Source organism: Corynebacterium sp. HMSC036D03, from assembly GCF_001836185.1.
Taxonomy (GTDB): domain Bacteria; phylum Actinomycetota; class Actinomycetes; order Mycobacteriales; family Mycobacteriaceae; genus Corynebacterium; species Corynebacterium simulans.
Genome location: NZ_KV827729.1, coordinates 176544 through 291886 on the forward strand (window position 1 = coordinate 176544; position 115343 = coordinate 291886).

Annotated in this window: 105 protein-coding genes, 3 tRNA genes and 1 pseudogene (1 of these 109 only partly in view); 41 read left to right on the forward strand and 68 right to left on the reverse strand. The window is 58.7% G+C overall.

Going from position 1 to position 115343, the window contains the following annotated elements; genetic code table 11:
* Positions 1–650 precede the first annotated feature (650 nt).
* The 3 genes from HMPREF2692_RS04050 to gltX all read right to left on the reverse strand — a co-directional run bounded on the left by HMPREF2692_RS04050 (position 651) and on the right by gltX (position 2617).
* Positions 651–723 (reverse strand) — tRNA-Glu (locus tag HMPREF2692_RS04050).
* A 35-nt stretch (positions 724–758) separates the two neighbouring features.
* Positions 759–830, reverse strand: a tRNA-Gln gene (locus tag HMPREF2692_RS04055).
* A gap of 278 nt (positions 831–1108) precedes the next feature.
* Entirely contained in the window at positions 1109–2617 is a 1509-nt protein-coding gene (gene gltX / locus HMPREF2692_RS04060) for a glutamate--tRNA ligase (protein WP_070822820.1), read from the reverse strand.
* Positions 2618–2817: 200 nt separating this feature from the next.
* Between gltX and HMPREF2692_RS04065 the strand changes: the two genes are divergently transcribed.
* The 7 genes from HMPREF2692_RS04065 to HMPREF2692_RS04095 are packed head-to-tail and all read left to right on the forward strand — an operon-like array spanning position 2818 to position 11761.
* Positions 2818–5169, forward strand: a complete 2352-nt coding sequence (locus tag HMPREF2692_RS04065) for a choice-of-anchor M domain-containing protein (protein ID WP_070822953.1) — start codon at positions 2818–2820, stop codon at positions 5167–5169.
* Positions 5170–5225: 56 nt separating this feature from the next.
* Positions 5226–6326: a choice-of-anchor M domain-containing protein gene (locus tag HMPREF2692_RS04070; RefSeq protein ID WP_070822822.1), complete on the forward strand. Its 1101-nt coding sequence runs from the start codon at positions 5226–5228 to the stop codon at positions 6324–6326.
* Complete coding sequence (locus HMPREF2692_RS04075) at positions 6326–7810, forward strand: anchored repeat ABC transporter, substrate-binding protein (protein WP_061922152.1); 1485 nt, start codon at positions 6326–6328, stop codon at positions 7808–7810. The genes HMPREF2692_RS04070 and HMPREF2692_RS04075 overlap by 1 nt, the downstream gene beginning before the upstream one ends.
* A gap of 45 nt (positions 7811–7855) precedes the next feature.
* A complete protein-coding gene (locus tag HMPREF2692_RS04080; protein WP_082778596.1) occupies positions 7856–8791 on the forward strand; it encodes a choice-of-anchor M domain-containing protein in 936 nt (311 codons plus the stop codon).
* A complete protein-coding gene (locus HMPREF2692_RS04085) occupies positions 8775–9515 on the forward strand; it encodes an anchored repeat-type ABC transporter ATP-binding subunit (RefSeq protein ID WP_061922149.1) in 741 nt (246 codons plus the stop codon). The genes HMPREF2692_RS04080 and HMPREF2692_RS04085 overlap by 17 nt, the downstream gene beginning before the upstream one ends.
* Positions 9512–10378 (forward strand): anchored repeat-type ABC transporter permease subunit, encoded by an 867-nt coding sequence (locus tag HMPREF2692_RS04090; protein WP_061922147.1) that lies wholly within the window; start codon positions 9512–9514, stop codon positions 10376–10378. The genes HMPREF2692_RS04085 and HMPREF2692_RS04090 overlap by 4 nt, the downstream gene beginning before the upstream one ends.
* 15 nt (positions 10379–10393) lie before the next feature.
* Positions 10394–11761 carry a choice-of-anchor M domain-containing protein gene (locus HMPREF2692_RS04095; protein ID WP_070822825.1) on the forward strand — a complete coding sequence of 456 codons (1368 nt, stop codon included), beginning with the start codon at positions 10394–10396 and terminating at the stop codon, positions 11759–11761.
* Here the strand turns inward: HMPREF2692_RS04095 and HMPREF2692_RS04100 are convergent, their stop codons facing one another.
* Positions 11762–12889 (reverse strand): CE1 family esterase, encoded by a 1128-nt coding sequence (locus HMPREF2692_RS04100; protein WP_082778595.1) that lies wholly within the window; start codon positions 12887–12889, stop codon positions 11762–11764.
* A 139-nt stretch (positions 12890–13028) separates the two neighbouring features.
* Between HMPREF2692_RS04100 and HMPREF2692_RS04105 the strand changes: the two genes are divergently transcribed.
* Positions 13029–14132, forward strand: coding sequence for an isochorismate synthase (locus HMPREF2692_RS04105; protein ID WP_061922179.1), 1104 nt, complete (start codon positions 13029–13031; stop codon positions 14130–14132).
* A gap of 67 nt (positions 14133–14199) precedes the next feature.
* Here HMPREF2692_RS04105 and HMPREF2692_RS04110 read toward each other — a convergent pair whose 3' ends face one another.
* The 8 genes from HMPREF2692_RS04110 to HMPREF2692_RS04145 all read right to left on the reverse strand — a co-directional run bounded on the left by HMPREF2692_RS04110 (position 14200) and on the right by HMPREF2692_RS04145 (position 24055).
* On the reverse strand, positions 14200–15009 hold the full coding sequence (locus tag HMPREF2692_RS04110) for a fumarylacetoacetate hydrolase family protein (RefSeq protein ID WP_201040690.1): 810 nt from the start codon (positions 15007–15009) through the stop codon (positions 14200–14202).
* 73 nt (positions 15010–15082) lie between these two features.
* Positions 15083–16099, reverse strand: a complete 1017-nt coding sequence (locus HMPREF2692_RS04115; protein WP_070732951.1) for a 3-isopropylmalate dehydrogenase — start codon at positions 16097–16099, stop codon at positions 15083–15085.
* 87 nt (positions 16100–16186) lie between these two features.
* Positions 16187–17773 (reverse strand): phosphoglycerate dehydrogenase, encoded by a 1587-nt coding sequence (gene serA, locus HMPREF2692_RS04120; RefSeq protein ID WP_070822828.1) that lies wholly within the window; start codon positions 17771–17773, stop codon positions 16187–16189.
* Positions 17774–17839: 66 nt separating this feature from the next.
* A complete protein-coding gene (locus HMPREF2692_RS04125) occupies positions 17840–18796 on the reverse strand; it encodes a hypothetical protein (RefSeq protein WP_070456134.1) in 957 nt (318 codons plus the stop codon).
* Positions 18744–20537 carry a GmrSD restriction endonuclease domain-containing protein gene (locus tag HMPREF2692_RS04130; RefSeq protein WP_070822956.1) on the reverse strand — a complete coding sequence of 598 codons (1794 nt, stop codon included), beginning with the start codon at positions 20535–20537 and terminating at the stop codon, positions 18744–18746. The genes HMPREF2692_RS04125 and HMPREF2692_RS04130 overlap by 53 nt, the downstream gene beginning before the upstream one ends.
* A 98-nt stretch (positions 20538–20635) precedes the next feature.
* Positions 20636–21649, reverse strand: coding sequence for a ketol-acid reductoisomerase (ilvC, locus tag HMPREF2692_RS04135; protein WP_070822831.1), 1014 nt, complete (start codon positions 21647–21649; stop codon positions 20636–20638).
* Between the two features lie 91 nt (positions 21650–21740).
* A complete protein-coding gene (gene ilvN, locus HMPREF2692_RS04140; RefSeq protein ID WP_070822834.1) occupies positions 21741–22265 on the reverse strand; it encodes an acetolactate synthase small subunit in 525 nt (174 codons plus the stop codon).
* The gene (locus tag HMPREF2692_RS04145) at positions 22262–24055 is read right to left on the reverse strand and encodes an acetolactate synthase large subunit (RefSeq protein WP_070822837.1); all 1794 of its coding nucleotides are present in this window, start codon (positions 24053–24055) and stop codon (positions 22262–22264) included. The genes ilvN and HMPREF2692_RS04145 overlap by 4 nt, the downstream gene beginning before the upstream one ends.
* Before the next feature lie 413 nt (positions 24056–24468).
* Between HMPREF2692_RS04145 and HMPREF2692_RS04150 the strand changes: the two genes are divergently transcribed.
* The 3 genes and pseudogenes from HMPREF2692_RS04150 to HMPREF2692_RS04160 all read left to right on the forward strand — a co-directional run bounded on the left by HMPREF2692_RS04150 (position 24469) and on the right by HMPREF2692_RS04160 (position 28259).
* Positions 24469–25041, forward strand: coding sequence for a PH domain-containing protein (locus tag HMPREF2692_RS04150; protein WP_070822840.1), 573 nt, complete (start codon positions 24469–24471; stop codon positions 25039–25041).
* A gap of 16 nt (positions 25042–25057) precedes the next feature.
* Positions 25058–26911 (forward strand): annotated as a pseudogene (ilvD, locus tag HMPREF2692_RS04155) (dihydroxy-acid dehydratase).
* A 79-nt stretch (positions 26912–26990) separates the two neighbouring features.
* Positions 26991–28259: a glycosyltransferase family 87 protein gene (locus HMPREF2692_RS04160; protein WP_070822843.1), complete on the forward strand. Its 1269-nt coding sequence runs from the start codon at positions 26991–26993 to the stop codon at positions 28257–28259.
* Here HMPREF2692_RS04160 and HMPREF2692_RS04165 read toward each other — a convergent pair.
* The 3 genes from HMPREF2692_RS04165 to HMPREF2692_RS04175 form a co-directional block, all read right to left on the reverse strand.
* Positions 28214–28534 carry a transcriptional regulator gene (locus HMPREF2692_RS04165; protein ID WP_070822846.1) on the reverse strand — a complete coding sequence of 107 codons (321 nt, stop codon included), beginning with the start codon at positions 28532–28534 and terminating at the stop codon, positions 28214–28216. The two genes, HMPREF2692_RS04160 and HMPREF2692_RS04165, sit on opposite strands and share 46 nt — an antisense overlap.
* Positions 28527–28982, reverse strand: a complete 456-nt coding sequence (locus HMPREF2692_RS04170; RefSeq protein ID WP_061922108.1) for a hypothetical protein — start codon at positions 28980–28982, stop codon at positions 28527–28529. The genes HMPREF2692_RS04165 and HMPREF2692_RS04170 overlap by 8 nt, the downstream gene beginning before the upstream one ends.
* Before the next feature lie 97 nt (positions 28983–29079).
* Positions 29080–30033 (reverse strand): DoxX family protein, encoded by a 954-nt coding sequence (locus HMPREF2692_RS04175; protein ID WP_070822849.1) that lies wholly within the window; start codon positions 30031–30033, stop codon positions 29080–29082.
* A gap of 176 nt (positions 30034–30209) precedes the next feature.
* Between HMPREF2692_RS04175 and HMPREF2692_RS04180 the strand changes: the two genes are divergently transcribed.
* The gene (locus HMPREF2692_RS04180) at positions 30210–31301 is read left to right on the forward strand and encodes a glutathione S-transferase family protein (RefSeq protein WP_070822852.1); all 1092 of its coding nucleotides are present in this window, start codon (positions 30210–30212) and stop codon (positions 31299–31301) included.
* On the opposite strand, the gene HMPREF2692_RS04185 is transcribed toward HMPREF2692_RS04180, so the two are convergent.
* A complete protein-coding gene (locus tag HMPREF2692_RS04185; protein ID WP_061922099.1) occupies positions 31255–32139 on the reverse strand; it encodes a LysR family transcriptional regulator ArgP in 885 nt (294 codons plus the stop codon). The genes HMPREF2692_RS04180 and HMPREF2692_RS04185 overlap by 47 nt on opposite strands.
* A 70-nt stretch (positions 32140–32209) precedes the next feature.
* Here HMPREF2692_RS04185 and HMPREF2692_RS04190 point away from each other — a divergent pair, with 70 nt between their 5' ends.
* Complete coding sequence (locus HMPREF2692_RS04190) at positions 32210–32875, forward strand: LysE/ArgO family amino acid transporter (RefSeq protein ID WP_070822855.1); 666 nt, start codon at positions 32210–32212, stop codon at positions 32873–32875.
* Between the two features lie 9 nt (positions 32876–32884).
* Here HMPREF2692_RS04190 and HMPREF2692_RS04195 read toward each other — a convergent pair whose 3' ends face one another.
* The 3 genes from HMPREF2692_RS04195 to gatB form a co-directional block, all read right to left on the reverse strand.
* Entirely contained in the window at positions 32885–34333 is a 1449-nt protein-coding gene (locus HMPREF2692_RS04195) for a YkvI family membrane protein (protein WP_070822858.1), read from the reverse strand.
* 166 nt (positions 34334–34499) lie between these two features.
* The gene (locus tag HMPREF2692_RS04200; RefSeq protein ID WP_070456147.1) at positions 34500–35552 is read right to left on the reverse strand and encodes an NAD(P)-dependent alcohol dehydrogenase; all 1053 of its coding nucleotides are present in this window, start codon (positions 35550–35552) and stop codon (positions 34500–34502) included.
* A 62-nt stretch (positions 35553–35614) separates the two neighbouring features.
* On the reverse strand, positions 35615–37123 hold the full coding sequence (gene gatB, locus HMPREF2692_RS04205) for an Asp-tRNA(Asn)/Glu-tRNA(Gln) amidotransferase subunit GatB (protein ID WP_061922090.1): 1509 nt from the start codon (positions 37121–37123) through the stop codon (positions 35615–35617).
* A 144-nt stretch (positions 37124–37267) separates the two neighbouring features.
* Here gatB and HMPREF2692_RS04210 point away from each other — a divergent pair, with 144 nt between their 5' ends.
* Positions 37268–38077: a DUF4261 domain-containing protein gene (locus HMPREF2692_RS04210; protein ID WP_070822861.1), complete on the forward strand. Its 810-nt coding sequence runs from the start codon at positions 37268–37270 to the stop codon at positions 38075–38077.
* 56 nt (positions 38078–38133) lie between these two features.
* Here HMPREF2692_RS04210 and HMPREF2692_RS04215 read toward each other — a convergent pair whose 3' ends face one another.
* Both HMPREF2692_RS04215 and HMPREF2692_RS04220 read right to left on the reverse strand, forming a co-directional pair.
* Positions 38134–39165 carry an ATP-dependent 6-phosphofructokinase gene (locus HMPREF2692_RS04215; RefSeq protein WP_061922085.1) on the reverse strand — a complete coding sequence of 344 codons (1032 nt, stop codon included), beginning with the start codon at positions 39163–39165 and terminating at the stop codon, positions 38134–38136.
* Between the two features lie 10 nt (positions 39166–39175).
* Entirely contained in the window at positions 39176–40564 is a 1389-nt protein-coding gene (locus HMPREF2692_RS04220) for a DHA2 family efflux MFS transporter permease subunit (RefSeq protein WP_070822864.1), read from the reverse strand.
* A 49-nt stretch (positions 40565–40613) separates the two neighbouring features.
* Between HMPREF2692_RS04220 and HMPREF2692_RS04225 the strand changes: the two genes are divergently transcribed.
* Complete coding sequence (locus tag HMPREF2692_RS04225; RefSeq protein WP_062044255.1) at positions 40614–40937, forward strand: hypothetical protein; 324 nt, start codon at positions 40614–40616, stop codon at positions 40935–40937.
* Between the two features lie 7 nt (positions 40938–40944).
* Here the strand turns inward: HMPREF2692_RS04225 and gatA are convergent, their stop codons facing one another.
* Entirely contained in the window at positions 40945–42429 is a 1485-nt protein-coding gene (gene gatA, locus HMPREF2692_RS04230; RefSeq protein WP_061922079.1) for an Asp-tRNA(Asn)/Glu-tRNA(Gln) amidotransferase subunit GatA, read from the reverse strand.
* A complete protein-coding gene (gene gatC / locus HMPREF2692_RS04235; protein ID WP_061922076.1) occupies positions 42429–42731 on the reverse strand; it encodes an Asp-tRNA(Asn)/Glu-tRNA(Gln) amidotransferase subunit GatC in 303 nt (100 codons plus the stop codon). The genes gatA and gatC overlap by 1 nt, the downstream gene beginning before the upstream one ends.
* Positions 42732–42940: 209 nt before the next feature.
* On the opposite strand from gatC, the gene HMPREF2692_RS04240 reads away from it, so the two are divergent.
* Positions 42941–43600, forward strand: a complete 660-nt coding sequence (locus tag HMPREF2692_RS04240; RefSeq protein WP_070822866.1) for an ACT domain-containing protein — start codon at positions 42941–42943, stop codon at positions 43598–43600.
* Here HMPREF2692_RS04240 and HMPREF2692_RS04245 read toward each other — a convergent pair.
* From HMPREF2692_RS04245 to ligA, 3 genes are all read right to left on the reverse strand, one after another.
* Positions 43597–43917, reverse strand: a complete 321-nt coding sequence (locus HMPREF2692_RS04245; RefSeq protein ID WP_070732930.1) for a winged helix-turn-helix domain-containing protein — start codon at positions 43915–43917, stop codon at positions 43597–43599. The two genes, HMPREF2692_RS04240 and HMPREF2692_RS04245, sit on opposite strands and share 4 nt — an antisense overlap.
* Before the next feature lie 12 nt (positions 43918–43929).
* Positions 43930–44355 (reverse strand): hypothetical protein, encoded by a 426-nt coding sequence (locus HMPREF2692_RS04250; protein WP_070732928.1) that lies wholly within the window; start codon positions 44353–44355, stop codon positions 43930–43932.
* A gap of 71 nt (positions 44356–44426) precedes the next feature.
* Complete coding sequence (gene ligA / locus HMPREF2692_RS04255; RefSeq protein ID WP_070822869.1) at positions 44427–46448, reverse strand: NAD-dependent DNA ligase LigA; 2022 nt, start codon at positions 46446–46448, stop codon at positions 44427–44429.
* Between the two features lie 54 nt (positions 46449–46502).
* Between ligA and HMPREF2692_RS04260 the strand changes: the two genes are divergently transcribed.
* From HMPREF2692_RS04260 to HMPREF2692_RS04275, 4 genes are all read left to right on the forward strand, one after another.
* Entirely contained in the window at positions 46503–47174 is a 672-nt protein-coding gene (locus tag HMPREF2692_RS04260; RefSeq protein WP_070432866.1) for a 3'-5' exonuclease, read from the forward strand.
* A 38-nt stretch (positions 47175–47212) separates the two neighbouring features.
* Positions 47213–47722 carry an ArsR/SmtB family transcription factor gene (locus HMPREF2692_RS04265; RefSeq protein WP_070498351.1) on the forward strand — a complete coding sequence of 170 codons (510 nt, stop codon included), beginning with the start codon at positions 47213–47215 and terminating at the stop codon, positions 47720–47722.
* Positions 47722–48732 carry a serine hydrolase domain-containing protein gene (locus HMPREF2692_RS04270; RefSeq protein WP_246816205.1) on the forward strand — a complete coding sequence of 337 codons (1011 nt, stop codon included), beginning with the start codon at positions 47722–47724 and terminating at the stop codon, positions 48730–48732. Before HMPREF2692_RS04265 ends, HMPREF2692_RS04270 begins: the two co-directional genes overlap by 1 nt.
* A 301-nt stretch (positions 48733–49033) precedes the next feature.
* Positions 49034–50164, forward strand: a complete 1131-nt coding sequence (locus tag HMPREF2692_RS04275) for an ATP-binding protein (protein WP_070822871.1) — start codon at positions 49034–49036, stop codon at positions 50162–50164.
* On the opposite strand, the gene HMPREF2692_RS04280 is transcribed toward HMPREF2692_RS04275, so the two are convergent.
* Both HMPREF2692_RS04280 and mnmA read right to left on the reverse strand, forming a co-directional pair.
* Positions 50165–51076 (reverse strand): uroporphyrinogen decarboxylase/cobalamine-independent methonine synthase family protein, encoded by a 912-nt coding sequence (locus tag HMPREF2692_RS04280; protein ID WP_083323811.1) that lies wholly within the window; start codon positions 51074–51076, stop codon positions 50165–50167.
* Positions 51076–52161 carry a tRNA 2-thiouridine(34) synthase MnmA gene (gene mnmA, locus HMPREF2692_RS04285; protein WP_070498346.1) on the reverse strand — a complete coding sequence of 362 codons (1086 nt, stop codon included), beginning with the start codon at positions 52159–52161 and terminating at the stop codon, positions 51076–51078. Before mnmA ends, HMPREF2692_RS04280 begins: the two co-directional genes overlap by 1 nt.
* Positions 52162–52219: 58 nt before the next feature.
* Between mnmA and HMPREF2692_RS04290 the strand changes: the two genes are divergently transcribed.
* Positions 52220–53041 carry a spermidine synthase gene (locus HMPREF2692_RS04290; protein ID WP_070822873.1) on the forward strand — a complete coding sequence of 274 codons (822 nt, stop codon included), beginning with the start codon at positions 52220–52222 and terminating at the stop codon, positions 53039–53041.
* Here HMPREF2692_RS04290 and HMPREF2692_RS04295 read toward each other — a convergent pair.
* Positions 53022–54122, reverse strand: coding sequence for a glycoside hydrolase family 25 protein (locus tag HMPREF2692_RS04295; protein WP_083323812.1), 1101 nt, complete (start codon positions 54120–54122; stop codon positions 53022–53024). The genes HMPREF2692_RS04290 and HMPREF2692_RS04295 overlap by 20 nt on opposite strands.
* A gap of 194 nt (positions 54123–54316) precedes the next feature.
* Here HMPREF2692_RS04295 and HMPREF2692_RS04300 point away from each other — a divergent pair, with 194 nt between their 5' ends.
* Entirely contained in the window at positions 54317–55498 is a 1182-nt protein-coding gene (locus tag HMPREF2692_RS04300) for an HNH endonuclease signature motif containing protein (RefSeq protein ID WP_070822879.1), read from the forward strand.
* Here HMPREF2692_RS04300 and HMPREF2692_RS04305 read toward each other — a convergent pair.
* The 8 genes from HMPREF2692_RS04305 to HMPREF2692_RS04340 are packed head-to-tail and all read right to left on the reverse strand — an operon-like array spanning position 55470 to position 64662.
* Positions 55470–57770, reverse strand: coding sequence for a bifunctional lysylphosphatidylglycerol flippase/synthetase MprF (locus tag HMPREF2692_RS04305; protein WP_246823432.1), 2301 nt, complete (start codon positions 57768–57770; stop codon positions 55470–55472). The two genes, HMPREF2692_RS04300 and HMPREF2692_RS04305, sit on opposite strands and share 29 nt — an antisense overlap.
* On the reverse strand, positions 57763–58965 hold the full coding sequence (locus HMPREF2692_RS04310) for an alpha/beta hydrolase (RefSeq protein WP_070822884.1): 1203 nt from the start codon (positions 58963–58965) through the stop codon (positions 57763–57765). Before HMPREF2692_RS04310 ends, HMPREF2692_RS04305 begins: the two co-directional genes overlap by 8 nt.
* A 59-nt stretch (positions 58966–59024) precedes the next feature.
* Positions 59025–60134 (reverse strand): cysteine desulfurase family protein, encoded by a 1110-nt coding sequence (locus HMPREF2692_RS04315; RefSeq protein ID WP_062041101.1) that lies wholly within the window; start codon positions 60132–60134, stop codon positions 59025–59027.
* Positions 60134–61075, reverse strand: a complete 942-nt coding sequence (locus HMPREF2692_RS04320) for an electron transfer flavoprotein subunit alpha/FixB family protein (protein WP_062041104.1) — start codon at positions 61073–61075, stop codon at positions 60134–60136. The genes HMPREF2692_RS04315 and HMPREF2692_RS04320 overlap by 1 nt, the downstream gene beginning before the upstream one ends.
* A gap of 9 nt (positions 61076–61084) precedes the next feature.
* A complete protein-coding gene (locus HMPREF2692_RS04325) occupies positions 61085–61861 on the reverse strand; it encodes an electron transfer flavoprotein subunit beta/FixA family protein (protein ID WP_070588122.1) in 777 nt (258 codons plus the stop codon).
* A gap of 24 nt (positions 61862–61885) precedes the next feature.
* Positions 61886–63025 carry a THUMP-like domain-containing protein gene (locus tag HMPREF2692_RS04330; RefSeq protein ID WP_061922025.1) on the reverse strand — a complete coding sequence of 380 codons (1140 nt, stop codon included), beginning with the start codon at positions 63023–63025 and terminating at the stop codon, positions 61886–61888.
* Positions 63022–63849, reverse strand: a complete 828-nt coding sequence (locus HMPREF2692_RS04335; RefSeq protein ID WP_061922022.1) for an NUDIX hydrolase — start codon at positions 63847–63849, stop codon at positions 63022–63024. The genes HMPREF2692_RS04330 and HMPREF2692_RS04335 overlap by 4 nt, the downstream gene beginning before the upstream one ends.
* A gap of 12 nt (positions 63850–63861) precedes the next feature.
* Entirely contained in the window at positions 63862–64662 is an 801-nt protein-coding gene (locus tag HMPREF2692_RS04340) for an ABC transporter ATP-binding protein (RefSeq protein WP_061922018.1), read from the reverse strand.
* 91 nt (positions 64663–64753) lie between these two features.
* Here HMPREF2692_RS04340 and HMPREF2692_RS04345 point away from each other — a divergent pair, with 91 nt between their 5' ends.
* Together HMPREF2692_RS04345 and glgB are read left to right on the forward strand one after the other, a co-directional pair.
* Entirely contained in the window at positions 64754–66721 is a 1968-nt protein-coding gene (locus HMPREF2692_RS04345; RefSeq protein WP_061922015.1) for a maltotransferase domain-containing protein, read from the forward strand.
* Between the two features lie 34 nt (positions 66722–66755).
* On the forward strand, positions 66756–68876 hold the full coding sequence (gene glgB, locus HMPREF2692_RS04350; protein ID WP_070822887.1) for a 1,4-alpha-glucan branching protein GlgB: 2121 nt from the start codon (positions 66756–66758) through the stop codon (positions 68874–68876).
* Here the strand turns inward: glgB and HMPREF2692_RS04355 are convergent.
* From HMPREF2692_RS04355 to rho, 23 genes are all read right to left on the reverse strand, one after another.
* Entirely contained in the window at positions 68873–70483 is a 1611-nt protein-coding gene (locus HMPREF2692_RS04355) for a hypothetical protein (RefSeq protein WP_141761302.1), read from the reverse strand. The two genes, glgB and HMPREF2692_RS04355, sit on opposite strands and share 4 nt — an antisense overlap.
* A 6-nt stretch (positions 70484–70489) precedes the next feature.
* A complete protein-coding gene (locus HMPREF2692_RS04360; RefSeq protein WP_070822891.1) occupies positions 70490–71287 on the reverse strand; it encodes an ABC transporter ATP-binding protein in 798 nt (265 codons plus the stop codon).
* A gap of 41 nt (positions 71288–71328) precedes the next feature.
* The gene (locus tag HMPREF2692_RS04365; RefSeq protein ID WP_070822894.1) at positions 71329–71736 is read right to left on the reverse strand and encodes an arsenate reductase/protein-tyrosine-phosphatase family protein; all 408 of its coding nucleotides are present in this window, start codon (positions 71734–71736) and stop codon (positions 71329–71331) included.
* A gap of 21 nt (positions 71737–71757) precedes the next feature.
* A complete protein-coding gene (locus HMPREF2692_RS04370; RefSeq protein ID WP_070822897.1) occupies positions 71758–73194 on the reverse strand; it encodes a cation:dicarboxylate symporter family transporter in 1437 nt (478 codons plus the stop codon).
* Between the two features lie 124 nt (positions 73195–73318).
* Positions 73319–74203, reverse strand: coding sequence for a tetratricopeptide repeat protein (locus HMPREF2692_RS04375; RefSeq protein ID WP_061921997.1), 885 nt, complete (start codon positions 74201–74203; stop codon positions 73319–73321).
* A complete protein-coding gene (locus tag HMPREF2692_RS04380) occupies positions 74200–74508 on the reverse strand; it encodes an MTH1187 family thiamine-binding protein (protein WP_061921994.1) in 309 nt (102 codons plus the stop codon). Before HMPREF2692_RS04380 ends, HMPREF2692_RS04375 begins: the two co-directional genes overlap by 4 nt.
* Before the next feature lie 10 nt (positions 74509–74518).
* Positions 74519–74803 (reverse strand): hypothetical protein, encoded by a 285-nt coding sequence (locus HMPREF2692_RS12580; protein ID WP_083323813.1) that lies wholly within the window; start codon positions 74801–74803, stop codon positions 74519–74521.
* Positions 74803–75495, reverse strand: coding sequence for an endonuclease NucS (gene nucS, locus HMPREF2692_RS04390; protein WP_062035300.1), 693 nt, complete (start codon positions 75493–75495; stop codon positions 74803–74805). Before nucS ends, HMPREF2692_RS12580 begins: the two co-directional genes overlap by 1 nt.
* A gap of 24 nt (positions 75496–75519) precedes the next feature.
* The gene (locus tag HMPREF2692_RS04395) at positions 75520–75996 is read right to left on the reverse strand and encodes a DUF2550 domain-containing protein (protein ID WP_070822900.1); all 477 of its coding nucleotides are present in this window, start codon (positions 75994–75996) and stop codon (positions 75520–75522) included.
* 180 nt (positions 75997–76176) lie between these two features.
* The gene (locus HMPREF2692_RS04400) at positions 76177–76545 is read right to left on the reverse strand and encodes a F0F1 ATP synthase subunit epsilon (protein ID WP_062035304.1); all 369 of its coding nucleotides are present in this window, start codon (positions 76543–76545) and stop codon (positions 76177–76179) included.
* A gap of 10 nt (positions 76546–76555) precedes the next feature.
* Complete coding sequence (gene atpD / locus HMPREF2692_RS04405; RefSeq protein WP_062035306.1) at positions 76556–78001, reverse strand: F0F1 ATP synthase subunit beta; 1446 nt, start codon at positions 77999–78001, stop codon at positions 76556–76558.
* 3 nt (positions 78002–78004) lie between these two features.
* Positions 78005–78988: a F0F1 ATP synthase subunit gamma gene (locus HMPREF2692_RS04410; RefSeq protein ID WP_062035308.1), complete on the reverse strand. Its 984-nt coding sequence runs from the start codon at positions 78986–78988 to the stop codon at positions 78005–78007.
* 57 nt (positions 78989–79045) lie between these two features.
* Entirely contained in the window at positions 79046–80686 is a 1641-nt protein-coding gene (atpA, locus tag HMPREF2692_RS04415; protein WP_061921975.1) for a F0F1 ATP synthase subunit alpha, read from the reverse strand.
* 65 nt (positions 80687–80751) lie between these two features.
* Complete coding sequence (locus HMPREF2692_RS04420; RefSeq protein ID WP_070822903.1) at positions 80752–81567, reverse strand: F0F1 ATP synthase subunit delta; 816 nt, start codon at positions 81565–81567, stop codon at positions 80752–80754.
* 6 nt (positions 81568–81573) lie between these two features.
* Positions 81574–82140, reverse strand: a complete 567-nt coding sequence (locus tag HMPREF2692_RS04425) for a F0F1 ATP synthase subunit B (RefSeq protein WP_061921968.1) — start codon at positions 82138–82140, stop codon at positions 81574–81576.
* A 45-nt stretch (positions 82141–82185) separates the two neighbouring features.
* Positions 82186–82425, reverse strand: coding sequence for an ATP synthase F0 subunit C (locus HMPREF2692_RS04430; RefSeq protein ID WP_005532052.1), 240 nt, complete (start codon positions 82423–82425; stop codon positions 82186–82188).
* Positions 82426–82530: 105 nt separating this feature from the next.
* A complete protein-coding gene (gene atpB / locus HMPREF2692_RS04435) occupies positions 82531–83331 on the reverse strand; it encodes a F0F1 ATP synthase subunit A (protein ID WP_061921965.1) in 801 nt (266 codons plus the stop codon).
* A gap of 438 nt (positions 83332–83769) precedes the next feature.
* On the reverse strand, positions 83770–84213 hold the full coding sequence (locus HMPREF2692_RS04440) for a Cg1360 family ATP-synthase-associated protein (protein WP_061921962.1): 444 nt from the start codon (positions 84211–84213) through the stop codon (positions 83770–83772).
* Positions 84214–84251: 38 nt separating this feature from the next.
* On the reverse strand, positions 84252–85427 hold the full coding sequence (locus HMPREF2692_RS04445; protein ID WP_061921960.1) for an MraY family glycosyltransferase: 1176 nt from the start codon (positions 85425–85427) through the stop codon (positions 84252–84254).
* A 15-nt stretch (positions 85428–85442) separates the two neighbouring features.
* Positions 85443–86111: an L-threonylcarbamoyladenylate synthase gene (locus HMPREF2692_RS04450; protein WP_061921957.1), complete on the reverse strand. Its 669-nt coding sequence runs from the start codon at positions 86109–86111 to the stop codon at positions 85443–85445.
* A 30-nt stretch (positions 86112–86141) separates the two neighbouring features.
* On the reverse strand, positions 86142–86987 hold the full coding sequence (prmC, locus tag HMPREF2692_RS04455) for a peptide chain release factor N(5)-glutamine methyltransferase (protein ID WP_062044264.1): 846 nt from the start codon (positions 86985–86987) through the stop codon (positions 86142–86144).
* A gap of 17 nt (positions 86988–87004) precedes the next feature.
* Positions 87005–88081: a peptide chain release factor 1 gene (gene prfA / locus HMPREF2692_RS04460; RefSeq protein ID WP_070518650.1), complete on the reverse strand. Its 1077-nt coding sequence runs from the start codon at positions 88079–88081 to the stop codon at positions 87005–87007.
* A complete protein-coding gene (rho, locus tag HMPREF2692_RS04465) occupies positions 88081–89898 on the reverse strand; it encodes a transcription termination factor Rho (RefSeq protein ID WP_070822906.1) in 1818 nt (605 codons plus the stop codon). The genes prfA and rho overlap by 1 nt, the downstream gene beginning before the upstream one ends.
* Positions 89899–90235: 337 nt before the next feature.
* On the opposite strand from rho, the gene HMPREF2692_RS04470 reads away from it, so the two are divergent.
* The 5 genes from HMPREF2692_RS04470 (at position 90236) to HMPREF2692_RS04490 (ending at position 95517) form a co-directional block, all read left to right on the forward strand.
* A complete protein-coding gene (locus tag HMPREF2692_RS04470) occupies positions 90236–91996 on the forward strand; it encodes a long-chain fatty-acid--CoA ligase (RefSeq protein WP_070456173.1) in 1761 nt (586 codons plus the stop codon).
* A gap of 71 nt (positions 91997–92067) precedes the next feature.
* Positions 92068–93084, forward strand: coding sequence for a GTP 3',8-cyclase MoaA (gene moaA / locus HMPREF2692_RS04475; RefSeq protein WP_070732892.1), 1017 nt, complete (start codon positions 92068–92070; stop codon positions 93082–93084).
* 25 nt (positions 93085–93109) lie between these two features.
* Positions 93110–94345, forward strand: coding sequence for a molybdopterin molybdotransferase MoeA (locus HMPREF2692_RS04480; RefSeq protein WP_070822908.1), 1236 nt, complete (start codon positions 93110–93112; stop codon positions 94343–94345).
* A 32-nt stretch (positions 94346–94377) separates the two neighbouring features.
* Entirely contained in the window at positions 94378–94857 is a 480-nt protein-coding gene (gene moaC / locus HMPREF2692_RS04485) for a cyclic pyranopterin monophosphate synthase MoaC (RefSeq protein ID WP_061921938.1), read from the forward strand.
* A gap of 3 nt (positions 94858–94860) precedes the next feature.
* Positions 94861–95517 (forward strand): molybdenum cofactor guanylyltransferase, encoded by a 657-nt coding sequence (locus tag HMPREF2692_RS04490; protein WP_070456178.1) that lies wholly within the window; start codon positions 94861–94863, stop codon positions 95515–95517.
* Here the strand turns inward: HMPREF2692_RS04490 and HMPREF2692_RS04495 are convergent.
* Genes HMPREF2692_RS04495 through HMPREF2692_RS04505 form a run of 3 tightly spaced genes read right to left on the reverse strand, consistent with a single transcriptional unit; the run spans position 95465 to position 99074 of the window.
* A complete protein-coding gene (locus tag HMPREF2692_RS04495; protein ID WP_070456180.1) occupies positions 95465–96820 on the reverse strand; it encodes a multicopper oxidase domain-containing protein in 1356 nt (451 codons plus the stop codon). The genes HMPREF2692_RS04490 and HMPREF2692_RS04495 overlap by 53 nt on opposite strands.
* Positions 96821–98020, reverse strand: a complete 1200-nt coding sequence (locus tag HMPREF2692_RS04500) for a beta-carotene 15,15'-monooxygenase (protein WP_070456182.1) — start codon at positions 98018–98020, stop codon at positions 96821–96823. It abuts the gene before it with no gap.
* On the reverse strand, positions 98007–99074 hold the full coding sequence (locus HMPREF2692_RS04505; RefSeq protein ID WP_235591034.1) for a hypothetical protein: 1068 nt from the start codon (positions 99072–99074) through the stop codon (positions 98007–98009). The genes HMPREF2692_RS04500 and HMPREF2692_RS04505 overlap by 14 nt, the downstream gene beginning before the upstream one ends.
* Before the next feature lie 69 nt (positions 99075–99143).
* Here HMPREF2692_RS04505 and HMPREF2692_RS04510 point away from each other — a divergent pair, with 69 nt between their 5' ends.
* The 4 genes from HMPREF2692_RS04510 (at position 99144) to HMPREF2692_RS04525 (ending at position 102696) form a co-directional block, all read left to right on the forward strand.
* A complete protein-coding gene (locus HMPREF2692_RS04510) occupies positions 99144–99404 on the forward strand; it encodes a DUF2249 domain-containing protein (RefSeq protein ID WP_061921912.1) in 261 nt (86 codons plus the stop codon).
* 67 nt (positions 99405–99471) lie between these two features.
* A complete protein-coding gene (modA, locus tag HMPREF2692_RS04515) occupies positions 99472–100185 on the forward strand; it encodes a molybdate ABC transporter substrate-binding protein (protein ID WP_070822911.1) in 714 nt (237 codons plus the stop codon).
* A gap of 10 nt (positions 100186–100195) precedes the next feature.
* Positions 100196–101881, forward strand: a complete 1686-nt coding sequence (locus tag HMPREF2692_RS04520; protein WP_070432835.1) for an ATP-binding cassette domain-containing protein — start codon at positions 100196–100198, stop codon at positions 101879–101881.
* A 119-nt stretch (positions 101882–102000) separates the two neighbouring features.
* A complete protein-coding gene (locus HMPREF2692_RS04525) occupies positions 102001–102696 on the forward strand; it encodes a helix-turn-helix transcriptional regulator (protein ID WP_070432834.1) in 696 nt (231 codons plus the stop codon).
* Here HMPREF2692_RS04525 and thrB read toward each other — a convergent pair.
* From thrB to argS, 4 genes are all read right to left on the reverse strand, one after another.
* Positions 102693–103622 carry a homoserine kinase gene (thrB, locus tag HMPREF2692_RS04530; protein ID WP_070432833.1) on the reverse strand — a complete coding sequence of 310 codons (930 nt, stop codon included), beginning with the start codon at positions 103620–103622 and terminating at the stop codon, positions 102693–102695. The genes HMPREF2692_RS04525 and thrB overlap by 4 nt on opposite strands.
* Positions 103619–104956 (reverse strand): homoserine dehydrogenase, encoded by a 1338-nt coding sequence (locus tag HMPREF2692_RS04535; protein ID WP_070456186.1) that lies wholly within the window; start codon positions 104954–104956, stop codon positions 103619–103621. The genes thrB and HMPREF2692_RS04535 overlap by 4 nt, the downstream gene beginning before the upstream one ends.
* Before the next feature lie 111 nt (positions 104957–105067).
* Positions 105068–106402: a diaminopimelate decarboxylase gene (lysA, locus tag HMPREF2692_RS04540; protein WP_070456188.1), complete on the reverse strand. Its 1335-nt coding sequence runs from the start codon at positions 106400–106402 to the stop codon at positions 105068–105070.
* The gene (argS, locus tag HMPREF2692_RS04545; RefSeq protein ID WP_070456190.1) at positions 106403–108064 is read right to left on the reverse strand and encodes an arginine--tRNA ligase; all 1662 of its coding nucleotides are present in this window, start codon (positions 108062–108064) and stop codon (positions 106403–106405) included.
* Between the two features lie 197 nt (positions 108065–108261).
* On the opposite strand from argS, the gene HMPREF2692_RS04550 reads away from it, so the two are divergent.
* The 8 genes from HMPREF2692_RS04550 to HMPREF2692_RS04585 all read left to right on the forward strand — a co-directional run bounded on the left by HMPREF2692_RS04550 (position 108262) and on the right by HMPREF2692_RS04585 (position 115201).
* Entirely contained in the window at positions 108262–109914 is a 1653-nt protein-coding gene (locus HMPREF2692_RS04550) for an L-lactate permease (protein ID WP_070456191.1), read from the forward strand.
* Positions 109915–110244: 330 nt separating this feature from the next.
* Entirely contained in the window at positions 110245–111030 is a 786-nt protein-coding gene (locus HMPREF2692_RS04555; protein WP_070432828.1) for a (Fe-S)-binding protein, read from the forward strand.
* Positions 111030–112535 carry a lactate utilization protein B gene (locus tag HMPREF2692_RS04560; RefSeq protein WP_070822914.1) on the forward strand — a complete coding sequence of 502 codons (1506 nt, stop codon included), beginning with the start codon at positions 111030–111032 and terminating at the stop codon, positions 112533–112535. The genes HMPREF2692_RS04555 and HMPREF2692_RS04560 overlap by 1 nt, the downstream gene beginning before the upstream one ends.
* Entirely contained in the window at positions 112532–113167 is a 636-nt protein-coding gene (locus tag HMPREF2692_RS04565; protein WP_070822917.1) for a LutC/YkgG family protein, read from the forward strand. Before HMPREF2692_RS04560 ends, HMPREF2692_RS04565 begins: the two co-directional genes overlap by 4 nt.
* Positions 113168–113261: 94 nt before the next feature.
* A tRNA-Arg gene (locus HMPREF2692_RS04570) sits at positions 113262–113335 on the forward strand.
* Between the two features lie 195 nt (positions 113336–113530).
* Positions 113531–113857, forward strand: coding sequence for a hypothetical protein (locus HMPREF2692_RS04575; RefSeq protein WP_061925889.1), 327 nt, complete (start codon positions 113531–113533; stop codon positions 113855–113857).
* A 3-nt stretch (positions 113858–113860) separates the two neighbouring features.
* Positions 113861–114715 (forward strand): hypothetical protein, encoded by an 855-nt coding sequence (locus HMPREF2692_RS04580; RefSeq protein WP_070456199.1) that lies wholly within the window; start codon positions 113861–113863, stop codon positions 114713–114715.
* Positions 114716–114775: 60 nt separating this feature from the next.
* On the forward strand, positions 114776–115201 hold the full coding sequence (locus HMPREF2692_RS04585) for a cupin domain-containing protein (protein ID WP_061925895.1): 426 nt from the start codon (positions 114776–114778) through the stop codon (positions 115199–115201).
* A 91-nt stretch (positions 115202–115292) separates the two neighbouring features.
* On the opposite strand, the gene HMPREF2692_RS04590 is transcribed toward HMPREF2692_RS04585, so the two are convergent.
* Positions 115293–115343, reverse strand: the end of a protein-coding gene (locus HMPREF2692_RS04590; RefSeq protein WP_070822919.1) for a hypothetical protein. 150 nt of this gene lie beyond the right edge of the window; the window shows 51 of its 201 coding nt (coding positions 151–201); its start codon lies beyond the right edge, outside the window — the gene reads right to left on this strand; the stop codon is at positions 115293–115295.

Sequence of the window (115343 nt, forward strand, 5' to 3'; positions counted from 1 at the left end):
GGCCGGCGTCCTAGGCCGCTAGACGAACGGGGCTCGCTTAGCTGTCCGTTGCGGACTTGTTAAGAGTAAACGATGCGTAAACAATTAAACAAATCGCCTGCTAGCAATAGAAAATCCCGAACCCTTTGGCGCTTTTCTTGCGTGGTTAGCAGCTTGCTTTCTCTTAGGCTGGGCGCGGATCGAATCAGTGGTTATTCCGCTTGCAATCTGTTGATAGACAGAGCCTGGAAATTTAGCGTGCCAACTCGGGTTCGGGATGACGCTTAACGTCTAACAGCATTCGCTTTAGGCTCCTACTTCTACGAGAGTTGGTTTAAAAGGAAGTTGTGGATTCTAGCGATGCTGCCTAGTCGAAGGCGTTAGAGTAGCGTCGGTGAAAATGATGCGTTTCAATATCCGCCATCTACTCTCCTTTCATCCGGTAACTGCTTATATCTGCAGTCTAGGCACCGAATATCAGCCGCGGAAGCACTTTGGAGAACTTCCCAGTGGTCCCTCCCCTGGTACTAAAGCCTAAGACAAAAAGTGCTCGAGATTTAGCGCGCTGGTATGGGGTAAACAAGGACCGGTCCGCGCCGCCAACATAGGAAAAATCTCGAAACACAATCTTCGACGAATTTCGACGAAAGTGTTTCGAGATTTTTAATTTGTACCCCGTACGGGATTTGAACCCGTGTTACCGGCGTGAGAGGCCGGCGTCCTAGGCCGCTAGACGAACGGGGCTTAGAACTGTGATACGACTTGAAGCAGTATCACTGCTGGCCTACCAGGACTCGAACCTAGAATGACGGTACCAGAAACCGTTGTGTTGCCAATTACACCATAGGCCATCATCGCTTTGAGCTTTTAACCACCTTGGAGGCGAACCCCGCGGCGTTGCTCGCTGCAACGGTTTATTACTATAGCCACCGTTTCGGTTTTCACACAAATCGCCACGTCATCGCAGCTTTTTGAACTTGAAAAGGTGCGTTTTAGCGCGTTCTAATTACAACGTTGCGCTTTGCGCCAGCCGCTGCTTCCGACTGTCCAAAACGGACGCGGCCCCACTCCCAACGCATTGCGGGAATGGGGCCACGAGAAGCGCCAGCTAGTAGCTACAGCTTTGCCACTACTGCTGCGCGGGCGCCTGGAACGGCGTGACAGCCAGAGCGGCACGCAAGCGATTGAGGGTGGACTCCTTGCCCAGGAGCTCCATGGACTCAAACAGTGGCGGGGAGACCTGCTGGCCGGAGATAGCTACGCGCAAAGCTCCGTAGGCCTTGCGCGGCTTCAGCTCAAGCTCCTCAATGAGGGCCTTGGACAGTACAGACTCAATGGCATCCGTCTTCCACTCCTCCAGCTCCTCCAAGCGAGCAATGGAGACCTCCAGCGGCTGCACCGCATCTTCCTTGAGGTTCTTCTTTGCGGACTTCTCGTCGAGCTCCAGCTCGGCATCCGGAGTAACCAGGAAGCTCATGAGACCATAGGCGTCGCCAAGCATCTTGATGCGGGTCTGCACCAGGTCTGCCACGAAGGCAAACTTCTGCTCGTCATAATCTGCCGGGAAATCGGTGTACTCGGTCAGGTAATCACGCAGACGCTGCGCGAAGACCTCGGGCTCCAGCAGGCGAATGTGATCGGCGTTGATGGCCTCCAGCTTCTTCTGGTCAAAGCGAGCCGGGTTACCCAGAACGTCTTCCACATCGAAGTTCGCAACGAGCTCGTCCACGGAGAAAATGTCCTGATCCGCAGACAGGGACCAGCCCAGCAGGGACAGGTAGTTGAGCATGCCCTCCGGAATGATGCCGGCGTCGCGGTGGTTAAAGAGGTTGGACTGCGGGTCGCGCTTGGACAGCTTCTTGTTTCCCTCGCCCATAACGAACGGCAGGTGGCCAAATTCCGGGGTCTGCTTAGCGATGCCGAGTTCCTTCAGCGCTTCGTACAGTGCCAGCTGACGCGGAGTGGAGGAAAGAAGGTCCTCACCGCGCAGAACGTGCGTGATGCCCATCAGCGCGTCATCGACCGGGTTAACCAGAGTGTAAAGCGGCGCGCCGTTGGAACGTGCAACGACGTAATCCGGCTGGGTCTCAGACTTGAAGGTCAACTCACCACGAACGAGGTCATTCCAGGTCCAATCCTGCTCCGGCATGCGCAGGCGCCACACTGGTTTGCGGCCTTCCGCCTCGAATGCCGCAATCTGCTCGTCGGTGAGATCGCGGTCGTAATTGTCGTAGCCCAGCTTCGGGTCACGGCCGGCCGCCTTGTGGCGCTCTTCCACTTCCTCGGCAGTGGAATAAGCCGGGTAGACGTAGCCACCCTTCTTCAGCTTCTCCAGGACATCGGCATAGATGTCCATGCGCTGGGACTGGCGGTAAGGCTCGTGCGGACCACCCGTCACAACACCCTCGTCCCAGTCCATGCCCAGCCACTTCAGGGAGTCAATGATGGCCTGGTAGGACTCTTCGGAGTCACGTGCAGCGTCGGTGTCTTCGATGCGGAAAACCAGCTTGCCACCAGTATGGCGTGCGTATGCCCAGTTAAAAAGCGCAGTACGAACCATGCCCACGTGCGGGGTGCCGGTGGGCGATGGGCAGAAACGTACGCGTACGTCAGAAGTAGTTTCAGTCATGCCCACCATGGTAGTGCAGGCCCTTTAGGCCAGCGCCACCACCCAACTCCCGTCACTTCCACGGCTTCACCCAAAATGGGGTAACTGAAAATAGAATTCAATAGTTTCTGCCAGCGGTTTCACAATCTACATCAGGCTGCTTAAACAAAATGGAAACTATTTTCTATAGTGAAGACCTTGGATCAGAACTGAAGAAAGGTCTCCACGCTGTGGCACGTTCTCGCACCCGCTACCTAGCCATCCTTACTACTCTCTCGCTTATCACCCCGGCACCGGCCTTCGCCGGGCCCGACGACGGAAAGGCAATCGCCACACAGGGACACGTCGATTCCCCCAAAACATTTTGGAAAGACGATAACTTCACGCTCAAGTCTGAGCATAACTCCACCACCACAGACCTAGCAGACACCGTCGCGTGGATCGGCAAGGGCTGGAATGTCGACGGAGGAAACCAATACCAATTCACTCTGCCGGACAACGGCGCTTTCGATTTCATTGGTCAAGCAGGCAAGACCTACTACACGGCACCAGCCAACATCTTGGGCAGCGCCGATCCAATCTGGCTTGGCTTCGGCGCGGATTCCGGGCTGCCTGAAGATGACTTCCGCGATAACTTCGCCTCGCTCGACATCCTCTCGGTAGACGGTCCTGGCGATTTCGAGCTTTTCAGGTATCGCGACTCCGAGGGCGGCCTCGACCGCTTCATCGGCACCACATCGAACTCCGCGTATTCTTCGATGCTGCACGCAGGCTCCCACACCCATAACTACACGCTTTTCACCAAGCCTGGCCGCTACGAGGTCACCTACCGCACCACCGCGCGTAAGAAGGACGGCACGCTCGTCGCCTCGGAGCCGACCACCACTTCCCTACAGGTAGGAGGCATGAAGCCTGCCGATAACACGACTCCTTCCTTGCGGGAGCGCTACGACGCCGCGACTGACGGCGATGCCTCTGCGGCAGGCTACAAGCTCGACATCTCGCCGAAGTCCAATCCTGAAAAGGACGGCGACAAGAACCTGTCCACCATCAGCTTCAATGCAGAAAACAAGGCTTCAGGCACGCTGACGCTGCTTATCGACGGCTATTTCCTCACCGATCTGCCTGTAACCGATGGCCAGGCCGAGTGGGACGAATTCCTGGGCCCGGAAAAATCGAACATCCAGGCCGTCTTTACTCCGGAAGGCTCGGAACCACGATGGATCTCGCAACAGGTTGAATACGCTCCAGGCGCAACAAATTCGACGAATTCGACCAAGTCTGCCGATGCGTGGGAAGAATCCCACAACGTGCGCAAGCTTGCGCCGCAGGAGGAGATGACTCCAACGAGCAAGAAGTTTCAGGCCAAGATTGAGCCGGCCGGCAAGTCTGCATCCAAGGTCGTCGTCGATACTGAGGACAAGAACTTCAATGGCTTTATCAGCGGCGGCTTCTACGAAAACGACAGCGATATCGCCACTCTTGATTTCACGGGCGCTGTTACCAACGGCCACGGCGAGTTCCTTGTGGACGAGGCGGCCTTTTATGACGACTACAAGCTCAAGTTGACGCTGAACCCGCATCCGACGGTCAAAGCGGAGTCCGGCTCGGTCGTCGTCGCTGATTCCTATGCCTTCGGTAAGACCTTCGAAAAGGACGGTGCTCTGGGTACTTCCCCACAGCACCAGGACGCCGACAAGCGTGAGGAAGGCGAGAAGGAAGAAGGCGCTGCCGATCCTTCAACCACGTGCAACGAAAAGCTCGTCCTGAACCGCGGCCACATCGACATCATGGCCACTCGAAAGGACGATAACTTCGATCTGCGTCTCAAGGACGAAACCAACATCGGTGCAAACAAGATGGTGATGCGCCGGCTTGACGACGTCGTGATTTCCGTGCGCGACAACGCCCTGATGAAGCGCCCCGAAAAGTTCGGAGGTGCCGAGTACGACTTCATGAACCCAGTCGGCGAAAAGACCTATGTCTTGCCGCAAACGCAGAACCGCGACATCATCTGGCCGGGCTACAACACTGAGAAGCTTGATTATTCGCAGTTCAAGGACGGTAAGGTGCACCTGAACCTGCAGCCAAAGGAGATGCCGGAAGGCGCCACCTTTGGCATGTGGACCACCGGCGGTCTCGGCGGCAAGGACCAGATCCTCGTGGATTCGAACAAGGACGACTTCACCGTCGATACCGTCTTCCCATCACACGCCCACACCAACTGGGCCTTCAGCAAGCCAGGCGTCTACAAGTTCGACGTGACCTACACCGCCACCACCACCGACGGCAAGAAGGTCGAATCTGAGCCACAAGAGCTCCTATTCACCATCGGCGACGAGGCCACCAACAACTGCGGTAAAGACAAGCCAGCACCGAAACCAGAGCCAAAGCCGCAGCCGAAGCCACAACCCAAGCCAGAGAAAGAGAAGGAGGGTTCTTCTGCTGAAGGTTCTTCCTTCAGCCCGTGGAGCCTGGTGCTCCCGCTCGTGCTGGCGACCATCTTCCAGGCAGCGCTGAACTTCATCCATGATCACCGCGCGGAGATTGATTACTGGGTAAAGGGAATCACTGGTCGCTAAATAGGCCCTGATCGTTCCTAAACCGCATTTGTTAATTGCAGAGGACTTAAATAGTTATGGACACACTCTCTCCTATGCCGTCCCGGGTCGTACCTCGGCCTGCGCTTTACCGTCGCACCCTGGGCTGGTTGTTTACGGTGATGCTCGTAGTCTTTTCGATGCCGCTTGCTGCGGCGCAGGCCCAAGAGACGGAATTTGATTCCGGTCACGTCGACGTCTTCTACGTCACTGCGCCGGATGGCCAGCTCTCACTGTCGATGAAGGAAGACATCACCGGCTCAGAGGTCGAGCGTCCCGGCGATGACGTAGTGTTGCGGGTCAACGAAAACGCGTGGTCTGATGCCACCGAGAGCGTGGACGCCATCGGCACGCCCACGTACTTTCTGCCGCAGACCCAGAAGTCGGACATCATCTGGCCGGGCTGGGATACCCAGAAGGCACAGCAAGCAGGCTACAAGGACGTTGACCTCAACTTCGTGGATGTTAGTGGGCCTGGTGCGGTCTACATCTTCGAGACAACGGGCTTCGGTGACATTGAATCTGTTACTGACTCCGGTGACTTGGAGCTGCGCAGCGGCGAGGTCATCAATCAGCCCTACCCTGCTCATCGCCACGTCAACTGGGCGTTTAGCGAGCCAGGAACTTACACGATGACTGTGCAGGCTTCTTCTAATGGCGATACCAGTAACAAGGTCACCTACACCTGGTCCGTAGGTGATGGTGAAGCCGCAGGCGAAGAAGATGGAGAATACGTTGAAGACGAGGACTTCGACGACGTCGAAGGCGAATCCGATTCCACTGATTCGGATGCCGAGTCCGACGGGCATTCTGCTCCGGCAGGTTCCCTGTCTTCTGCTGGTGGAGCACTAAGCAGTGCCAATGCAAGCGGCAATCGTGCGGCCTCAGGTAATCACTCTTCGGACGCAAAGTCTTCGGGCAAGCCCGGCCGCGAAAAGTCGCGCAAGCATGTGCGTCGGGGCCACAAGTCGCACTCGGGTGCGCAGGAAGATGGCTCGGATGTGGCTTTGCAATCGGCGGGCGACGACTTCGTTGAAGCCCCCAACTACCTGCCGTGGGGCTTGGGGTTGCTCGGCGTTGGCATGTTGATGCTGGGCCTTGGTGTTATGCGCTGGGTGCTGGCGAAGGTTCAGGACTAATGCTGCACCGAAACAATCGTTGGGCTGTCGCGTCGTCGCTAAGCGCCGTGGCTCTCATAGCCGGCTGCGCGGCCCCAAGTGATGGGCAGGCGCCGGAGGGTCTGAATGTCGTGGCGACAACGCCGATTCTCGCGGACGTCGTTAGCCACGTTGCAGGCGAAGACGCCAACGTCACCGCCCTTATCCCTGCAGGTAAAGACCCGCATACCTTTGAGCCTTCGCTGCGCACCATCCGTAACGCGGCGAACGCAGACGTCGCGTTCGCAAACGGCTATCTGCTTGAGCCGCAAGGGCTCATGGATACCTTGCGGGAGACCACGCATGTCCCGGTCATCGAGGTCGCAGACCAGGCTTCCACCCGCGGCGCGAAGCTCGTTCCGCTCGTGGAAAACACTGCCCTCGATACCGTGTGGCTGGGACTGCGCATCCAGGATGCCCCGGCCAACTCGCACGCGGTGGAGCTCAGCATGGTCTCTGCCGAGGGTCCCGGTGACGTGGCAGCTTACGTGGTATCCACCTTCGGTACGCCGGAGGTGCTGTTCAACAGCGCGGACGGTATCAACGATCATGAGGACACCGCCCGCTTGCCCGCTAACGCGCACACGCATGTCTCGTGGGGCTTTTCCAAACCCGGTATCTATCGCATTGGGTTTAAGGCCCACTCTGAAGACGGCGCTACCGCGGTGCAAAATATCACCGTCGCCGTGGGCGTTAATCCCCCAGAAGAAATGCGCACACACGATGAGGGGCACGTGGACATCACCGCGAATATCGCAGCGGGGTCCATTGATCTGCAGGATAACGGCGCCCACTTCGATCCCAACACCACTGCGGTGGCTTTGCCTTCTTCAACGTTGCAGCCGATTCCGCCGAATCCGGCGTATCGCTTCTTGGGCCGTCCGGGCAGCGAGACCTATCTCCTGCCCCAAGCCGTGCTGGGCAAGCACATCCATGGCGAGGTTGACCCACACCTGTGGCACAACGTCGACAATGTCATCGCAGAAACCGAGGTGGTGGCCGATAACCTCGCGCTGGCAGACCCCACCCATGGTGCGGCCTACCGCGAGCGCGCGGCGTCGTATATCAAGCAGCTGAAGGAGACCGACGCTTTCGTGGCCGAGCAAATAGCCTCCATCCCGCAGGCCCAGCGCCATCTGGTCACGCCGCATCACGGCTATGCCTACCTGGACCAGGGCTACGGCATGCACGTCGCAGGCTTTATCACCCCGAATCCTGCCATCGAGCCCTCCCCGCGCGATGTCATTGCGCTGCGCAGGACGTTGGAGAACCTGCACCTACCGGCCGTTTTTGTAGAGCCAACACAACAAGCAAGCACAGCAACGCTCACCGAGGCAGCCGCGCAACAAGGAATCCGCGTCTGCACCATCTACGGCGACGCGTTGGATGAAAAGGCTCCGACGTACATCGACATGATGCGCACCAATGCGCAGACGCTCCACCGCTGCCTTAACCCTTCGCCCTAACCAGTCACACCTAAAGAAAATCTCTGAGAAACAAGGAATCCACAAATGAATTCAACTTCCGCGAAAGCCACTGGGCCGCTAAGCCGCATCCTCGCGAGCGTGTCGGTGGTCTATGCGTGCTTGGCCGTTCTCGTTGCGGTCTTGGTAACCGCCGCCATCCCGGCGCCTAGTGCATGGGCCGGTGACCTCGCCCAGGTGGTCAAAGACGACGAGGAATTCGCCCCGGCAGGCACCGAGGCAATCATCGACCATGGCCACGTGGACGTCGGCGCGCAGTTTACAGGCGAAGGCGCGCATTTCCTCGCCCGCGACGATTCCGCAGCCACGCCCGTATGGCGCGAGCTTGACGACGTCGTGTTCAAAGTAGGCGACGAAGCCCAACTCGCGCTCCCAGACGATGAGCAATTCGGCTTCGTCGGCGGCAATGCTGGCGAGAACGTCTGGGTCATCCCGCAGACGGAGCAAGCAGGCGTTCCCTGGGTGGGCTGGAATACCCAGGCACCCTCGCTTATCGATGCCGCCGACCGCGGCGTGAACATGGAGTTCCTCGGTCACACCGGCCCGGGCGAGTTTTCGCTCTTCCTCCAAAATGGCGGCTTCGAAGCACCCCAGGTGCTCTGGTCCACCGCTAAGAACCAGCGCGAGGATTTCTGGGTAGACCTCAACACCCACACCCACGCCAACTGGGTTTTCACTGAGCCGGGCATCCACCAGGTGGGTATCCGCCTTAAGGGAAAGACCAAAAATGGAGAAGACTTCAGCACCGACGGCATTTTGACCTTCGCGGTTGGAGCAGAGACCGACGTGACTGAGGCCAACGCCACCGAGTGGGATCCAGAGGCTGCTCAAGAAGGATCCTCTTCCTCCATCGCTGGATGGATTTGGGTATTGCTCGGAGTCGGCGCAGTCGTGCTTATTGTCTCGGCTTTCCTTCTTATTTTTGCAGCGCGCAAGAAAGGCAAGCATGCCGACCAAGACTAAGGAAGCACTGATAGATCTAGAACACGTGCGCGTGACTTTGAGCGGGCGCCGCGTTATCAACGATGCATCGCTGCGCGTATACCCTGGCGAATTCATCGGTCTTTTGGGCCCCAACGGCGCCGGCAAGACGACGTTGATGCGCTCAATCCTGGGCTTGGTTCCTGCCAGCGGGCACATTCAGTGCGCGGCGTCGGTGGGTTATGTGCCACAGCGTCACGACGTAGAGTGGGACTTTCCCATCAACGTCTATCAGGCGGCGTTGAACGGACGCACGGGATTGATTGGGTGGTTCCGCAGGCCCCGCGCCAAAGACCACGCAGCGACCAAGCGCGCGCTGGAGCTGACGAACCTCACGCACTTGGCAAAGCGGCCCATCGCTGAGCTTTCCGGTGGCCAACGCCAGCGCGTGCTCATCGCGCGCGCTTTAGCCACAAATCCGCAGGTGCTCCTGCTTGATGAGCCTTTCACGGGTCTCGATGCCCCCAATACGGAAGCATTGCTCTACCTTTTCGACGAGCTCTGCGCAGGTGGCACGAGCATCATCATGTCCACGCACAATCTGGCGGAGGCTGCGCACACGTGCCAGCGCTTAGTGCTATTCAATAAGGAAATCACTGCGGATGGCCCTGCTGAGCAAGTGCTTGGCGACGCCGCCGCCTGGACCGCCGCCTTCGGCGTCAGCACCGATTCCCCGCTCCTTTCCGCGATTGGGGTGGCCGCATGATCGAGGTCTCCCTGTTTGATTTCTTTAGCGATCTGGCTAACCCGCAGCTAGACTTCCTCGCTCGCGCGGTGGGTATCTCGATGCTGTCTGCGGTGGTCTGTGCCGTGGTGGGCTGCTACGTGGTGCTGCGCGGTATGGCTTTCATCGGCGATGCTGTCTCCCACGCGGTGTTCCCGGGCCTGGCGGTTGCTTTTGCCCTGCAGGGATCCATCCTGCTGGGTGGGGCGGTTGCCGGCACGGTCGTAGCATTGCTCATCGCTTGCTTTTCGCAGCGCCGCAGCGTGCGCGCCGACTCCGTCATCGGAATCTTCTTTGCGGCTTCCTTTGCCCTCGGCATGGTGATCATCTCTCGGACTGAGGGCTACACCGCATCGCTGACGAGCTTTCTCTTCGGCACCTTGACCGGCGTATCGAAAGCGGATCTCTACACCGCCGCTGCAGTCACCGTGATCATCGTGGGCCTCATCGCATTGCTTAGCCCACAACTTACGGCCAACTGCCTGGACAAAGAAACGGCACGCGCGATGGGCCTTCCCGTCTTCGCCCTCGACATCGTGCTCTACCTCTGCGTAACCGGCGCGGTGGTCATCTCGGTGGGAACCATCGGCAACATCCTGGTGCTGGCACTGCTTATCACTCCCGCGGCTACTGCCCGCCTGCTAACCAACTCGCTGGGCACGATGATGCTCACCTCCAGTGCCATAGGCATCTTCGCGAGCTTCACCGGCATCTACTTGGCGTGGGCCATCGACCTACCGGCGGGCGCCACCATCGTGCTCGTGCTTACCACCCTCTTCCTTGCGGCATGGGCAATCTCCCCGATTCTTCAGAAGAAGACTTCCGAATCCAAGACCAACTCATAGAGAGGACTACCCCACATGATTTTATCGCACTCCCGCGTACCACGCACCGTCGTCGCCCTCGGCGCTGCGACTTTCCTAGGCCTTTCCGCACCACAGGCTTTCGCGGAGGATACCTGCGCCGTGGCGGATAGCTACCACATCGAAAAAGGCCACCAGGATGTCGCAGTGCGCGACGACGACGGCCCGCTGCGCTTTACCGTGGACGACGACAGCTCCGGTGAGCACGTCGAGCGTGACTCCCGCGATTTCGTCGTGGTAGTCGATGACAACATGACGGGCTCTCTCGACGAGCTAGGCTTCCCCGGCATTTCTGGCGATGCATGGCTGCTTCCCCAAGACCAAGACCATGACCGCCCGTGGTTCGGTTTCTCGCTGCTGCACCTTTCGAACATGACTGAGGATGAAACCGCTCAGCTATCCATGGAGCTTCACGACGCACCTGAGGGCGGCCGCGTCCTCGCTTGGCAAACCGGCGACTTGAGCGACTCAGAGCTCAAACTCGATAGCGAAGACCCGAGCATGACATGGGATTACCCACGCTCCCATACCCACGTCAATTTCGGCTTCACCCAGCCGGGCGCCTACGCCGTCACTTTTACCTTCACCCTCCCGGACGGCTCCGAGCACTCACTCGACGCCCCGTTCCTCGTGGGCAATTCAACCGATGATTCAGAGCTCTGTGAGCTCGATTGGGGCGGCAGCTCCGCAGGCAACTCTGGCCCAAAGAGCAAGGCTGGACAGTTGACCACTGACATCAACGATACCGCAAAGGCCATCGGCACCCTCGACAAGGCCCTCGATAAGACCCTCGACGAGGCCGACAAGATGGTTGCCACGGAGGCGCCTAAAGCCAAGTCTGACAAGAGCAAGAACGAAAGCAAGAACAAGACCGAGCAAAAAGACAAAGACAAGGTCAAGGACAAGAACAAGGACAAGTCCAAGGCCAAGGACACCACCAAGGCCCAAACCGAAAAGAAGGCTGCTAACCCACAGCCACAATCGACGCCAGGCGGCACGGTTATGGGCAGCAAGCCAGCAGTCCGCTCGGCTAATACGGCAGGACCCACTAACACTGGAACCAAGTCAGCACCATCGAAGTCCGAACAAAAGGAAACAGAGAAAAAGAAGAAGGCGTCGGCAAGCGCACACCGCCCCGGACATGGAAATAGCCTTGCCGCCGAAGACGGACAAGGCTATGTAGAAACGGATGCACAAGAATTAAGCTATGGCGTCCCGATGCTCAACTTCTGGGCCGGCGTTCTCTCCGGTATCGGTGCATTCGCATTGCTTTTGGGCACCGGTTTGTTTATTTGGGCTCAGTTCTTCCGAAAGCCAAAGCGCAATCAGGCACAGGAACTAGGCCAAACCCAGCAGATCCTTTAGTTACTTGCGCTTATCAGAAAGGAAGTTCCACACCTCGTTAGAAGTGTCCGGCTCGTACCACCAGGTGTGGTCGCCCTTGACCTTGAGGAGCTCAACGTTCTTCAGGCAGTTGTTAAAGCGCAGGCGCTCAGCCATTGGGCCGTTCTGCTCAGCCTGGAAAGTCATGTCACAACGGTTGCGTTTGAGGTAACCGCCGAGAACCTCACGAACCGGTAGGTAGCCGGCCTCGTGACGGGTGCCGCCCTCGTACTGCATTATGCGGTCATTCACTCCGTGCATGATGAGGGTGTGCATCGGGGCGTCAACGCAGTTCTGCTCGACTGGATTGTAGAAAGCGCCGGAGACTGTTGCCACAGCAGCGAAGGTCTCCTGCGCGTGGCAGCCCAGAACAGAGGTAAAGCCGCCGCCATTGGACATTCCCATCGCATAAACGCGGGAGCGGTCAACGCGGTAATCCTTGTCGACGTCGTCCAAGATGCGCTGAATGAAGCGAATATCCTCGCCGTCGTGAGTCTTTGCATACGGCGCAGCCTCCCAAGCGCGCTCGAAGCCCTCAGGGTAAACGATGATCGCTTCCTTAGTGGCGCCAGTATTTCCCATGCGGTTGTAGCCGGAGAAGTTCTCTGGGGAATCCTCCCAACCGCCGAAGCCGTAGAGTACCGGTGCTGCCACGTCTGGGTTGTAGTTGTTCGGAATCCGCAGCAGGTAGCGGCGAGTCTTGCCCTCGTGCTCCATGTTGATAGAACGCATCTGGCCGTTTGGAATCGGCTGAATTGGGTTCACGGTCGGGTCCGCTGGGACTACCGGCTCGGCTGGTGCGGCAGGATTGACATTTTCTGGCGGCAGCTGCGGCTGAGTTGCCGGCTCAGGCGATACCGCCGGGGTCGATTCCTTAACGCCTTCAGGAATCAGATGAGAGCCATCAGCCGTAGGAGCAGGTGCAGGTGCAGGTGCTGATACCGGGGCTGGCGCAGAAGCAGGAGCGGGGGCTGGAGCTGGTGCAGGGGCCGGAACGGGTGCTGGAGCTGGTGCCGGAGCAGGCGCTTCCTGAGCGGCGGCGAAACCAGGCGCGCTGACGACGATGGCCGCGGCGGCGAGGGATACCGCTGAGCGTTTAAGCTTATTCATCCAGTTTTGAGGGCTAAGCACCTGGACTCCTTTGGTAGGGAAAAGATCGCTGTTGACACAGTAATCACCCTTTTCACACAGACCTCATTCAACACACGGGATTCTGTCAAATTTCTCCAAGGAAGTATGCTTGATCCTCATGCACGAGAACAAACCAGCCACCGCACCTGACTTTTTGCTCTCCCGAGCCACGGGATCGGTACGCACACAGGGTTCTCAACGCACCTTCACTGACGTCGAGGAAGCAATAGGCGCACTCCGCGATAAGTCTGCAGAAATGATTGTCGGCGCACTGCCATTCAACACAGACGAGCCAGCCGCACTCACCGAGCCGAAATCTATTATTCGCGAGGACGGCCCGCTCGAGCCGCCAGCCTATTACCGCCAAGGAAAACTCAACGCACGAGTTACTGGATTCGACCCGGAACCCGAGGAGCACCTGCGCCGCGTCGACGCCGCAATCGCTACAATTCAAACTTCCAAGCTTGACAAGGTGGTTTTAGCGCGGGCCGTCGATATCGAATTCACTGAAGCCGTAGACCCACGTTTGGTAGCTGCGCGCCTTATTGATCTCTCCACGAACCATGACGGCTTCATCGCCGATCTCACCCCGGCGGGCCGTGAGGGCGCCACGCTGGTCGGCGCCTCCCCAGAGGTTCTAGTCAAGAAACAAGGCTCGACTGTCACCGCTTTCCCGCTAGCAGGCTCTGCGCCACGCCAAGCTGACAAAGCCCGCGACCATCTTGCGGGACAGGACCTGCTACGTTCAGCAAAAGATCTCCACGAACACTCCTTTGTGGTCGATCACCTGCGCCGCATCCTCAGTCCGCTGTGCACCACTCTCGATGCACCGAGCACCCCGGAACTGATCAACACCAATGAGATGTGGCACTTGGGCACGCCTATCGCCGGCACCTTGAAGGAACCCGAGCTGACCGCACTGGAGCTTGCCATGCTGGTTCACCCCACCCCGGCAATCTGTGGCACGCCCACCGAGGCCGCCCAGGCACTCATCGAAACCGCAGAAACCGATCGCGGCTTCTACGCGGGCACCGTGGGTTGGTGCGACAACAACGGCGACGGCGAGTACATGGTCGCCATCCGTTGCGCCGAAGTAGCCGGCAACGGCCTTAGCGCCCGCGCGTGGGCCGGCGGCGGAATTGTCGAGTCCTCTAATTCGCAGGAGGAACTGGCTGAGACCACCGCAAAGCTACGCACCATTCTGCGGGCGTTGGGCCTTTAAAACCACGTCCGCGTTGTGAGTAATGCTCCTCGAATTCCTCGCGAGTAGGCAACGAAGGCTTTAAGTTTTAAGCCTTTTCAATCGGGTTCTTAAGCGTGCCAAGTCCCGGAATCTCGATTTCAATCGTATCGCCAGGGAACATCGGTGCGGTACCTGCCGGAGATCCGGTTGTGATGACATCACCAGGCAGCAGCGTATAGGAGGCGGAGATTTCCTCGAGAATTCCGCCCATCTTCACAATCATCTGGTCAGTGTTGGAGTCCTGCTTCTGCTCGCGCTTACCATCGTGAGTCAGGTATGCATTGATCTTCTGATCATCCAGATTCAATGAGTCCAAGTCGGTTTCAATCCATGGACCCAGCGGGCAGAAGGTATCGATGCCCTTCGCACGCGCCCATTGACCATCCTTGAACTGCAGATCGCGGGAAGAGACGTCATTGCAGATGACGTAGCCCAAGACGTGATCCTTCCAGTTCTCAGCCTTGATATTCTTCGAAACCTTGGAGATCACAACGGCCAACTCGCCCTCAAACTCCACCTTGGTGGCAAAGTCCGGGATCTTGATTGGCACGTTCGGGCCGACGACTGCGGTGGAAGGCTTGATGAAAATTGTCGGCGGGAGGTGCTCGGCGGACTCGTTGAAGACCTCCGCAACATGGTCTGCATAATTTCGGCCAAGCGCTACAACCTTGGTTGGCAGGGTCGGAGCTAGCAGGCGAACTTCGCTCAGCTTCCACTCGCGGCCAGTCGGTTCTGGAGTGGTAAACGGAGTACCGGCAATCTCCTTTGCCGTTAGTTCCTCGAGTGGGGCATCCTTCGGCCCGTCAATGATGGCAAAGCAGATTCCTTCTGGGTGAGCTATTCGTCCTAAACGCATAACGGCCATGCTACCAATTTGCGTTCTTCACTCGTTAGCTAAGGGTGCATGTAAATTCTTTTCACACCCGAGCTTAGGCTAGCGCGGCCGCAATCCTGTCGCCGACTTCTGCGGTATGGATCGTTTCATTGCCCCGCTTGGCGACGTCGCCTTCCACAGCGGCTTCAATCCGCACCGCATTTGCATCGTCTCCGAGATGCCGCAGGAGCATCGCCGCCGACAAAATGGCCGCAGTCGGGTCGGCGATCCCCTTACCCGCAATGTCCGGCGCCGAGCCATGCACCGGTTCAAACATGGAAGGATTCACGCCTGAGGCGTCGATGTTTCCAGAGGCTGCGAGCCCGATACCGCCCGTGATGGCACCGGCCAAATCCGTAAGGATATCGCCGAAGAGGTTATCGGTAACAATGACGTCATAGCGCGAAGGATCCGTCACCATAAAAATGGTCGCAGCATCGATGTGTTGATAATCCACGGTTACGTCGGGATACTCCGCGGATAACTCGTCGACGGTGCGCTGCCACAGCCCACCCGCGTTGACCAAGACGTTGGTCTTGTGCACCAGAGTCAAATGCTTACGGCGGCTCGCCGCCCGCTCGAATGCGTCACGCACAACGCGCTCGACACCAAAGCGGGTGTTTTGGGAAACCTCCGAAGCCACCTCATATTTGGTGCCTTCCCGCAAAGTTCCACCGTTGCCGCAATAGAGACCTTCGGTGCCCTCGCGGACCACCACGAAGTCAATCTCCCCCGGGTTTGCCAAAGGCGAGGTTGCCGTGGGATGGAGCTTGGCAGGGCGCAGATTGACGTGATGGTCAAGCTCGAAGCGCAGCTTTAAAAGCAGGCCCCGCTCCAAGATGCCAGGCGCAACCTTATCGGGCGCGCCGATGGCGCCGAGCAAAATCGCATCATGCTCACGCAGCGACTCAAGGTCGGCAGCAGTGAGAAGCTCGCCATTGCGCAGGTAACGGCGGCTACCGAGGTCAAATTCAGTCACCGCGATATCGTCACGCACGGCACGCAATACCTTGAGCGCTTCCGCAGTAACCTCAGGCCCGATGCCGTCTCCACCAATAACCGCCAGTTTCATGATGCGGGATTCCTTTCTCACATAATGGATATGGGAATCAGGCTAGCAGACCCTTCAACGCTATTTCTCGAATTTCCGCCTCCCTCTTTAAGCGTCGAGATCCAGCTGCACGCACTCCGCACCGAGAGCCGCCTTAATGTCATCAACCATCTCGTCTGGCACCTCTTGCTCGACGCGAAGAATGAGAACGGCGTCGCTTGGCGTCTTGCCCTGCGTCAGTGCAGCCGCCACGATGTTGATCCCGGCGGCCCCCAGCTTGGTGCCCACCGTGCCGAGCGCACCGGGGGCGTCATCGTAGCTAAAGAAGAGGTTGCGGCCCGTTGCCCGCATGTCGACGCCACGAGCATTGATGCGGATGATCTTCTCCACGCCGTCGATGCCCGTGATGGCGCCGGTCAGCTGGGAGGTCGAGCCATCCGCGCCAATCACCATCACCACGAGCGAGGAACGCTGCCCCTTCGATTCAGCCTGGGTCCGCACGTCCACCTCGACACCGCGCGCATGTGCAATCTGCATGGCGTTGACAAAGGTCACAGGCTCGTCGACGACGCCACTGAACAAGCCGCGCACAGCCGAAAGGCCCAGCGCCGAGACGTCCTCGTTAGCGAGTTCGCCGCGCGCCTCTACCTCGATGGCAACCGGTGCCTGGCCCAGCAACTTTCCTGCGGCAAGCCCCAGCTTTCGTGCGAGATCCAGCCAACCGGCCACTTCCTCGCCCACGTGTCCCGCGGACACGTTAACGGCATCGGCAACGAATTCGCCCGAAAGCGCCTTTAGAACAGAGGCCGCCACATCCGTGCCCGCCCGGTCTTGCGCTTCCACCGTCGAGGCGCCTAGGTGCGGCGAAGCGGTCACCTGCGGCAGCTGAAATAATGGCGAATCAGTGCACGGCTCGGTTTCGAATACATCGAATCCTGCTCCCCTATGCCTGCCCGCCTTAATGGATTCCGCCAGCGCACTTTCATCTACCAAGCCGCCGCGTGCGGCGTTGATAAGGATTTGGCCCTCCTTCGCCTTAGCAAGCAGCTCCGCGTCGAACATCCCCGCGGTCTCTCTCGTCTTAGGCAGGTGAATGGTTACGAAGTCAGCGCGGCGCATAAGCTCCCCAAGCTCCACGAGCTCGACTCCCAGAGCGGCAGCACGCGCTGGATTGGCATAAGGATCATGGGCGATGATGGTGGTTTCAAAGGCCTTCAAGCGCTGGGCAAACAGTTGGCCAATGTGGCCAAAGCCAACGATTCCGACGGTCTTGCCGTAGATTTCCACGCCCTTGAACGAGGAGCGCTTCCATTCGCCGTCGCGCAAGGACTTATCGGCTGCAGGAATTTGCCGGGCGGTAGCAAGCAGCAGGGCAATCGCCTGTTCGCAGGCACTGTGAATATTGCTGGTTGGCGCGTTGACCACCATGACGCCACGCTCGGTGGCAGCAGGGATATCAACGTTGTCGAGCCCCACGCCCGCACGCCCGACAATCTTGAGGCGCCGAGCTGCGGCGAGCACCTCGGCGTCGACTTGCGTGGCGGAACGCACGAGCAAGGCATCCGCTTCCGGCACCGCAGCGAGCAGCTCGGCGCGGTTTGGCCCATCGACCCAGCGGACTTCCACCCCGTCTCCCAATGCTGCAACGGTGGACTGGGCAAGCTTATCGGCGATTAATACGACCGGCTTCGACATGACTTCCTTAGTTAGGTTGTATTGGGCAAACGCATGAACCGTGTATACGTTGCAAGGAAGTGTAGTTTATCCCTGCCAGCCTTGAGCGATTTTTTCGCTAAATTCTTTCGGTTGACCGAATTCGGGGCCGAGGGCCACTACTGGCCCGTTTTCGAGACCGATAACCATGGCCGCGCCCACCTTGGTTGCCGTGGGATCCGGGTCCGGCATCATCAGAATGGTGCCGCCATATGCGTTGGCGTTGGCAACATTGACCAGCGGAGTCTGCGCCGTGGCAACGATGTTCGGCGCCATCTGCCCGTCCCTGCGGGTCTGGCCAGGAATAGCCGGCATCTTCTCGTGGGTTATCTCCTGCGGCAGCGGCTGCCATGCTGCCTTCAGCTCGAAGCGGTCGTTTGCATCCAGTCTCGCTACTTCCTCGACCATGCGTGCAGGATTCGCGATCACCTTCGAGGTAAATGAATAGGCTGTGTATTCTCCCAGCGCCTTAGTGTTTCCCGGGTCATGGACAAATTGATGTTCGTGCTCATGGCCCGGATGGAAAGTATCGGCGAAGGGAACATCTCCCACAGTCACCACGAGGCCCGCACCGATGTCGTCGACCAAGCGCAGAATCTCGCTGCGGTTGGAATCGTCGTAGACCACCATCGGCGCACGCTGCGCGATAGCAATTGATGCCGCGCGCAGTTTTGCCGCGTCGGAATTTTCCGCCACGAACAAGGTATGCGACTTATTAAAGAAAAGCCGCGCTGATTCAATACCCCATTCGTCCTGAACCACCGTCACTTTATCGACGAATTTCGGGTCAATAAGCTGGTTCGTATTCTCCGCATGTGCACGCATCAAATCGATGTCTTCTTCTGACATCTCCGCCAACGCAGGCGTGACGAGCTTTTCCCCACGCCCTATGTCAGAGCATGCATAAAGCGTGGGAAGCATAAGCGCGGTTAACGACGCCGCGAGAACCTTCTTAACGCCCAAAAGCTCGCGGGCCTTCCTCACCGCCAGAGAGGTTTGCTTCATCAACGTCGCGGATTACCTCCTTGTCGAGCGCATATTCAACGATGCCGACGAAGCGTTCACGTCGATCCACGAAGAATTGCTCGGCCTTAGTCGAACGGAAAAGGTCGATGTTGAGCTCGTGCGAGGAAAGTACGGCATCGAACTCGGCATCTTCCATGATCGACTTGGACTGTACACGCGGCAGGTAGCGCTCCGGCGCATAGCCATCCAGAACCACCTCGGTGCGCTTGCCCATCGGCGTGCGGTTCAAAACGGAGTTGGCAAGAACGTCACTGATGCCATGGCGCTTGCACCAGTTCAGCGGGAAGACCGGATAAAAGCCCGGCTTGAGCTCCTCGAAAGTCTTGCGGCTAAATTCGGTACCCGTGCGCCAATCGCGTGCACCGCGGGCCATGAGCAGCGCATAGAGACCGTGCCAGACTCCGTCGTGCTCACCCACCGAAAGCAGGCGGGACTCGCGGAAGGAAGCATCTTTCACGGTCTTCGGCATCTCCTCGGTATCGCCAGCAACCCAGGCGGTGACCTCGTCGACGTCGCGTGCCGCGCGCAGCATAACTGCTGAGGAGCCATAAAGCTCACCAAATACGCCACTCCAGAACCAACGGTTCAAACGGTCCCAGGACTTCTTATCCGCCAAGACGCCACGACGACCGGCCAGGCGAGCCAGAATCACGGCCAACGGAATGATCTGCTCGTTATAAGGCACCTGCTCCAGGCTCAAGATGCAGCGATCCGCCAAGAACTCTGCGACCTCGCGGAAGGTGATGCGCAATGTTGCCGAGGCATTCTTATACTCGTCCAGTGACAGCTGCAGTATATCCTCACGCTGCCCGCCGGCTGCTCCCTTCTGCCCGGAAACATATAGCGAGACCGCAGAAAGAAACTCGGTGCGCCCGATTCCGTCAAGCGCCGCGCACTTGCGCAGATCGGCCTCGACCAGCGCCCAATCATCCGCCAAATGGAACTTTGGATCCTCGGAGGCAAAGACTGCGGTGAGCAAATCGAATACGTCCATCTGCAGGCCGGCGGAGTTTGCCTGCGCAAAGATTGAGCCAATGCCCGCCTGCGCTGTCTCGCGGGAAAGACGAATCATCGGAACGTTATAGCCAGAAAGCGGACGCAGGATGCGGTTGTTAAAGGCCGCGACGACCTCCCTGTTGATGCCGTCGCCGACTGCGGCCAGCTCGAAGAGCATGCTGGTGCCCTCTTCGCTCAGCAGCGCCGATACCGGAATGCAGCAAGCACCTAGCGCAGATTCACGGTCCACGATGGCGCCTTCGATAGCCGGCGCGAAGTGGGAGCAAACCTCACCGCGCTCATCGACGGCGAAGACCGCTTCATCCGGCATAACTTCATGCGAGATGGCCTTGCGCAAGTCCAGATAGAAGGTGCGGGTGACCTTCTTCGAACGGAAGTCGGTAGTGGCAACCGAGCCGTTGCCGCGGAAGCAGTGATAGAGCGTGGTCAGACGCTGTTGACCATCCAACAATAAAAGTCCCGGGTTGACGCCGGTATCGGGAGCGCCTGCAAGCGCCCGGGGCTGGAAGCGCATGGGTTCGTTGCGCGTATCCAGCGCCATGAGCGCGCCTATGGGATATCCGCGCAACACCGTGACAATGAGGGAACGGATGCGATCCTCGTCCCAGGAATATGAGCGCTGAAAGTCAGGAAGCTGAATATCGCCGCGGTCAATGCGTGCGAAGAGGTCATTGAGGTCGTAGCTTGGCGTCGTAAAACCCATAACTTCGACAGTACCCGCGCTCACACGGCATTGCCCGTCCAGAAATATATCTCACATATTCGCAATCATTCAGACACCAAAGCCACACCTATGGCGTTCTAGAACCTGCTCTGCGCCGGCGTCTGCACCCAGCTCATGAGCTCACGCAGCTTCGTACCGGTCTCCTCCACTGGGTGCTGGGCAGCCTTGGCACGCATATCTTCCAGTTCCTTGTTGCCGCCTTCAACGTTCGCGACCAAGCGTCGCACAAAGGTGCCGTTCTGAATGTCAGTCAGCACATCCTTCATGCGTGCCTTCACGGAAGCGTCGATGATGCGAGGACCCGCCAGGTAACCGCCAAACTCAGCCGTATCAGAAATGGAATGATTCATGGCGCTCAGGCCACCTTCGTAAATGAGGTCCACGATGAGCTTGATCTCGTGCAGGACTTCAAAGTAAGCCATTTCCGGCTCGTAGCCCGCTTCGGTCAACGTCTCGAAACCATACATGATTAACTGCTCGAGGGAGCCACACAGAACCGCCTGCTCGCCGAAGAGATCGGTTTCGGTCTCGGCCTTGAACGTCGTTGGAATGACGCCGGCACGAGCACCGCCAATAGCGGCAGCGTAGGATAGCGTCAGATCGCGGCCTTCCCCACGCGGGTCCTGCTGCGTTGCAATCAAGCAAGGCACGCCCTTGCCGTCGATAAACTGGCGGCGCACCAGATGGCCCGGCCCCTTCGGCGCAACCATGCCGACCGTGATGAACTCATCCGGCTTAATGAGACCGAAGTGAATATTGAGTCCGTGGCCGAAGAAGATCGCGTTGCCAGGCTCCAGGTTGGGCGCAATATCCTCGGCAAAAATCTGCGCTTGCGAGGTATCCGGAGCAAGCAGCATGACGACGTCGGCCCACTTCGCAGCCTCAGCGTTGCTCATAACCTGAAAGCCAGCTTCTTCTGCCTGTTCTCGAGATGAAGAGCCCTCGCGCAGGCCGATAGCAACCTCCACGCCGGAGTCGCGCAGGTTCTGCGCGTGCGCCTGGCCTTGAGAGCCATAACCAATGACGGCGACTTTTCGATTCTGGATAATGGACAGGTCAGCGTCGGCTTCGTAAAAAGTCTCGATTGCCATTTCTTTAATTCCTTACTGTGTCAATGATGGGTGTGGAACCTAAGTCCACTTGTACCACACTGTGAGATTGAATGTTCGTGTTGTGAGATTCTTATTTGGAGGGGGCCAGAGTCTTAGGCCCGCGCCCCAGCGCCACGTGGCCAGACTGCGCTAGTCCCCGGATGCCAACCGGCTCCAAGACGTCGAGCAATGCTCGTAGCTTACCCGGCGTACCGGTTGCCTCGACGACAACCGACTCTTGCGCGACGTCGACTATGCGGGCCCTAAAAATATTCACCGCATCCACAACCTGCGGGCGGTTCGTGTTGTCAGCATTGACCTTCACCAGCATGATCGCGCGGACGATGCTTGCCTCTTCTTCCAGCTCCACCACCTTGAGAACCGGCACGATCTTATTCAGCTGCTTGGTCACCTGCTCGATAATGACGTCGCAGGCATCAACCACGATGGTAAGCCGGTTTATCCCCTCCACTTCGGTGCGCGCCGAGACGAGGGAAACTAAGCTGTAGCCGCGCCTCGTGAACATACCGGTCACGCGCGAGACTATTCCCTCGATGTCCTGGACCAATACCGACAGGGTATGGCGAGTAACTTCATTCGTTGCTACCTGACTCACTTTTCTTCCCCAGCTTTCTCAAACAATGGGCGCAGACCCCGCGCGTATTCAATTTGTTCATTGGAAGCGCCACCGCCAATCATGGGCCACACTTGCGCATCGTGCCCCACGATGAAGTCGATGACCACCGGCCGGTCAGTTATCTCCCGCGCCCTGCGTATGGCAGGTGCCATCTCTTCCGGAGTGGTCACCCGAATCGCTTCGCATCCAAGAGCCTTGGCCAGTTGGACAAAGTCCGGCAGATACTCGTCAGGCTCGCGCAGCTTGGTGTGCGAGTAGTTCCGGTCATAGAAAAGGGTCTGCCATTGGCGCACCATACCCAGGTTGCCGTTGTTTATGACGGCCACCTTAAATGGCAGCCCCTCGATGGCGGCAGTGACCAATTCCTGGTTGGTCATCTGAAAGCATCCATCACCATCAATTGCCCACACCTCTTTATCTGGACAGGCAGCCTTTGCCCCCAGCGCCGCAGGGACCGAATAGCCCATCGTTCCCGCGCCACCAGAATTCAGCCACGTACGTGGATGCTCAAAGTCAATAAACTGAGCCGACCACATCTGATGCTGACCAACTCCCGAGCAGTAAATGGCTTCAGGTCCAACAAGTTCGCTGAGTTGCTCAATCACATATTGCGGATTCATCGCCCCATCCGGGGTCGGCTCGTAGCCACGCGGGAACTGCTCGCGCAGCCCCGCCAGATAACTCATCCACTCCCCAATCTCGGGCACGGCTAATTGATCGTCCCGAACGAAAGCCTGCCGCAACTGGATCAGCACCTCTTTAGCATCGCCAACGATGGGTACCTCGGCCGCACGAATCTTGCCTATTTCGGCTGGATCAATATCAGCGTGGATCACCTGCGCACGCGGAGCAAAGGTTGCCACTTCTCCCGTAACTCGATCATCAAAGCGCGCGCCGACCGCCATCAGAAGATCCGCTCGTTGCAGGGCGGCAACCGCAGATACAGTTCCGTGCATACCGGGCATACCGAAAAATTGCGGGTGCGTAGACGGGAATGCTCCCAAGGCCATGAGGGTAGTAACCACGGGGATACCAGTAAGCTCCGCAAACTCCCTTAGCTCCTGCGCAGCATTGGCCTTGATTACGCCACCGCCGACGTACAGCACCGGCGCCTTCGCCGAAGCAATCAGCTGGGCGGCCTGCGTAATCTGCCGCGGGTGCGGAATGGTGTTGGGCTTGTATCCTGGCAGATCAATTTCCGGCGGAAACTTGTACGCCACCCGCGCATTTTGCACGTCCTTAGGAATATCAACCAGGACCGGACCAGGCCGGCCTGTGGACGCCAAATGAAAGGCCGCAGCAATGGCAGTGGGGACCTCCTGCGGATCGGTGACGATGAAGTTGTGCTTGGTAATCGGCATCGTCACGCCCCTGATATCCGCTTCCTGAAAGGCGTCGGTGCCAAGGAGCCCAGTGCCCACCTGCCCCGTAATGGCCACCACCGGCACGGAGTCAAGGTTGGCGTCGGCAAGCGGCGTCACCAAGTTGGTCGCCCCAGGGCCAGACGTTGCGATCATAACGCCCACTTTCCCTGAAGCTTGCGCGTATCCCTCAGCGGCATGACCCGCACCCTGTTCATGACGCGTGAGCACGTGCCGCAGCTTCGCAGAACGGTTCAGCGCATCGTAGAGTGGCAGAACTGCGCCGCCTGGGATACCAAAAACAATCTCAGTACCAAGATCCTCTAGGGTCCGAACAATGGCCTCAGCGCCACTTAGCGTTGCCGGTTTCCCCTGCAATGCAGAGGCCACCGTTGCCGGTGTCGGCATTTTTGTAGCAGCCACTTCTAAAACGCTCCTTTTACTTGGTCTCGGTATCTTTTGAGTTTTCTCCCCAATGGGTGGCGAGGAGTCTTTAAGCTTTCAGCGCCCAGGGTGCGGCGACGAGGCTTACAAGCTGACCAGAAATAACAAAAGCCCTCGTTCCAACTGCCTGGTAGGTAGTTGGCGAGGGCGTTTGCTTTTCGACGTCGCTAAAGAAGTTGCTCGGCGACTCGATGCGGCAAACGCCGCGCCGGTACTACTAGCTGAAGTCGAATAATGATCATGGCAATTACTATACACATACAGGTATTCAGGATGCGGCAAATACCCCCATTTTTGGGATGTGCATCCCATGAAATGGAATTGTTCTGGTGAGGCGGTTTACACAGCACTATCCATGTGAATTAGCATAGGCAGCTATGACGCCATCTCACCCACGGAAAGCTGACTCCGCATCTACCGCGGACACCCAGGCCACCCACGCCCAGGCAAAGGTATTCACACCCGCACGCGACCACATCTTAGGAATTATCTTCCTCTCCGCCATCGCTTTGCTCAGCATCGGTTGGGCCCCAAAATACCTGGGATGGCTGCTCATCATCCCCATCCTCGGAATCTGGTGGGTTCTCAAGTCTCGCACCCGCGTGAGCGAAAAAGGCATCGCCATTAGCTACGCGTTCAAAGGCTCCAAGACCATCCCTTGGGAAGAGTTCTCTGGTATCGGCTTCCAGCGTGCACACGCCTTTGCGCGCACGAAGTCGGGTAAGCAGTACTCCCTTCCCGGCATCACCTTCAATTCTCTGCCTGAGCTTTCTAAGGCTTCGCGTGGCCGCATTCCCGACGCCCTGACTGCCGGGCGCGAGGCGGCCGACGAGAAAGTCGTGGTGGTCCACCGCGACGGCCAACAAGTCTTGATGAGCAAAGAAGAGTACGCCCGCCATCTAGCAAAGCACCCGGAGCTCAGGAAAGACGCTGGTCGCACTAAGAAGTAAGGATGACCCACTCCCCATGTATCCGCTGCGCTCTAAAGTTACAACCGTAGGCAGGCAAGCCTCTGGCGCCAGAGCGCTCTGGCGCGCAACCGGCACCCAAGAACATGAGTTCGGCAAACCCATCGTGGCGATCGCAAACTCCTATACACAGTTTGTGCCCGGACACGTTCACCTTAAAAACGTCGGCGACATCGTAGCGGATGCAATCCGCGCCGCTGGTGGCGTCCCCAAGGAATTCAACACCATCGCAGTTGATGACGGCATCGCCATGAGCCACGGAGGCATGCTCTACTCCCTGCCTTCGCGCGAGATCATCTCCGATTCCATCGAGTACATGGCCAACGCGCATACTGCGGACGCCTTGGTATGCATCTCTAATTGCGACAAAATCACCCCGGGCATGCTCAATGCCACTCTTCGTCTCAATATCCCCACCATCTTCGTCTCCGGTGGCCCCATGGAGGCAGGCAAAGCAGTCGTCGTCGATGGCATTGCGCACGCACCGACGGATCTCATTACTGCCATCACCGCCTCGGCATCCGAGGCAGTTTCAGACTCCGACCTACGCACCATCGAGGAATCCGCGTGCCCGACGTGTGGCTCATGCTCTGGCATGTTCACCGCCAACTCGATGAATTGCCTTACCGAAGCTTTAGGTCTAGCGCTGCCCGGAAATGGCACCACTCTGGCAACCCACACCGCGCGCAAGGAGCTTTTCACAAAGGCAGGCACCACCATCGTCGACATGTGTCGCCGTTACTACGGTGAAGAGGACGATTCCGTGCTGCCGCGCGCCATCGCAACGTAGGAAGCCTTTAGCAACGCCATGGCATTGGACATGGCGATGGGCGGGTCCACCAACACCATCTTGCACACTCTCGCCGCAGCACAGGGGGGCGAGGTGGACTTCACTTTGGAGGACATCAACGAGATCTCCTACCGCGTACCGTGCCTATCAAAGGTGGCGCCCAACGGCACCTACCACATCGAAGACGTCCACCGTGCCGGCGGCATCCCCGCCATCCTTGGTGAGCTGCGTCGCGCTGGCCACCTCAGCCTGAAGGTGCACACCGCGCTCTACGACAACGCTGAACAGTGGTTGGACGACTGGGACATCCGTAACGACAAGGCTCTGGACAAGGCCCGCGAGCTCTTCTACGCCGCACCGGGTGGCGTGCGCACCACCAAACCTTTCTCCCAATCCAACCGCTGGGAGTCGCTGGATACCGACCAAGCCAATGGCTGCATCCATGATGCAGAGTACGCTTACTCCTCCGACGGTGGCCTCGTGGTCCTGCGCGGCAACCTCGCTCCGAATGGCGCCATCGTTAAGGCAGCGGGTGTCGAGGAAGAACTGTGGAAGTTCTCCGGCCCGGCCCGCGTGGTGGAGTCCCAAGAAGAAGCCGTCTCTATCATCCTGCGCCGCGAGATCAAGGCTGGCGATGTCATCGTCATCCGCTACGAAGGCCCCTCCGGTGGCCCCGGCATGCAGGAGATGCTGCACCCGACGTCCTTCCTCAAGGGCTCGGGTCTCGGCAAGGCATGCGCGCTGATTACCGACGGTCGTTTTTCTGGCGGCACCTCCGGACTCTCCATCGGACACATCTCCCCGGAGGCCGCACACGGTGGACTCATCGGCTTGGTCGAAGATGGCGATCAGATTTCCATCGACATCCACGCGCGCAAGCTCACCCTGGACATTGATGAGGCAGAAATTGAGCGCCGTCGCCAAGCGCAGCTGTCCCGCGAAAAACCCTGGACGCCCGTCTCCCGCAATCGCCCCGTCACCAAGGCACTGCGCGCCTACGCGGCGATGGCCACCTCGGCCGACCGCGGCGCAGTCCGCGTGGTCGATGGACACGTGAATTAGCCCAAATCATCACACTAACTTCGCCCATGCGCCACGTCCTACGCAGCGCATGGGCGAAAGTGTCCTATTGTTGATTCCGATGAAATCCGCGAATACTACGACTGCATCGGCGGCCAAATGGGCGCTGACCCTCTTCGGACTAATTGCCGGAACCATTGGAATGGTCAAGCACACGCGTATGACCGACTTCCCCATCGACATGGTGATCTACCGCGAAGGCGTCAAGGCATACATCGAGGGACGTTCGCTCTACTCCGAGCCAATGATGGCCGGTGACATTGCGCTGCCTTTTATCTACCCACCTTTCGGCGCGCTCGCGATGGTCCCGCTTACTGCGCCCGACTGGATCACCCACGATCTAGCCGGCGACATCATGAACATCCTGTCAGACCTGCTGCTTCTGGTCTGCCTCTATTTTGTATTCCGCGCGATTTTAAAGCGTCAAGACCTGTTGCTTCCCGTCGTTGCGCTGTGTTGGGCGGCTACCCTGGCATTTGAGCCGATTCGCCTCAACAATGGCTTTGCCCAGGTCAACATCGTGGTGATGGCATTAGTTGTCCTCGATCTGGTACCCCGCAAGCGTTTTCTGCCGCAGGGCATCCTCATCGGATTGGCTGCCGCCATCAAGATTACTCCGCTGGCGATGCTCCTTTATTTCTTGCTGCGCAAAGAACTGAAGCCGATCTTCGTTGCGATCGGCACAGCAACCGCGGCCACCCTCATCGCCGGCGCAGTGCGCTGGCAGGCCTTCGAGGAGTTTTTCACCTCCAAGCTGCTCGACATGGGCTCCGGCGCGGATTTCGGCGTGGCCACGGATTACCAGTCCAATAGCTCGCTCAAGGCGGTGGTCCAGCGCCTTTATACCTCCACGGAGGCAATGGAAAACAACAGCACCCTGATCAACCTCATCTGGTTGGTCGGCTCCCTCGCGGTGGTTGTGATTGGCGCACGCCTTATCCTGGCTCTTTTGAAACGCAACATGCTTGTCGACGCCCAGTTGGTCACCGCCCTCGTCATGCTGCTGATTTCCCCTGTCTCGTGGTCACACCACTGGGTCTGGCTGGCGCTTATCATCCCGGTCTTTACCTACCGCGCATGGACTTGGCGCAACCACACCTGGGTTGCGGGCTTTCTCCTCGCGGTAATGACGGCGTGGATCGCCATGGTTGTATCCGTCCCGCCGAAGTGGTGGTTCGGCGATTCCATCGACGTTCACAGCCAGCCCTACTATCAGAAGTTCTTGGTCGACGACTTCGTCTGGCTCACCTTCATGGCCGTAGCACTCTTTGCCTACTGCCTGCGCTACGTTGCGGCCTCGCCTGCCATTTCGCGCAGAGCCGCTAAATGATTTGCAAAGGCCTCGCGGCCTTCGGCAGTCAGCGTCACCCACACGGTGTCCTTCGACCGCGAGGAACCATATTCTCTAAAACGGCTGACCAACCCTGCCTCCTCTAGCGTATTCAACTGCTTGGACAGCGTAGCGTCGGAAAGCCCCGTCTCATCACGCAGCGAGGAAAAGCGCATCTCCATGCGCATCGTGGCATCCGCTGCGCCATAAGCATTGAGCGTGGCACAAATCTTAAAGCGGTTAATCGGGTGAATCACCGGATGAAGCTCAGGCATTGCCCACTGCTCGCTTCTGCAAATCCAGCGCACCGCTTTGCAGTGCCCAAAAAGCTCCGCACGCCCAGACCGCGGCCACAACGACCACCGCAACGACATTGCCCTTAATAAACGGGTTGAAAAGCATCGGGCTTAGCATAATGAACACGCCCAACATATAGCGCCTATCCGCCTTGGGCTGGTTGAGGGGATCTTGGCGCAGAGCGGGGCGCGTCTTCTTTTTACGCTCCACAACAATCGCAATGGCGCATATTACAACCAAAAAGACCACTAAAAAGGCTGCCAAGGGCGCTCCTTTGGGGAGAAGATTCATCGCGACGATCGAACCGGCTCCAAAAATCGCAATCAGAAAATATAGAAAAGTTTGTTTGCGGCTCGCCCGCGCGTTTACCTGCGTCTCGAAGTTCAAAGCTTCGAGAACGTCATCGGAGTTCTGCTTGTTTTCCATATAAGAAACTATGACACTTTCCACTATGGAAATCAAGGGGATCTAAAAAATCCGCCAGCCCAATGCGAGCCAGCGGATTCCTAAACTAAAGAGCGATTTAGGCCAGCGGATTAACGGCGGCGCCGAACCACCACAGCGCTACCAGCACAGCGATACCGATGACCACGAAGATCCACGAGGTAGCCAGTGGGCGACGCGCCCAAGAACGCTTTGCATCGAAGGAGATAAAGCCCGGGCCGGTAAACTGCAGTGCCACCGCAATAACGAACAGCACCAGCGACAACCAGACGGAATCCGGCCAGTTGAAGATATCCAGGCCAGCGCCGGAGGCAGCCAGCTCGTGCAGTGCCATAAAGCCGGTAACAACGAGGCCAATCATTGCCGCGAAAGGAGTCACTAGTCCGAGCAGCAAGAAGGCGCCAGCGATAAGCTGCATCGTCGGAACCGCGATAGCCAGCGGGGATGCGAAAGCGTAATCAGCAAAGTCCGTTTCCAGACCGGAAAGCCCCTCGCCACCACCGAGCTTGAAGAAGGTGGTTGCACCGGCGATAAGCAAGTAAGCGCTCAGCGCGATACGCACGAAAAGCAGACCAAAGTCAATGGTTCCGCGGCGACCATACTCGCGGTAGCCATCACGGCGTACCTGCTCGTCTTCGTTGGTCTCGACAGCAGTCTCATCCACCGATTCTTCATCCTCATCGAGGTCAGCCGCGCTAGCCGGCATCGCAGTGGTAGCAAAGTCCTCGTCACCGTAGACAGGTTCCGGCACCTCTTCTACCTTCTCCACCTTCTCCGTCTTTGGGTCCTCCGCACGCAGCGTCTCAAACTGCCGGGTTTCAGTAGCCTCTTCCTCAGCCTCTTCCTCCCCGAGGGCCGTCTCTGGCACAGTCTGCGCATTCGGCTTAATTTCCTGCGGCTCAGCGCGGCCGGCACGCTTAAACAAGCGGGACCGGGTGGGCTTTTCTTCAGCCTTCGCGTCGGCGTTATAGGTCGGGATATCGAGATGGTCGTCGAAGCTCGTTGCTTTATCGGGTACGTTCTTATCGCTCATACTTCAAACTTAGGGCAGCACCCAGCGCAAATGTTGCACATCACACGGCGCGGCGCGGGCTAGCCATAGATTTTTATCGACGCCTTGGCCACTTCCATTTAAAGGATGTACCATCGAGAAATAAACTTTGTTGACACGTATACAAAACTGCGCAGACCACTGGAGGGCCACTCGAAATGAGCACCAATTCAAAAGCCGACTGGGCCGGCGACGCTAAAAATGCCTCACCCGACGGCGAATTTATCCGCGATACCAACTACATCGAAGACAGGATCTCCGGCCGGGTAAGCGAGGTGACCGCCCAAGAAAACGGCACCTTCCGCTGGCCACTAGAGTCCGGACGATACCGCCTGATTGCCGCCCGCGCCTGCCCATGGGCACACCGCGCCGTTATCACCCGCCGCCTCATGGGGCTGGAAGACGCCATCTCCTTGGGCCTGGCCGGCCCCACCCATGACATCCGCTCCTGGACCTTCGACCTTGATCCGGGCGAAGTAGATCCGGTCCTCGGCATCGCGCGCCTTCAGGAGGCATACTTCAACCGCTACCCCGATTACCCACGTGGAATCACGGTCCCTGCGCTCGTCGAAGAGTCAACGAAGCGCGTGGTCACCAATGATTATTCTTCCATGGTGCGCGACTTCATCAAGGAGTGGACACCATTCCAGCGCGCCGGTGCGCCGAATCTTTACCCGGACGAGCACGCTGCCGAAATTGAAGAGCTAAACGACTATATCTTCCATAACATCAACAACGGCGTGTACCGTTGCGGCTTCGCCGGCTCCCAGGATGCCTACGAAAAGGCATACGCAGACCTCTGGGAGGCGCTCGATTGGGTTGAAAAGCGCTTGGGCACCCAGCGCTACATGGTCGGAGACCACATCACCGAGACCGATATCCGCCTTTTCGTCACGCTGATCCGATTTGATCCCGTCTACTACTCCCATTTCAAGTGCTCGCGGGCCAAGATGGCGGAAATGCCCAACATCCGCGGCTACCTGCAGGAGCTCTTCCAGCTTCCGGGATTCGGCAATACCACCGACTTCACTGAGATCAAGCAGCACTATTTCATGGTCCACACCGAAATCAACCCCACCAAGATTGTCCCGGTTGGCCCCAATATGGACTGGCTCATGCAGCCACATGACCGCGGGCGATTTAGCGGTCAGCCTTTTGCTGCAGGCACCCAGCTTCCAGGACCACTCCCTGCTGGCGAGGAGATTAAGAATCCTGAGCCCTTCCAGCGCCAACTTGCCGCAAAACACTAGAGGCAGCAATCACTGTCTCGGTGAGATGCTCGAGCATCTCTGACTCCAGGCGCCAGCGCTGCCAGTAGAGATCGATGTCCATCGGCTTATCATCCAAGACCTTTAGCTCCCCGGCGTCGATAAGCGGCCGCGCCTGCAGCTCACTGACTAGGCCCCACCCCAAGCCGTAACGCACAGCGTCGAGATAGCCCTCGGAAGAAGGAATCTGTGAGACCCGCGCGCGGATGACATGCGAATCAATAAATCGCTCCCGCATCGCATCGTCCAAAATCTGATCATTGGGGCCATATCCCACCAGCGGCATTGTCTCCCATGACTCAAACCCTTCAGCCAGGTTCGGGGCCGCCACCGCGAAATAACGCAGCGAACCCAAGTAGGTCGACTCGCAGCCGGAGACCGGCGCATGCTCGCGGGTGATCGCGCCCAGCACGTCGCCGCGATGCAGCATGGCCAGGCTGCGCGCTTCATCTTCAATGCGGATGCGCAGCGCCACCTCGCCGCGCTTGGCGACGTCGCGCACCACCTGCTTGAACCACGTGGCCAAGGAATCAGAATTGACCGCTACGGTAAGCGGCACGCGAGCTAGCCGGGCCTGCAGACGGGCGTCTGTCTCCGCCTGCAACAACGCCATGCGCCGGGCCGACTGCAGCAAAATCTCCCCCGCCTCGGTTGCCGTAACAGGCGTGGAGCGATGCAGCAGAATACGGCCCGTCTTCTGCTCAAGCGCCTTGATGCGCTGACTAACCGCCGAAGGAGTGATTCCCAGCACTGCGGCCGCAACTTCAAAGCTGCCCTCTTCTAAAATCACCAGCAAAGTTTCCAAATGCACCGGGTTCATGAAGCTATTCTAAATCAGCTTTAGAATCATTAACTAGACTTCAGAACACTGCTCAGGCACACTAAATCTCATGTCAATTCTGCTCGCAGGCTTCCTTCTCGGTCTATCTCTGATCATCGCCATTGGCCCCCAAAATGCGTACATCATCAAGATGGGTGTTAAACGCGATCACATTAGCGCCATCATCCTCGCCTGCTTGCTTAGCGACGTCATCCTGATCAATGCCGGTGTCGGCGGCATGGGCGTCCTCGTGGAAGAGTTCCCTACCGGCCTAGTCATCATGAAGTACCTAGGTGCGGCCTACCTGCTTTACTTTGGCTTTAGCTGCTTCCGCGATGCCTTCAAGAAGGAACAAGAGGCACTCGTCGTCGAAAACACTCAGCCCACGGTGCAGCCACAGTCAGTCCACGGCTCTACTGCCGTCATAACCGCGCCCCGCCTTAAGTCACGCACCTGGCTAAAGCCCGTTATGGGAGCGATGGCACTGACCTGGCTCAACCCCCTGACATACGTTGACGTATTGGTCATGCTTGGCGGCATTGCACAGCAATATGGCCAGCAGCGCTGGCTTTTTGCCGCCGGCGCGCTGCTGGCCAGTGCCGTGTGGTTCCCCACCCTGGGCTATGGAGCATTCAAGCTTTCGCCTGTGCTTGCAAAGCCCACCACATGGCGTTATGTGAACTTCGCTATCGGTTGCGTGATGATGGTTCTGACAGCGAAGCTACTTCTTCATTAGCGAGTATTTTTACTTGCTGTTTGGCGTGAAGGGCTTGGCCTCGCCAGATTCGGCAGGAAGCTCCTCGTCCTCTTCTGGGTCACCGGTAGCGCCGGTTTCCTCAATCCACGCCTTGATTTCTTCTTCAGAGCGGTCAGTCTCGACTGCATCGCGCTCGGTGTAGTAGGTCGCTTCGTTGCGGTTTTCTTCCCACTCGCCCTTATCGAAGTCGACCTCCTCGTCACCGTCTAGACTCTCTGCAACTTCGGTCGCCAGATCCTCGTACAGTGTCTCGTCCTCCATGTTGGAGTCAACGATGTGTTGGCCGATTTCGTCATCGTAACGAGCAGCGTCGTATTCCTTATCTGGGTGCAGCTTCAGGTGCATCAGGGCACGGATGCGCTCGCGGCGCATGCCCTCATCCCGGATCTGGCCAAGGGAACGCAGCCACGCAACGGCCAAGATGACCACCAGAATGAAGCCAATGTAACCCAGAACCGGGTAAACGTACTGCATCAGAGTCTTGAAGCCGGCGAAAGAAACCGCAAAGCCTGCCAGGCAGCCCGCCAGGAAGATCGGACGGTAACGGTCTTCATGGCCAGCGGACAGACGCTTGCCCAGCGCGTAGAACATGCCGATAGCGGTATTAAAGATCATCAGGTAGATGATAATTGCCATGATGACGCCCAGAGTTGGGTGGATGGAGTCAACCAAGGTCAGCATCGGAATGTCAGAGTCACCGAGCATATCGGTGTTCATCAGCAGCGTAAAGCCTGCGATTCCCATCAGGACCGCATAGAGAGAGCCGCCGACAACGCCGCCCCAGCCTGCTTCGCGCGGGCTGATGTTATCGCCACCGATAACCAGGGACATGGACACCGCAAGAATCAGAGCTAGGCCGTTGTAGTTGAGCGCTGAAACCAACCAGTTGGAGATCGGAGACTCGATCTCAGCAGAAGCTGCGATAGCGGCACCCGGATCAGCGGGCATGTTCATCAACGTGTAGATGCCAACGCCCAAAACCGCGATGATGATGGTTGGCGTGAGCATACCGATGACCTGCGAGACCTTGTTGACGTCGAGCATGCCCACACCCATGACCATGACGAGCATGAGCAGTGAGCCCACCCAAGCCGACCAGCCGAACTGCTGCTCTAGGTTGGAACCTGCGCCTGCCAACATCACGAAGCCGACCGCAAACAAGGTCAAGATAACGGCCACATCGAGGCACTTGGAAACGATTGGGTGGGTGACCTCACGGAATACCTGGTTGTGCTCTGAGGCATGGAAGTAGCTACCCAACTGCAGGAAGACTGTGCCGGCCAGCGTCATTACGATGCCAGCAACGATGATTCCCCACACGCCAGATAGGCCAAAGGACGTGAAGTACTGCACGACTTCCTGGCCGGTTGCAAAGCCGGCACCGACGAGCAGTCCCACGAAGGACAAAGAAATGGACAGAATATTTTTGGTAGACACGTGTGTCTGATTGCCTTACTTATTAGACGATTTAATAAACGATAGCCTCGATCAAGAGTACGCAAGCCTAGCCCGCAAATCACAAACGCCCGAGCGCCAATCCTTTAAAACCTGAAAACTAGGCTCGATAGAAAAGCGCCCGGACCTGTGGAAACCCGAGAAGTATTTAGTTATTAAACGATTCGGTATCAATTACGAATCGGAACTTGACGTCACCTTCGACCACGCGATCGTAAGCTGCGTCAACCTCGTCTACGTCCACCTTCTCGATGACTGCACCCAAACCATGCTCCGCACAGAAGTCGAGCATCTCCTGAGTCTCGGCGATGCCGCCGATATTGTTGCCCGTGAGGACCTTACCGCCGCCAACAATTCGGCTGAGCTTCAGCGACATTGCCTCCGGAGGCAGGCCAACCACGGACATAATGCCGCGTGGCTTCAGCAGCCCAAGGTAGCCCTCAAGATCGTACTGCGCCGAAATCGTGGAGAGGATGAAATCGAACTCACCACGGTGGTTCTTGAAGAAGTCCTCTTCCTCAGAGGTTGCGAGCGTGCGGTGTGCGCCAAGCTTCTTCGCTTCCTCCGCCTTGCGTGAGGTACGGGAGAGCACGGTGACGTCTGCGCCCTTTGCCGCAGCAATCTGGACGCCCATGTGGCCCAGGCCGCCGAGACCGACGATGGCTACTTTATCCCCCTCCTGGACGTTCCAACGCGCTAGGGGTGAGTAGGTGGTGATGCCTGCACACAGCAGCGGTGCGGCAACGTCGAAGTCGAGTCCGTCTGGAATGCGCAGAACAAAATTCTCGTTAACAACGACCTTTTGCGCGTAGCCACCCTGCGTGATGGTCCCGTCGACGTCTTTAGAGTTATAGGTGCCAACGTTGCCGTTCAAGCAGTTCTGCTCCATAGCGGCCTGGCACTGCTCGCACTCTCCGCAGGAGTTGACGAGGCAGCCGACGCCGACGCGGTCACCAACCTTGAACTGGGTGACGTTCTCGCCCACCGCGGAGACAACTCCGGCGATCTCGTGACCGACGGTCAGCGGGAAATGAGCCTCTCCCCACTCATTACGAATGGTGTGGATATCAGAGTGGCAGATACCCGCGGCCTTGATGTCGATAACTACATCATCCTCGCGCGGGTCGCGGCGCTCGATTTCCACGACCTTGAATGGTGCATCGGGAGAGGTCTTCTGAAGTGCTTTAGTCTTAATTGGCATGAGAACCACCCTACGCCTGTTTTCATTACCGGCGCCTAATGAAAATGGCTCCCAAAACTCAATTAACCCTGCAGTTTCTCCGCAATCAGCTTGTTAACCTGCGCTGGGTCTGCCTTGCCGCGGGTGGCCTTCATGACGGCACCCACGATGGCGCCGGTGACCTTCGTGTTGCCAGCCTTGTACTTCTCCACGATGTCCGGGTTAGCGGCAAGAGCCTCGTCAACAGCAGCTTCAATCGCGCCGTCGTCACGCACAACCTCGAGCCCGCGCTTAGCGACGACCTCGTCAACGTCACCCTCGCCCGCCAAGACGCCGTCGACAGCCTGGCGCGCCAACTTGTTGGTCAGCTTGCCCTCGTTAATCAATGCGATAACGCGCGCGACCTGCTCCGGGCTGATATCGAGAGCGCTAAGCTCCACGCCGGCCTCGTTCGCCTTACCCGCCAGGTAAGAAACCCACCAGGAACGTGCCTCATCCGGCTTCGCGCCAGCTTCAGCGGTAGCGACGATGAGATCAAGCGCGCCAGCATTGACGAGGTCACGCATTTCTTCATCCTTCAAGCCCCACTCTTCCTGGATGCGAGCGCGGCGGATCCATGGCATCTCCGGCAAGGTCTTGCGGATCTCTTCCACCCACTCGCGGGAAACGATAACCGGCGGCAGATCCGGGTCGTTGAAGTAGCGGTAATCCTCAGCGGTCTCCTTTGGACGTCCCTTGGAGGTAGAACCATCCGCCTCCTGGTAGTGGCGGGTCTCCTGGACGATCTCGCCGCCATCGGTGATGACCTGGGCCTGGCGCTGCATTTCGAAGCGCACTGCCTGCTCCACGGACTTCAGGGAGTTAATATTCTTGGTCTCGGTACGGGTACCAAACTCCTCCTGGCCCACCGGGCGCAGGGAGAGGTTGGAGTCAACGCGCATAGAGCCCTGGTCCATGCGAGCATCAGAAACACCGAGGGCTGCAACCAGCTCGCGCAAAGCGGAAACATAAGCCTTGGCAACCTCAGGAGCGCGCTCGCCAGCGCCGATGATCGGCTTGGTAACGATCTCGATGAGCGGGATGCCGGCGCGGTTACAGTCCACCAGGGAGCTCGTCGCACCATGGATACGGCCGGTAGCGCCACCGATGTGAGTCAGCTTGCCGGTGTCTTCCTCCATGTGTGCTCGCTCGATCTCAACGCGCCACTCGGTGCCATCCTCCAGAACGACATCCAGGTAACCGTCGTACGCGATCGGCTCGTCGTACTGAGAGATCTGGTAGTTCTTCGGCTGGTCTGGGTAGAAGTAGTTTTTGCGCGCGAACCGAGAAGACTCAGCGATCTTGCAGTTGAGCGCAAGACCAATCTTGATTGCGCCCTCGACGCCGGCAGAGTTGACTACCGGCAGTGCGCCTGGCAGGCCCAAGGACACTGGGTCGACGTTCGAGTTCGGCGCTGCGTTGAAGTTCGTCGGCGATGTGGAAAACATCTTGGTTTGGGTATTGAGCTCGACGTGAACTTCCATACCCATTACTGGTTCGAACTTCTCTAGGACCTCGTCGTAGTCCATCAGGTCATAAATCGCAGCAGTCATGGGTGCCATCTTAGTATGAAGCCACGAACGCGCATGCATTCCCCTATGATGGCCGATACGGTTACGCGGCGTGCGCCCGAAACCACCGCATAACTAAAGCGAAACTACAGCGAAAGCAAGCCACAAACAGCTAAGGAGCCCTCAATGACCACCGCTTCCCCGCAAGGAACCCCACACGCTGTTGACTATGGCCTCGTCACGTCTCTGGCCACCTCCCTCGTGTTCTTCGACAGCGCGCCCGATACCGAAGCGATGAAGTCCATGATTACACAAGCCTTCGGCAAGAACCTCGGACCGCTGGAGAAATCGGAGAAGTCCATGGTCGTAAAAATCAACGACGAGTATGCCCTCGCGTTTACTCCGGCCGCAGCAACTCGAGCAGACCTTGAAGGTGATCCATCCTTCCATCAGCACCCAATTCTGTCCGGCGATCCTGCAGGCTGGGAGGACATCGCGTGCATGGTCCTTATCAACGTCTTCCCCTCTAACGAGCGCCTCGAACTCATCAAGAACCCCCGCGAGGCCCGTCTGCACCAGCTGGTCACGTTAGGCCTTGCGACGTCGGCAATTGCCCAGACTCCCGGCGCAATTGCGGTCCTTAACTCCGTGGGCCGCGTGGCCGAGAGCACGGAAAACTACGTTGAAGCTGTGGCCGATAAGCTGCCCGCGCACTACCTCGCGTCCACTTGGGTGGCACAGGACGACAACGGCCTTCAGGCCTATACTTTGGGCATGCCCATGCTCGGCCACCCAGAACTCCAGATCCGCGACTTCCAGGGCAGCCCCGACGAACTGTACTCCATGCTTGCCAACATTGCTGACTACGCCCAACAAGGCGCGACCTTAAAGGATGGCGACACCATGGCCTTCGCGGAGGGCGAACCCCCGATTCGCATCACTGCGGAGCCGTGGATTGTCGACGCCGACGTGCCCGCCCTTCGCATCCATTTCTAGGCAAAACGAAAAATGTCACCTCACAGGCGAGGTGACATTTTTTATATGCGTCCTATCTAGCCAAACAACGCTTGGGCGTTGGCATAACGCTTCGGCGGAACAACCTTCAGCTTGCCCACGGCTTCTTCCAGCGGAACCAGGTCGATGCTCTCGCCATGCAGCGCCACGCACATGCCCGACTTGCCATCGTGAGCGGCGCGAGCGGCATGGACTCCGTAGCGCGTTGCAAGCACACGGTCATAAGCAGTCGGCGTACCGCCACGCTGGATGTGCCCTAGCACCGTGGTACGCACGTCGTAGCCGGTGCGCTTCTTAATCTCGTCACCGATAACCTGGCCAATACCGTTGAAGGTCTGGTGACCGAACTGATCAACTCCGCCCTCTTCAAAGTCCATGGTGCCTTCCTTCGGCAACGCCCCCTCAGCCACACAGATGATTCCGTACTTCTCGCCCATCTGGAAACGGCGTTCCATCGCCTTGGTGATGTCGGCGATATCGAAAGGCACCTCGGGAATGACCGTATAGTGCGCGCCACCAGCCATGCCCGCGTGCAGTGCAATCCAGCCCACGTGACGGCCCATGACCTCCACGATGAGGATGCGGTCATGCGACTCTGCGGTGGTGTGCAGACGGTCAATTGCATCGGTCGCGACGGAAACTGCCGTATCGAAACCGAAGGTGTAGTCGGTGGCGTTAACGTCGTTGTCAATAGTTTTTGGTACACCAATGACCGGAATTCCATTGTCGGACAGCCACTTCGCGCCCTTTAGCGTGCCCTCGCCACCGATGGCAATGAGCGCGTCAACGCCAGCGTCTTCCATATTTGCCTTGATGGTATCCAGACCAGCCTTGAACTTATCGGGGTGCAGACGGCCAGTACCCAGAATGGTTCCGCCACGCAACAGGATGCGATCGATTTCGGCGTCGTCATAAAGATCTCGCCGGCGATCTTCCATCAGGCCTACCCAACCGTCTTCGTAGCCCACGACTGTGGAACCGAATTCGTTGGAAGCGGTGCGAACAACCGCGCGGATAACAGCATTCAGGCCGGGGCAATCGCCGCCGGAGGTAAGTACAGCAAGGCGCATGAGTTCCAACTTACCCGCTCATAATTTCGCTCGCACCGTGCAGGGTGTCCCGAAAGCTTAAGGAAGCCAGCCCACCGACTACAAGCACCGCTATGATGACGAAAAGTGCAGCAGAAATACCCGCCACCTGAAGTGCGGCCGAGACTGCCGCGACGCCGAGGACCGAGCCCACCTGGCGCGAGGTGTTGTACACGCCCGAAGCAGCCCCCATTAGATCCGGCGGTACGTCGCGCATAGTGGTCGCTGCATTCGAGCCCCAGATGAAGGATTGCCCGCAGCCCAGCACAGCAATCGGCGCACACATCCACCACGCGCCGAAATCTAGGTTAATCACCACGAGCGCCGCGCTAAACGACGCCGTCATAATCACGAAACCGGTAATCGCCAACCGCCGCGGGTCCAGGCGATCCGCCAAGATCCCAGCCACCGGTGAAATCAGTAAAGACACCACTGCCATCGGCGCCACGATGACTCCCGCAGTTGCCGCCCCAACCCCCTTGTCTTGCTGCAGCCACAACATGATGGGCAGCATCATCGACGCGGCCATAAAGCCCATAGCAACGATTGCGAAGCTGCCCGCGGAGTAATTGCGGTCGTCGAAAAGCCGCAGCGGCACCAAAGCCTCGCTGCCAGCTCGAGATTGCAACCACACAAAAGCTCCCAGACCTGCGAGTCCTACGGCCAACAGTGCCCAAATCCAGCCATCCCAGCCAGTCTCAGGGCCTTGCTGAATGCCGAACACGAGGGCGCTCAAAGCAATAAAGGACACCGCCACAGAAACGCCGTCGACCTTGCGCGCTGTGGTCTTAAGCGCCGGAACCCACATGGCCGAAAGCACCACTGCCGCAACCACGAAAGGAACGTGCGCCCAAAACACTGCCGGCCAGCCAAAGCCACCAACAAGGAATCCGCCCAGCAAAGGTCCCAAAAGTGAAGCGACCGAACCAATAACTCCCCACACGCCAAGCGCACGTCCCCGCCGCTCGCGGGCAAAGACGCGATTGATGACAGCCATCGACTGCGGCATCTGCAACGAGGCGCCCACACCCTGCACCGCACGGGCGGCGATCAGAACCGAAATATTGGGCGCTAAAGCACAGGCCAGCGCACCCAAACCGAATACACTCACGCCCAGTTGGAACATTCGCTTCTGCCCAAAGATGTCTCCTAGGCGGCCCGTGCACAGCAATGGAACGACCACGCCCAACAAATAAATAGCCGAGACCCACAGCACCTCGTTGATAGAGGCGCCTAGCCCTTTCTGGATGCTGGGCAAAGCAACTGCGATCATTGACTGATCGAGCAATGACACGAAAAAGCCCAGCGACAAGGCGAACATCGCCCGCCACGCCTGCCGCTCTGGTGGTAATCCTTCAGCTTCAAAAGTGGGCACATTCATGACTGCGAAGTCTAGCGACAGCCACGGACACGGGCCTAAACTGGCCGACATGGCAATGATCGATATCAAGAAACCACAGCAAGTATCCACTGCTACCACCGTGGCCTTTGGCCTCATCGGTGGCTGGCTCAGCGCCAAGGAGACCGGCATTCGCCCGTTGGGCGGCGTCATCCTCGGTGCAGCCGGAATCTGGGCCGGCCGCAGCTGGTTGGAAAAGACCAACCCAGCTACCACCGCTGCCCTGTCCGCGCTCTATGTAGGCGCATTCGGCGCCTCGCACCCGCTGGCCAAGAAGATTGGCGCGTGGCCCGCCGTGCTGAGCGTAACGGCGGCCTCCGCGGGTGCTTCCTACGTCCTCTCAGACGCGAAGTAAAAGCTAGCTACTTACGGCCAGCTTCGTAGGCAGCGCCGACCTTGTACAGGCGGTCATCTGCGAAGGCCGGGGCCATGATCTGCAGGCCCGTCGGCAGGTTGGTATCAGATGCCATGCCGGCGGGCACGGACATGCCGCACACACCCGCGAGGTTCAATGGCAGCGTGCACAGGTCGAAGTTGTACATCGCCATCGGATCCTCAACCTTCTCGCCCAGCTTGAATGCGGTGGTTGGGGTGGTCGGGGAAACCAAGACATCGACCTTCTCGAAGGCCTTCTTAAAGTCCTGCGCAATCAGCGTTCGCACGCGCTGTGCCTGCAGGTAGTACGCATCGTAGTAACCCACGGACAACGCATAAGTGCCCAGCATGATGCGGCGCTTGACCTCAGGACCAAATCCCGCCGCACGGGACAAAGACATAACCTCTTCTGCGGAGTGCGATCCATCGTCGCCCTCGCGCAGGCCATAGCGCATGCCGTCGAAGCGCGCTAGGTTAGAAGAAACCTCACACGGCATAATCAGGTAGTAGGCGGCCAGCGCATCATCAAAGTGCGGGCAGTCCACCTCGACAATCTCCGCGCCCTGTTCTTTAAGCTGCTCTACCGCTGCGTGGTAAGCCTCCATGACGCCCGGCTGCCAGCCGTCGCGCTCAAATTGCTTAATGAGGCCGACCTTGACGCCAGTAAGATCGCCCTTTGCTCCTTCGCGCGCAGCCTCCACGACCGGCGCGACCGGCTTATCCACGGAGGTTGCGTCGAATGCGTCGTGGCCAGCGATAACCTCATGCAGCAGCGCGGTATCCAGAACCGTGCGGGCGGTGGGGCCAGCCTGATCCAGAGAAGAAGCAGCAGCGATGAGGCCATAACGAGAAACCGTGCCGTAGGTCGGCTTCACGCCGACGGTATTGGTCAGAGCTGCCGGCTGACGGATCGATCCGCCAGTATCGGTACCGATGCCCAACGGCGCCTGGCCTGCCGCAAGAGCCGCAGCAGTACCGCCACCGGAGCCACCCGGGGTGCGCTCGGTGTCGTACGGGTTATGTGCCGGGCCATACGCGGAGTTCTCATTGGAGGAACCCATTGCAAACTCGTCCAAGTTGGTCTTGCCCAGAATCGGGATGCCCGCCTCACGCAGCTTGGTGACCAAGGTTGCGTCATAAGGAGACATCCAGCCCTCCAGCATCTTGGAAGCTGCGGTAGTCGGGGCGTCGGTAGTAACCAGCAGGTCCTTCAGAGCCAGAGGAACGCCAGCCAGTGCGGAGGCCGGCTTTTCGCCCGCATCGAGCGCCTTATCGACGGCGTCGGCAGTAGCCAGCGCCTGCTCCGCACCGACGTAGAGGAATGCGTTGAGCTCGTCGTTGGTCTCCGCGATGCGATCCAAGAATGCCTGCGTCACCTCGCGGGAGGTCAGCTCACGGGAATGGATCTTATCCGCCAGCTCCGCAGCGGAAAGGCTTAAAATTCCTTCTTCAGGTGCAATGAAAGTCGACATTATTCTTCTCCTCCACCCAAAATCTGCGGTACTACGAAACGATCATCCTCGGCAGCCGGAGCCTGATCCAAGGCCTGCTCGGCGGTCAGGGTGCGCACGATGACGTCCTCACGCATCGGAGCGACCACGGAGTGCGGGTGGGACATCGGCTCGACGCCCTCGGCGTCGACCTTGCCCACGGCAGACACGGAATCGACAATCTTGTCGATCTGCGTCGCAAACTGCTCCAGCTCTTCGTCGCTTAGCGCAAGGCGCGACAGCTTAGCCAGGTGCGCGACCTCTTCACGCGAAATCTCAGACACGCGTTCTCCATCCTTTAATACACAGACGTGATTGGTTACATGCTTGTAGCTATCGCACCATGGTACTGCACGAACAGGTTCCGACACAGCACCGGTCCCCGATCACCTACACGCGAATTTAATTCCGGTTTTCCAGAAAATTTCTATTGAACACTGTGGAATTGGGCTTGTACGATAGTGAAAACTATTCTTACGACCGAAAGTTAAAAATGTCCTTCCTCGTCCGTGTCCTCCTTCCCGATACCCCCGGTAGCTTAGGCAAGTTAGCGGACGCTTTAGGCAACGTCGACGCCAATATCGAATCCGTCGACATCGTGGAAAACTTCCCTGATGGTTCAGTCATGGATGACATCGTGATTGAGCTACCCAAGGGCGCAATGGCCGATGAAATCATCACCGCCGCCCAAGGCGTCGACGGCGTCGATATCGATTCGATCCGCCCCTTCAGCGGCCGCGTCGATCGCCGCGGCCAGATTAGCTTGCTTGCCGACGTCGCTTCCAAGAAGAACGTCACCGCCGCTATGCAGGAAGTATGCGCCGCAATCCCGAAGGCACTTACCTCTAACTGGGCCATCGTAATCAACAACAATGCCCCCATCAGCCGCGTGGTTGGCTCCGATGCCGCTCCCGCCGACGACGGCACCATCCCCGAAAGCATTGACGTCGACACTGCCCGAATCTTGAACCCAGACCGCGAGGATTGGATCCCCGAGTCCTGGTCACTTCTCGATTCCGCGCTGGCCGCAGCCCCACTGGTTGGCACCAACTACGTCATCGTCATGGGCCGCGTCGGCGGGCCGGACTACCTCGCTTCCGAGGTAGACCACTTGGGCAATCTCGGCACGATTTTGGGTGCTTTCCTCCGCTAATCTATCGGCTCAGCCGTCAAGCCCTGAACAATCCTATCCAAACAGAGCAGGTAGTCCTCAAATTGCTGCCTGCCCTGTTTCGTAAGTTTTAGATTGGTTACCGGCGTGCGGGAAACAAATTGCTTATCCACTTTTACCAAGCCGGCCTGTTCCAAGACTCCAACGTGCTTTGTCAAAAGCGAATAGCTGACGCAAAGGGCATCCTTCAGCGTCTGATAGTCAACCGAGTCAACTGAATTCAGCGCCCCAAGGATGCTTAACCGCACTGGAGAATGCAGCGTTCCATCAAGGCCATTTCGCGCTTGCGATAAGTCCATCGCTTTATCCCCCTATGCGTTTTTACGAGCCTGGTTTACAAACCATAGACCCAAAAGCGTGATTGGAGCTACGGACAAAGCACTGGCAATCACGACTACAACCACATCAGCCAGATCGTTTGTCTCTCCATTCCACAGCCAACCCCCGAAAATGGCTAACGCTAGCGGAGGGATTGCGCTCAATGCGTAGATGCGCCCAAATCCCCGAGGGTGAACACGACGGTTCTTGGTTTGCTCATCGCGAAAGCGCCACACCCAAGCAAGCCATATAAACAGCAAAATCACACGCACTAAGGCTCCCCACCCCTGCGTGTCTATAAGAAAATTCACCACTAGGAAAATTGCGGTTGCTAACCCAATCTTCACGAAGCCCCACCCCTCAGCTTCGCTCAGGCCACTTGGAAGACCCAATTTCCTACCACTAAAACGCTGTGTCATGACGTACCCCTTCACTACTTCTGACCTGACATTCATCAGAGTAACAACCACCTTACAAAACGTAAAGTGGTTTACGCCCCAGCTTCCAGCAGCTCCTTAAAGCCCTCCTCATCCAAGATGGTCAGGCCCAAATCCCTCGCCTTCGTTTCCTTCGAGCCGGCGTTCTCACCAACCACGACGTAATCCGTTTTCTTAGACACCGAGCCAGAAGCCTTTCCTCCCCTTGCGATGATGGCCTCCTTCGCCGAGTCGCGGGAGAAGTCCTCCAGGGTGCCGGTCACGACGATGGTAAGCCCCTCGAGCGTCTGCTCTAGTTTTTCGGTGACCGTATCTTCCATGGTCACGCCAGCATTCGCCCACTTTTCCACGATGTTGCGGTGCCAGTCGATTTCGAACCACGCCTTAAACGACGCCGCGATAATCCCGCCCACACCATCGGTGTCCGCCAATTCGCTTTCCGACGCCGCGCGCAGCGCCTCCATCGAACCGAAACGCGTCGCCAATGCACGCGCAGCAATCGGCCCAACGTGGCGGATCGAAAGGCTCACCAGCACGCGCCAAAAGTCAGCCTGCCGCGCGCTTTCCAAGTTCTTCAACAGCTTTTTGCCTTGCGCATTGAGCTTTCCAGCCTTAGTCGTATAGGCAGAAGACTGCAGCAGCTTTTCCTCATCCAAATCGAAGAGTTCCGCTTCGTCGACAAGCACGCCCGACTCGATGAGATCCACCGCGGCCTTTTCGCCCAAGGCCTCAATGTCCATGCCTTTGCGGGAAGCCAAATACTCCAGGCGGGCGGAAAGCTGCGCCGGGCAGCTGCGCGTATTCGGGCAACGCCAGTCTTGATCGCCGTCTTTTTGCGGTGCCAGCTTGGTGCCGCAAGAAGGACAATTCTCTGGGAAGACCCACTCATGCACGCTATCGTCGCGCAGTTCAAGAACGGGCCCCAGCACCTCAGGGATGATCTCGCCGGCCTTGCGGATGACGATGGTATCGCCAATCATCACACCCTTGTTCTTGACCTCGAACTGGTTGTGCAAGGTTGCCTTCGACACCGTCGAACCAGACACGAATACCGGTTCCATCACTGCAAACGGCGTAATCCTGCCGGTACGTCCCACGCCGACCTCGATGTCCAGCAGCTTCGTGGTCACTTCCTCCGGCGGGTACTTGTACGCGATGGCCCAGCGCGGCGCACGCGACGTCGCGCCCAGCGCCCTTTGTGAAGCCAAGTCATCAACCTTGACCACGAGACCATCCATCTCGAAGTAAGCATCATGGCGATGCTCCGCCCAATACTTCACTTCCTTTTGCACGGCTGCAGCCGAGCTAACCTTCTTTGTATATGGCGAAACCGGCAGCCCCCAAGCCTCCAGCGCCTTGTACGCATCATGCTGGGAGGTCGGCTCAAAGCCCTCACGGGCACCGATGCCATGGCAGACCATGTGCAGGCGACGCTTCTTCACCTCATTCGGATCCTTCATGCGCAAGCCACCTGCCGCTGCATTGCGCGGATTGGCAAACGTCGGCTTGCCGTCTTCGCGGCGTGCCGCGTTAATCTCCTCAAACTCGTCCGGGCGCATGTAGACCTCACCGCGGATTTCCACCAGCTCCGGAACGGGATATTCATCGCTGCCGCTGAGTTCATGCGGGATATCCGGAATAACCCGCGCATTCGCAGTGATATCCTCGCCGATGCGGCCGTCGCCACGCGTTGCAGCCGTAACAAGCTTGCCGCCGCGGTAAACCAAATCGATGGAAAGTCCGTCAATCTTCAGCTCAGTCAGATAGGACTTCGCCGGAGTCCTATTGAGCCAATCCTGCATCTCTGTCTCATCGAAGACATTGTCCAAGCTGTAGAGGCGCTCCAAGTGCTCAATATCCGCGCCCTCGGCTGGGGTCGCGCCGACCTGCTGGGTCGGAGAATCCGGAACCGCCAACTCCGGATGCTCTGCCTCTAGCTGCAGAAGCTTTTGGAAAAGCTTGTCGAAATCTGCATCTGGAATCGCGGGTTCACCGTTGTAATAAAGCTCTCGGTGCTTGCGCACTTCCTGCGCTAGTTCGGACCATTCGCGTTGGATATCTACTGGATTAGTCACAGTGAAACAGTCTAGCCAGACTCCATGTCTGGCCGAAGCGCTAGAGTGTTCCACATGAACTTCGACGCCAGCCGCATGCTCTCCTTCGACCTCGAGACCACCTCCGTAAACCCAAAAGAAGCACGAATCGTCACCTCCGCATTGGTCCGTATTGATGGCCGTGAAGTGGACAAACGCGAAATGCTCGCCGACCCAGGCGTAGAAATCCCTGAGGCCGCTGCAAAGGTCCACGGCATCACCACTGAGAAGGCCCGCGCCGAGGGCCAACCGCATGACGAAGTCCTCGAAGAGACCGTCCGCTCCATCAAGCAGGCGTGGGAAGATGGCCTCACCCTCATCGTCTACAACGCCGCATACGATCTCTCCGTCCTGCGCGCGCTCACCGGTGATTTCACCGTCACCGGCCCTGTTTTCGATCCTTTCGTGGTTGATCGCGTCAAGGACAAGTGGCGCAAGGGCAAGCGCACGCTTGGCGACGTTTCCGCACACTACGGCGTCACCCTCGAAAACGCTCACGAGGCGACCTCGGACGCACTCGCCGCAGCCCGCATCGCGTGGATGCAGGTCCGCCAGCGTTACCCCGAGCTTTCACAAATGAACACCGACGAGCTCATGGAGTACCAGGCCGTCGAGTGGTACAAGGACCGTGAATCCTTCAAGAAGTACTTGGAAGGTCAAGGTAAGGACGCAAGCGACGTCTCCACTGCGTGGCCGATGATTAGCTAAACATTGCAGATTTTTTAAAATTCTGGAATTCTAGAAATGTGAATTCCAGTACCTCTTCGAACCTTCTTGAGCAGCGACTCGCATCTCTTGAACAGCGAGTCGCCACTCTTGAAGGCAATACTCATGTAGAAGCACAATCCGATTCCCGCTACTGGCTCGTCGAGGCCCTCGAAGAAGGGCCCGGCATTCCCGACGGCTCCGTCATCTTTGGCGGCGACGTCACCATCGGCAATCGCGAGTACAAATACCAATGGCAGCGCCCCACCCAATTCGTCACCGACGAGTCTTGGGAAGAAAACATCAAACGTCTTACCGCCATCGCACATCCCACCCGCGCGGAGATCCTGCGTCGCCTCCTGTGTGCGCCCGCCAGCGCCAACGACCTTGTACAGGAGGGCCTGGTTAGCTCCACAGGAACCACCTATCACCACCTCAACGAACTCAGCAGCGCCGGGTGGATCGCCAAATCCAAGTCCGGCACCTTCGAAATCCGGCCGACCCGCGTCATCCCCCTCATGACAATCATCACGGCGGCGGAGGCGCACTAATGAACTTTTCCATTGGCAAACTCGCAATCGGATTCCTGGTCACTGTTCTCGTGGCATCCGGCCTTGTCCTGGTAGGCCCTCACCGCATTGCCCTGGCAACCGAGGCCACTGGCTCGACCGACCTAGCCCAGAAGCTGCGTGACAATGCGCAGCGCGGACACCACAATCTGACGGCCTTTACGCTGTCGAACGGCAAGGTCTCCTTCGCAGGCCTTGGCGCCGATGAGCACACCGAAGTCGAAATCGGTTCGGTAACCAAGATGTTCACCGCGGAACTCATCCGCCAAGAGGTCTCTGAAGGCAACCTCAAATACGACGCTAGGGTTGGTCAGTTTCTTGATACCGGCGATTCCCCTATCAGCGATGTGCGCATCGAAGAGCTAATGGAGCACACATCAGGGCTACCAAGACTCGCTGCAACTAATCCCTTTACCGGAATCTCCACCATGCTCACAGGAGGCAACCCCTACGCGAAAGAAACTAAAGAGCAACTCATCGATGCCGCCACTTCCTCCGACCTCGCAGGTCGCGGCGAAGAGAATTATTCCAACCTCGGCTACGGACTTCTCGGGCTCATCTTGGAAGAGGCTTCCGGTAAGCCTTTCGAACAACTGCTGCAAGAGAAAATCTTTGCACCGATTGGAATGCACGAGACTTACCTCATGACCCCAGGCAGCGTTCCTTCCGATGCCCCGCATGGCTACACCAGTCGCGGAGAAAAGGCTCAACCCTGGGAATTTCCAGCAAGTGGCGCCGCCGGCGGTATTCGGTCAACACCCAAAGACATGAGCTTGTTCGCCAATTGGCTCATCGTACAAGGCGACTTCCAGCATGGCTGGCAAGAAAACGAGGCCCCAGTTCCCGCTGGTTACTGGCACAACGGAGGCACTTACGGATATTCGACAATGCTCATCATCGATCCGCAGAGTTCAAAAGTAGCCTTCGTCTCAAACGACACTGAGAAGGGCACTGAAGAACTCGCACGCACTATTTTTGGGGAGCTAGATTGATGTTTTCACTTGTAGTAATTATCGGTCTTCTGCTGAACATTGCGTGGCACCTCGTGAGAACTAAAACAGTATCCACAAATCGCATAGTCGACGTTTGCATAACCTGCATTGTCGTTGCTTTCCTCGGGCGAACCCTGCCTTGGAACTCCGATCTCAGCGTGTTCTGGTGGTACGCTTTGGTAGCCATGACGGCACTTTATGCTGGAAAGGTGGCCTTTCACGGAAAGTCTCCCAAATCTCCGGCCGCCAAAAAGTCTCCCAAATCTCCCAAATCTCCTTGTTTGAGGTAGCCTTGCCGTCTATGAGCACCCGCAGTAATCCTTCCCGCCCCACCTTCGGAGTCCCGCCTCTTTATTGGGTGGGCCGTACTGCTGTGCTCGATGCATTCCGCAATGCCCTGCAGTCCCCAGCCGGCGCCTCCGCTCGCACGATGATCGTCAGCGGTGCACGCGGTATCGGAAAGACAGTTCTGCTCAATGAACTGGAGGATTCTGCGAAAGCACAAGGCTGGATATGCATTCGAGCTTCTGGGCGCACCAACATGGTCGAGGAACTCGTCGAGACCACCATTCCGCGGTTGATCGAGCAACTCGCGCCCCGAGATAAGCGGAAAATCAACCGCATCGGCATCGGCGGGGTCGGCTCAATCGGCCTGGAGCACAACACGGATGAGCCTTATAAGCCCACGCTAAATACCCGCCTCCGCGATCTCCTCGCCGAACTCTCAGGAGTCGGAATTCTGCTCAGCATCGACGAAGTGCAAGACGCCTCAGTAGAAGACCTCACTTCTATCGCAGTGGCCTACCAGGATCTCCTGCGCGATGAGCTCGACATTTCCTTTGTCGCCGCTGGATTGCCGCAAGGCGTCAACCGCCTACTCGATCTCCCCGGCGTTACTTTCTTGCGCCGTGCCCAAAGATTCGTTCTGGGTCCGCTTTCTGCAGGCAACGCCACCGAAGCCTTTACTGCCACCGCAGCTGACTCGGGCCTTAATTTCTCATCGGAGGCCATCAGCAAGGCCGTCGAGCTGTCGAAGGGCTACCCATACCTCGTGCAGCTGGTGGGTTCCTTGGCTTGGGAGCGCGCAAACGTCCGCAATGAGACCCAGATTGAAGGTTCCGACGTAGACAGCATTGCCGACGAAGCCATTTCCATCCTGTGCACCCAAGTGCATTTGCCCGCCGCGTCCTCGCTGCCTCCTGCTCAGCGCCAGTTCCTTGACTCGATGTCTAGCGCTTCCGTTGATGGCATCGCCACGATTACGGAGATTGCAGAAAGCCAAGGCCGCACGGTCCGCTCGCTTTCGGCAACGCGCCAAAGGCTTATCGACGCCGACCTCATCGAGCCCGCCGCCCACGGCGAGCTGCAATTCGTCATCCCCTACATGGAGTGCTTCTTCAACTCCACCGACAAGCTCGGCAGGGTCGACTAGCTAGAGATCACCGGCGTCGCGCACCAACATGCCCGCCGTCTCCACAGCCGAGCGCAGCGTGCTTGCCGACGCCTCCCTTGGCACCACGTCCACCGCATCCACCAGGAGCTGCCGTGGCATTCCCATGCGGTCAAAGTGCCGGGCCACAGCCACGGCTTCTGCCCGCGCATCGACGCCTGCAATTGCGAAACCGATTCGCTTGCCTTCGCTTAAGAACTCGCCAAGTCCATCGATGTTTTGCGCGGTGCCCAGTCCTGCAGAATCAGTCACAAAAGTCTTCGCCGCGCCCGCTACTTCCCAATGCGGCCCCGCGACTAGGTACTCCGCGCCCAGCTCCTTTAGCTTCTCCCGAGCAACTTCCGCTGGGACCGCGCGAATCTCGTCAAAGTCGGTGGTGCCGGGAACCTTGCCGGCGAGGACGTCGCCAAGTAAAGGCTCGTCCACCTGCACCCGCACCTCACCGTGGAAGCGACGCACCAGCTTCTTCACGTGCTCCCCGATGCCCATCTGCAGGGCTTCATGCAGATCGCGGGTAGCACCGGCGTCGGAAAGCACGCGGTGTCCATTCGCAAGCTCTACCGCCGCTGCTAAGCTCCACGGCCCCAAAACCTGCATCTTAAATACGGGGACAGACTCGCCCCATGCCTCTTGGATGGCGTCCAAATCACGCTCCCACAGATCCCAGGTGCGTCGCATCATCAGCTGTGGGCGCTGGGTCATCTGCCACGCGCGTGGGCCGCGGTCAACGTTGATCGCTTCTAAAAGCGCGGCCGTAGAACCCACGGCATCCGCACCGAGCCCGCGCTCGGGAAGCTGCGGAATCGCCGGCAGATGTCCAGACTCGCCCATCACGATGTCGGCGGCCTCCGTCATGGAAACCCCATGCATCGGACCCAGCGAAAATCCCGTCACTATGCCGTCCCGCAGATGGTGCCGGAACCGAGGACGATATCCCCCAGCTCATCGGGGCTTGGCAGGTACAGCACTGCGGCCTGGCCGCGTGCAACACCGGAGAGCGGTTCTTTTAGCTCCAGCGTCATCTTGTCGCCCTCGCGGTCCACAAACGCCTTGCAAGGCACAACCGACCCGTGCGCGCGAACCTGAACCTCGCACTCCAGCGCGCCGTCCATGGCCGGGTGCAGATACTTCAAGCGATCTGCCTGAATGCTCGTCACCGCCAAATCCTCGCGCGAACCCACGGTCACGGTGCCACTCGCTGCATCAATGTCGGTGACATAGCGCGGGCGACCATCCGCCGTCGGTTCCTTGATGTCAAGGCCCTTGCGCTGACCGATGGTGTAGTTCCACGCACCATCATGTTGCTTGAGCTCCTGGCCCTCCTGGTCCACGATCATGCCGGGACGCAGCCCGATCCGCGAGCCCAAAAATGCCTGCGTATTGCCATCCGGAATAAAGCAGATGTCATAGGAGTCAGGCTTTTTGGCCGTGGAAAAGCCATGCCGCGCCGCTTCCTCGCGAATCTGCGGCTTTGGGGTATCGCCGATCGGGAAATAACAATGCTCTAGTTCCTCCGCGGAAATAACGCCCAAAACATAGGACTGATCCTTGTTTTCATCCTTGGAACGGCGCATATAGCCAGCGTCGTCAAGCGTGGCGTAATGGCCCGTTGCTACGGCATCGAAGCCCAACGCCATACCTTTTTGGAGTAGCGCGCGAAACTTGATCTTCTCGTTGCAGCGCAGGCACGGATTCGGAGTCTCGCCGCGGGCATAAGAATCCACGAAGTCCCCGATGACCTCTTCCTTAAACTGCTCGGAAAAATCCCAAACGTAGAAAGGAATACCCAGCTTGTCACAGATGCGACGCGCGTCTGCAGAGTCCTCCAAGGAACAGCAACCCCTGGCCTTTTCGCGGGTTTGTTGTGCGTCTTTATGCAGTGCCAAATGCACTCCCACCACATCGTGGCCTGCTTCCACGGCGCGGGCCGCGGCCACAGAGGAATCGACTCCGCCTGACATCGCTACGAGAACTCGCACTTAAACTCCTTTTCTTCGGCGGCCAAGCTTACTCTTCCAACCCATTAAGCTTAAATGCATGCGCAAAAAGGACGATCTCGTTGGCACCTACGAAATTTCTACGGGCACCGCGGAGGTGGTGGCGGACGAGTACCACGATAGCGGATACACACTTATGGTCAATGGAGTACCTTCAAGCCACATCGTGTTGGGCGCACCGGAAATCCTCGAGTTTGAATACATGCGCTGGATTGCCGCCGCAGTCGAAACGCTTCTGCCAGTAGCACCCGATGCCCTTCGCATGACACATCTGGGTGGTGCAGGCTGCTCGCTCCCTCGCTATTTCGCCAGCATTTGGCCCAAGTCCCGCCATACCGTAGTGGAACTCGATGCCAAGCTCGGCGAATTAGTGCGCACGCTTTTCGACGTCCCTCGTTCCCCCACCGTCAAAATCCGCGCCGGCGAAGCTCGCGCGGTCACCGATGGCTTCGCACCCGCTAGCCGCGACGTCATTATTCGCGATGTCTTCGCTGGCGACAAGACCCCACATCCGCTTACTACCCGCGAGTTCTTTCAATCGGTCCACCGCGCCTTGGTGCCTGGAGGACTCTACGTTGCCAATTGCGGAGATCACCGAGATCTCAAAATCGCAAAGTCGGAATTGGCCGGAATGAAGGAGGTATTCGAGCACGTGGCCGTAATCGCGGATCCCCCGATGCTCAAGGGACGGCGTTACGGCAACATCGTTCTTCTCGCCTCAGATCGCGAAATGCCAGCTGCCGGCTCCGTGGAAGCCGCACAACTGGCAAAATCACTGCTATCTGGCGCTGTCCCCGCCCACTATAAGGACGAGGCGTGGACCATTAACTTCATGCAAGGCGCTACTGCGCGAGCTGATTAACAGCGTCCTGTGCTTGCTCGACCTGGTTCGGGTTGGCACCGTTGGCGGTGGCAACGTGGCCGGCGTTGTCTAGAAGGATTGCAAGGTCACCGACGGTGAAGTCACCGGAGGCCATGCCAACCAGGTCCTCAATCGGCAGGTTACCGTTCTGGGTTAGCTGCTTGACAAAGTCGGTAAATACACGTGCTGCGTTTCCGTCCAAACCTGCCTGCTGCGCGGCATCGATAAGCTGCGGGCTCGCAATGATACCTGCTGCCAATGCGAGGATCGCGCCGATCAGCGGTGCGCTGTTGGAGCTCAGGTCTGGCGCGTCGTCGCCAAGCACAAGTCCCTCAAGGATGCCACCGATGTCCAGGTAGTTGCCGTTGCTGAAGGAATCCAGCTGGCCCTCGCTACCATTGAAGACGTTCATATCGACCGGACCAGTGATGCCGTTAACGCGGCCAGAGCCGGAGCGCTGCCAGAAGGAAATCTTATTCCAGCCACCGACTGGATCCGGCGCCTCATCCTGGTAGGCCGCGAGCCATAGCGGCATGTCGGAGAACTCCGTGGTGTTCCCCATCTGCCCCATCCAGAAGTACTTATAGGTATAGATCATCGGGGTACGGCCGGTTAGCGTGCGCAGCTCCGTGGTGAAATCACGGATCCACTGCTCGAGCTGTGCCGAAGAAAGACCTTCATCAACCTCAATATCAAGCACGGGCGGCAGCGTTTGATTCGGAACCAGCGCAAGCTGTGCAGCGAAGTGTGCAGCCTGACGCGTGGCTGACGACGCCGGGCGCGCGTAGTGGTAAGCACCAACCTTCAGACCGCTCGCTGCGGCAGCGTTCGAGTCGGTGATGAAGTGGGGATTCGTCCAGTCGGAGCCCTCGGTCGCCTTAACGAACGCAAAGGACTGGCCGTCGGACTTTACTTCGCCCCAGTTGATCGGAGCCCCGCCCGGGTGCTGATGGTTTGCAATATCGATACCCGTGGTCGCACCGGAGGTCCAGGCGCCGGCTGTCATCGTGCCTGCGACAGCAAGCGCCACAGAACCAACAACGGCGACGATAGCCTTGCGCATTCCCTTAGATGAAGTCATGCGCGCTACTGTACCGACGAAACAACACAATCCCCTTTAGTAACACGCGTATCTTTGCTTTTATTTTTGCCCAGTTTTCCCGTCCCTTATCAGTCGTACATATTTTCGATTTTCTGTTGATTGGGTTCGGTGGGCTGGATATAATGAGGGCATGAAGATTTCAAGGCAGTTTATTCCAACGGGGGTATGGAAAATTGGAAGCATATTACCTTGTAAATGACCCTTCCAGCACATTAGCAACCTCAGCCCGCAACATCCGTAAGCTCGAGTTCGAACAATGGGAAAATAACCTCCCCGATCTCGATTCTGACATCGAACTAGTTATCCATAGTTTGGCCACACATACCGGCCTTGGGAAAACCAAAACTAAAAACATCGCCTTCGCGCTCTATCGCCTACGCGAACTTCCACGCCTGCGTACGATGCAGCTCGATTCCTACTTCCTCGATATGACACGCCTGTGCACTATCGACTCCGCCCTTAACAAGCTAGGCGCACCCGCTCCCGAGATTCTCCAACGCGTCGACGAAGCCCTTTGTGAGTTCTTCACACCCACCAGCCCAGCAGAAGTCTTGCCTTCTAGCCGTGCCATCCGCACCTTTATCCATGACCTCATCAAACTCCTCGCCCCAGAAATAGATCCTAAAAAGGGCGAGGAAGAAGCCAACAACTCTTACTCCACTTACCCTGTGCCCGGTGGAAAAGAAGCCATTAGCGCCGAATACGAACCAGCAACTGCCTATGAGCTCGACCAACGCATAAAGAACACCGCCGAGAAACTGGAGATAACTCCTGCAGAAGCGCTCGAAAAACTCATCCGCGGAGAGGCTAACTCCGAGACCATCGTCATCCTGAATATGTACCGCGCCTCGGATATTCCCAATGCACCCGCTTTCATCCAGGGTGCCGGCTGGGTCTCCCCCGAGATCGCTGATTCCTTCGAGCCAAAGGTCGTACGTGACATGACCAAGGCCGCTACCGCGGAGAGCCCTAGCTACACCACACCTTCCACCATCGGCGCTTTCGTTGAAGGCCGCGATGGCACTTGTCGCATGCCACACTGTGACAGGCCCGCGCAGCACTGCCAGAAAGATCACCGGATCAACTTTGCCGAAGGCGGACCGACCGCAGGCTCGAATCTGGCTAGCCTCTGCCAGCACCATCACAACATCAAGACCGATGGCCGAGCCAACTACATCATGGACCCGCTCACCGGAGACATCGTCTGGCTCTTCGACGATGGGCACTGGGAGTATGACGAGCCGACCGGCCCGCTAGCTCCCAAGAAGCGCAACTGGGTACAAACTTTTGCCCAAGCCATGGAATCCCGGCGAAGGGAGGCGCACGCTAAGTGTTTGAATGACGAAGTGCCTTAAGCGCCTCGGTGGCCTTCAGATTCGGAAGGTAAGCATGGACCACCGCGAGGCCAATCGCTGGGAGGGATAGCTCATCCTCATAACACAGGAACCACTTGTGCTCCTCCGGCTGGAACTTGCGCTTGCTTGCGGCTAAAGACCGAAAGCCGTAAAGCGGTTCCATCTGCTCGCCGAGTTTCATCAGCAGTGAATCTAAGGTCGAAGGATTCTCGGTCGTCCCTGCCAACGGAGCGCCCGAAAGCGAAATCCATTCACAGCCCTCACCCGCCGCGATAACGAGCGCCTCAGAAATCAACAGCTCCATGACCCCTTTGAAACCTCGCTCATTACGGCGCATCACATCGAGGGTGTAGCCCACCAACTGCCCATCTCGCCGCACCGGCAGCCAGCTGGTCATGCCGTGCACCAGACCATCATCGTCTAGAGCCAAAAGGAGACGAGTACCTGAAACCTGCATCTCGTCGATACCTCCCAGAGTAAAGCCCATCTCTGGAAGGGCCTTCTCGCCGACCCATTCTTCGCTCAGCGTGACCAAAGCGGCGGCAACAGGAACATCGAGTTGATCCCACGTGGTCCACACTGTGGTCACGCCTTCTTTTGCTGCCTTATTTCGCGCAGTGCGGATATTCTGGAACTTCTTGCCCTTGAACTCCGTGTTTTCACAGCTCAACACCGCCTCGTCCGCGACCTGAAGCCGCTTCAATCCAGGATGAGAAACCGCGAAATCGCTTGCCACCGAATACCACGCAGGAGTTAGTCCCTGAGATTTGACGAACTCCTCGAACTCGCGGGAGATGTCATCGCCAACCGGTCCTCCTAATGTCAAAGCAACGCCATTGGAAGCGCGATATGCCACGAAGGAATCGCCAGCGAAGAAATATCTGTTCCCCTCCCACAAGGTCATGAAGGATAGGTGATCGCCAGTTCGGCGCTGCAGGATTTCCCGTGCCCGCGAGCGGTCCGATTCCCGTTGCGGGTCCGAGGGCGAGGAGAAGCACCGCCACAGCGCCCAAATAACGCACAGCCACCACACGTTGCCGACCCACGAATAAACAAACCAGCCAAATCCACTTGCCGGCACCAATTCATGGGGAGAGACGAGCGTTATTACTACAGGCAAGAAGCGCAACGGCCACTCCGCCAACGCTGCACTTAGCGACGCCCCGCCCACAAAGGCAGACTTCAACAACAAGGTAGAAAGCAACCAGGTGGCAGAACAAATAAGGAATACCCCACCCAGCCAGGCCGCGCGCTTTTTAATAATCTGCGGCGCTTCACGAACTTGGAAGAGCCGGCGAGAGTACATGAGTACAGCGAGGCAGAACAACCAAGGCAACAGGGCCTCAAACAGGTTAAGCCCGTAGATGAAGAAACCGTCTTGGTCTAGGTCCCACAGCTGAACGAGCAGGAAGGCCAGGGAAGCAACTTGGATGAGGCACGAAAGTACCCACGCAGCATGGCGGCCACGCACGAGCCCGAAACATAATACGAGTTGGATAAGCAGCGGCATGAGGTTGGCAAGCAAGGGACCGACACCATGCATGCGTGCGACGTCAGCCGCGGATATACAGTCCCTGGACGTTTCGTCGAGGGTGCAGAGAACCTCAACCGCGACGTCGGAAAGCGCAGGCCCCCACATCAGCTCGGTGAGGAGGGAAAATGGGCCTTCGGCGATTGGATTGATAGCAACCAGCACCGGGCTAATGGCAACCGCGATGAGGATGAAAGCTACGAGCACGCGCCGCTCGCGCAACGAGGGCTTTGCGGTCTCCCGCGGATGACGCCACAGGCCTAAAAAGAGGCCGAATACCGCGGCAGTAAGTCCCAAGATGTCGGCCATCGAGCCGGCATAAAAGACGTTCGTGAACGCAAGAACGAGGATGATAACCCGAAAACGGCGCTTCCACAGGCGCGGCATCTTCGCGGAGGCATACATCGCAGAGCCGAAAATCCAGCCGATTGGTGTAAAGAGGTAGCTGTTGAGGAGATCGTCGCCCCATCGGTTAAGGCCCGATACTTCGATGCCTCGCGCGATGAAAAAGGCAATTGGTAATGAAAGAAGCTGAAGGAAAAGGCCAACTACGAGGTATTTCCTGCTGCCCAAGACCCGCTCGGCAGGGCCACCGAAAAGAATGGCGAAGAAAGTTACAACGACGGATCCGCCAATTGTGACGGTGGTCAAACCGGTTGCCTCAACCCAATCATTGTCCACGAAGTGGAGAACCCACATGAGCACAATCAGGAGCAAAGTTACGGGAAATTGCTTAAGCATGAACATCGTTGTCCTCGATTCCACGGAATGGGTCATGGACGGCTGTAAGTCCCCCGCGGCGCGCAGCAAAAGCGAAGGATTGACGCAGTGCTGGGCGCCACACCCCGAAGGAGTGGCCACCGCTTAGAGCACCGACATAAGTCTTTCCGCCTGCCCCGCGAACGAGCTCAGCAAGTTGGTTTTGAGCAGCAATCGCGGGCTTGTCCTTGTCCCCTGCAAAGAAGACGACACTGAGCCCGGGATAGCGATTTTTCTTCAGCAAGAAGGCCGGATTTTGCGCCTGGAAGGCTTGCTCGTTTCCGCCAAAGAACTTCTGGACGGTATCGGCATGCTTGCCGATGGTCGGCTCCGCCTCACCGGAGAAGTCCAAATAAGTTCCGAAGGCCTCGGGATGGTTGGTGGCGACCTGCAAAGTACAGGTACCGCCGTAGGAAAGGCCGCCGAGCGTCCAATGCGACTGGTCTTCGTCAACGCGCAATTGCTTTTTGATCTGGGCTGGAACGTCTTTGGTCAGATAGGTCATTACCTTGGTGGATTGAGAGTCCGCGCAAACAGGGTTGGCGGTTTCAGAACCGGTGGCATCAACTGCTACGACGATGGGCGATACTCCCCCGTTTGCCTTCTGAAATTCATCGGCGGTCTGTGCGGCTTCGCCAGATCCAAACCACTGGGTTGGGCCACCGGGATTGCCATGGAGCAATACGAGCACCGGCAGGCGCTTTCCGCTCCAATAGGCCGGCGGCAAATAGGCAATAGCTTCGCGGGCTTTGAATCCTTTGCTCGGTAGGTCGAGATGTACCAGTACGGCGGAGTTGCCTGCATGCGAGGCTAGTTCGGAGGCGGGAATAGTTTGGGCCACCGGGCGCGGATCGAGGGAACCGACCGTGGAATAGGTCTGGTACTCGAGGTTGACTAGCCCGACGACCGCAACGAGTGATGCGATGCCCGCGAGCGTCGTGGAAAGTTTCGGCTTACGCAGCAGTGCGGCGAGGCAGATACCAGAGGCGACGAAGACATGAGCAGGGATATCCCAATGCTGGAGGAAATACCAGGCACCAACCGATATAAACAAAGCCAAAACAACAGGCACAATCTTGCGCGCCCATGCAACAACTATCGCGGAAAGAACCACGATGACCGCATATATCGCCCCATTTACGGGTTCGGCCAGCGGCAGGCCAAGGAGGAAATTCACTCCTAAATCATAGGCCTGCGCTGGCCAAATAGGCTGTTAAGTACCTGGGAGGTCGGTACTTATACGCTGCGGGCGCGCTTGACGACGTCGGGAAGCTGCGCCAGGACGTACTCGACGTCGGCAGGCGTTGTGTTCCTACCAAGGGTAAAACGCAGCGAACCGATTCCATCAGAGTCGGACACATTCATCGCCTCAAGGACGTGCGACATGCGGTTGACGCCCGAGTGGCAGGCGCTGCCGGTCGAGGCCTCGATGCCCAAGGAATCGAGCAACATGATGAGGCTGTCGCCATCGGTGCCGGGGAAGGACACATGCAGGTGCGAAGCCAACATAGGTTCCTCGCAATTGAGGATGACGTTGTCGATGCTGGAGAGAATGCCGGCACGCAGTTGGTCACGCAGCGCACCGACGCGCTTGGTCTCGGAATCGATCTCGGAAACAGACTCCTCGAGCGCTGCCGCAAGAGCAGAGGCACTGGCGACGTCCACGGTGCCCGGGCGGATGCCGCGCTCCTGGCCGCCTCCGAAAGCGATGGGCTGCGGGGCTGGGCTGCGTTTTGCAAGCAGCAAGCCGATGCCACGTGGGCCGCCGAACTTGTGGGCGCTCGCCGCGAGCGTGGTAGCACCGAGCTCGTGGAAGTCGATGGGCAGCTTGCCTGTGACCTGAACTGCATCGATGTGAACTGGCGTGCCAACTAAGTTTGCGCGGCGCACAATCTCGGCAACTGGCTGGATGGCACCGGTCTCGTTGTTTGCCCACATGCAGGTGGCAACGTCGGCAGGCGTATCTAGTGCGGAGAAGTCGCTGACGTGGGAATAACGATCGACGGGCAGAAGATCGACCTGTGCATCCGGCAGCTGGGCAACGCTATCGCGCACGGCTGGGTGCTCAATAGGAGTCGAGACAACGCGGTTGGTGGTGCCCAGACGGTACAAGCCTTGGATGGCGATGTTGTCGGCTTCGGTGCCGGAAGAGGTGAAGATAACCTCGATCGGCTCGCAGCCAAGAATTTCCGCGACTTTCTCGCGGGCGTCGTCAAGCACGGAACGGGCTTTTCGGCCCGAGGCATACTGCGCGCCCGAGTTTACCGCGCCAGAGGCGGCCACCCACGCATCTATGGCCACCTGGCGCATCGGCTGAGTAGCCGCATAGTCAAAGTAGTGCGACATTACTTGCGAGACTCCAGCTCAGCGACCAAAGCCGGGGAAATCTCATGGACGTCACCGACGACGCCGAGGTCAGCGATCTGGAAGAAAGGCTCGTCCTGATCCTGGTTAACCACGACGATGGTGCCGGAGGTCTGCATGCCGGAGGTGTGCTGGATAGCACCGGAGATGCCAAGCGCGATGTACAAATCCGGAGAAACCGTGACGCCGGTCTGGCCCACCTGGTGTGCTGGGTCGTAGAAGCCCTGATCGACTGCATCGCGGGTGGCACCGACGGCGCCGCCGAGGGCGTCGGCAAGCGGTTCCACGATGGTGGAGAAGTTGTCGTCGACGCCGCGGCCACCAGAGACAACTACCTTCGCGGCAGTCAGCTCCGGACGAGCAGACTTCTCATGCGGGGTAAAGGAGGTGACGGTGACGTCCTTGGCAGTTGCGGCCGGCAGGGGCATCGGCGCCGGAGCGACGGCCACCGGCTGCGGATCCGCGGCGACTGCGCCTGGGCGCAGGGTGTAGATCGGGCTCGCGCCAGACGCTGTAGCAGTGGTCTCGTAGGAACCGCCGAAGATGGTCAAGTGCGCGGAGCCGTCGGCGTTAATCTCGTCGACGTTGACGAGGGCACCGGAAGCCAGACGCGCGGAAAGGCGGCCGGCAATCTCGTTGTTGGTCGGGGTCGCAGCTAGCACGATTGGGGCTGGGTTCGCGGCGGCGAGGGCGTGCAGGGCATCGACCTCGGGCAGGATGATGCGGCGCTCATAGTCTTCAGCGCTTGCCTGCACGATCTGTGCGGCGCCCAGGGCTGCCAGCTCGGAATCGAAGGCATCTGCTTGCTTGCCGACGACGACTGCGGAAACGGTACCCAACGCACGCGCTGCGGTAATCAGCTCACCGGTAACAGGGCTAAGGGCGTTATCTTCGTGCTCTACAAGTACGTATACGTGAGACATTTTCGGCTCCTAGATAAGGTTCTTCGCGGCGAGGAAGTCGGCAATCTGCTTTGCGGCTTCCTGCGGATTCGGCTCGGTGATGACCTCACCCGCGGTGCGGGCAGGACGCTGGGCGGCGGCTGTCACCGTGGTGGTTGGTGCCACGGCATCGATGCCAAGGGAGGCCACGTCGAGGGTGGTGATCTCGGCCTTCTTGGCCGCCATGAGTCCCTTGAAGTTCGGGAAGCGCGGCTTATCGGCCTTATCGGTGAAGGTCGCGATGACTGGCAGGGTTGCCTCCAGCTCCCAGTGGCCGTGAGCGTCCTCGCGCACGCCGCGCAACACGCCGCCTTCAAGGCTGAGGGACTTCAGCTCGGTCATCGCCGGGAGCTGGCGGTACTCAGCGAGCAGGCCAGCCAGCAGGCCGGTGGAAGCATCAGAGGAGTAGTTGCCCAGGGTGATGATCTGGACGTCCTCGATGGTGTTGATGGCCGCGTTGAGCGTCCAGGCGGTAGAGAGTGCATCGGCGCCGGAAAGGGCGTCGTCAAGCACGTGTACTGCGTCGTCTGCGCCCATCGCGAGGGCCTTGCGCAAAGCTTCGTCAGCGCCGGCAGGGCCCATGGTCACTGCGACGACGCGGAAGTCTGGGTTTGCTTCCTTGATGCGCAGTGCCTGCTCGACGGAATACTCGTTGACCTCGTCGATGACGTTGTCGACGCTCGTGCGGTCGAGGGTGTGGTCTTCCTCGAGGGACTTGGTGGACCAGGTATCCGGTACGTGTTTGACCAGAGCCACGATTGCGGGCATTGGACACTTCCCTTTCCGATAGATTTATGTTGCGTAATTATCCTCGGACGATACTACTCGTGGTCCGCACAGCAACGCGATTCCCTTAGTTCCGATGCGTGTCATGATGACGGCCATGGAACGGCTTCCCTTGAGCTTAAGCTTCTTCCGCAGCTGATCGGGGTCGACGTCTAGACCGCGGACCAGTATCTCGAGGGAGCCAGCATCGTGTGACTGCAGTGCGGCTTTGAGTTTCTTGACTGGCACCGCCTCGATGAATTCAAATCCGGACGTGCCTGCCGGGATGCGTTGCCCTGTCAGGTAAGCGATGCGCGGGTCCAGCTGATGGAGGCCTTCGCGCTTGGCGTAGTGGCGCACAAGCCCCGCGCGTACAACCGCGCCGTCTGGGTCCATGATGTAGGTGCCAATGTCGCCGGCTTCGGGCAGGTCGGCCTCGTCGAAGTCGGTGCTGGAGAGAACATCAGCCTTTCCACCTTTGATCATGACTGCGCTGCGGCCAACGCCCAGACCAGGTGTATACAGGCAGGCCTCTTTGACGTTGCCGTCGACGCTGGCGACGGATACCAAACCTTGCCAATCTGAAAAGTCGAGGCCGGGGGCACACTTGACGGCGAGTTCGCACTCGTGTGCCGCCAGAAGATCGGGCAACGGCGGCAGGAGCTTTGCGGGATCGGTAATGCGTTTGCCGCCGCTTCGGCGCGCTGGATCGGCGATGATAACGGGTGCCGTTGAGCTCTGCGTCAAAGCGTCTGCGCAGAAGAAGGGATGCGGGGTGTTGTGCTGCGCCATCTTGATGCGCGAACGGTCGAGGTCAGAGCCTACATATTTTCCTGGAGCCCACGCAGCCCCTTCGGTACCGATGGAACAGGTGACATCGTGGACGAGTTCGACCCCCAGGCTTGTCAAGAAAGCGGCACGATGTTTGGCTACCTCGAGCGGGGTGGCCTGCTGCACGGAATCGGAGTCCATAAGCCAGTCGCTGGGCAGCTTTTTACTGTTTCGGGCTTTGATGAGTTCGGCTACGGCACGGGCGTGCTCACCGAATTGTTGCTGGAGCTTGGCGACGTCGCCTAATTGGGAAGCCTTGCTGAATTCAAGGTCAAGGCCCGCTATCTCCGGTTGGTGCTGGACTAAGAAGTCGATCTCGGCGAGGGTATAACTCATATTCTGTCTACGGGTTGAGTGCTGAAGAATTCGCGGTAGCGCGGGTCGTGCTCGGGGTCGCCGATGATGGGGCGAAGGTCGGAGAAAGAGGCGTCGTCAAGCGCTTCTCGCACCGTGGAGTAATTGCTCAGGCGCAGCATTTGCGCCCAAGTGGGAAGAGCCAAGCGGACAAGCCCGGCGCGCCACCCGTCGAGGACGAGGCGGGGCGGGAACCATCCGGCGTCGTCTGCCTCCGTGGTATCGCCGTCGGGCTCTTGGCCTTCCGGTAGAACGGCGATGAAGAAAAAGGTATCGAACCATTGTCCGCAGTCTTCGCCCGCCCACCGAGACCACGGCATGAGCATGTCGGCGTCGGCGCGCATGCCGTTGTTCATGAGGAATTCGGTAAAGGAAATCTCGTGAGTTTCCAGCATGACGCGTTCGCGGTGATAGCGCGAGGCGTCGGAGACGATTCCGTCATCGCGAACGGCGAGCAAGGTACCGGATTCCTCGAAGAGTTCTCGGATGGCGGCGAAGACCAAGGCATGGGTCTTGTATTTGGTAACGCCCATGCGACGGGCCAAGGAAATAACGGAGCGGCCCGCCCAGAGATCGCCGGAACTCCACATTCTTGGCGGGAAATCGCGGGGGTCTACTCCCCCGCCCGGAAACACTGCGTGCCCCGGGTAATTGCGCATCGTGGAGACCCGTTCCTGGAGCCAAACCTCGAGCCCTTCTTGGCCGTCGCGCAGCAGCAGGACGGTAGCGGCCAAGCGTCCACCGTTAAAACCGGTGGTTTCGCTGTGGTCGATCGCGTCAAGGCGCTCGTGAATGGGTCGGGTCATGCAAAGTTCCGTTTAGCGTATGCGGCGAGCGAAGTAACGTTCACCGATTCGATCCACCTGAATTGGTTGGTGGAAAGCCTGCGTAAGGTTTTCTGAGGTAAGGACCGTATTGATTAGTCCCTTCGCCACGACCTTACCCTCATCGAGGATCATCGCATGGGTAAATCCATAAGGGATTTCCTCGACGTGGTGGGTAATCATGACGATTGCTGGTGCATCGGCATCCATTGCCAGCTCGCCCAAGTAGCCCACGAGATCCTCGCGGCCTCCTAGGTCCATGCCGGCGGAAGGCTCGTCGAGGATGAGTAGCTCAGGGTTGGACATAAGGGCACGTGCCAAGATGACGCGCTTCTTTTCTCCCTCCGATAGGGTTCCCCAGGTGCGCTCGGCCAAGTGGCGGGCGCCCACCTGGTCAAGGATTTCGAAGGCGCGGCTAAAGTCCATGTCTTGGTACTCCTCGCGGAAGCGTCCCAGGACTGCGTAGCCGGCGGAGATAACGAGGTCGTCGACTCGTTCGCCGTCGGGAATGCGGTGCTGTACTGCGGCGGAAGAAATGCCGATGGCGGCACGCAGATCGCGCATGTCGGTCTTGCCGATCTGCTCGCCCATCAAAAAGGCAGTTCCTTTAGAAGGAAACTCTTCCGCAGAGGCAATGCGGACCAAGCTGGTCTTGCCGGCGCCGTTTGGGCCGATGATGACCCAACGCTCGTCGAGCTCTACTTGCCAATCGACTGGACCCACCAAGGTTTTTCCGCCACGGCGCAGCTCGACGCCGCGGAAGTCGATGAGCCAATCTTCGTCAGTTACGGGCATTGTTTCGTTATTCACAGCATTCACGTCCTATATTGTTGCGGAAATTCTGGTTGCCCGGTGAAACTGACACAGCTGCACTACTCTAAAGGGCATGACTACACGCCTCGCCATCGATGATGTCCGTCCTAGCTTCTCTCCCACTAAGGCCGTGGTTAATGAGGTGGTTCCGGTAACCGCGTTGGTCTGGCGGGAAGGCCATGATGCGGTGTCGGCAACCCTTTCGGTGTGGAATACCGAATCCCCTTCGGTTTCCTCGGTGACCATGGACCAAGACCCAATTGACCCTGACCGTAGGCATGGTGTGTTTACTCCGCTTACCTGTGGGCGCTGGTTCTTCCGTATCGATGCGTGGTCAGACCCGATGGCAACGTGGCGCAATGCGGTGGAAAAGAAGATGGCTGCGGGGCAGACGGCCGCCGAGCTTTCCAACGATCTCCTCCATGGCGCGGAGCTTTTTGAGCGGGCGGGAATGCCCGATGTTGCTAAGTCGCTAGCGAATGAGTCTTTGGACCTGTCCTCGCGCGTCGAGGCAGCGCTTTCCGACGCCGTGGCAAAGAAACTGCATGCGCACCCCTTGCGGGATTTGCTCGTGGAAGGCGAGGTCCACGAGGTACTGGTCGAGCGCCGAGAAGCGCTTTATAACTCTTGGTATGAGCTCTTCCCGCGTTCTACGGGCGGTTGGGATGAAGAAGGCAACCCAGTCCACGGCACTTTCAAGACCACGGCCAAAGCGTTGGAGCGAGTCGCAGACATGGGCTTCGACACAGTGTATTTCCCGCCGATTCACCCCATCGGAAAGGTTCACCGCAAGGGCAAGAACAACTCGGTGGTGGCTGAACCGGGCGACGTCGGCTCGCCGTGGGCAATTCAAGATCATTCCACCACTCACCCAGACTTGGGCACGATGGACGATTTCAAAAAGCTGGTTTCTCGCGCGCAGGACCTGGGGCTCGAGGTAGCGCTGGATCTGGCGCTCCAGGCCGCACCGGATCATCCGTGGGCCAAGACGAACCCAGAGTTTTTCACGGTCTTGGCTGACGGCACCATCGCTTATGCGGAGAATCCGCCGAAAAAGTACCAGGACATCTATCCCCTGAACTTCGACAACGACCCAGACGCGATCTACAACGAGATCTTCCGCATCGTGATGATCTGGATCGAGGCGGGCGTAACCACCTTCCGCGTGGATAACCCGCACACCAAGCCGGCAAACTTTTGGACCTGGCTCATAGACAAGGTGCACGTGACCCATCCGGAGGTCATCTTCCTTGCGGAGGCCTTTACCCGCGCGCCACGGCTGTTCGGCTTGGCGAAGGCAGGCTTTACCCAGTCCTATACCTATTTCACCTGGCAAACCTCGAAGCGCGAGCTGACCGAGTTTGCCAAGATGCACGTGGAGCAGGCGGATATTTGCCGCCCCAACCTCTTTGTGAATACGCCTGACATCCTGCACGAGTCTTTGCAGACCGGCGGGCGGGCCATGTTCGCTATCCGCGCGGCTTTGGCCGCGACTCTGTCTCCGCTATGGGGCGTGTACTCCGGCTATGAGCTTTATGAGCACGAGGCCGTGGCGCCGGGCAGTGAGGAGTACATGGACTCTGAGAAGTACGAGCTGCGCCCGCGCAACTTCCAGGAGGCGGCTACCCGTGGCGCATCGCTGGAATCCTATATTCGCCTTCTCAATCTCATCCGCCGTGAGAACCCCGCGCTGCAGCAACTGCGCAACCTCAAATTCCACGACGTCGATAACGAAAAAATCATTGCCTACTCCAAGGCAGATCCTGCGACGGGCAACGTGATCCTGGCCGTGATCAACCTGGATCCGCGCAATGCCCAAGAAGCCACCGTTACCGTAGAAATGGAAGCGATCGGCAGAGCCGACGGTGACGTCTACACCGTCCACGATGCCATTACCGGCGCCGCCTATAACTGGTCCAACCGCAACTTCGTGCGACTCGAACCAATGCGCGACGTCGCCCATCTGTTCGTGCTGCCGCAGGCTGACCCGCATTCCTTGGACCGCCTTGCCTGGCGCGACGTCAACGATTATCGACCTTAAGTCCTGTCTCCTTCGATTTAGGTAACGTGAACACATGAACATTCCGGAAGCAGATCTCGCCCGCCTCAACGAGTGTCGCCACCATGCCCCACATGACTTTTATGGCTGGCACGACGGCACGGTTTTAACTCGTCGCCCCGGCGCCGAGAAGGTGGAGCTGGTCACCGAAACTGCCGTGCACGAGATGAATGCTGTAGGACACGACCTATGGGAGAGCGCACTAGACCAGGAGCAGGATTACCGTTTCCGGGTGACTTACCCAGGCCAGGCTCCGGTCGAGGTGGCCGACGGCTACCGGTTCTTGCCCACTGCCAGCACTTTCGATCTGCACCTGATTTCGGAAGGTCGCCACGAGCGGCTTTGGGAGGTACTTGGCGCGAATCTGCACAGCTACGACACGCATTTGGGCCGGGTTGAAGGTGTTTCGTTTGCGGTGTGGGCGCCGAATGCCAAAGGCGTTGCCGTAGTAGGCGACTTCAACGGCTGGAATCCCGCGCAGTCGCCGATGCGCTGTTTGGGCGCAACCGGGGTCTGGGAGCTCTTCGTCCCCGGCATCGGCCCCGGCGAGCGCTATAAGTTCGCGATTCAAACCGCGGACGGCCGGCGCATCGATAAGGCTGATCCGATGGCGAAGCAAACGATTGCTCCGCCGGAGACAGTCTCGGTAGTCATGGCAAACGATTACGAATGGAATGACTCCGCATGGATGGATGCTCGTAACGGCAATCTCGATGTGCCGATGAGCGTCTACGAGCTGCATGTGGGTTCCTGGAAACAAGGCGCCGACTACAACAGGCTGCGCGCTGAGCTCATCGATTACGTCCTCGAGCAAGGCTTCACCCACGTCGAGCTGCTTCCGGTGGCAGAGCACCCCTTCGGCGGCTCTTGGGGCTACCAGGTCTCGGGCTACTACGCGCCGTCGGCGCGCTGGGGGTCGCCGGATGAGTTGCGTGCGCTAATCGACGCCCTGCATAACGCCGGCATCGGCGTCCTCATCGACTGGGTTCCGGCGCACTTTCCCAAAGACGAATTTGCACTGGGCCGCTTTGACGGCCAGGCACTCTACGAGCACCCCGATCCCCGCCGCGGCGAGCAGGCCGACTGGGGAACCTACGTCTTTGACTTTGGCCGCAACGAGGTGCGCAACTTCTTGGTAGCAAACGCGCTGTATTGGGCCGAAGAATTCCACGTCGACGGCCTGCGCGTGGATGCTGTAGCCTCGATGCTCTACTTGGACTACTCCCGTGAAGTATGGCTGCCCAATCAGTACGGTGGACGCGAAAACCTGGAAGCGGTACAGTTCTTGCAGGAGACGAACGCTACCCTGCAGCGCCTGCATCCCGGCGTGCTGACCATTGCCGAGGAATCGACCTCTTGGCCGGGCGTTACTGCTCCCACCTCGGAAGGCGGCCTCGGATTTTCCCTGAAATGGAATATGGGCTGGATGAATGACACCCTCGAGTACTTCACACATGAGCCCATCTACCGCCAGCACCATCACGGCGAGCTGACCTTCTCTATGGTCTATGCCTATTCAGAACGCTACGTGCTGCCGTTTAGCCACGATGAGGTGGTCCATGGCAAGGGCTCGCTGTGGACGCGCATGCCTGGCGACGATTGGAACAAGGCCGCAGGCTTGCGTGCGCTGTACGGATATATGTTCTCGCATCCGGGCAAGAATCTGCTGTTTATGGGCCAAGAGTTTGGCCAGGTCGCAGAGTGGAACGAATCCAGTTCTGTGGACTGGGCCAATCTCGAAGGATGGGGCGGTGAGTGGCATCGCGGCATCAAGCGCTTAGTGCGCGATATCAATATCGTTTACAAAGACACCCCTGCCCTGTGGTCCCAGGACTTTACGCAGGATGGTTTCCAGTGGGTCAAGGCTGATGACTCGAACAATAACGTCTTGGGTTACGTGCGCTACGGCAACGATGGCTCGGCGCTGCTCGCCGTGTGCAATTTCTCAGGCAACTCCATTCCGAACTACCACATGTGGCTGCCCCGCGACGGCGCGTGGGAGTTGCTGCTCAACACCGACGACGCCGTCTACGAGGGCGCGGGCAATGACTTGGCACATAAGGTGCACTCCACGTCGAATTCCGCGGATCTACACCTCCCGGCCAACTCCGTGCAGTGGTACCGCTTTGTGGGCTAGCTGACCCAGGTGTCGACCTTGGCGTAAATCTCCGGCATCCGGGCGTCGACCCGCTTGCCGGCGATAAACGCCACCAGTGCGTGGACGATAGCCGGTACGGCAAGGCTCAAGATGACACCGACTACTAGCAACGAAGCCTTGTCTTGGGTAACGGCGATGCCTAGGCAAACAAGACCTGGGGCCACGGCAATCCAGCCGAAGATGAGTCCGAAGAGGCTGGCCACAAAGGCGGGTGCGGAGTAGCCAGACTTATCAGTCCACGCATTGGTACCAGGCGCGGAGACGGGATAAGGGTTATAGACTGACAAAGCTAGTGAACAGGCGCTGACCGAAAGCAGCATTCCTATTGCAGCACAACCAAAGGCCGATACCTTCAGGCGTTCAGGGCTGATGATGAGCGCCAGGATGACGCAAAGGATGATGACGATTGCAGCGGGCGTCACGTGCGCGCGATGGCGGGCCAGCAGAAATTTGCTTGGTGCACAAGGTGCCATCAACTTCAGCCAGCCGGAGGGGCCATCGTAGCCATAGTCGTTGACGCCGAACAGGCCGCCCAAGAGACCGAGCATCACGAGCACGCCTAAACCAGCGGTCAAGTTGCCGTTAAAGATGTGGTAGAGACAGAATCCTGCGAGCACCGGCATGAAGATCAAGGTATTTACTAGGCGCATATCGCGGACGATATAAAGCAACGAGCGCGAGTACTCCATCATGGCGGGACTGCGATAAGCCAGGCCCATCAGGCGGAGGCGGGATACGCCGTGCTCCTTTGTCTTTGTGGCTGGCGCAGGCCGGGCGTGCTTTTGGCTTTGGGCGAATTCTGTTTTGATTAAGTGCCGCCAGACCGCGAAGAGCCCCACTGCGGTGAGAATAGCGATTAGAAGCTGTGCGAGTGCTTCCATGTAAGAGCCATTGCCAAGCGCGGTGGCCCAACCGGTCGCTGCGGTAAACGGCGTCCACGCGGCATACTTGCCGATGGTGCCGAGCGGCACTGCATCTTCAATCTGGCCGTTTAAGAGAATGACGCAGAGCATCAATACGGTGCCGAGAATGCCGCCAATGAACTTGCTGCGATCACTTTCCAAGCTGACCACGTTGCTGGCAACGCTCATCAGGCACTCCGACAAACAGATAGTGATAAACCACGAAAGCGCCATGCCGAGCACGAATGCGGGTATTGCAATGACATTGAAGTCACCGATGCTCACGAGCATGATCGCACCGACGATTGCCCAGATGATGCTAAAACCTGCAGAAAGCCAGACGCGGGAGTTAAGGAAAGAAATGCGCAGCATGGCGGGCCGGACCTCTTCTAAAGAAAGCGGCAGGCCCTTCAAGGTATCGGGGTAAAGCTGCTTTTCACCGGCGGGCATGATCATCGCGAGCATGAGGTACATCGCTACGCCGAGGAGGTTGACTGTGGTGAGAGCGTGAGCATTGCGCGTGCCTTCGCTCAGATCTAAGCCGGCCATAAACCCAGTGTTGGCGAGACCAATCAGGCCATAGATGACGAAGAGGAGCACCATCATCCACTGCGCGGTGTTTTCCTTGAAAGTCCTGCTCCATAGTGTGCGGTGTAGCTTGACGAGGGTTTTGCTGGTGTCCATCACGGCCTAGTTTCCACCCAACCACTGGAAGGCGTTGGAATCGAGATCGGCGCCGCCGACGAGCTCGATGAAGACGTCAGTGAGGCTCTTGTCACCGCGGACCTCATCGACGGTGCCGGAGGTAAGCACTTGGCCATCATTAATGATTGCCACGGAGGTACAAAGTCCTTCGACTAGGGACATGACGTGGGAGGAAATCACCACGGTGCCACCCCGCGCAGCGAAGTTCACGAGCACGTTTTGGATGAGGCGGCCGGATACTGGATCGACTGCCTCGAGCGGCTCATCGAGGATGAGCACCTCGGGATTATGGAGCACTGCGCCGGCAAGCAGAATCTTCTTGGTCATGCCGGCGGAATAGTCGGCGATGCGTTTGGAGGCGGCGTCGTCAAGCGCGAGCACGTGCAGGAGCTCAGCGGCGCGGCGCTGTGCCTCCCCCTCGTCGAGCTTGCGTAGCGCGCCCAAGTAGTAGAGATACTCGGCGCCGGTGAGGCGGTCGAATACGGGTGCGCCGTCCATGAGCAAGCCCATCGATGCCTTCGCAGGGATTGGATCGTGCCACACGCGGTGACCGGCAACGAATGACTCGCCGCTATCGGGGCGCAGAAGACCGCAGGCCATGGTCAGCATGGTGGTCTTGCCCGCACCGTTGGGGCCGACGATGCCATAAATGGAACCCCGCGGGACGTCGAGATCTAGATTGTGGACGGCGGGAGAACCATTGAAGGATTTGTTAAGGCCACGGACCGCAAAGGCTTGCTGCCTAGGATCGGGCGAAATCGGTGCTCGGTGCGGACTAGTCATGCACCGCACCTTATTAGAAAATGTTACCTATTTCTAGGTTTTTAGTGTCCAACTAAATTATGGCGCACAATCAATTCTTTGACGCGGGCATCAATATCGTCGCGCAGCTCGACCATCCTTTGCTTCCCCTCAACGCCACGCTGGGAGGGATCTTCAATCTCCCAGCGCTCGGCGGGTCCATCGTACTCGGCGCCACCGACGATGATGACGTGATCGACATTGGCGGCAAGTTCCGGATCAACCGGCTTGGGCGTGCCCTCAGACATGTCGGCGCCCACTTCGGTCAGGCAATGGGACGCCTCGAGATTTACGTCGCCGGACTGCCCCGGTTCGGTCACTTGCACGCCGGCCGAATAGACCTTCCACGAGGGAGCATGCAGCTTCGCCAAAGCTGCGGCCATCTGGGACTTGCCGCGGTTGGAATTACAGAGGAATAGTACTTTCGTCATAGGCTCGCAGTATAGCGAGAACTACTTGTAGTACATCTCAGAGCCGTCTTTGTAGCGCTCCAAATCAACCTGCTGCGTTGGCTGCAGGCGCTCGTGGGCTGGGTTCTCCACGTCTGGCATGCGCAGGTTAACGGTGCTGTCCTTGCCAGAATCAGCGTATGGTTCCTCACCGTTGAGTACCTTCGTGACGCGGTCCATGTCCACGGTCTTGGTCCAGCGGCCAACCAGGATGGTTGCGAGCGCGTTGCCTGCAAAGTTTGTCAGAGCGCGAGCCTCGGACATAAAGCGGTCGATGCCCATGATGACATCGACGCCGCCGAGGAGTTCAGGACGGTGGGACTGCAAGCCCGCAGCCAGCGTTGCGATGCCGGCTCCGGAGACACCCGCTGCGCCCTTGGACGCGATGATCATAAAGACCAGCAGGCCCACCTGCTCGCCCAAGTTCATCGGCATATGCATTGCCTCGGAAATGAAGATGGCGGAAAGCGTCAGATAAATAGCGGTGCCATCCAGGTTGAAGGAATAACCGGTCGGTACAACGATACCCACGGTCGGCTTCTCCACGCCGAGGTGTTCCAGCTTGCGCATGAGGTTCGGCAATGCGGATTCAGAGGAAGAAGTAGCAACGATGAGCAGGAACTCGCGGCCCAGATACTTGCAGAGCTTCCACATGCTGATGCCGCCGAATACACGGGCGATGAGGCCGAGTACCACGAATACGAAGAGGAAGCAGGTGATGTAGAAAGCCAGCATCAGGGTGGCCAAGGACTTCACGGCATCCATGCCGGTCTCACCAACGACGCCTGCCATAGCACCGAAAGAGCCGAGCGGAGCCAGCCACAAAATCATGTTGAGGATCTTGAAGACGAGGCGCTGCAGGCTGGCGACGAAGCCAAGAATAGGTTCGCCTGCCTCGCCCATGGACTGCACGGCGAAGCCACACAGCAATGCGATAAACAGGACCTGGAGAACAGATCCCGAGGTAAACGCCGAGAACATGGTCTCTGGGACGATGGAGCTGACAAAGCCCCAAAGCCCCTCGCCTTCCGCACCTGCCTTGATGTACTTAGAGCCATCACCACCGCTAATATGAAGGCCAGCGCCAGGATCGATGAAGTTACCGACCACGAGGCCGATCGCCAGCGCAAAGGTGGACATCGTGATGAAGTACGCCAGAGCGATGCCGCCGGCCTTTCCGACCGATGCCGCAGCGCGCACCGAGCCGATGCCCAGCACGATGGTGCAGAAGATGATTGGCGCGATGACCATCTTGATGAGGCTGACGAACATCGTGCCCAATGGCTTGAAGTTAACGGCAACGCCCGGGGCGACTAGACCCAAGGCAATACCGGCAATCACCGCAACGATGACGCCGATGTAGAGCCAGTGGGTACGGTCCTTCTTCGGGGCTTTGGGCTCCGGAATTTTTGGACCATTAATTGGTTGCATGACGGGCATAGAGCACTCCCCTTTTAATTGGCCTTCTAATTGGCTCTGTCAAGGATTTCTGCCCTGATAATAGAACCGCAGAAAAGCGATCCAGAAATTCCAGAAAGCCGGGGGTGCTCTAGTTACCCCTTCGCTAATAAAGAGCGCTTGCGAGCTTGGTGCGCGCTTGCAGGACACGGGAATCGGAGGCGTCGAAAAGCGCGAAGAGCTCGAGCAAGCGAACCTTGAGGGCTTGCTTGTCGTCGCCTGCGGTTCTTTGCATCGCCGAGATGAGGCGCTCGAAGGCTTTCTCGGGCGCACCGGCGACGACCTCGGCGTCGGCGGCATCGCACTGCTTGGCGACGTCGGCTGGCGCAGCGTCGGCAGCAGCAATCGGGTCCTCGGTGCGGTTGGCTGGGTCCAGACGACGCAAAACCTGGGTGGTGTTGCGGGCCTGCTTGACCTCGGCGTTGTCTGGATCGTCGGCCAAAATGGCGTCGTAGTGGGCGATGGCTGCGTCGAAATCGCCGTGGTTTAGGGACTCCTCGGCGGCCTGCACGCGTGGGTCCGCGGCAGTTTCTGGTTCTGGGGTCTCGGTGCTGAGACCACTCAATTGCGGCCCAAGCTTCTCGACGAGCGTGGCAGTCCACTGCTCCAGCGCATCCTTGGGCTGGGCTCCCTCGAAGTTGGTAATCGGCTGGCCGGCAGCTAGGGCGACGGTGGTCGGCAGGTTTCGCACGCCAAAGACCTGCGCTACCTGCGGGATAGCATCAGCGTCGATGTAGCCAACGATGAACTTGAGCCCACCGGCCTCTGCGACAGCGCGCAGGTCATTCTTCAGTTGCTCGGAGGCGGGCGAACGCGAAGAACCGATGAGCGCAATAACGGGGACCTCGGCGGAACGGCGAATCAATTCGGATTCGAAGTTAGCCTCGGTTACCTCGAAAAATGCAGATACCCCGGAAGGCGCTTCCTCAGTCTCCTTTTGCTGCTTCAGCGCGCCCAAGTCAAGGGCACCGCCTACATAAGGTCCGGTCACTTGTTTTCCTCCAAACGTCGATTCACAGACTCCACCTTTTGCGTCAACTGGCCAGTCACACCTTCGCGGATATCGGCCTTGACTACAAGCGAGGTACGCGGCGAAACCTTGCGTACTGCATCGGTGGCTTCCTTGATTACGGCAAAGACCTCATCCCATTCGCCTTCTATAAGGGTAAACATGGCATTGGTCTCGTTGGGCAAGCCGGATGCGCGCACCACGCGGACGGCTTCGGCGACGGCTGCAGACATCTCCGCAGTTTCCTCGCCCACCACGGTTGGCGCGACAGAAAAAGCAACAATCATGCCCGCTATCCTACCTACGCTCCCAGCAGTGACGGTGCCAATGGCGGCGGTCATCTTCCCTGCCGCCTGTATCACGCGGCCAGGCCACGATATGGGCAACGCGAGGCGGAACATTTTGGTTGCAGCCGGGGCAGATATAAAACTTTGTAGCCGCCGCGCTGCCGATGTGGCGCATAACGAAGAGCTCACCGTGGGTCCACTTTGGGCCCTCGACGGTCTGCGAGCCTAGAAAAGTAGAGCCATCCTTAGGCAGCGGGCGCGGGCTGACGCGGTTTCTCCTATTGCGGCGTGGCATTAGAAAAGACGCAGCTCGTTCGACTCGATGCCGCGCAGATCTTGGTAGTCAAGGATGACACAGCGAATACCGCGGTCCTCGGCCAGCGTACGGGCCTGCGGCTTGATTTCCTGGGCTGCAAACACGCCTTGCACGGGTGCCAGTAGCTCGTCACGGTTGAGAAGCTCCAGATAGCGTGTGAGCTGCTCGACGCCGTCTATACCACCGCGGCGCTTAACCTCAACCGCAACGAACTTATTGTCTTGGTCTTTGGCCATGATATCGACTGGGCCAATTGCGGTTGGATACTCGCGCCGAACGAGTGAATAGTCCTCGCCCAGGGTATCGATGTGCTCGGCGAGCAGCTCCTGCAGGTGTGCCTCGACGCCGTCCTTAACAAGCCCTGGGTCCTCGCCCAACTCTACGGAGATGTCTTGGTGAATCTCCGCGATGGTGATACGCAGCTGCTCCCCCTTGGGGTTTTCAACGAGCCACAGCTGCTCACCAGTGTCCTCGCCGTCGATGTCAGTGATGGCGGATTCCTCCAGCGTGCACGGCGGAGTCATCCAATTCAGCGGCTTATAGGCGCGGTCGTCGGCGTGGATCGACACGGAACCATCTGTCTTGATGAGGATGAGGCGATCGGCGACTGGCAAATGGGCATCCAAACGGCCGACATAATCAACTGAGCAACGAGCGATGACTAAACGCATGCCCTCTACCCTATAGGTAGCCGCCTACTCCTTAGTAAAACGGGTAGCGCGCTGGCGCAGACGCCGATAGTCAGGACGTTCCAAGCGCTTGGAAGGCGCCGCCTCAATCCAGGCGGTGAGCCCCATGATTCCGTGTAGGTCAGTGGCGATTTCGTATTCCTGATCCGCGAAGGAAAAGCGGATGACCTGGTCGGCGGCGGACATAAAAGCAGCCTCGTCATCGTCCAATTGACGAGTGCCAATTAGTTCGACGCCGAGGCGATTGAAACGAAGGTCTGCTTGGACCGAAACCGAGCGCAGCTTGAAGTACTCCACGTATTCCCCGTTATAGCGCATCACGCCATGACGCCAAGAACGAGAGTTTTTAGCAGGCAGGGTTCTCAGCAATACAGAGGTCCCGCGCGCCCGCAACTTGAAAAAGCGGCGAGCAGCAAGCATAAGACACAAAAGGATAGAAGCCGCCACGATGAGGAACAACCAGCCTAGACCTGAAATGTTCATATCCTGCCGCTCCTTTTAATCCTGAACCTGAAAGATATTAGATAAAATTCTAGTATCTTCCCCAGCCGTTATGCCACTAAACCCCGTAGCAAAAGCCAACGAAAAAGCGCCCCACCTTTCTGGTGAAAGAAAGGTGGGGCGCTTATGAGAGCGGAAGGGCTTTGCTGCCCGTTACTCTACCTAGCCCTTGGCGCGACGAAGTGCTCGCTGAGCGGCTTCACCACGGTTGTGGACAATGGGCTCCTCGGACTTCTGGTCTTCGGAAGCCTGTGCCTCATCAACTTCGGTGGACCAAGTGGCCCAGTTGGCGAGGACAGTGATCTTGTCCTTGGACACGGAGAGGAAGCCACCCTGGACCGCGGCGACGAGACGCTCGCCGTCGACTGGGTGGATGGTCACAACACCATTGTCGGCCAGCTGACCGACCAATGGCTCGTGGCCAGGAAGCACGCCGATCTCACCCTCAGTGGTCTCAGCCGTAACCAGCGTGGCCTTACCAGCCCACAGCTTACGCTCGACGGATACCAGTTCAGCGGTGATGTCAGCCATGTGCCACTCCCTACTTCTCGGAAAGCTTCTTGTACGCAGCCTCGACGTCGTCCAAGCCACCCAGGCCGTTGAATGCCTGCTCTGGGTAGTGATCGAACTCGCCGTTGCAGATGCGCTCGAAAGCATCGATGGTCTCGGTCAGCGGGACGTAGGAGCCGGGCAGGCCGGTGAACTTCTCTGCGACGAAGAAGTTCTGGCCCAGGAAGCGCTCGATACGACGTGCGCGCTGGACGGTGACCTTGTCCTCCTCGGACAGCTCGTCCATACCAAGGATGGCGATGATGTCCTGGAGTTCCTTGTTCTTCTGCAGGATGTGAATGACGCGCTGCGCAACCTCGTAGTGGTGCTCGCCCACGATGGACGGCTCCAGAATACGAGAGGTCGAGGTCAGCGGGTTCACAGCCGGGTAAATACCCTTGGAAGCAATACCACGGTCCAACTCGGTGGTTGCATCGAGGTGGGCGAAGGTGGTGGCCGGAGCCGGGTCGGTGTAGTCATCCGCAGGGACGTAAACGGCCTGCAGAGAGGTAATCGACTTGCCCTTCGTGGAGGTAATGCGCTCCTGCAGGACACCCATCTCGTCAGCCAGGGTTGGCTGGTAGCCAACGGCGGAAGGCATACGACCCAGCAGGGTCGAAACCTCAGAGCCGGCCTGGGTGAAACGGAAGATGTTGTCAATGAACAGCAGCACGTCCTGGTTCTGCACATCGCGGAAGTACTCCGCCATGGTCAGGCCGGACAGAGCCACGCGCATACGGACTCCTGGCGGCTCATCCATCTGGCCGAACACGAGGGCGGTGTCCTGGAGAACGCCCATCTCTTCCATCTCGAGGAAGAGGTCGGTGCCCTCACGGGTACGCTCGCCGACGCCGGCGAAGACGGAGGTACCGGAGAACTCGCGTGCGATACGAGTAATCATCTCCTGGATGAGAACGGTCTTACCAACACCTGCACCGCCGAAGAGGCCGATCTTGCCGCCCTTCACGTACGGGGTCAGGAGGTCGATAACCTTAATACCGGTCTCCAGGATTTCGGTTTTACCCTCGAGCTGGTCGAATGCTGGCGGTTCGCGGTGGATGCCCCACTGCTCGCCGTCGCGGCCCAGACCAGGCTGGTCGAGGCAGTCGCCCAGTGCGTTGAAGACGTGGCCCTTGACCACATCGCCGACTGGAACGGATATTGGCTTGCCAGTATCGGTCACGGTAGCGCCGCGGACGAGGCCGTCGGTCGGTGCCATGGAAACGGTACGGACGAGGTTGTCACCGAGGTGCTGAGCGACCTCGAGGGTGACGGTCTTTGCAACAGCCTCGAGAGAAATCTCGACGGTCAGTGCGTTGTACAGTGCCGGCAGTCCGCCACGCGGGAATTCCACGTCGACGACCGGACCGATGACGCGCACCACACGGCCGGCAACAGCCGACGACTGTGTGTTCTGCTCTTGCAGAGCTGAAGTCATAATCTAGTCACTTTCTGCGCTTTCGGCGAGCGCCCCAGCGCCACCGACGATCTCTGTAATTTCCTGGGTAATCTGTGCCTGACGAGCCTGGTTGGCCACGCGCGAGAGGTCCTTGACCAGCTCGGTTGCGTTGTCAGTAGCAGACTTCATTGCGGTACGGCGTGCTGCGGACTCGGAAGCGGAAGCCTCCAAGAACATCGCAAAGAGGATACGAGAGACGTACTGCGGAAGCAGTGCCTCCATAAGAGTGTCAGCATCCGGCTCGAACTCGAAATCAGGCGAAACCTGATCCGTAGGCTCGGAGTCGGAAAGCGCGGACTCTCCGAGGTGGAATTCCTCATCCTCAATAACCGGAACCACCGGCAACAACTGCTGTGCACGCGCGGTTTGGGTCAGCATGGACTCAAACTCGGTGTACACAACGTGGACCTGGTCGAAGCCACGGATGCCTTCGCCCTCGGTGTTGAGGCCATCGCGGTACTTGGCAGTACCTTTGGAACCTGCAATGAAGCCGTCGATCATATGACGACGGACATCGTGGGTGGTCTCCCAGGACGGATCCTGCGAGAAACCAGCCCAGCTGCCTGCGACATCAGCTTCACGGAACTTGTAGAAGCCAACGCCCTTATTACCCGTGACGTAGCGGACGGTCTCGTAGCCTTGCTTCTTGAGCAGGGCTTCGAGCTCGGCTGCCTTTTTGAAGATGTTGTTGTTGTAGCCACCACACATACCGCGGTCAGAAGAGACCACGAGAATAGCGGCGACCTTGCCATCTTCACGTTCACGAAGCATCGGGTGATCCAGCGAGCTGGCCGCTGCGAGCTTGTTCATCACATTCGCAAGCTCGTGTGCGTAAGGCTGTGAAGCCTCAACCCTAGCCTGTGCCTTGGTAATGCGCGAGGTAGCAATGAGCTCCTGTGCCTTGGTGATCTTCTTAGTGGAATTGACGGACCGGATTCGGTCGCGCAGTTCACGAAGATTAGCCATGGTGTTCGCTCCTCCCTTCTATTATCTCGACGGTTGATTCTTAGAGCTGTGCGGACTCTATTTAGCCGTCTTACGGGAGACGCTGAGCTCGGTCTTCTTTACCTCTGCCGCATCGAGCGCCTCGACCTCTGCCTCGGAGCCCAGATTGTGGCCCTCGGTGGTGCGGAAGGTCGGGGTGAAGTCCTTAGCAGCCTTGACGAGCGCATCCTTGGATTCGTCGGACAGAGGCTGGCCACCAGCGATCTGCTCGAATACCTGCGGGGTATTCGAGTGCAGGTACTCGTGTACCTCAGCCTCGAAGCGACGTACATCCTCGACGGGAACGACGTCGAAGATGCCCTGGTCAGCCAAGTAGATGGAAACCATCTGGAACTCGACTGGCTGCGGGGAGGACTCCGCCTGCTTGAGCAGCTCAACCAGACGCTCACCGCGCTCGAGCTGTGCCTTGGAGGCAGGGTCGAGGTCGGAAGCGAAGGCAGCGAATGCCTGCAGGTCACGGTAAGCAGCAAGCTCAAGACGCAGGTTACCGGCGACCTTCTTCATGCCCTTGGTCTGTGCAGCGCCACCCACACGGGAGACGGAGACACCGACGTTAATTGCCGGACGGACGCCCTGGTTGAACAGGTCGGACTCCAGGAAGACCTGGCCGTCGGTAATGGAAATAACGTTGGTCGGGATGAAGGCGGAAACGTCGTTCGCCTTGGTCTCGATGATCGGCAGTGCGGTCATGGAACCTGCACCCATGTCGTCGGAGAGCTTTGCAGCACGCTCCAGCAGACGGGAGTGGAGGTAGAAGACGTCGCCCGGGTATGCCTCGCGGCCCGGCGGACGGCGCAGCAGAAGGGAAATCGCACGGTAGGCCTCAGCCTGCTTGGTGAGATCATCGTAGATGACCAGGACGTGGTTGCCCTGGTACATCCAGTGCTGACCCAGAGCTGCACCGGAGAACGGTGCCAGCCACTTGAAGCCAGCGGCGTCGGAAGCAGGAGCTGCCACGATGGTGGTGTACTCCAGTGCGCCGTGCTGCTCCAGGGTGTGGCGGACTCCAGCAATGGTGGAGCCCTTCTGGCCGATAGCGACGTAGATACAACGTACCTGCTTGTCCTTGTCGCCAGACTCCCAGTTAGCCTTCTGGTTCAGGATGGTGTCGATGCAGACTGCGGTCTTACCAGTCTTACGGTCACCAATGACCAACTGACGCTGACCACGACCAATCGGGGTCATTGCGTCAATAGCCTTGATGCCGGTCTGCATCGGCTCTTCAACCGGCTGACGCTGCAGCACGGAAGGTGCCTGCAGCTCGAGGACGCGGTCCTCTTCAGCGGCGATTGGGCCCATGCCGTCGATCGGCTGGCCCAGTGGGTTGATAACGCGGCCGAGGAATTCCTCGCCCACAGGGATGGAAAGGACTTCGCCAGTCCTCTTGACCTCGTCGCCCTCGGTGAGGGACTCGAAGTTGCCCAAGACAACGACACCGATGGAGTTGGTGTCGAGGTTCTGTGCGACGCCGATAACGCCGCCTGGGAACTCGAGCAGCTCATTCGCCATAACGGATGGCAGGCCAGAAACCTGCGCAATACCGTCAGCTGCCGAAATGACCACGCCGACCTCCTCACGGGAGGCCTCCGCGGAGTAGCTCGAGGTGTAGTTCGCAATCGCGCTACGAATCTCATCGGAGGAGATCGTCAGCTCCGCCATGTTCTTCCTGCTCTCGGTAGTATCTTCCAGCAATTACTTAATCATTTCTGTCGTTTCGGCCTGACTTAAGCCATCTTGGCACGCAGGCGGGCAATCTTGCCTGCCGTGGAGCCGTCGATAACTTCGTCGCCGACGCGGATGGTCATACCACCGAGGAGGCTGGTGTCAACCTCAGAGTGAATGGACATCGCACGACCATAAATTTTGCCCAGCTTCTCAGCGAGTGCTGCACGCTGGCTATCATTCAGCTCACCCGCGGTGGTAACACGAGCAATGGTGCGACCCTGCAGCTTAGCTGCGTAGTCGGCCAGTGCCGCGACATCATCGATCGGGTTCTGCTCAGGGCGGCCGATGGCCTGGAGCGCGAGCGCCTCAGAGAACATCGTTACCTTGCCGTAGAGCACGCTTGCCAGCAATCCGCGCTTACGTGCGGACGTAGCAGTTCGGTCGGAAAGCAGCTGGGTCAGCTCTGCCTCGTTCTTCAGGATGCTAGACAGGCGGAAGAGCTCGTCTTCTACCTGGCCCAGCTGGCCCTGAGCCTCAGCACCGCGCAGAAGAGCGCGGCGGCCGAGAGACACGAGACCCTTGACGAAGCCACGGGAGGTGGACCACTGCTCGGCAGCAGAAGCTTCGATCACCTGGGTGGCGACCGGAGCAATCTTTGCACCGAAGAGGTTCTGCACCAGTGACTTGCGGTTTGCAGCCGGAACGGCGGCGTCGGTTAGCGCGACGCGCAGTTCGCGGTCAGTATCAAGGACATCAACGACCTCGAAAAGGTCGAGACCTGCCTGTGCCGCCGTCGCAATCGCATCGTCCTGCGCCAGAATCTGATCCAGCTGGGACTCTACGTGTGCGAGGGCTTCGCGGCTAGCTGCCTTCATAGTTGCCTACTTTCCGGCCGGTGCCACAGAATCGAGCTCGGACAGGAAGTTGTCAATCGTGGAGGACTGCTTGGTAGCGGAAGATAGTTCGCCGCCCAGCAGCTTCTCAGCCAAGTTGATGGAGTTCTGTCCGATATCGGAACGCAGCTCAGAGATGACCTGTGCACGGGAAGCTTCCAGCTGCTTCTCGCCAGAGGCGACAATGCGGCGGGATTCTTCCTCAGCCTGGGTCTTAGCCTCAGCCTCGATCTGCTTGCCGCGCTCGCGCGCCTGTTCGCGGATCTCTGCAGCTTCTGCACGTGCGTCAGCAAGCTGTGCGTTGTACTTCTCGAGAGCAGCCTTAGCTTCAGCCTGCTGAGCCTCAGCACGCTTCATGCCTCCCTCGATGCGGTCCTCGCGCTCCTGGAGCATCTTGTTGTATGCCGGAAGAACGAACTTCCAGAACAAAATCAAGATGACAACGAAACAGATCAAAGACCAGAAAATGTCATAGTTCTTGGGCAGAAGAACGGAGAAGCTGCCGGAACCCGGGTTCTCCTCCCCCGCCGCAAGCGTATAAAAGACGTTGTTCATGTGGTCTCCAGTCTTAAAAGGTTGGTTTAGGAAAACGCGAACTTTTTAGAACAGGAAGCCTGCAACGAGGCCGATAAGTGCAAGAGCCTCGGTGAAGGCGATACCCAGGAACATGGTGGTACGCAGCTGGCCGGCCATTTCAGGCTGGCGTGCCATAGCCTCAACGGTCTTGCCGGCAACGATGCCGATACCGATACCAGGGCCGATTGCGGCGAGGCCGTAGCCAACAGCCTTCAGGCTGTCGAGGTTAGCGGCAGCATCCTGTGCAAGAATGATTTCGTTCATGGTGAAAGTCGTTCCCTTTCGTATGTCCTGCCCGCAGGTTTACGGACAGGGAGATAGTTTCTGTGAAGTTGAGATTATTCTCGGTCGCGCTCGTCGACCTCGTCCTTAGTGCGAATCCGCGTGCAGGGACAGTTCGATGTACACCGCCGTCAAAAGCGCGAAGATGTAGGCCTGCAGGAAGATGACCAGGAGCTCGAACAGGCTGAAAGCCAGTCCCAGAACAATGGTCAAACCGGACAGTGCCGTCCAACCGTTCAGCTGCCAGAAGAAGAAGTTCGAAGCAGAGAAGAGAAGGACCAGAATGATGTGTCCTGCCAAGAAGTTCGCCATGAGACGAATGGCGAGGGTAACTGGTCGCAGAATGAAGGTCGAGAAGAACTCGATCGGCACAACGAGCAAGTGCAAAGCCGGCGGCAGGTTAGGAATAACCACCGAGGACTTGATGAACTTGCCGAAGCCATAGCGCTTTGCGCCGGCGTAAATCATTGCGATGTACGACACGACTGCAAGGACGATAGGCATGCCGATACGACCATTCGGCGAGACGTTGAGTCCCGGGATGATGGTCGGCACATTCATAAACAGGACTGCGAAGAAGATCGTCGCGATTACCGGAAGGAATCGCTTGGCCTCCTTAGTACCCAAAATATCTTCGGCGATGTGGATACGGACGAAATCGACCGCATTCTCGCCGACGTTCTGCAGACCCTTCGGAACCAGCTTCGGGTTCTTGAAGGCCAGCATGAAAAGAACCACCAATACCAGCGTCATCAAGATGCGCACCAGCATTAGGCGATCAAGCGCGAACCATCCGTCGGCAAAGTCGCCGAAGAACAGATGGTCAGCATCTACTTGCCCCGGGAAGAATTCTTCACCCAGATCAGGCGCGTGGAAGTGCCCTTTCATGGCCAATGTTGTAACGCTCAGCGTTCTCTCCCGTGTTAGGGCCGCCGCAAAATAACTTTGCGGACGGTGCGATGGACGTCTCAAGCTCTCTGCCACGACTTCGGACTCCGTCGCACATCTTCGAAGAAGTGACAGGGATTGACCGCGCGGGATCCAATGCAAAAATCTCGGTCCCGTGGTAACCCGCGAGAAATAATATCAGTTCAGGGCCTCATTCACGTGTACCAGGGTAGGCACAGGTTGACACCCGTAGCTCGCGGGCGATTTTTTGGCCGAAATAGAGCCCATGACTAGGCAAAAGACCCCATATGGCCTTTGTCACAAACAGTTTTTGTACACCACCTCGGGGGTGGAATTAACACCCATTCCACATCTTCCCCCAAGGAAATTAAGACTAAAGGGCTCGTGTTTTATCCCCGCCGCCCTTCTTCAGGGTGGCTAATGCACATAAGAGACGCGGGCGCTGACGACGCCCCAGGCCTCGGTGCCCAGCGTTGCGATAAGGGCCATCACTACGGTGACAAAGAGCGCCATCTTATCGTAGAAGTCCATGTCGCGGATGACCGCGAGGATGACAATCAGCACCAGCAGTTTGATGAGCCAGCTACCCATAACGACGATGATCGTGTTGGTGGGGCTAGTCTTCGAGGCAGCAAGCACGGAAAGAACCGTCAGCAGGACAAAACCGCCGCCGATGCCGGCACCGACGAGCACTCCCCAAATCCCCGGCATTCCACGCATGCCACCCCAAACGGCGAGCGAGATAATCGTGATGGCCACCAGCGCAATCGAACCGAAGCGCAGTGCACGCTTGAGCGGCAAAACTGGGTCGTCAAAGTCATCCACGTTGTTTATTGCCGCGTTTGTCATCGGATCAGTCATAGGCCAAAAGCCTACCGCACTACGACAACCCGAGACTCCTAGGCGGGATCGGTATGCGCCACCACCGTGGTAGCCCGTTTACTTGGGCCAAGCTTGCCCCGGCGCAGAGGAATGAGCGTGACGCCGAATGCCACCCCCAGCGCGATGGCGGTAAGGGCGACTGCAACGGGCCACGGGACGATGGAAAAGGACACCGCGCCGAAAGCTACCGCCGAGACCCACAGGTATAGCACCAAGACAGTGCGGCGGTGGGTATGGCCGAGCGAAAGTAGGCGGTGATGAATGTGCGCCTTATCGGCAGAAAAGGGCGATCGGCCCTGCGAAAGGCGGCGAATAACCGCCCAGACAAGGTCCAAGACTGGAATAAACACAGCTGCGGCGACCACAATGAAAGGCGATGCGAGCGCCACCATGTCAACGGTGCCATACAGCGACATGTTGATCTTGCCGGAAGCAGAGGTAGAAGCTGCGGCCAGCAGGAGACCAATAAGCATCGATCCACTGTCGCCCATAAAGATGCGCGAAGGCTCAAAATTGTGCGGCAGGAAGCCTGCACAGATACCGACCAACGCGGCAGAGATGATCGCCGGCGGATAGGCAGAGACTGCCCCACCCTGGTCATGCAGAACCGTGAGGGAAAAGATCAATATGGCGCCGCCTGCAATAAGCCCTAAGCCGGCGGCGAGACCATCAAGGCCGTCCACAAAGTTCATTGCGTTAATGAGCAGCACCGTAAAGAAGGTTGTCAAGAGTGTGCCCTGGATTTGATCGAGCAACACCGTAGTTCCGCCGCCAAATGGAATAAACAGAAGCGTCCATGTAAGGCCAAGGCCGCTCATGATTCCAGCGGCGAGCAATTGGCCGACCAACTTCACTATCGCACCCAGTTCGAGGGCGTCGTCGATCACGCCCACGAGCACGATGGCCAGCGCCGCCCAAACCACGGCATTCATCTCAGGAGTAACGGGCATGAAACCGCGAGTCAAGGCTGGAAGCTGGGCGGCTAGGAAGACTGAGGCGCCGAAACCGGTAAACATTGCCACGCCACCCATCTGCGGGGTGGGCTGGGAATGCGAATCGCGCAGGCGAATCTCTGCTACCCGCCCAGTGCGGACGAGGAAGCTACGTACCAAGCCCGTGGCGAGGTAGGTAAAGGTCGCTGCAACCAAAATGACAAGCGCTAGCTCGCGCAGCGGTACACCGGTGCCACTCACACAATCTCCTTTTGTCTAGGCAGTAGGGCGAGTGCGCAGCGACTCGGCGCTCACGCCAATGACCTCAGCGATTTCTTCGGCAGAAAGCGCGCCCTCACGCAGCAGGTATGGGTGCTCACCGGAGAGATCGATGATGGTGGAAGGCTTGCCAACGGCAGTCTCACCACCGTCCAAGTAAACGGTAACGGCTTTACCAAGCTGCTGCTTTGCAGCCAGCGCGGTGGTCGGTGGCTGGTGGCCGGAAATATTCGCGGAGGACACAGCCATTGGGCCAACCTCGCGCAGAAGCTCGATGGCAATAGGATGCAGCGGCATGCGCAACATCACCGTCCCGCGGGTATCTCCCAAGTTCCACGGCAAGGAAGGCGCCTGCGGGACCACGATGGAAAGTCCACCGGGCCAAAAAGCCTCGACGAGTGCTCGCGCAGTATCGGTGTACTCCGCGACGAGACCACGGATGGTGTCCCAGGACCCCACGAGGACCGGAACGGGCATATCAGGGCCACGCTGCTTGGTTGCAAGGAGGCTGGCCACAGCGTCGTTGTCGAAGGCGTCGCAGCCGAGGCCGTACAACGTGTCAGTAGGCATCACGACGAGGCGGCCAGACTTTGCTGCTTTGACCGCGATGGCTAGGCCTTCTTCACGCTCTGCCTTATCGGCACAGTTATAAATCTTTCCTTGCATTCTTTCCTCACTTCGTGTGTTCAGACCAACCTACTGTACTCCCGCAGGAGTGGCGGTCGCACTTTTAATAGCAGTTACAAAACGCGCGGTACCTGTTAGGTCTCGCAGCACTGCGACATCGTGGAATCGCCCAGAATTCAGCAATGCAACTTGCACAGCCTCGCTCGTGGCATCGTCGTGCTCGATGCCTACTTTCCCGCCGGGACGCAGTAACTTCGCAATGCGAGGCACGAGACAGTCGATGACCTCCATGCCATCGGCGCCGCCGAAGACCGCCATGTGCGGGTCGCGGTAGACCTCGGGCTCTAGGTCCGGTGTCTCCGGAACATAAGGCGGATTCGTGAGCACGAGATCCACGGTGCCGTCGAGTTCGGCCAGAAGCGAGAAGTCTGTTGCATCGCCGTGGACCAGATGCACGTCTTGGGCAAGATTGCTGCGGGCAAAAGGCAGCGCATCTTCAGAAAGCTCGACCGCGAATACATCCGCGTCCGGCCGCTCATTCTTTACATAGGCGGCCAGTGCCCCGCTGCCGGTGCACAGATCAACAACGCGAGGCTTGGCGACGTCGCGAAGCACCCGCACTCCCCAATCCGCCAGGACTTCCGTTTCTGGGCGTGGAATAAACACGCCCGGGCCTACCTTGAGCTCGAGCGGGCCAAACCAGGCCGTGCCCAGAATGTGCTGCAGCGGCTCGCGAGCCTCACGGCGCGCGACCCAGCCCTCATAGGCGATGGCAAAGCCGGGAATGGGTTGGGCATCCAGTGGGATGTCCATATGCCCACATCCAATGAGCTCGGAAGCAAGCACTCGTGCGTCCCACTCCGGGCTAGGTACTCCAGATGCGCGAAAGCGCTCCGCGGCATCGCGAAGCGCCATTGCGTAGGTATCCACCTCTAGTCTTCCGCCTCCAAGCGCTCGGCGCGCTCTTGAGCCTGCAAAGCGGTGATCAGATCCTGCATATCGCCGTTGAGAACGGAATCCAGGTTATTCGCCTTGTAGCCGATGCGGTGATCAGTGATGCGGTTTTCCGGCCAATTATAGGTGCGAATACGCTCGGAGCGGTCCAAGGTGCGCACCTGGGATGCACGTTGCTCCCCTGCCTCAGCCTCACGGGCTTCGCGCTCGATCTGATCCAGGCGTGCCTGCAGCACCTGCAATGCGCGGGCCTTGTTCTGAATCTGGGAACGTTCCTTCTGGCAGGTGACCACCAGGCCAGTCGGCAGGTGGGTAATGCGGACTGCGGAGTCAGTGGTGTTAACGCCCTGGCCGCCCTTACCGGACGAGCGGTAGACGTCGATGCGCAGATCCTTTTCGTCGATGTTGACGGATTCGACCTCATCCGGCTCCGGGTAAACCAGCACGCCGGCTGCTGAGGTCTGGATGCGGCCCTGAGACTCGGTCACCGGGACGCGTTGGACGCGGTGGACGCCGCCCTCGAACTTGAATACGGACCAAGCGCCGTCGCGAGACGGGGTCTTGGACTTAAACGAGATGGACATGTCCTTCACGCCACCCAAGTCGGACTCGTTGAGGCCCAAGACCTCCCACTGGAAACCAGCTTTGTCAGCATAACGCTCGTACATTCGCGCGAGATCGCCGGCGAACAATGCGGCCTCCTCGCCGCCGGCGCCAGCCTTGATCTCCATAATGATGTCTTCGGAGTCGTGCTCGTCACGCGGAGCGAGTAGGTCAGCGAGCTTTTCCTCCAGTTCAACGACGAGCGGCTCAAGGCGGTCGACTTCGTCCTGGAAGTCATGGTCCTCGTAGGCCATTTCCTTGACATCTTCGAGGTCCTGACGAGCCTGCTCTAGCTCGTTGTTGACCGCGACGATTGGACGCAGCTCGGCATAGCGCTTAGACAGCTTACGGAACATCGTCTGATCGCCAGCGACCTCGGGATCGCCCATCTGCATCTCGATGCCCTGGTACTCGGAGACAATGTCGTCTACGAGGGAAACTTGATTAGCCATTAGATGTAATCCTCAGCTTCCTTGTCAGCGACCATCGGCGCCGAGCTTGCCACCTGCATCAAGAACTCGCCGTTGGAGCGGGTCTTCTTCAGCTGCTTGATGAGCAAGTCGATAGCGGCGAAGGAATCCAAACCAGAAAGGATGCGACGCAGCTTGGTCATGATGCGCGCTTCCTCCGGAACGAGCAGCAGCTCGTCCTTGCGGGTGCCGGATGGGTTAACGTCCACGGCCGGGAAGATGCGACGCTCGGAAATGGCGCGGTCGAGCTTGAGCTCGGCGTTGCCGGTGCCCTTGAACTCCTCGAAGATGACTGTGTCACCGGTGGAGCCGGTCTCCACCATCGCGGTGGCGATGATGGTAAGGGAACCGCCGTTTTCGATATTGCGGGCAGCGCCCAGGAAGCGCTTCGGTGGGTAGAGCGCATTCGAATCCACACCACCGGAGAGGATGCGGCCGGATGCTGGGGAGGAGTTGTTGTAAGCACGGCCCAGGCGGGTAATCGAGTCCAGGAGAACCACGACGTCCTTGCCCTGCTCGACCAAGCGCTTCGCGCGCTCGATGGCCAGCTCGGCAACGGAGGTGTGCTCTGATGGCGGGCGGTCGAAGGTAGAGGCAATGACCTCACCCTTGACGCTGCGCTGCATGTCGGTGACCTCTTCTGGGCGCTCGTCTACCAGGACGACCATGAGGTAGCACTCTGGGTTATTTGCGGAAATCGCGTTGGCGATGTTCTGCAAAATGGTGGTCTTACCGGCCTTTGGCGGCGAAACAATCAGCGCACGCTGGCCCTTGCCGATAGGCATGATGAGGTCGATAACGCGGGTGGTCAGGATCTTCGGATCCGTTTCCAGGCGCAGACGCTGGTTCGGGTACAGCGGGGTCAGCTTGGAGAAGTGAGGACGGTCCTGTGCCGCTGCTGGCTCCATGCCGTTTACCGTGTCAACCTGCACCAACTGGTTGTACTTGCGGCGATTACGGCCATTGCCGTGGGTATGAGTTGGGCCAGAGACCTTGACCTGGCCGGTCACGGCGTCGCCAGAGCGCAGGCCCAAGCGCCGGACCAAGTTGTTGTTGACAAAGACGTCAGAGCTTGCCGCGCGGTAACCGGTGGTGCGCAGGAAAGCCACGTTGTTGTCGACGACCTCGAGGATGCCGCCTACTGCCTGGACTTCATCGCCCTCGCGGATCTGGAGATCGTTGCCGCCACCGTTGTTGTCATTACCACCGCGGTTGCGGCGGTTGCGACGGTTGCGGCGGTTGCGACGGCCGCCACCGTTGTTGTCATCGTCATCATGGCGGCGGTTGCGGTTGCCGCGGTTGCGCTCGCCGTTATCACGGTTGTCACGGTTATTGTTGTCGCGATTGTCGTTAGAGTTCTCGGAATCCTTGTTCGACTCCCTGTTCGACTCCTTAGCCTCTTCCTTAGCGCCCTCCTGCTTCGCCTCGGCGTTCTCGCGCTCCTGGCGGCGGGCGCGGTTGCGGCGGGCACGGCGAGCCTGGGAGCGCGACTCGTAGCGCTGCTCCTCGTTCTTCTCCCCCTTTTCTTGGGCCTTTTCTTGAGCCTTGTCTTCGCCACTATCCTTGGCGTTATCCTCAGCCTTTGCCGGCTTCTCTTCAGCAGGCTTACGTGTGCGGCGCTGTGGCTTTTCCGCCTTTTCTGCCTTCGCAGGTACCTGGCCAGTGCTCAGGGCGGTGATCAGATCGCCCTTGCGCAGACCCGAGATGCCGCGCAGGCCGCGCTCGGCAGCCAGCTTGCGCAGTTCCGGCAGCTTCATGGATGCGTAATCCTGTGCTGCGGCTTTGTCCGTATTGCTCACGGATATCCTTTCGTCGCTTCACCAGCGTCTAAATGCTTTTCGCCTGCAGTCCGGCTTAAGCGCTGGAAGCCAATCTGTATTTTTATGGTGCATGCCGCCACAAGCGGGAAGCCGCGGGCGGTGAGATATCTAGGCCTCTCCTCTGGGAAAAGGAATGCCACGGAGGAGAATTGATAGAAGGCGACTGCGAGCGAGAAAAAAGAAACGCTCTGCGGCGGTTCTGCAATACTCGGTTACGCGGGAGCTTTCCTAAAATTCGGGCTAGACCGCGTCAGTCACGAGCCACTATACCGTATTAGCATCCCGCGCCGGAAGTGACACCGCTAAAGTAGGACTCATGCTTTCTACCATGCAGGATATCCCCCTGTCCCTGACCCGCATCCTGGAATACGGATCGACGGTGCATGGGCAGACGCAGGTGACCACGTGGCGCAACCATAGCGAGCCGGAAACCACCGACTTCGCCGCCATCGGCGCACGCGCGGCCGCATTCGCGCACGCATTGCATGATGAGTTGGGCATTACTGGGGACCAGCGCGTGGCATCTTTCATGTGGAACTGTGCTGAACACCTAGAGGTCATGTTCGCCACTGCCTGCAAGGGTGCTATTTTCACCCCGCTAAACAAGCAGTTAATGAATGATCAGATTCGCCACATCATTAACCACTCCGAAGCGGAAATTGTAGTTGCCGATCCGCGCTTAAAAGATCAGCTGGCTAAGGTCTTAAACGGCGTAAAAACCGTGCGTGCGGTGGTTCTCATTGGCCTAACCGATCCCGCCGACTACCTGGGCAAGTTTGGCGCTGGCGTCGAGGTCTATTCCTATGAGGCGCTACTCGACGGCCGCCCTACCGAGTACAACTGGCCTGAGCTAGACGAGCGGACGTCGGCCGCCTTGTGCTATTCCACCGGCACCACTGGCGCGCCCAAAGGCGTGGTCTATTCCCACCGCGCGCTCTACCTGGAGAGCATGCAGTTGCGCGCCTCCGATTCGCTGTGTGTTACCCACGGCGAGACCTTCCTGTGCTGCATCCCGATTTATCACGTGCTCAGCTGGGGCGTTCCCTTTGCCGCCTTTATGACGGGCACGCCACTAGTGCTTCCCGACGCCGACGTATCCGCACCGACGCTTGCCAGCATCATTGCTGCCACCTCGCCCCGCGTGGCGCATGGCGTGCCCACCATTTGGATTCAGCTTTTCGCGCACTATCTCAAGAATCCCCCAAGCCGCATGACGCTGACCGAGATCTTCGCCGGCGGCTCTCCCGTCCCGCCGCAGCTGATCAAAATGTGGGAGGAGCGCTACGGCGTCGACGTCGTGCACGTGTGGGGCATGGTGGAAACCACCACGGTGGGCACGGTGGCCCGCCCGCCCCAGGGTGCCGACGGCGATACCCGCTGGGCATACCGCATATCCCAAGGACGCTTCCCGGCCTCCTTGCAATACCGTGTGGTCAATGACGGCGTCGTCGTGCCCAAGTCCGACCGCAATGCCGGCGAGATCCAGGTCCGCGGCAACCTCGTTACCGGCTCCTACTACCACTCGCCCACTTCTGAACCGGGCGGTAGTGCCGACGAGTTCCGCGGCAAGCAAGTCGAGGATGCCGAATCCAAATTCACCGCAGATGGCTGGCTGCGCACTGGCGACGTCGGCTCGGTAACGGAAGACGGCTTCTTGACCGTCGAAGACCGCGCCCGCGACGTCATCCGCTCTGGCGGCGAGTGGATCTATTCGGTCCAGCTCGAAAACCTCATCATGGCTAATCCCGTCGTCGTGGAGGCCGCCGTCATCGGCTATCCAGATAAACAGTGGGTGGAACGCCCTCTGGCGGTAACGGTGTTGGCGCCAGGGTTTTCTCCGACAATCGAAACCGCCGAGCGCATCCGCGAGGGTATGCGCAAGGAGCTGCCTTCGTGGATGCTGCCGGAGTACTGGACCTTCGTAAAGCACATCGACAAAACCTCGGTGGGCAAGTTCGATAAGAAGGACCTGCGTTCGCACTTGGCTGAAGGCGAATACAACATCATTCGGCTGAAAGGCCCTGGCGAGTCGCACCGCCTGGATGACTTGCCACAGCATTTCCCGCCCCGTGATTAGACCCCGGATTAAACGCGAATATTTCCGGGTTAATATGGATAAGACCACTCTCCTTATAGACTAGGACGACAATGACTTATCCGCTTCTAGACAAATACGGCCGCAGGGCCCGCGACCTGCGCGTTTCGCTTACTGATCGCTGCAACCTCCGCTGCACGTATTGCATGCCGGCCGAAGGTCTCGAGTGGTTTCCCACCGCAGAAACCTTGAGCGATGAGGAAACGATCCGCCTCATCCGCATCGGCGTCGAAAAGCTAGGCATCCGCCAGGTACGTTTCACCGGCGGCGAACCGCTCCTGCGCAAGTCTTTGGAGAAGATTGTCGCTGCTACTAAGCAATTGCGCACCGACGAAGGTAAATCACCGTCTACCGCACTGACCACGAACGGCTTGGGCCTCGACCGGCGTATCGATGGATTGGTGGAAGCAGGCCTCGACCGCGTGAACATCTCGCTCGATACCACCGACCGCGAGCTTTATACCCGGCTAACCCGGCGCGACCGCATCCAGGATGTCTTCACAGCCATCGAAGCCGCTACCCGCGCCGGGCTGCACCCGGTCAAGGTCAACGCGGTAGTGATGCCGGGCATTAACGAGGATTCTATTATCCCGCTGGCGGAATACTGCATTGAGGCAGGCGCACAGCTGCGTTTTATCGAGCAGATGCCGCTGGGACCCCGCGATAAGTGGCGGCGCGAGGATATGGTGACCGCGGACGATATCTTGGCCCGCCTCGGCGAGTCCTTCGAGCTCTCCCCCGCTGACGAGCCGCGCGGCTCTGCCCCGGCGTCACTGTGGAATGCCTATCGCGGAGGCCGCGAGATAGGACAAATCGGCGTCATCGCCTCAGTCACTCGCTCCTTCTGCGGTTCCTGCGATCGCACGCGCCTGACAACCGACGGCGCGGTGCGCAATTGCCTATTCGGCAATTCGGAGACCTCTCTTCGCGACCTCATGCGCGCGGGCGCCAGCGATGAAGAGCTCATGGAGGCATGGGCCGCAGAAATGTGGGCGAAGCTGCCCGGCCACGGCGTGAATGACGAGGGTTTCTTGCAGCCGGATCGCTTGATGGCAGCAATCGGTGGCTAAAGGCTAAGGAACTAGTTTGAAAAGCATGCGCACCCCACAAGAACACTTCGAGGCGATAATGTCTCACGCCCGGCCGGTGCCGGTAGAGGTATTTCCGGAAGCCCAGCCGGTCAACGAGAAGCTTCTGGGCCGCGTTATTGCAGAAGACGTTACTGCGCGCCTAGCGGTGCCGCCTTTTAGCAACTCTGCGATGGATGGCTTCGTGGTACACGTAAAGGATCTGGTTGAGCTGCCTGCGCGTTTGCCCGTCGCAGGCGACGTTCCGGCGGGCCAGGCACCCATGGAGGTGCCAGCGGGCAAGGCGGTGCGCATCATGACCGGCGCGCCGGTTCCGGAGGACAACGATGGCCTAGTCGTAGTCCCGGTGGAGTTGACCGATATTCCAGCCGGCCCACACGAGCTGCCGAGTGAGGTCACCATCAACGAGACGCCAAGGCGCACACACATCCGCCCGAAGGCAGAAAACGTTCGGGAGGGCGCGACCATCGCCAAGCCGGGCACCGTGGTCGATGCCAGCCTTATTGCCGCGCTGATTTCGGCTGGCATCACGCATGTTCGCGTCCACCGCCCCGTTCTCGTAGGCGTGGTCTCCTCCGGCGACGAACTGGTCGAGGGCTCGAGCCTCGAGCCGGGCCAGCTACCCGATTCGAATGGGCCGATGATCGAGTCGCTGATTCGCTCCACCATCCCGCATGCGGTGGTAACGCACATGCGCTCTTCCGACTCCCCGGAGCAGCTGCGCGAGACGATTGAGCAGCTGTTTCATTCCCACGAGGTAGTAATCACGACGGGCGGTGTTTCCGCCGGCGCCTTCGACGTCACGCAGACCGCGCTCCAGGCCGCAGAGGACTGTAAGGCTTGGTTCGGCGGGGTCAAGCAAAAGCCGGGCACGCCGCAAGGTTTTTCCCTCTATGGAGGTTTGCCGGTTATCTCCCTGCCGGGCAATCCCGTAGCGGCGTTTGTTTCCTACCACCTTTATGTTTCGCCTTTCCTCGAGGCCTTGAGCGGGCGCCCTGCCCGCACGAAGGTCTGCAGCGGGCGCACCATCGTCGCGCGCGCCGGGGAGGCGTTCCCCGTGGCCCACAAGCACGGCACGGCATTTGTGCCCACACGCTTGGAGTTCGGCGAGGCCGTCGTGGCGTACCCCTTTGCCAGCGGGTTGAGCAGCCACTTCGTGGCCTCGCTCCACGGCACGTGCGGCCTGGTTGAGGTGACCTCCGAAATTCAGGCTGGCGATGAAGTCCGCGTGGTTGTCTATTAATTCTCGATTAGGACTTAATTAGACTAGACCCCATGAAATTTACCCATCTCAATTCTTCCGGCTCCGCCTACATGGTGGATGTGACAGAAAAGCAGCCCACCGTCCGCTCCGCTACCGCGCAAGGCGAGGTTGCGTGTTCTCCTGAGGTTCTTTCTGCGCTTCGCGACGGCACGGTTCCCAAGGGCGACGTGCTAGCGGTCGCGCGCATCGCCGGCATCTCGGCGGCCAAGAAGGTCCCGGAACTGCTTCCCCTCGCCCACACCATCGGCGTGCATGGTTGCTCGGTCGATCTGGAAATCCGAGACGACCATGTCTTCATCGAGGCAACGGTGCGAACCGCCGATCGCACCGGTGTGGAGATGGAGGCGCTTACCGCGGTCAACGTTGCGGCGCTGTCCATCATCGATATGGTCAAAGGCGTCGACCGCTCCGCATTTATCCGCCGCTGTGGGATCACCGCAAAGTCCGGTGGCCGTTCCGGCGACTGGAGCCGCGAGCTTCCTAAAACCTAGGCAATGCTGAACTACAAACCGCACGAGCTAGGAGTCATCATCCTGGCAGGCGGCCACGGCACCAGGATGGGCGGGCGCGATAAGGGCTCGGTGCGTGTGCGGGGCGAAAGGCTTGTCGACGTCGTGCGCAGGCAGCTTCCTTATGGCGCGCCGGTCTGCGTGGTTTCCCCGTTTCCGCTGGGCCTGCCGCAGGTATGCGAAAATCCGCTTTTTGGTGGGCCTGCAGCTGGCATCGCGGCAGGCCTGAAGAACCTGGAAGCACGTAGTTTAGCGCCACTTCGCTATATCGCAGTGTTATCTGTGGATGCGCCGGATTCGCCCCAAATGCTGCCAAAGTTGTTGGAAAAACTCGCCGCCTGCGAAGCGCAAAGCTCGATTCCCTCGGTAGCGGCGGCTTTAAGCGGCGATTTTATCCAGCCACTGTGCGCGCTATGGCACTACAACGGCCTGCGCCAAGCGGTAGATTCCTTCGACTGCCTGCACAACAAGTCAGCCCGCAGGCTGTTGCACGCAGTCCCTCGCCTCATCGCGGTGCCGGGTACAGGCGCGGAAGAGGACTACGATACCTTGGCTGAACTCGCCGAATGGGAGCGCCGCCGAGCAATGACTACCGCGAGACCACAATCTTTCCGTGCTGGCCCTTTTCAGCCGAGGTCATGATGTGATTGACAAAGCTATAGGTGCCGGGTTCATTGAAGGTCATCTCCACGAATCCACCCTGCGCGGGTAGGAGATCCACGGCCTGAGAGCCGGCATCATCCAGGTCCTTGATGAGGAAGTCGCCTTCCTTGTAGACGGTGTCGAATTGCTCGCCCACCACGTGGAAAGACAACGGCTGGTCTGGGCCCACGTTGAGCAGCCAGATGCGTACCTTATCGCCCACCTTGGCATGCAGCGGCTCAAGGTCGTACTGATTCGGATAGTAATTAAACGCCATCAGGTCGTACTCGCCGTTTGAGACGCGGTCGGCGTCGGCGCCATTTTCGTCGCCCAGGAAGATTTCGTCCGCAATCATTGCGTACTCCGCATCGGCGTCGCCAAGCTCTGGCGGATCGATGACCACCGCGCCGGCCATGCCGTTGGCAATGTGCAGGCTCATCGGCGCCGTGGAGCAGTGATACATCCAGATGCCGGAGCGGTGCGCGGTGAACTCATAAGTCAGGGACTCGCCCGGCGCGATGGTCTTCATGTTCTCATCCGGGTTGACCTCGCCGGCGTGGAAGTCCACGGAGTGGCCCATGGTTCCCTCGTTCTTGATGGTGATCTTGAACTTATCGCCCACCTTGCCGCGCAAGGTTGGCCCTGGGGCTTGGCCGTTGAATAGCCACCGCGTTTGTTTTACACCTGGCGCTACCTCGACCTCGTCCTCGGTCATGGTCCAGGTTTCCTCGTGCGTGGTTGCCTTTGCAGCCGGCAGCGCAGCATCGAAGGCCTTAAATCCCTCCCGTTCCTGGGTGCGCTCGGCAGCGCTGGGCACGTCTGGGTGGCTAGCTGAGTGATGGTGCATGCCAGCCATGGCGTCGCCTTCTGCAGGCGCGTCGGTGACGTTGACGTCAAAGACCATGCCCTGCGCCTTATGCCCCGCGATGGTGCAGTAGCCCTGGGTGGTCTCCTCGATGAGGCCGGCGTCTAGCTCGACGGTCTTGCCGGGTTCGACGCGGCCGGTTTCGTTGTCGCCGATCTTCAGGTCATGGACCATATCTCCGGTGTTCGTGAACTTCACCACCAGGTGGGTGCCCTTTGGCACATCGATGGAAGAAGGCACGAAGGACATGCCTTCCACACTAACCTCAACGACGGTGGCATCAACGCCTTCGCTTTCCGACGCCCGTTGTGCCTTGGAGGTGCTATTGAAAACCGCTAGAGCAATCACCGCGGCCAGGGCGATGCCGATGAGAATCCACGATGCCCAGTTGTTCTGAGCCGGTGGCTTTTGAGGTTGATTAGAAGAAACGCTGAGCATTTAGTTCTCCAGTCTTTTCTGTTTGGAAACGGCCACCGCGATGGCCAAGATGTTGGTGATAAGGCCAAGCCCCATCATGATAAGCCCGGCTATATCGGCCCCGAGCAAGCACAACATCGCACCTAGGTTGATAAGCACCAAGCGGGCGTATCCGCCGTAATCAGCGACCTTTCTGCCCAGTGTCACCTTGGCCGGGCCGCCGCCGACGAGGGTGGGCAACAAGTGGTGCAGCACGCCCGTAACCAGTTGCATGAGACCTGCGCCTACGAATGCTGGCATGAGCAGCAACGTCACCACGCGTGGGTAGACCCCTAAAATGGCGCAGACCGCGTCGGCGGCGCAGAGGCTAAGCATCCACAACAGTCCGGCGACGACCGAGACCGTCGCCGTGGTCAGCTGTGGCTTGCCCGCCAGCAGCGTGGCGAGGATGGGCTGGATGATGAGCAATGCCGCTAGCACCACCAGCAGCTGTGTCATACCTGCTGCGCGGCTAAGCCCGAAAGAATTAAGGCCCAACGCGAGCGCCAAGCCAACGCAGTGGACGATGAGCGCCCTAGTGCAGCGCGCCCGCGCGGCGGGGGCAATCTTGGTGCCGCTCAAAGTAGGCAAAAGCGTGACCACGGTTGCCACGATGGTCAGCCAGGCAAAGCCCCAGACCATGCCCCGCGAGTGGGCGGCTACCAGGAGTGAATAGTTGCCCACACCATTGGCTGCTAGCACCACGAGCAACACGGAAACAATCACGAATGCTGCGGCCGCGATGTAGAAAGGCACCGTCACCGCGAATAAACCGGCCAGTGATCCCCGAAGCGCCCGGTAGATATCGAAGCCATGCCAGCAGAAGGTAGCGATGATAAGAAGCGATGCGGCGTCGGAAAGCGGGCCCCAGTCAAACCCGGCGCGGTCAACGAGCAGCAGTACCAAGCCAACCTGGACAATCCCCACGCGCCAGGCCACGCCCTTGTACCCGCGGGCCTGCATGCGCGTGAGTGCCTCCGTGAAGTGCGTGGAATAGACGATGATGGCGGTGGTCATCGCACCGATGGTGAAGGGATGGATGAGGTCCCACCACACCACGCTTGCGCCTAGGTGGCTGGCGATGTTGATGACTATCCCAGCTACTACCCAGAAGCCGATGACGCAGGCGGCAATCATGTGCCAGCGCCCGCGTGCGGCCAAAGAAACGTCAGCGATGTGCACGATGTGCCTCCCACATGGTCAAAATAAAACCGCTTAAGACAAAGAGCAAGACTGCTATTACGTTAGTCATGCCGCCCACACGGAAGACAGTTGTTTGCGCGAGTGCGTCCGCGGCGATGCGCAGGACAAGACCGCCGTGCAATAGTGCGACCGGCAGGTAGAGCACGGTGCGATATGGCAGCTTCTTGCGAATGACGGAGGTCAGGATGATGGGCGCGTGTGCGAAAATCATCGACATCACAAACCCCAGGAAGACCGTGTGCACCGAGGCGTCATAGGCAAAGCCCGTTGCTTGGCCGAACGCCAGCCAGATGACTCCGGCGAGCGCCAACCAGAAGTAACCTGCCAGCATGCAGACTGCGGAATAGCGCGGCAGGCCGGTGCCGTGCACCAAATTCTTGGCCACATCCACGCGGACGGTGGTCACCGAAATCGCGAAGAGGAAAAGGCCCATCAAGCGGTAGCCCACCGCGGGGACTAGGACGAAGATGACACCGGCGGCTGCTAGCGCCAGAACGAGCACGGTGATGAGGTTTTCCGCTTTTGTACCGGCCATGGTCACACGGGCAAGCTCCATGCGCTCTCCGATGATGGTGCTCACCACGTACAGCACGCACAGCGGCATGGCCATGGCAAAGGAATCAGCCATGGCCCACAACAGGCTGGCCGCCACGCCGCCGATAACACCCGCCGCCTGCACGAGCACGGCTAGCGTGGGCTGCCGGCGATGAATCTCGAGATAAATTGCACCGAGGATGAGGAAGCTCCACGCAAAGAAGATGGCGGGGACAAACCGGGGTGCGCCCACTAGCAGGCTCACCACCGCCACGACGTGGCAGATGGGCCCTGCCCAGGCCCACGTTTTCTTGACAGCGACTACGCGCTCTAAGCCGATTGCTCCGCCGACGAAGCCAAAGACCATGAGCGGTCCATGCGCACGTGCAGCTGTGGACGTTGGTGCGACGCCCAGCAGTGCCGCGCCCGCATAAAGACCAACGAGCAACGCCGCTCCGGCAAAGGCCAGAAACACGAAACGATGCGCAATATTTTTCACGAGTTTTATCGTACTAATATTGGCGCTAAGGTGAAAACCAAAGCCTTCAAACCAAATGAAAGGACCATCATGCAACTGCCAATTACTGATGCCCACAAAGCAAGCGAAGTGCCAACCCTAAACGCCTCCGAAATCCCACACGCCGTGCGCCACGGCGCTATCCACGGCGCGCTGGGCACCCTCAACGTCGGCGAAGCAATGATCCTTATCGCACCGCACAACCCAGTGCCACTGCTCAAAGAAATCGAAGCCCGCGAAGAGTCCTTTGAGCTGGAATACCTGAAGGAACAACCACAGGACTTCCACATCAAGTTCACCCGCGTGGCGTAGCAGTTTTCTGCGACTTCCCCTCCCCATCTCTCACTCGAAATCGTGCAGGTGCGTAAATTTGGTGATTATGAAAAAATCTGCTGCTATTTGCCTTGCTGCCCTAGCCGCCTGCGCGCTTACCGGTTGCGCAGGCGGCGGGGATAAGCTCAACGTCTTCGCCGCCTCTTCAACGCGCGTGCTCAACCATGAGCTTGAGGCCGTCACGCCCATGCTGATTAACAATGGCGGTTCTGCTTCCCTGGTAGAACAAATCCATCAAGGCGCGCCTGCCGACGTGCTGCTTACCGCGTCCCAGGAGACCATGGACAAGGCGGTGGCCGCAGGCGATGTCGAGCAGCCTCGCGTACTGGCCACCAACTCCATGGTGATGGTGGTACCGCCGGGCAATCCTGGGCATATCCACTCCGTCCACGACTTGGATGAGACCGACTACTTCGTGCGCTGCGACCCTTCGGTCCCCTGCGGGGCGATCGCCGATACAATCATGGCAGATCAGCACCTGCACGTGAGCGCCGATTCCAAAGAGGGCCAGGTCGCCGACGTAGTAGGCAAAGTGGCCAGCGGCGAGGCGGATGCTGGATGGGTATACTCCACCGATGCAGCAGCCAATCCTGACCTGGAGGTAATCCCCATCGAGGGCGCGGAGAAATTCCGCAACCAAATCTTGGGTGCCGTAGTCAAAAACAGCCCGCACCAGGATGCCGCCTCTTCGTTGCTGGACATGCTCGCTAACGACTTCGACGAGACCTGGTCGCGCTATGGCTTCGTGCCCGCCGACTAAACTGCTTTCCATGCATGTGCGCACCACCCCACCTCGCGCCCCCTGGCCTTTCGCCGTGGCGGGCGCCTTGGCGGTTTTATACGTCGCGGTACCAGTACTTGCTTTGGCCACCCGCGTTCCGTGGACGGGCCTTGGCACGGTGCTTTCTCAAGAAACTACCCACGACCTGTTACGCATCACGCTAACCTCGGCTGCTATTTCTGCACTGCTTGCCACCTTCTTCGGCACCGGCCTAGCCATCTGGTTGCACGGGCAAAACCGCATTGGCCAGGCGGTGCGCCTGCTGGTGTACTTGCCACTGGCGATGCCGCCGGTGGTCGGAGGGTTGGCGCTCAGCGCGGCGTTGGGCCGCCGCGGCCTTTTGGCCCCACTCTTGGATGCCTTGCAGCTAAACTTCGCCTTCGCCTTCGCCGGCGTCGTCGTGGCGCAAACCTTCGTCGCCCTTCCTTTCGTAGTGGTGGCGGTGGACTCCGCGCTGCGCCAGACCGACCATGAAGTGGCCCTGTCCGCGCGCCGGGTTGGCATGACACGCGGGGCCATCTGGCGCAAAGTCATGCTGCCGACCATCGCACCGGCAATCTTCACGGGTGGAGCACTCGCCTTTGCACGCAGCCTCGGCGAGTTTGGCACCACGATTACCTTCGCCGGTTCCATGCCGGGGCTCACCCGCACGATGTCGAGCGGCATCTATCTAGAACGCGAGGTCAGTGCGGACAACGCTTATGCGCTGTCTGCGATTCTCATCGGCCTCGCTGTGGTCTGTCTCGCCTGCGCGGGCATCCCATCGCTGCTACACCGTGAGCCTTCGCCGCAGGCGCATGCGCAGTCTGACATCGACGTCGCCAAGCTGCGCCAACTCAGCCTGCCGCCCGCCGCAGGCCAATTGGCGCCTTTCAAGGAAGCAGCCACCACGGCGGTCGTTGGCATCAACGGTGCCGGCAAGACCACACTGCTGCGTCGCCTCTCTGATGAGTCCCACGCCGTGATGCTGACGCAAAAGCCAGCGCTGCCGCCCCACTCGACGGTCGCGGAGGCTATCACTATGGTCACTCACGATAAGGCCGCTACTGCCGAATTGATTGCTGCGGCGGGCTTAAGCGAGATTGCGGAGATAAAAGCACGCGATCTCTCGGGCGGCCAGGCTGCCCAAGCTGGCCTCGTCCGCGCGCTGGCTGCACGCCCTTCCATCTTATTGTTGGATGAACCGCTAGCTGCTGTCGACGCCGCAGCTGCTGCGCAATGGCGCAAGCTGCTAGCTGCGGCGAGCCACGACCGGACCACCGTCATGGTCACCCATAATGTGCTAGACCTTTTGAGCCTGGCCGACGAGGTCGCAGTGGTAGAACGCGGCAAGATTCTCCTCCACGCTCCAACAAACGAGATCGTAGAAAACCCGCCCAATCACTTCGTCGCAAGGCTGCTCGGCAGGGTGGTTATCCAGGGAAGACTCGAACAAGGCGCCGTGATCCCCGATACCACCGGGCCAACTCGCTTTGTGCTAAGTCCGGAGGAGATAACTCTCACTGAGTCGGGCAGGTGGCAGGCGAAAATAAAGGATATTCGTGCCCATTCCTTAGACCGTGTAATCGCCGCGCTAGACCTTAGCGGCCAACACGTCGAGGCGGCGATTGGCATCGATCAAGCCAAAACATTGAGCGTGGGCGAGACGGTTTACTGCGAGATCTGCACTAAATAAATTACCGTCGCGGCACGTAGTGGCACATATCGCACCTCTATCATTGTCTTTTCTACGGGTCAGCGCTGTATCGTCATTATTAACAACCGATTAACCTTATAAATTATTCGAGGAGAAACATGCCCGTCCATGCACCGCGGTCCTCCACAGAACTTTTCCCAGAAGCACTACGCCTGTCACCCAAACAGCGAGAAGTTTTAAACGTTCTGCAGGAATATCCGCAAGGAGCACGCGCGGCGGACATCGCCAAAGACATGGACATGCATGTCAATACCGCGCGCGGCCACCTCGATGAGCTGGTACATGTAGGCGCAGTCCGCGTTATTACCGCACCGGCCAAGGGCCGCGGACGCCCTTCGCTGATTTTCCAGGTGCGCATCCCTGATAACCGCTCAGTGGCAGAAGAATACGTCACCCTCATTAGCGTTTTGGCAGAGATGTTGGCAGATAAGGAAGAGCTCAACGATTACGCCTCCGAACAGGCACGCGCAATTGGCCGCAAGTGGGCTGCCTCAACGCACCAGGACCAGTTTCCCTCCGCCAACGCGCTGACCCCGCTATATCGCAAGATGCGCGATATGGGATTTGACCCCACTGCATCGACTACCGAGCTCGAAGAAAATGGTCAGACCGACATGGAGCTGCATGCCTGCCCATTCGTAGCGGCAGGCATCAAGCCCTCCCCGTTCGTCTGCGCTATCCACGATGGTTTCTTGGAACAAGTCGCAGCTGATTCCGGCGAGCACCTCTCGCTTACGCTGGTTCCGAAGTCAGGCAACGGAACCTGCTGCGTAAACGTCAAGCAGACTGCTTAAGCCCGCGCTGCATGGACCTCGACCGGGCCTGCAACCTCCAGTGGGAGTACTCGCAGGCCCGCTTCGCGCGCATCCTGCAAGATTGATTCCTCAATAGGCTCAGTGTGCAGCACCATCGCGGTAGGGCCCGCACCTGAAAGGTAGGCCGCATAGCCGCGGTTGCGCAGACGGTTGACCCATTCCGCGGTAATAGGCAACACATCAGCACGATAAGGCTGGTGCAGCCTGTCACGGGTGCCTTCCCACAACAGCTCCGGATACTTTTGCAGTGCGACCACCTGCACGGCAGTGCGCGAGACGTTGAAGGAAGCATCGCCGTGCGTCACGTGCGAAGGCAGGACGCGGCGAACGGCTTGGGTGGAGGCATGGAAATCCGGTACCAAGGCTGTGGCCTGGATGGACTCGTGTACATCCACACTGACAGCGCGATATTCTGGCAAAGATCGGCCGTCAACCGGCACTGTGGTCCAGGAGACCACGGCATTGCCTAGCACGGACGCCGCGGCGTTATCGGGGTGCCCTTCAAAAGCAGAAGACAGCTGCACTAGCTGATCGCTGTTTAGCGGTGAGCCTGCCAAGGCATTGCCCGCTGCAACGCCGGCGACGGCAGCGGCGGCCGAAGAACCAAGACCACGCGACTGTGGGATGTTGTTATTGCAGGTAACGCGCAGACCCGGCACCGCAGCATCCGCCGCATTCAGCGCGGAACGGATGGCTTTAACTACCAGATGAGAGTCATCGCGTGGCAAGTCCTCTGCTCCCTCACCGAAGATTTCTACCTCCAGCCCAGCGGGGATGACCTCAACCTCGACGGTGTCATAAAGGCTTAACGCAATGCCGAGGGTGTCATAGCCGGGGCCCAGATTAGCTGAGGAAGCAGGGACTTTTACCGTGGCCTTGACACCTACCTCTACCTCCGTGCTCACAGCTGGCCACCGTCCAAGCGAATAACGGAGTGGACCGCCTTGACATCATCAAGCTGGCCCAGCTCCTCGACGATGCCCTGCATCTCATGCTCCAACGCGGTGTGGGTGACCACGATGAGGCGAGCGATTCCGTCGCCGTCTTCCTGGCGCACAGTGCGCAGGGAGACGTTGTGCTTGGCAAATAGCGCGGAGATCGCAGAGAGCACGCCTGTGCGGTCTACGACTTCCATATCGATGTGATAGCGGGTGTATACCTGACCAAAGTCTGCTATCGGCAGGTTAGCGTAGGTGTTCTCCCCCGGCGCACGGCCGCCGTGAACGATGTTGCGGGAGGCGCCGACGACGTCGCCAAGCACCGCAGACGCCGTCGGGTTACCGCCGGCACCGTTGCCGTAGAACATCAGGGAGCCAGCTGCCTCGGCCTCGACGAAGATAGCGTTATAGGACTTGCTGACGGAGGCCAGCGGGTGCTCCTTAGGGACCAAGGTCGGGTGCACGCGCGCGTTGACGGACTCATTGCCTTCCGCATCACGCAGGCGCTCGCAGATGGCCAGCAGCTTGATGGAATAGCCTGCCTGCTGTGCGGCGGAAATATCCTCAGCAGTGATGTTGGAAATGCCCTCGCAATAAACATCATCGAAGGTAACGCGGGTATGAAAGCCCAAAGACGCGAGGATGGCCGCCTTCGAGGCGGCATCATGACCCTCGACATCGGCAGTTGGATCGGCCTCGGCATAGCCTAGCCGCGTGGCCTCAGCGAGCGCGTCCGCGTAGGAGGCACCCGTGGACTCCATCGCGTCCAAAATAAAGTTGGTGGTGCCGTTGACAATGCCGGAAATGCGTTGAATCTGGTCGCCCGCGAGCGAACGACGAAGCATTCCCACGACCGGGATGGCGGCAGCCACTGCAGCCTCGAAGTAGAGGTCCACGCCAGCGTTATCGGCAGCTTCTGCCAGCTCGTCCGCATGAGCAGCCACCAGCGCCTTGTTCGCGGTAACCACAGACTTACCAGCATTCAGCGCAGCCAGCACGAGCTCGCGGGGGAAATCGATACCGCCGATGACCTCGACAACCAAGTCGATGTCGTCGCGCATGACTAGGGCCTTCGCATCGTCGGTGAGCAGATCCTTCGGCACACCAGGACGCAGCTTATTTTTATTCTGCACGGCGACGCCCCGGATTTCTGCGGGACCGCCAATGCGGTGGGCAAAGGCATCAGCGTTTTCCCCCAGCAGGCGGAAGACCTCGGCACCAACGGTGCCGAAACCAAGCAGCGCGATGCCTACAGCTTCGCCTTCGCCTTTACCAGTGCGGCTCTTGGTCTGTGAAGTCATATCGTCCCTTAATCTTTGGTAGTTAAATTGCTACCCACACTATACGGAACGAGCTGTCTAGTTTTTGCGCTTCCAGAAGATTCTTTTGCTCAACAGTTAAAAGCGGTGAATTTAATCAATTTCAAGGGCCATTAGGTCCTCGACTGTCTCGCGACGCAGCATCAGACTAGCCTCACCATCGCGCACGGAGACCACGGCCGGGCGCAGCGCGCCGTTGTAGCGCGAGGCCATCATGTACTGATAGGCGCCGGTGGTGGCGAAGGTCAGCAGATCCCCTGTCTTAATGTCGCCCGGCAGCTTGCGTTCACTAACCAAGATGTCACCGGACTCGCAGTGGAAGCCCACCACGCGGGAATCCACTGGCTCACCTTGAGTCAACCGGTTAACCACACGCACGTCATATTCCGACTCATAGAGCGCGGGGCGGATATTATCCGACATTCCGCCATCGACTGAGAGATAACGGCGCATCGGCAGCTCGGCCTTGCCGGTCTCTACGTCTTTGACGGTGCCCACCGAGTACACGGTTACCGCAGAGGCGCCGACCAGCGAGCGGCCCGGCTCGACCAGAACGAAAGGCGCATCGATGCCCAGTTCGCGAGCGGTGCGCTCCACTGCGGCAAGCAGATCTTGGGCCAGCTTGGCGACGTCGAGAGCTTCCTCGTACTCCATGTATGGAATGCCGAAACCGCCGCCCAGGTCGAGCTCCTTGAGCGCTACCCCCAGCTCGGTATGAATGCGCTTATAGAGCGAAAGCACGCGTTCGGCGGCCAATTTAAAGCCATCAGCATTGAAAACAGACGAACCCACGTGACAGTGCAGCCCCACCAGCTCCAAGTTTTCAGCTTCCAGAGCTGCCTTAGAGGCACCAAATGCCGCACCCGTGGCCAGGGAGATGCCGAACTTTTGATCCTCATGCGAGGTTGCGATGAATTCGTGGGTGTGGGCGTCGACGCCGGGCTTGACGCGAATCATGACTGGCTGAACACGGCCGGCCGCACGCGCGATTTCATCAAGCTGCGCCAGTTCACCTTCGTTGTCGAGCACGACGTGCGCTACACCATTGTCCACACACAGCTGTAGGTACTCGCGCTCCTTGTTGTTGCCGTGCGCGGTCATGCGCTCCGGCGGGAAACCAGCTGCCAGGGCTACCTTGGCCTCATTGAGGGAAGCCACGTCAAGACATAGGCCTTCCTCGGCCACCCACTTCACGACGCGCTTGGTCAAAAATGCCTTCGATGCGTAGTGCACGTGCTCAGGCCCGCCGAAAGCACGTGCCATGTCGCGGCAACGAGAGCGGAAATCGTCCTCATCGAAGACATAGAGCGGCGTGCCGTATTCCTGCGCGAGCTCTGTAAGTGGCAGGCCGGCGATGGTGACCACGCCATCGTCCTGGCGCTTAGCGTTGCGTGGCCAGACGTGGGCTGGAAGCTGGTTGAAATCCATCTACATCTTCTCCGGGGCGCTGACGCCCACCATGGTCAGAGCGTTGGAGAGGACCTGACGTGCGGCGTCGGCAAGCGCGAGGCGTGCGATATGGATTGGCTGCGTTGTCTCGTCCGCCTTCGGCAGCACCTGGCACTGGTCGTAGAAGCGGTGGAACACAGCCGCCAACTCCTCGGCAAAGCGGGCGATGCGGTGCGGCTCGCGCAAGGTCGCTGCGGTGGAGACAACCTCAGGGAACTCGCCCAGAGTGCGAATGAGATCGCCTTCCTTCTCGTGTGTGAGAAGCGCAAGATCTGCATCTGCCATAGCCGCGGCGTCAAGGCCCAGCTCTTGCGCCTTGCGCAGGATGGAGCAGATGCGCGCGTGGCCGTACTGAACGTAGTAAACAGGGTTATCGGAGGACTGGGAAGCCCACAGGCCCAGGTCGATGTCGATGGACTGATCCACGGAAGAACGCACCAGGGAGTAGCGTGCGCCATCGACGCCGATGGCCTCGACGAGATCGTCGAGGGTGATGACGGTGCCGGCACGCTTGGACATCTTTACTGCCTGACCGTCACGCAGGAGGTTGACCATCTGGCCGATGAGTACCTCGACTTGCTCTGGGTTATAGCCCATGGCGGCGGCGGCCGCGCGCAGGCGGGCGATGTAACCGTGGTGATCCGCGCCCAGCATGTATATGGCCAGATCGTGGCCGCGGTCGAACTTGTCAGCTACATAAGCAATATCACCAGCGATGTAGGCAGCATCGCCATCGGACTTGATAACCACGCGGTCCTTGTCATCGCCGTAGTCGGTGGACTTCAGCCACCATGCACCATCTTCGAAGTAGAGCTTTTCGTTGTCCTTCAGGTGAGCGACGGCCTTTTCGACTGCGCCGGACTCGAAAAGCGAGTTCTCGTGGAAGTAGACGTCGAAGTCAACGCCAAACTCGTGGAGAGAATCCTTGATGTGCGCGAACATCATCTCCACGCCGGAGGCGCGGAACTTCTCGCGGACCTCGTCCTCAGAGCCTTCCAGTGCGTTCGGGACCTGCTCGACAACCTTGGCCGCAATCTCCTGGATGTAGTCTCCGCCGTAGCCATCTTCCGGGGTCGGCTCGCCCTTGGCCGCAGCAACGAGGGAGTTGGAGAAACGGTCGATCTGGCGACCGTGATCGTTGAAGTAGTACTCGCGAGTAACCTCAGCTCCCGACGCCTCGAGCACACGACCCAGGGAGTCACCTACTGCTGCCCAGCGGGTGCCGCCCAGGTGGATTGGGCCGGTGGGGTTCGCAGAAACGAACTCCAGGTTGATCTTCTGATCTTTATAAGCATCATTGTGGCCATAAGAAGTGCCAGCCTCGCGAACCTGGCTGACGATTGCGCCCTGCGCGGCAGCAGCCAGACGGATGTTCAAAAATCCAGGGCCGGCAATCTCCGCGACGTCGATAGCGGCGTTTTCTGCCAGCGCCTCAGCGAGCCAGGTGGCCAGATCACGCGGATTCACGCCAGCCTTCTTGGCTACCTGCAGGGCCAAGTTGGTGGCGTAGTCACCGTGCTCGGGATTACGCGGACGCTCCACGGTCACGGTCTCAGGAAGGACGGCGGTGTCGAGCTCGTGTTCGCTCAATACAGCGACTGCGGTCTCTTTAATAAGCACAGAAAGATCTACGGGATTCATAGCGTCAAAGTCTATCGTCCCGCGCTGACATGAGCAGCATCAGGCACGCATTGGGGCCTTTTATAACAGCAAGCAACTTGTGTGACATTTGCCCCTTATTGCGAAACTGTCGCGAGAAGGCTCGCTCAAGTTTTAGGCTTTAGGAAGACTAAGTATTAAATAAAACACTCGTTTTCCTTCTAGAGACTTGGGTAACTATGAACACTTTCCAAATATCGACGGATGCGATCGGCGGTAGCCTTGGCCTTTCCGCTGCCGTAGCGACGCTACCGCTTATCGCCTTCTTCATCATGTTGCTGGGTTTTAAGGCCCGCGCACACACCTCGGGCGCAGTTGCCCTCACCGTCGCACTCCTCATCGCCACCTTCGGCTTCGATATGCCAGCAGGCATGGCCTTTTCCTCTGCGGTGCGCGGCGGCCTGTTTGGCCTGCTTCCCATCGTCTGGGTCATCATCACCGCCATCTGGTTCTACGAGATCACCGTAGCTTCCGGCCGCTTTGAGGATCTGCGCAAAACCTTCGACTTGCTTGGCGAAGGCGATATCCGCATCCAGGCCATCCTCATCGCGTTCTGCTTCGGCGGCCTCCTCGAAGCCCTGGCAGGCTTCGGCGCTCCGGTAGCGATTACCGCAACGATGATTCTGGCATTGGGTGTCAAACCACTGAAGGCTGCCACCACCGTCCTTATTGCCAATACCGCGCCCGTTGCCTTCGGCGCCGTGGGTATCCCCGTTACCACCGCAGGTGAAGTTGGCGGCCGCACCGCGGAGCAGACCGCCGATATTGCGGGCTTGATTTCCTTGCAGGTCCTACTAATCGCAGCCGCAGTGCCATTTTTCATCCTCTTTATCCTGGACGGCATGCGCGGCGTCAGGGAGGCAGCCCCGGCCGCCGCAGTCATCGGCGGCTCCTTCGCCATCGCCCAGTGGGCCGCGGCCAACTTCTTTGCCTACCAGCTGACTAACGTCGTGGCCTGCATCGTTTCCCTGGGCTGCGCATTCGTGTTCCTGCGCATGTGGAAGCCAAAGGGCGTTGCCGAACTGCGTCAGCGCATGGAGATCCCAGCGCAGGAGGAAGTCACCGATCTTTCCGGCGTCCGCATCTGGATGGCGCTGCTTCCCTACGCCGTGGTTACCGCAGTCTTTGCGCTTGCCACCGCCGTGCCCAAGCTCTTTGGTTTCTGGAAGATTAAGTTCGCCTGGCCGGGCCTGGATAGCACAGTCCTTGACTCTGCCGGCAAGGCCATGGACACCTCGTTTAGCTTCAACGTCTTTGGTAATCCCGGCACCTTGCTGCTGATTTCTGGGCTAATCGTGGCAATCATCTTCTGGATTTTCAACGATGGCGGCCACTACCATTTGGCAAAGTCCGCGCCGCTTGCCAAGTTTGGCGAGGTTTGCGCCCGCATGAAGTTCTCGGCGCTTACGATTATCTTGGTCCTAGCCTTGGCTTACACCATGAATTACTCCGGCCAGACCATCTCTATTGGTGAGTTCGTGGCGTCGGCAGGCGGCATCTTCGCTCTCTTCGCACCCGCCCTGGGCTGGATTGGCACGGCCGTCACCGGCTCGGACACCTCGTCCAACGCTCTCTTTGCTAACCTCCAAGTCACCGCCGCCGAGCGCATCTCCGTCAATCCAGACCTCATGCTTGCTGCCAACACCGCCGGCGGCGTGGTGGGCAAGATGATTTCCCCGCAGTCCCTGGCCATCGCCGCAACGGCCGTCAAAATGGAAGGCGAGGAATCCCGCATCCTGAAGGCCGTGGTGGGCTACTCTCTGGCCTTCCTAGCCACGGTCTGCATCATCGTGTTCCTAATGACCAACGTGCTGGGCTTCCTGGTTCCATAGCCGCAATTTTCAAAGCCAAAAAATCGCCGCACCTACCCGGTTATTAGGTGTGGCGACTTTCGTTTACCCCCAAAAGGTTTGAACTTGCCAGTGACGCATGACTCACTTGGCGCCGCAGATCGGGCTCTGACAAAAGCCGTGCGTCCATCTGTGCACGTGAGCAATTTCGCAACACTAGTGTTGTGAAATAACCCCAGTTAAACAGGCCTTTTTCGACAGAATATCTGCGGAGTTATCGGTAGTATTTATTCCACAACGAAAAACGTTTGCCTGAGCCTCCTGCATCCAGCTCATCGGAGGCAAACTTGGGCAGTAAAAGGAGCGCAAAGTATGCGAATTGCACTATTTTCCACGTGCATTGGTGACGCCCTCTTCCCGGACGCACACAAAGCAACCGCACTAATCCTCTCCCGCTTGGGCCATGAAGTGGTCTTCCCGGAAGAGCAGACCTGCTGCGGACAGATGCATATCAATACCGGTTATCAGAAGGAAACCCTAGGGATGATCCGCAGCTATGCGGACGCCTTCGCGGATCCTTCCATTGACTACGTAGTCTCCGCTTCTGGCTCCTGCGTCGGCGCAGTCCGCGAACAGCACGCCAAGATTGCTGACCGCTTCGGCACCTCCGCTGACGTCGACGGCGCCAAGATTGCTTCCCAGAAGACCTTGGACCTCCCGGAGTTCTTGGTCGACATCGAGCAGCGCACCGACTTAGGTGCCTTCTTCCCGCATAAGGTCACCTACCACGCTTCCTGCCATGGCTTGCGCTTTTTGAAGTTGGGTGACCGCCCGTACCAGCTGCTGAGCAAGGTCGAGGGCATCGACCTCGTGCCGCTAGAAAACGTGGAAGAGTGCTGTGGCTTCGGCGGTACCTTCTCTATTAAGAATCCTGAGGTCTCCCAGGCCATGGTCTCGGACAAGACCCGCCACGTAAAGGACACCGAGGCTGAGTACTTGACCGGCGGTGACTCTTCCTGCCTGATGAACATCGGCGGCGCCCTCTCCCGCCAGCGCAGTGGCGTGCGCGTTATCCACATGGCCGAAATCCTGGCTTCCACCAAGGAGCACCCATGGACCCCTGATACGGCCGCATATTCCAAGGAGAAAATGCTCTAATGACTTCCTTCCTCGATACCACCCCACCGCGGGCGCCCGAAGGTTACGGCAACCTGCGCGGCAGCAAGGCATTCGTGCCGCTGGCACACGTCGGCCTGAACAACGCTACCCAGCGCCGCAACCTGCACCACGCCACCACCACTATTCGCAATAAGCGCGCCAACGCCGTCGAAGAGCTACCGGATTGGCAGCAACTGCGTGACGCCGGCTCCGCCCTCAAAGAGGACGTGGCAGCCCGGATGCCTGAGCTCCTCCTCCAGTTTGAGGAAGAGGTAACCAAGCGCGGCGGCATTGTTCACTGGGCCCGCGACGCCAAGGAAGCCAACGAGATCATCGAGGGCCTTATCCGCGAGACCGGTGAGACCGACGTCGTCAAGGTCAAGTCCATGGCAACCCAGGAAATCGGCCTGAACGAGCACCTCGAGTCCGTAGGGATCAATGCCCGCGAAACCGACCTGGCTGAGCTCATCGTTCAGCTGGGCGAGGATAAGCCCTCCCACATCCTGGTTCCAGCCATCCACCGCAACCGTGCCGAAATCCGTGACATCTTCGTCAACAAAATGCCGAACACGGATGAATCCCTAAAGGCTGAGCCAGCCGAACTCGCGGAGGCTTCTCGTACCTTCCTGCGCGAGCAGTTCATGAAGGCCAAGGTCGCCATCTCCGGCGCGAACTTTGGTGTCGCAGAAACCGGCACCATCAATATCGTGGAGTCTGAGGGCAACGGCCGCATGTGTCTTACCCTGCCGGAGACCCTGATTACTGTGATGGGCATCGAAAAGCTCGTGCCAACATTCCAGGACCTTGAGGTCTTCCTGCAGCTTTTGCCGCGTTCTTCCACGGCAGAGCGCATGAACCCGTACACCTCGATGTGGGCGGGCGTAACTGAAAACGATGGCCCGCAGAGCTTCCACCTCGTTCTGCTGGATAACGGCCGTACCGCAGCACTATCCAGTCCGATCGGCCACCAGGCACTCAAGTGCATCCGCTGCTCCGCCTGCCTGAACGTATGCCCGGTCTACGAACGCGCCGGCGGCCACGCCTACGGCTCGGTCTACCCAGGCCCCATCGGCATCTCCATTACCCCGCAGCTAACCGGTATCAAGGACCACCACGATCCTTCCGCCAGCCTGCCTTATGCATGCTCCCTGTGTGGACGCTGCGACGAGGTTTGCCCGGTGAAGATTCCGCTTTCTGAGGTCATCCTGGAGAACCGCCACCAAAAAGTCACCAACGCTACCCCGCCGGTGGAATCCAAACTGTTTAGCGCGGTTCAGCTCGTGTGGGGCCACCCAAAGGTCTGGAACCAGATCACCCACATGGTTGCCCTCGGCCGCGTATTGGGCGGTTTCAACGGCGTCATCGATAACTTGCCTTTGTTCCTCTCCGGCTGGTCCGACGCCCGCGATACTGCAGTCCCCCCGAAGAAGTCTTTCCGTCAGTGGTTTGACTCCGATGAAGCTAAAGAATTGCTCGCCCAGGCCAAGAAGGAGGGCATCAAGTGAGTACCGCCAAAGAAGAGATCCTGAAGCGCATTCGCACCGCGCAGAAGCAGGCAGGCCTGTCTGAACACGTCGACATCCCGCGTGAGTACGAAACGCAGGGCACGCTAAACGCGGATGAGCTGCGTGACATGCTGGTTGACCGCCTTGAGGATTACAAGGCGGAGGTCCACGTCACGGATGAGGCGTCCCTGGCCAAGACCATCTCGCAGGTCTTCACGGACAAGGATTGTTCTACGGTGACCTATGCACAGGGCATGGACACCGCGCTTATCGACGCCATCACCTCCGACGTCACATTAACCGCCGACGATCCCACGTCTGACCCGCGCGAGCTGGATACTGTCGACGCCGTGCTCACCGAGTCCCACGTAACTTCCGCACAGACCGGCACCATCGTGTTGGAGGCGGGCCCGCTGTGCGGCCGCCGCGCTCTCACGCTGGTCCCAGACCGCCATGTATGCATCGTACGCAAGGAGCAGGTGGTCTACGGCGTGCCGGAGATGGTCTCGCGCATCAATCCGGACTTCCCAGCAACCTGGATTTCCGGCCCGTCTGCTACTTCCGATATTGAGCTCTCCCGCGTCGAGGGCGTGCACGGTCCACGCGATCTCATAGTCATCATCGTGAAGTAAGGCTCGTATGCGGAACTCACCCCGCATTAGCTTCTAACTACTGGCATGCGCTAGAATCACACCGTTGATATCTGGCGCATGCCACCTATCATTTGCCTCCGTAGCTCAGCGGATTAGAGCATCGGTTTCCGGTACCGAAGGTCGCAGGTTCGATCCCTGTCGGGGGCACAATTTCTCCCTTCGCTTGCTCGGCGTTCAACCCGGCAGGCGAGGGTTTCAGCTTCGTATCCACATTTTCCATTTCTTGCAGCTTCCAGAAATCTCTAGCGCATCGCCGTCGCTCGATATTAGGAATTCCCCCCTACCACTCGAAGTCAAAGAATCATTCCTAAGAATGATCCCGCGGGCTGTAAGGTCAGGGCCATGGAATCAACATCTCGCCCCACGCGGGCCTACCTCTCGTTTCTCGCGGTCGCGTTAGCGTTCTTCGTGGTGCCGGGGATTGTGGGCGCGGCTCTTAGTGGGAATACAGCGACTGTGACCATGCTGGTGCTACTGCCAGTGATGGCGTTGGCATTGGGCATGCTGGATGGCCGGCTCTTCCGCTATACGCTGTCCTTTCCGCTCATTGCGGCCTTTATGTTTTGGCTTTCTACCAAGGTCTACTACAACACCGGTACGTGGATTTACGCAGTTGAGGTCGTCCTGCTTGCGTGGTTGGGCAGCTGGTTAACCGGAAGGAAGGCCTAGGTCATGGAAACGTGGATTCTGAACCATCCTGAGGCGGGAAGGCTCGAGGTCATGGTCGGCCCCGATGTGGAGTTTGCTGCAGCTTATGAAAACTGGCCGCAAGAACCGAGCGAGCAAGAATACACCGCCCTAGACGCCAACATGCCGCTTAAAGATAGAATCCGGGCATTCATTGATAATCCACCTATTCGCGTGCAAGTTTGCCGCGATGGCGAAGTCCTTGGAAGGTACACCTCGTTGTCTTCGGCGCGAGTGGCACTAAAACAAATCGATACCGACGAGCTACGCAGCTTAGAGCTTGTCAACCGCACGAAGCCGCACCTCAAGCTGCACGCGAATGCTCTCGACGAGTTGCTCGAGGTGACATATCACAACGGCTCAGAGGTGGTCGAATTCGAGCCACCAGCTGGCAGCCGGGGTGCGCGGCGTCGCGAAGCAATGGAGCAAAGCCCCGTTAAACGCGTGGCCTATCCCCTCCTCGCGGGCCTTGGTAAAGGCGGTTGGGCGTTGGCCGTTATCGTGCTCGGCCCAATCCTGCGCAAGCTGTTGGACTTGCTGCCTATCCCCGACATCAACTGGCCGGATCTGCCAGATCTCCCCGAGCTTCCCCAAATCCATCTGCCAACCATCAGTATCGATTGGCCAGGCATCAACTGGCCGAACATCGATTTCCCTGACCTCCCGGCGCTGCCCGAGTGGATGGTTTTCTTGCTCGACAACTCGAAAGTGTGGGTGCCCATCGTCATCGGTATCGTCATCGGCGTGATATCCATCCGCAACCACAAAAAGTCCGAACAGCATAAGAGGCAATGGCAGGACGGCGGCGAAGATACGAGAAAAGAAAATCCTCAGCATTAATACGCGGGCGCGCATAAGCTGGTGTTAAAGACCCATAATCCCTACAAGGAGGTACCTGACATGTCAGATCTGCGCACCGACCATGGCCCGACCCCTTATGTTCTCAACATCGAAGAGACCACCCTGGCTAACGATGCTTTCCGTGACACCCTGTGGACCGGCCAATACCTGCAGATGACCGTCATGTCTATTCCTGCCGGCGGCGAAATCGGCGCGGAGGTCCACGATGACCATGACCAGTTCCTGCGCCTCGAGTCCGGCCAGGGCCGCATCATGATTGGTGAAGACAAGGACAACCTAGACATCGACCAGGTAGTCGAAGACGACTTTGCCATCTTCGTACCAGCTGGCAAGTGGCACAACTTCGTCAACGAGGGCTCCGAGCCAGCAAAGCTCTACTCCATCTACGCCGCACCGGATCACGTTAAGGGCACCATCCACGAGACCAAGGAAGACGCGGACAACGATCCGAACGAGCAGCACTAATTGCGGCAGGCTTTTAAAACGACAAAATGGCGGTCCAGAAGATGGGCCGCCATTTTAATATTTAGCTATTGAGCTTTGAGTTCTCCAAGTACTACTTGATGAACGGGTTTGCGATCTCCTGGGTGATGTCCAGGGTGCCGTG

Bases quoted from the DNA above. Each gene is read 5' to 3' on its own strand.
- gltX (WP_070822820.1), bottom strand. From the start codon at position 2,617: ATGGTGGGCATGACTGAAACTACTTCTGACGTACGCGTACGTTTCTGC.
- HMPREF2692_RS04070 (WP_070822822.1), top strand. From the start codon at position 5,226: ATGGACACACTCTCTCCTATGCCGTCCCGGGTCGTACCTCGGCCTGCG.
- HMPREF2692_RS04075 (WP_061922152.1), top strand. From the start codon at position 6,326: ATGCTGCACCGAAACAATCGTTGGGCTGTCGCGTCGTCGCTAAGCGCC.
- HMPREF2692_RS04080 (WP_082778596.1), top strand. From the start codon at position 7,856: ATGAATTCAACTTCCGCGAAAGCCACTGGGCCGCTAAGCCGCATCCTC.
- HMPREF2692_RS04085 (WP_061922149.1), top strand. From the start codon at position 8,775: ATGCCGACCAAGACTAAGGAAGCACTGATAGATCTAGAACACGTGCGC.
- HMPREF2692_RS04090 (WP_061922147.1), top strand. From the start codon at position 9,512: ATGATCGAGGTCTCCCTGTTTGATTTCTTTAGCGATCTGGCTAACCCG.
- HMPREF2692_RS04095 (WP_070822825.1), top strand. From the start codon at position 10,394: ATGATTTTATCGCACTCCCGCGTACCACGCACCGTCGTCGCCCTCGGC.
- HMPREF2692_RS04100 (WP_082778595.1), bottom strand. From the start codon at position 12,889: ATGAATAAGCTTAAACGCTCAGCGGTATCCCTCGCCGCCGCGGCCATC.
- HMPREF2692_RS04105 (WP_061922179.1), top strand. From the start codon at position 13,029: ATGCACGAGAACAAACCAGCCACCGCACCTGACTTTTTGCTCTCCCGA.
- HMPREF2692_RS04110 (WP_201040690.1), bottom strand. From the start codon at position 15,009: ATGCGTTTAGGACGAATAGCTCACCCAGAAGGAATCTGCTTTGCCATC.
- HMPREF2692_RS04115 (WP_070732951.1), bottom strand. From the start codon at position 16,099: ATGAAACTGGCGGTTATTGGTGGAGACGGCATCGGGCCTGAGGTTACT.
- serA (WP_070822828.1), bottom strand. From the start codon at position 17,773: ATGTCGAAGCCGGTCGTATTAATCGCCGATAAGCTTGCCCAGTCCACC.
- HMPREF2692_RS04125 (WP_070456134.1), bottom strand. From the start codon at position 18,796: ATGAAGCAAACCTCTCTGGCGGTGAGGAAGGCCCGCGAGCTTTTGGGC.
- HMPREF2692_RS04130 (WP_070822956.1), bottom strand. From the start codon at position 20,537: ATGGGTTTTACGACGCCAAGCTACGACCTCAATGACCTCTTCGCACGC.
- ilvC (WP_070822831.1), bottom strand. From the start codon at position 21,649: ATGGCAATCGAGACTTTTTACGAAGCCGACGCTGACCTGTCCATTATC.
- HMPREF2692_RS04145 (WP_070822837.1), bottom strand. From the start codon at position 24,055: ATGCCGACACCGGCAACGGTGGCCTCTGCATTGCAGGGGAAACCGGCA.
- HMPREF2692_RS04150 (WP_070822840.1), top strand. From the start codon at position 24,469: ATGACGCCATCTCACCCACGGAAAGCTGACTCCGCATCTACCGCGGAC.
- HMPREF2692_RS04160 (WP_070822843.1), top strand. From the start codon at position 26,991: ATGAAATCCGCGAATACTACGACTGCATCGGCGGCCAAATGGGCGCTG.
- HMPREF2692_RS04165 (WP_070822846.1), bottom strand. From the start codon at position 28,534: ATGCCTGAGCTTCATCCGGTGATTCACCCGATTAACCGCTTTAAGATT.
- HMPREF2692_RS04170 (WP_061922108.1), bottom strand. From the start codon at position 28,982: ATGGAAAACAAGCAGAACTCCGATGACGTTCTCGAAGCTTTGAACTTC.
- HMPREF2692_RS04175 (WP_070822849.1), bottom strand. From the start codon at position 30,033: ATGAGCGATAAGAACGTACCCGATAAAGCAACGAGCTTCGACGACCAT.
- HMPREF2692_RS04180 (WP_070822852.1), top strand. From the start codon at position 30,210: ATGAGCACCAATTCAAAAGCCGACTGGGCCGGCGACGCTAAAAATGCC.
- HMPREF2692_RS04185 (WP_061922099.1), bottom strand. From the start codon at position 32,139: ATGAACCCGGTGCATTTGGAAACTTTGCTGGTGATTTTAGAAGAGGGC.
- HMPREF2692_RS04190 (WP_070822855.1), top strand. From the start codon at position 32,210: ATGTCAATTCTGCTCGCAGGCTTCCTTCTCGGTCTATCTCTGATCATC.
- HMPREF2692_RS04200 (WP_070456147.1), bottom strand. From the start codon at position 35,552: ATGCCAATTAAGACTAAAGCACTTCAGAAGACCTCTCCCGATGCACCA.
- gatB (WP_061922090.1), bottom strand. From the start codon at position 37,123: ATGACTGCTGCGATTTATGACCTGATGGACTACGACGAGGTCCTAGAG.
- HMPREF2692_RS04210 (WP_070822861.1), top strand. From the start codon at position 37,268: ATGACCACCGCTTCCCCGCAAGGAACCCCACACGCTGTTGACTATGGC.
- HMPREF2692_RS04215 (WP_061922085.1), bottom strand. From the start codon at position 39,165: ATGCGCCTTGCTGTACTTACCTCCGGCGGCGATTGCCCCGGCCTGAAT.
- HMPREF2692_RS04220 (WP_070822864.1), bottom strand. From the start codon at position 40,564: ATGAATGTGCCCACTTTTGAAGCTGAAGGATTACCACCAGAGCGGCAG.
- HMPREF2692_RS04225 (WP_062044255.1), top strand. From the start codon at position 40,614: ATGGCAATGATCGATATCAAGAAACCACAGCAAGTATCCACTGCTACC.
- gatA (WP_061922079.1), bottom strand. From the start codon at position 42,429: ATGTCGACTTTCATTGCACCTGAAGAAGGAATTTTAAGCCTTTCCGCT.
- HMPREF2692_RS04240 (WP_070822866.1), top strand. From the start codon at position 42,941: ATGTCCTTCCTCGTCCGTGTCCTCCTTCCCGATACCCCCGGTAGCTTA.
- HMPREF2692_RS04245 (WP_070732930.1), bottom strand. From the start codon at position 43,917: ATGGACTTATCGCAAGCGCGAAATGGCCTTGATGGAACGCTGCATTCT.
- HMPREF2692_RS04250 (WP_070732928.1), bottom strand. From the start codon at position 44,355: ATGACACAGCGTTTTAGTGGTAGGAAATTGGGTCTTCCAAGTGGCCTG.
- HMPREF2692_RS04260 (WP_070432866.1), top strand. From the start codon at position 46,503: ATGAACTTCGACGCCAGCCGCATGCTCTCCTTCGACCTCGAGACCACC.
- HMPREF2692_RS04270 (WP_246816205.1), top strand. From the start codon at position 47,722: ATGAACTTTTCCATTGGCAAACTCGCAATCGGATTCCTGGTCACTGTT.
- HMPREF2692_RS04275 (WP_070822871.1), top strand. From the start codon at position 49,034: ATGAGCACCCGCAGTAATCCTTCCCGCCCCACCTTCGGAGTCCCGCCT.
- HMPREF2692_RS04290 (WP_070822873.1), top strand. From the start codon at position 52,220: ATGCGCAAAAAGGACGATCTCGTTGGCACCTACGAAATTTCTACGGGC.
- HMPREF2692_RS04295 (WP_083323812.1), bottom strand. From the start codon at position 54,122: ATGACTTCATCTAAGGGAATGCGCAAGGCTATCGTCGCCGTTGTTGGT.
- HMPREF2692_RS04305 (WP_246823432.1), bottom strand. From the start codon at position 57,770: ATGCTTAAGCAATTTCCCGTAACTTTGCTCCTGATTGTGCTCATGTGG.
- HMPREF2692_RS04315 (WP_062041101.1), bottom strand. From the start codon at position 60,134: ATGTCGCACTACTTTGACTATGCGGCTACTCAGCCGATGCGCCAGGTG.
- HMPREF2692_RS04320 (WP_062041104.1), bottom strand. From the start codon at position 61,075: ATGTCTCACGTATACGTACTTGTAGAGCACGAAGATAACGCCCTTAGC.
- HMPREF2692_RS04325 (WP_070588122.1), bottom strand. From the start codon at position 61,861: ATGCCCGCAATCGTGGCTCTGGTCAAACACGTACCGGATACCTGGTCC.
- HMPREF2692_RS04330 (WP_061922025.1), bottom strand. From the start codon at position 63,025: ATGAGTTATACCCTCGCCGAGATCGACTTCTTAGTCCAGCACCAACCG.
- HMPREF2692_RS04335 (WP_061922022.1), bottom strand. From the start codon at position 63,849: ATGACCCGACCCATTCACGAGCGCCTTGACGCGATCGACCACAGCGAA.
- HMPREF2692_RS04340 (WP_061922018.1), bottom strand. From the start codon at position 64,662: ATGCCCGTAACTGACGAAGATTGGCTCATCGACTTCCGCGGCGTCGAG.
- HMPREF2692_RS04345 (WP_061922015.1), top strand. From the start codon at position 64,754: ATGACTACACGCCTCGCCATCGATGATGTCCGTCCTAGCTTCTCTCCC.
- glgB (WP_070822887.1), top strand. From the start codon at position 66,756: ATGAACATTCCGGAAGCAGATCTCGCCCGCCTCAACGAGTGTCGCCAC.
- HMPREF2692_RS04355 (WP_141761302.1), bottom strand. From the start codon at position 70,483: ATGGACACCAGCAAAACCCTCGTCAAGCTACACCGCACACTATGGAGC.
- HMPREF2692_RS04360 (WP_070822891.1), bottom strand. From the start codon at position 71,287: ATGACTAGTCCGCACCGAGCACCGATTTCGCCCGATCCTAGGCAGCAA.
- HMPREF2692_RS04365 (WP_070822894.1), bottom strand. From the start codon at position 71,736: ATGACGAAAGTACTATTCCTCTGTAATTCCAACCGCGGCAAGTCCCAG.
- HMPREF2692_RS04370 (WP_070822897.1), bottom strand. From the start codon at position 73,194: ATGCCCGTCATGCAACCAATTAATGGTCCAAAAATTCCGGAGCCCAAA.
- HMPREF2692_RS04380 (WP_061921994.1), bottom strand. From the start codon at position 74,508: ATGATTGTTGCTTTTTCTGTCGCGCCAACCGTGGTGGGCGAGGAAACT.
- HMPREF2692_RS12580 (WP_083323813.1), bottom strand. From the start codon at position 74,803: ATGCCACGCCGCAATAGGAGAAACCGCGTCAGCCCGCGCCCGCTGCCT.
- nucS (WP_062035300.1), bottom strand. From the start codon at position 75,495: ATGCGTTTAGTCATCGCTCGTTGCTCAGTTGATTATGTCGGCCGTTTG.
- HMPREF2692_RS04395 (WP_070822900.1), bottom strand. From the start codon at position 75,996: ATGAACATTTCAGGTCTAGGCTGGTTGTTCCTCATCGTGGCGGCTTCT.
- HMPREF2692_RS04400 (WP_062035304.1), bottom strand. From the start codon at position 76,545: ATGGCTGACATCACCGCTGAACTGGTATCCGTCGAGCGTAAGCTGTGG.
- atpD (WP_062035306.1), bottom strand. From the start codon at position 78,001: ATGACTTCAGCTCTGCAAGAGCAGAACACACAGTCGTCGGCTGTTGCC.
- HMPREF2692_RS04410 (WP_062035308.1), bottom strand. From the start codon at position 78,988: ATGGCTAATCTTCGTGAACTGCGCGACCGAATCCGGTCCGTCAATTCC.
- atpA (WP_061921975.1), bottom strand. From the start codon at position 80,686: ATGGCGGAGCTGACGATCTCCTCCGATGAGATTCGTAGCGCGATTGCG.
- HMPREF2692_RS04420 (WP_070822903.1), bottom strand. From the start codon at position 81,567: ATGAAGGCAGCTAGCCGCGAAGCCCTCGCACACGTAGAGTCCCAGCTG.
- HMPREF2692_RS04425 (WP_061921968.1), bottom strand. From the start codon at position 82,140: ATGAACAACGTCTTTTATACGCTTGCGGCGGGGGAGGAGAACCCGGGT.
- HMPREF2692_RS04430 (WP_005532052.1), bottom strand. From the start codon at position 82,425: ATGAACGAAATCATTCTTGCACAGGATGCTGCCGCTAACCTCGACAGC.
- atpB (WP_061921965.1), bottom strand. From the start codon at position 83,331: ATGAAAGGGCACTTCCACGCGCCTGATCTGGGTGAAGAATTCTTCCCG.
- HMPREF2692_RS04440 (WP_061921962.1), bottom strand. From the start codon at position 84,213: ATGACTGATCCGATGACAAACGCGGCAATAAACAACGTGGATGACTTT.
- HMPREF2692_RS04450 (WP_061921957.1), bottom strand. From the start codon at position 86,111: ATGCAAGGAAAGATTTATAACTGTGCCGATAAGGCAGAGCGTGAAGAA.
- prmC (WP_062044264.1), bottom strand. From the start codon at position 86,987: ATGGCGCTTCGCGATGCCGCGGAGCGCTTTCGCGCATCTGGAGTACCT.
- prfA (WP_070518650.1), bottom strand. From the start codon at position 88,081: ATGGCTAATCAAGTTTCCCTCGTAGACGACATTGTCTCCGAGTACCAG.
- HMPREF2692_RS04470 (WP_070456173.1), top strand. From the start codon at position 90,236: ATGCTTTCTACCATGCAGGATATCCCCCTGTCCCTGACCCGCATCCTG.
- moaA (WP_070732892.1), top strand. From the start codon at position 92,068: ATGACTTATCCGCTTCTAGACAAATACGGCCGCAGGGCCCGCGACCTG.
- HMPREF2692_RS04480 (WP_070822908.1), top strand. From the start codon at position 93,110: ATGCGCACCCCACAAGAACACTTCGAGGCGATAATGTCTCACGCCCGG.
- moaC (WP_061921938.1), top strand. From the start codon at position 94,378: ATGAAATTTACCCATCTCAATTCTTCCGGCTCCGCCTACATGGTGGAT.
- HMPREF2692_RS04490 (WP_070456178.1), top strand. From the start codon at position 94,861: ATGCTGAACTACAAACCGCACGAGCTAGGAGTCATCATCCTGGCAGGC.
- HMPREF2692_RS04495 (WP_070456180.1), bottom strand. From the start codon at position 96,820: ATGCTCAGCGTTTCTTCTAATCAACCTCAAAAGCCACCGGCTCAGAAC.
- HMPREF2692_RS04510 (WP_061921912.1), top strand. From the start codon at position 99,144: ATGCAACTGCCAATTACTGATGCCCACAAAGCAAGCGAAGTGCCAACC.
- modA (WP_070822911.1), top strand. From the start codon at position 99,472: ATGAAAAAATCTGCTGCTATTTGCCTTGCTGCCCTAGCCGCCTGCGCG.
- HMPREF2692_RS04520 (WP_070432835.1), top strand. From the start codon at position 100,196: ATGCATGTGCGCACCACCCCACCTCGCGCCCCCTGGCCTTTCGCCGTG.
- HMPREF2692_RS04525 (WP_070432834.1), top strand. From the start codon at position 102,001: ATGCCCGTCCATGCACCGCGGTCCTCCACAGAACTTTTCCCAGAAGCA.
- HMPREF2692_RS04535 (WP_070456186.1), bottom strand. From the start codon at position 104,956: ATGACTTCACAGACCAAGAGCCGCACTGGTAAAGGCGAAGGCGAAGCT.
- lysA (WP_070456188.1), bottom strand. From the start codon at position 106,402: ATGGATTTCAACCAGCTTCCAGCCCACGTCTGGCCACGCAACGCTAAG.
- argS (WP_070456190.1), bottom strand. From the start codon at position 108,064: ATGAATCCCGTAGATCTTTCTGTGCTTATTAAAGAGACCGCAGTCGCT.
- HMPREF2692_RS04550 (WP_070456191.1), top strand. From the start codon at position 108,262: ATGAACACTTTCCAAATATCGACGGATGCGATCGGCGGTAGCCTTGGC.
- HMPREF2692_RS04555 (WP_070432828.1), top strand. From the start codon at position 110,245: ATGCGAATTGCACTATTTTCCACGTGCATTGGTGACGCCCTCTTCCCG.
- HMPREF2692_RS04560 (WP_070822914.1), top strand. From the start codon at position 111,030: ATGACTTCCTTCCTCGATACCACCCCACCGCGGGCGCCCGAAGGTTAC.
- HMPREF2692_RS04575 (WP_061925889.1), top strand. From the start codon at position 113,531: ATGGAATCAACATCTCGCCCCACGCGGGCCTACCTCTCGTTTCTCGCG.
- HMPREF2692_RS04580 (WP_070456199.1), top strand. From the start codon at position 113,861: ATGGAAACGTGGATTCTGAACCATCCTGAGGCGGGAAGGCTCGAGGTC.
- HMPREF2692_RS04585 (WP_061925895.1), top strand. From the start codon at position 114,776: ATGTCAGATCTGCGCACCGACCATGGCCCGACCCCTTATGTTCTCAAC.